This is a genomic window from Mesocryomonas lacus (genome assembly GCF_055730135.2).
In genome coordinates this window covers 110,674-222,174 of sequence record NZ_JBUZWE020000009.1, presented here as the reverse complement: position 1 = coordinate 222,174, position 111,501 = coordinate 110,674, and the positions used below count along the sequence as shown (strand labels likewise).

Genomic DNA, 111,501 nt, shown 5'->3' with positions numbered 1-111,501 from the left:
ACCATGGCCGGGTTCGGCTGGGAGGAATTGCCGTCCCGGTCGAGGCAGAAGCCGAGGCCGAGGACGAATTCGGTGTCGGTGCCGCGGGCGATCTCGCCCATCACAGCGACATTGCCGTTCTCGGCGCAGTGATAGTCCCAGACCGGCAGGCGGCGGTTGCCGATGATGTCGGTCCAGCCGTCGTTCACCCCGACATAGCCGCAGCTGGTATGGCCGAGGCCGCAGCTGGCATTCAGCGCCAGCCAGAAGTCGCCGTGCCGGGCGACGAGCTTCTTGCCGTCGGTGGTCACCGCGACATAGGCCGAATTGGCGGAGCCTTGCCCCCCCAGATGCGGCGCGAGAAGCGCGTACACCTTCAGCCCCGCGAGGAAAGCCGCGTCGTCGCTGATGAGGCGGGTGCGGATGAGGAGGCAGGAGGAGTCCGACGAGGCGATGATCTCCTGGACCACCGAATAGGGCTGGCCGATCGCCGTGCTGGTCAGCCGGAAGGCCGGGGCGCGCGGGTCGATCGCCTCCCACTCATGCGTGAAGTCGCGCTGCGCGTCGTGGAAGAAAGTGACGCCGTCGGTGAACATCAGTTGGAGGTCGCGGATCTGCGGCGTGTCGACGTCGGGAAAGTAGATCTCGGTGACGATGCCGCCGGCGGCGGTGAACCAGATCCGGCTCGCCGACGAGAAGGCGGTCCCGATCGCGTCCTTGTCGGCGCGGGTCCACATGGCGGTGGCGCCAGGGCCGCCGGGGGCTGGGTGGTCGGTCAGCAGCGTTGCCATGGTTTTCCCTTGTTCGGGTTATGGCCACCGGATGGTGGGCCATGCTGCGGGACGGAAAGAAGCGGCAGAGGATGCAGGGGATGCGGCAGGCAAAGCGGCGGCGGGACGGTGCTAGTCCTTCTTCCAGGTCGCGTTGTTCGGGATCGAGTGATCGGCGACGACGACCTGGATGATCGACGGACTGCCGGAATGCGCCTTGGCGGAAAGGATCGCCTCCTCCAGCGCGCCATAGGTCGACACCTTCCAGCCGCGGCAGCCGAAGACGGCGGCCAGCTCGCTGTAGTTCCAGGGATGCAGGATGCAGGCGGTGTAGAAGGGCTTGCCCGACGTGAACACCGAGGCGTCCGCCAGCCATTGCTCGACGCCGTAGACGCCGTTGTCGATGACGAAGATGATCGGGTCGAGCTTCAGGCGGGTCTGCGTCGACAGGCACTGCGCGGTCATCTGGAACCCGCCGTCGCCGGAGAACACCATCATCCGCTGGTGGTCTTCCTTGGCAAGGCAGACGCCGGTCGCGGCCGGGCCGCTATAGCCGATCGCCGAGTAGGAGGACTGGACGATGAAGCCGCGCGGCTGGCTGACCTTCAGGAGCAGACTGCCGAAATAGTTGAGGCTGGCATCGCTGCCGACGATGGTATCGGCGTCGATGTGGCGGGGAATGACGTCGTAGAAGCCTTGGTAGGTGATGGTGTCGCCGGGGTCCTTGTCGGCCGGGACCGGTTCACAGGCGGCGGGACGCTCGATATTGCGCCGCAAACCCCGCTGGAGCAGACCGTTGATCAGATGCTGAAGGGTCACCTGCGCGCTGAAATAGGTGCCGTACTTCACCGTCTCCATCGAGACGAAAGCGGTCTTGTCGTAGTCGACGGTCCAGCCGAGAACGTTGATGTCGGTCAGCCAGACCCCGAGCGCCAGGACGAAATCGGCATCCTTGACGAGCTTCTGCGTGGCGCTGGCGGAAGACATGCCGTCGAAGACGCCGGCAAACTGCGGGTCGTCCTCGGACAGGACGGCCTTGCTGAGGAGCTCGGTCACGTAGGGAATGTTCAGCTGGCGCACGAGGCGCTCGGTCTCGGCGTGCAGGCCGAAACGATCGACCTCGACGCCGATCCAGACCAGCGGATTTTTCGCCTGCTGCAGCCGGTCGCCGAGCCGCTGGACCGCGTCTGCAAGGTTTGTGGCATCGGACAGCGCGCGTGCCGGACGCAAAGGCCTTTCCGGGCGGGCGCATTCGAGGTCGATCATGTCCTCCAGAAGCTCGATGTAGACCGGGCGTCTTTCGGTGATGCACTGGGTCAGAGCATAGTCGATCTGCATCGGCCCGATCTCCGGGCTGTCGACGCGCACCGCGGCGGCGGTGATGTACTCGAAGACCTGCAGGTCGGTCTCGCGCCCGCTGATGAAATGATGCGAGCTGAAGCCGGTCTGCTCGAAGGTCAGCGTGCGCTTGATGCTGGGCGCGCCGTTGATGAGGACGATGGGCACCCGCTCGACATAGGCGCCGGCGAGCGCGTTCACCGCGCAGAGCGCGCCGGCCGAATAGGTGGTGCAGAGCGCGCCGATCCCCTTCAGCCTTGCATAGCCGTCGGCGGCATAGCCGGCATTCAGCTCGTTGACCTCGGCGACGACCTCGATGCCGCTGGTGGCGGCGTAGCGGGTGATCCACTGGATCGAATAGTCGCCGGCGATCGAGAACAGATGCCGGAGGCCCAGTTCGTGCAGCCTGTCGGCGAGATATTGTCCGACCGTGTATCGCTGTTCCATCGGGGTGACGCCTTCTTGGCTGAGGGCATTTTTACCGGGCAGCAGACCGCCATGCGTCCGGCCGGGCGCACAAGGAGTGCCCATCTGGTTGATTCCGAATGCTGCTGTACCGACGGGGCAAACACTCCGCCGCCGTATGCGCTAGTAGTCGCTCGCGCTGCCGAACAGGCGCGGCAGGTAGATGTCAAAGATTCCGGGGCAGAGGCGGCCGGGATAGCGCTGCAGCAGGAAGTGCTTGAAGGCGTCGCCGGTCAGGCCCTCGCCGACTGCCGCAAGGGCGGCGGACAGGTATTCGATGTTGCCGGCGATTTCCGCCTTGCCGGCGGGAACGCCGTGGCCGGGCAGGAACAGATCGTAGTCCGACAGGAGCAGCCGCTGCAGGACGCCGATCCAGTGGGCCATGTGCTGCGTGAGGTAGAGATGCGTGCCGCTGTAAAGGAGGTCCTGGGCGATGAAGACGCCGAGGTCCGGCAGCCCGATCGTCAGCAGGAAATCGATCTCCGTGTCGACGACGCGGTCGAAGACATACTTGATGCCACCGATGACCTCTTCGCCCGGACTGATGCTGTAGGTCGGAATGACGACCGTCTCCGGCGCCAGCCGTCCGAGCTTCCAGTGATCCTGGCGCGAGTCCTCGCCATGCTCTTCGAGGAAGCTGATGGTTTCCGGCAGCGCATGGATGGCGACGTCGGCGAAGGCATCGCCGAGGCCAAACCAGTGGTCGGGGTGGCGGTGCGAGAGGTAGAGCCGGTCGATCGGCTTGTTCAGGCTGTCCGCATAGGCCCGGAACTGCCGGGCATAGGGCGCGAGAAACTGGCCGTCGATCAGCACCAGCACGTTCTCGCTCTCGACGATGTGGGTCGCATTGGCGATGTTGTCGCCGGTATAGGCCGAGATGAAGGTGTGGATGCGGACGTCGCCCGCCTGGTGGGCGATGATGATGGGATCCGGCAAGGGCGCGACCATGGAAGTCTCCGGGCTTCGTCCGAAAGGGAACAGCGGTTTCTGCAGGTGCATCCACGCCGGTGTAACCAGACCGTCGGCAGCCTGTCCGGCGGGCAGACTCAAACGTGGGCGGCTGGATTGGTCGCGGCTCGTCTTGCGGCGTTGATGGCCATCTGCTCCCGCAGCACGGCAAGCCCGGCGCGGGCGACGTCGTAGGCGCTGTCGCGCCCCTTTTCCGGCACGTCCTCGCCAGGCCGCCAGAACCGCCGGCGCGCCATCCGCATCGAGCTGTCGAAGGGCGGGATCGCGTTGAACACCTCGACGAGGTAGGGCCCGGAATAGACCGGCTCGATCTCGCCGAGCATGACGTCCCAGGGGATCCAGCTGTCCTTCACCGCCCCGCGGTCCGGGGCCGAGATGTGGACGTAGAACAGCCGCTTCTCGCGGGCGGCGCGGACGACGTTCTGGCGGAAGATCGCCGGGCCCTGGCTTTCCATCACCACCTGGGCCGTATCGATCGTCACCCCGCAGCGCGGACTATCGGCATGGGCGAGGAAATCCAGCGCCTCCGACACCATGTTCGGCGGCGGCGTCTCCCAGCTCTTCACCGGCTCGATCGCCAGTTTCACCCCCTTCTCGGAAGCATACTCGGTCAGCGCATGGAACAGCCGCCGTGCCGCCTGGTAGCGCGGTTTCATCCAGTCCTGAAGCGCGTCGCTGACGATCGGATCGCCGCTGTCGGTCAGCGGAAACACGCCGTAGGGATAGAGGAAGGGGCCGGACATGATCGAGTCGCCATCGCCGATGATGGCCGTGATGTCGACCCGCGACTTCAGATAGGACAGGGCCTCGCGGCGCTGTTCCTCATAGGGCGATGTCGGATCGAAGGTGCGCGTGGTGCCGACATTCGTGGTGAACTTCAGGCCCTTCAGACCGGCATCGTCGAGGGTCTTCTTGAGGAGGACATAGCGCTCGACCTCGGCGCGATGGTCGCGCTCCGCGGCGCCGACGGCGATGTGGAGATCGAAGCCGGTATAGCCCATTTCGGCCAGCGCCTTCATGTGCCGGACCAGCAGCTTGGCGTAGTCAGCGTCGCCGGGGCGCAGGTCGGCGGTGAACATGAAGAAGCTGAAGTAGATCTCACGCTGGACGGCTTTGGTCATCTCACCACCGGTCATCTCACCACCCCAGATGTTGGCGCAGAAACGCGCGGGCTGTGCGGGCGCTCTGCAGCGGATTGGCCTTGGCGGGATCCTGCTCGGCTTCGATGACCATCCACCGGTGATAGCCGACCTGCTGCAGGATCTGCAGGACGGGGCGAAGGTCGAGGCTCCCCTCGGGATCGCCGGGCACCGTGAAGATGCCTTGCAGGATCGCCTGGTAGAAACTGAAATCCTGATCCACCGCCGGCGCCAGAACCGCGCCGCGCACATTCTTCAGGTGCACGTGGGTGATGCGCTCGGCATAGCGGCGGGTGAACTCGACCAGCGCCCGCTGCCCATCGGCCGCGTCGTGCCCGGCCTCCCGCTGCGCAAGAGCGCTACCGTAGTGAAGGTGCGCGGTGTCGAGGCAGAGGCCGACATAGGCGGGGTTGGTCGCGTCCATCAGCCGGCCGGCCTCCGCATAGGTCATGACGCCGGTGCCGACATGCGGGTGATAGCTGAGCTGCATGCCTTGCTCGTGCGCGTACCGTCCGGCCTCGTTCAGCGAGCGCGTCAGGAGATACCATTGCGGCTCGTTGAAGACCGGCCGGCCCGTCAGCACCGGCACCGTCCGGATCTGATTCACCGCGCCGGCGAGCTCGGCGACGACGACATCCTGCGCCCCTACCGTCTTCAGGAAAGCCACCTGCGCCTGGAACGCCGCCATGGCGGCCGCTGCGTCGATCCCGGTGGTGAAGCTCGTGCCGGCCCAGGTGCTGGCGATCTTCAGATGGCGCCTGCGCAGGGCCTGAAGGAGCGAGGGAAGATGCACGGGATAGTTGTGCCCGGTGCTGCCGCCCTCGAACCCCGCTTCGACGGTCTCGTCGAGGATTTTCTGATAGGGCACGTCATTGCCGATCTCCGGAAAGTCGTCATTGGTCCATCCGGTCGGCTGAATGCCGAAGCTCATCCGCTGCGGGGATGTCGTCATGGATCTGCCTTTTCTCTCGGAAGGAGGAAATGCCGGATACCCGTGAAAATTGCTGAGTTTCTGATGACTTTGCGGAAAGAATTCTTCCGGTTATTTATCCGCCAGGGACTGTATGCTTACAGAACAGGCTACAGGGTTGTTGAGACTCTTGCCGCGAACCGTTCCGCCTTCGGTTGTTTCCGGCGGCAGATCATGGGCCGGCAATGTCAGATGATGTAGCAGGGACCCTCTGTGGTTGCAATTTCAGATTGCATCGCCAGCAAACCGCTCAACCTGAACACGGGGCCAGTGAGGCGAAGGCTCCACGGCCGAAGGACCACGGATCTTCCCGGCCGCCGGCCGACGAAGTGCGCTCTCCCCATCGGCAGTCCGGCGCGCGGTCGCGCAGAACCTTCCCGGACTATCGAGGACGGCGACCGATTCATCTCTCCGGCACCACGGCGACGGAAAAGCCGGGCGGCAAATTGCGTCGGGGGGGCGATCTCGGCTAATCGTCGCGCAGCGTCGCGGCAGGCGGCGCGCGATGCGAGGAACGGCGATGACGATCTACCCGGTGATCCTGTCCGGCGGCTCCGGCACGCGGCTCTGGCCGCTGTCGCGCGCCATGCATCCCAAGCAGTTCATCCGCTTCTTCGAGGACCGGCCGAGCTTTCTCGGCGCCACGCTCGAGCGGCTCGGCACGACCGCCGGCGTCGCGGCACCGACGATCCTCTGCAACAACGACCACCGCTTCCTTGTCCGCGCCGAATGCGACGCGGCCGGCATCACGCCGAAGATGATGGTGCTGGAGCCGGAGGCGCGCAACACCGCCCCGGCGATTGCGGCCGCCGCCATGCTGCTCGTCGACGAGGATCCCGAGGCGATCCTCTGCGTCATGCCCTCCGATCACCTGATCGCAGACGTGCCGGGCTTTGCCGCCGGCGTCGCCAAGGCGGCCGAGGTAGCGCGCACCGGCCGGCTGGTGCTGTTCGGCATCACGCCGACCGAGCCGAACACCGGCTATGGCTACATCCAGTCGGGCGACGCGCTGGCCGGGGGCACGGCATCGAACGTCCGCCGCTTCGCCGAGAAGCCGGATGCCGAAACCGCGCGCGGCTACCTCGCCAGCGGCGACTATGCCTGGAACAGCGGCATCTTCCTGCTGCACGGGCGCACCTTCCTCTCGGAAATGGCGCGGCTGGAGCCGGAGATCTCGGCGGCCGTCAGGGCCTCGGTCGACGGCGCGGTGCGCGATCTCGACTTCATCCGGCTGGAGACGGCGAGCTTTGCGCGCGCGCGCTCGGTCTCGGTCGACTATGCCGTGATGGAGCGCACCGACCGGGCCGCCGTGGTGCCGCTCAGCGTCGGCTGGAGCGATGTCGGCTCCTGGGCCTCGCTCTGGGATGCCTCCGTGCACGATGCCGACGGCAATGCGGTGCACAGCGATGCCGTGCTGATCGACACCGCGAACACCTACATCCATTCGGAGCGCTCGCTCGTCGCCACGCTCGGCGTCAGCGACCTCGTCATCGTCGACACGCCGGACGCGCTGCTGGTCGCCGACCGCTCCCGCTCGCAGGAGGTCGGCGCGATCGTCCAGCGCCTGAAGCTCGGCGGGCGGCGCGAGCACGAACAACACCTCAAGAACCACCGCCCCTGGGGCTATTTCGAGACGCTGTCGCTGCAGCAGCGCTTCCAGGTCAAGGTGCTGCATGTGACGCCGGGCAGCCAGCTCTCGCTGCAGATGCACCACCACCGCTCCGAGCACTGGATCGTCGTCAAGGGCACGGCGAAGGTGACCGTCGGCGACGAGGTGCGCTTCGCCCGCGAGAACGAGAGCCTCTACATCCAGGCGACGCAGTGGCACCGGCTGGAGAACCCCGGCAAGGTGCCGCTCGAACTGATCGAGGTGCAGATCGGCAGCTATCTCGGCGAGGACGACATCGTGCGGAGCGACGACGTCTATAACCGCTCGCCCGGCGAGACCAAGTAGGCCGCCCGCCTCTCGGCGAGATCAGCGCGCGGCCGGAATATGGCGGACGCCAGGAACGGCCCGACGGCAGCCGCCGACAGCCTGCCGGACGACAGCTTCAATCGTCCGGCCCCACCAGCCGCCCTTGCTCGGCCTTGTGGAAATACTGGCTGGCGACGAGCCATCCCTTCAGCGGCCGCAGCGGCAGGAGGCAGCTGAGGAGGATGACGGGGACGCTGACGAAGACATGCACCCAGATCGACACGTCGAAGGCGACCTCCAGCCAGACGGCGAAGAGCACCGAGGGAATGCAGGCAAAGCAGATGACGAAAAAGGCCGGTCCGTCGGCGGGATCGGCGAAGCTGTAGTCGAGCCCGCAGACCTCGCAGCGCGGGGCGATGGTCAGGAAGCCGTCGAACAGCGCGCCTTGGCCGCAGCGGGGGCAGCGGCAGCGCAGGCCGACCTTCCTCGGATCGAGCGGCGGCCATTCGGAAGAGATCGGCGGGACGGTCATGGGCACTTTCGCGTCAAGAGAAAAGGCGGCGGGCAAGGCGTCATCGCCGCGCGGGATTGGCATTGTCTTCGCCTTTGCTGACGGCCGGGAGAAGAGGACCGATCGTCCACCTCCTTTGGGCCCTTGCGCCAACACCTTCTCGAGCCAACGCACCGAACGCCGGGCCGTTGCAGCCATTGCAGGGGCTCCCGCCCCGGGCCGGCGTAAAACATGCCTCCAAACGCCGTCGTGAACGGAAAAACCTTGCTCGGCATCGCCGGGGGGCTTGGCTATCGTCGGCGCTGGACCAATTCCGCTCTGGGAATGCCAGACGGCGTCCTGACCTCATTGCGGATTGCCCGATACCGCCGGACCCGGCAGGGCCAGCCCCCATCAAGGATTGCAGCATGCGTTTCGGCAAGACCCTCCTCGGCGCCGCCATCGCCACCGGCCTCTTCGTCGCCTCGGCGAGCGCGCAGGTGGTGGTATCCTCGAAGATCGATACCGAGGGCGGCGTGCTCGGCAACATCATTCTCGGCGTGCTCGAGGCGAACAAGATCGCGACGACCGATCGGCTTCAGCTCGGCGGCACGCCGATCCTGCGCCAGGCGCTGATCGCCGGCGAAGTCGACATCTACCCCGAATATACCGGCAACGCGGCGTTCTTCTTCGAGAAGGCCGAAGATCCCGCTTGGAAGGATGCAGCTAAAGCCTATGCCGAGGCCAAGAAGCTCGACTACGACGCCAACAAGATAGTCTGGCTGACACCCTCGCCGGCGAACAACACCTGGGCGATCGCGGTCCGCAAGGACATGGCGGACGCCGACAAGCTCGAAAGCCTCAGCGACTTCGGCAAGTTCGTCGCCGGCGGCGGCACCGCCAAGCTCGCGGCCTCCGCCGAGTTCGTCAATTCGGCCGCGGCCCTGCCGGCCTTCCAGACCGCCTACGGCTTCACGCTGAAGTCCGACCAGCTGATCACGCTGTCCGGCGGCGACACCGCCGCGACCATCGCGGCCGCCGCCAACCAGACCAATGGCGCGAACGCGGCGATGGTCTACGGCACCGATGGTGGCATCGCCCCGTCCGGCCTCGTGGTGCTGACCGACGACAAGGGCGTGCAGCCGGTCTACCAGCCCGCGCCGATCATCCGCGAGGCCGTGCTGAAAGAGCATCCGGAAATCGAGACCCTGCTGAAGCCGGTGTTTGAGAAGCTCGACCTCGTCACCCTGCAGGAACTGAACGGCCGCGTGCAGGTGGGCGGCGAGCCGGCCAAGGCCGTGGCGCAGGAGTTCCTGACCAAGAACGGCTTCGTCAAATAGGCCTCCCGTCGATCCCGTCGGCCGCTGAAGCGCGGCCCGCGCCGCCGCCCCTCCCCCGACGGGCGGCGGCAAGCGTATTGCGGCCCGACAAACTCGGCGTCGCGATCGCCGTCATCATCGCGGCGGGCGCACTTCTGCCCTTCGCCACCTTCCGCGCCAACCGCATCGTCCCCGGCACGGCCGAAACCGTCGCCGGCGCCTTGCCCGCGGCGGGCGCCTTCTTCTTCGCCGCCGCGATCGTGGCGACGCTCGCGATTGCCGCGCTGCGCACGCCCGGGCTCCTGCGCCTTGCCGCCAGCCTTTTCGGCCTTGCCAGCATCGCCATCCTGATCGGCGTTTCGGCCGGGCATCTCGCGCCGCCCGCCAACCCCTATGCCCGCGTCTCGCCGGCATCCGGCTTCTGGGTCATGACCTTCGGCTTCGCGCTACTGGCGACCGACGCCTTCACCCGCCTGCGACCGACACCGCTGCAGCGCATCGCGATGCTGGCGGGCGTTTTCCTCGCGGCCTGGGGACTGCTCGCCTCCGGCCAGTGGGACGGGCTGTCGATCATGAAGGAGTATACCAGCCGCGCCGACAGCATCTGGACCGAAATCGGCCGACACGCGGTGCTGGCGCTCGGCTCGCTCGCCGCCGCCGCGCTCGTCGGCCTGCCGCTCGGCGTCCTCTGCCACCGCGTGCCGCGGCTGCGGGCGGGGGTGCTCGGCGCCCTCAACATGGTGCAGACCATTCCCTCCATTGCGCTGTTCGGCATCCTGATCGCGCCGCTCGCCTGGGTCGCGGCCAACGTGCCTGGCGCCTCCGCCGTCGGCATTCGCGGCATCGGCGGCGCCCCGGCCTTCGTTGCGCTCTTCCTCTATTCGCTGCTGCCGGTGGTGGCGAACACCGTGGTTGGCCTCGCCAGCGTCTCGCCCGCCGCCAACGATGCGGCGCGCGGCGTCGGCATGACCGACAGGCAGCGGCTTTTCGGCGTCGAACTGCCGCTGGCGCTGCCGCTGATCCTCACCGGCATCCGCATCGTCCTGATCCAGAACATCGGCATGGCGACCATCGCCGCCCTCGTCGGCGGCGGCGGGCTCGGGGTCTTCGTCTTCCAGGGCATCGGCCAGACCGCGCTCGACCTCGTCCTCCTCGGCGCACTGCCGACGGTGGCGATGGCCTTTGCCGCCGCCGTCGTCCTCGACGCCGGCATCGAGCTCAGCCGGCCCCGCGGGGCACAGGGACAGAGGAAGGCGTCATGATCGAGATCGACGGTCTCACCAAGCGCTATGGCGAGACGACCGTGGTCGACAGCGTGTCGATGGTGATCGAGCCGCGCAGCATCGCCGTCATCGTCGGCACCTCCGGCTCCGGCAAGACGACGCTGATGCGGATGATCAACCGGCTGGTCGAGCCGACGTCGGGGACGGTGCGCCTCGACGGGGAGGACAACCGCAGCCTGCCCGGCTTCGAGCTGCGACGGCGCATCGGTTACGCCATCCAGGGCGACGGCCTGTTCCCGCACCGGACCGTGGCCGAGAACATCGCGACCGTCCCGACCCTCCTCGGCTGGGACCGCGCCCGCACCGAGAAGCGCGTCGCCGAACTCCTCGAGCTCTTCTCGCTCGACCCCGCCCTCTTTGCGGCCCGCTACCCGCACGAGCTCTCCGGCGGCCAGCGCCAGCGCGTCGGCGTTGCCCGGGCGCTGGCGGCCGAGCCGAACGTCCTGTTGATGGACGAGCCTTTCGGCGCGCTCGACCCGGTGATCCGGGCGAAAGCCCAGATCGATCTCCTCGACATCCAGAAACGGTTCGGCACGACGATCATCCTCGTCACCCACGACATGGAGGAGGCGATCCTCCTCGGCGACAAGATCGCGGTGATGGATGCCGGCCGGCTGATCCAGTTCGCCAGCCCCGCGGAAATCCTCGCCCGACCGGCGACGCCTTTCGTCGAGACGCTGATCGGCACGGCCGAGCGGCCGTTCCGCCTGCTGTCGCTCGGCACGGTCGGCGCGCTGGTCGAGCCCGGGACGGCGGAAGGCACGGCGATCGCAGCGGCGGCCTCGCAGCGAGACGCGCTGGCCGAGCTGCTCTGGTCCGGACGCCCGGCGCTGCCGGTGACGGACGCTGAAGGGGCGACGATCGGCCGGGTGACGATCGAGGCGCTGGTGCGCCACGCCGCGAGACCCGCGCCGTGAGCCGCTGGTGGCCGGTGCTGCTGCGGCTGGCGGCGCTGGCCGTGCTCATCGCGTTCCTCGTCGATCCCCAGCCCTTCGCGCCGCTGCTGCGCCCGTTCACCGACAACAACGCGCCGGCGATCTACAACCAGGGCAGCCTCCTGGCGCTCACGCTGTCGCATCTCCGGACCGTGTTCCTCGCGACCGCGGCGGCGACGCTCGTCGCGGTGTCGCTCGGCATCCTGGTGACGCGGCCGATCGGGGCGGAGTTCCTGCCGCTGTCGCGCAGCATCGTCAACATCGGCCAGACCTTTCCGCCGGTGGCGGTGCTGGCGCTGGCCGTGCCGGCGGTGGGCTTCGGCGAGAAGCCGACGCTGATTGCGCTCTTCCTCTACGGCCTCCTACCGATCTTCGAGAATACGGTGTCGGGCCTCACCGGCCTGCCGCCGACGATCCGGGAAGCCGCGCGCGGCGCCGGCATGACCGGCTGGCAGCAGCTTCTGCGCGTCGAGCTGCCGCTCGCCTTGCCTGCGATCCTTGCCGGCATCCGCCTCTCGGCGGTGATCGGCCTCGCCACCGCCACCATCGGCTCGACGGTGGCTGCCAAGACCCTCGGCGAAGTCATCATTGCCGGCCTCGTCTCCAGCAACCTTGCCTTCGTTCTGCAGGGCGGCCTGATCGTCGCGGTGCTGGCGGTACTGATCTATGACGGCCTGTCGGGCCTCGAGCGCTGGGTGGCGCAGCGGGGCAGCAGCCGGTAAGGCGCGCCGCCCAACGCGTGAAAGGCCCCCCGGCAGTTGCCGGAGGGCCCTGGTTAAGCCGCGATGTGCTGGTCGCGACGGGGAGACGCGAGGTCGCCCGCGCGGCTTAAGGGGAAGCTCGGTCTCTTACTGGAAGAGACGGAGGACGTTCTGGGCCGACGAGTTGCCGATCGAGAGGGCCTGGTAGGCCAGCTGCTGCCGCACCTGGAGGGAAGTAACCTTCGCCGATTCCTCTTCGAGATTGGCGTCCACCAGCGAAGAGACAGCGCTTTCCTTGATCGACTTCAGCGAGGACAGGAAATCGGACTGCGAGGAAAGGCTCTCGGAGTAGGCGGAAAGCGTCGCCGTGTAGTCCGAGATCTTCGTAAGAGCCGTATCAACCTTGTCGCTAAGGGTCAGGATGTCCGTCGTCGTGGTGGCCGTGATGGCTGCAGCGATGTAGTCGGTGTCAGCTGTCAGCGCGACGGTCGTCACATCAAGAGCGGTAGAAGCACCCTGGTCGACTGAAATCTTGGTCGAAACGGTCGCCGACGCAGCGGTGAGAAAGTTGGTACCCTGGAAGCCCGCGCTGGAGGCGAGTGCGGCGATCTGCTTCTGGAACGCGGTCACTTTCTTTACGTCGGCAGCGGTTGCCCCGGCGTTGGTGGCGCTATCGGCCACTTCCTTGATCTTGCCGAGGATGTCGCTGATTTTGTCCATTGCGGCGACGGCGACATCCGCGGTCGACTTATTCGTGGTGATACCGGTCGCCAGCGCGTCCTGGCTCTTTACGTCTGAGCGAATGCCCTGCGCAAGCGTGAAGACAGTCGCGTTGTCGGAGGCCGAGTTGACCTTCAGGCCAGTTCCGATGCGGGTCTGCGTTGTCGCAAGATCCTTGTTCGTCTGGCGGAGCGAAGCGAGAACGAAAGAGTTCGAAGCGGTGTTGTTGATGCTGACCATTGTATTTTTCCCCGTTAGAGCCGCAAGAGCGTTGTGCTCGTTGCTTGCAGGGATACTTATGCAGCTATTCTTTGAACGCTTTCGTTGCTAGCTATCGACAATTTGAGTGAATCGCCTTTTCTGTATTCGGCTACTTATATTTGGTTTATCGTTGGTTTGGTAGTGACTGAGAATTTGCGTTTTCAGTTTTAGCGAAACTTAACCTTGCCTGCCGCCCGGGCGCAGGACGACCAAGGCCGCGACACGAAAAAGGGACCGGAATCGCATTGAATCCAGTCCCTTGCATCGAGAGCGCGGGGTCCGGCCCCGCGCCATGCGCGGCTCAGCCCTTCGGCTTGTAGATCTGATCGAACGTGCCGCCATCGCCGAAATGCTCGGGCTGCGCCTTGGCCCAGCCGCCGAACAGCGGATCGTCGACGGTGACGAGCTTCACCTGCGGGAAGCGCGCATTGTCCTCCTTGGCCGCAAGTTCCGGCTTGAACGGCCGGTAGAAGTGCTTCGCGGCGATCGCCTGGCCTTCGGGCGAATAGAGGTAGTTCAAATAGGCTTCGGCGACTTCGCGCGTCCCCTTGGTGTCGACGTTCTTATCGACGACAGCCACCGGCGGCTCGGCGACGATCGAGATCGACGGCACGACGATTTCGAACTGGTCGGCGCCGAGCTCCTCGAGCGTCAGGAAGGCCTCGTTCTCCCAGGCCAGCAGCACGTCGCCGATGCCGCGCTGGGCAAACGTCGTGGTCGAGCCGCGGGCGCCGCTGTCGAGCACCGGCACGTGGCCGTAGAGCTGGCCGACGAACTCCTTGGTCTTGGCCGCATCGCCGCCATACTGCTGGTTGGCCCAGGCCCAGGCGGCGAGATAGTTCCAGCGGGCGCCGCCGGAGGTTTTTGGGTTCGGCGTGATCACCTCCACGCCGTCCTTGACGAGATCGCCCCAGTCCTTGATCGCCTTCGGATTGTCCTTGCGCACCAGGAAGACGATGGTCGAGGTATAGGGCGCGCTGTTGTTCGGCAGCCGGCCGCGCCAGTCCGCATTGATCTTGCCGGACTTCTCGGCGATGGCGTTGATGTCGGCCTCGAGCGCCAGCGTCACCACGTCGGCATCCAAGCCGTCGATCACGGTGCGCGCCTGAGCGCCGGAACCGCCATGCGACTGGCGGACAGCGACGGCGTCATGCCCCTCGGCCGCCCAATGCTTGGCGAAGGCGGCGTTGAAATCCTTGTAGAGCTCGCGCGTCGGGTCGTAGGACACGTTGAGCAGCGTCTGCTGCGCGGCGGCCGGCAGCACCGGCAGCGCGAAGGCCAGCGACAGGCCGAGGGCGGCGAGAAGGGTCGTCGATCGGGACATGGATCTCCTTTCGGCGGCCGGATTTCGGCCGGGGGAAACGGACGGGAAGTGTCCTGCGAGGGTGCCGCGCCAAACGCGATCTCTAGCGCCGAGACTAGTCAATCTACTGAAACAGTCGATATTAAACTTTCTGTTTTGCAGGTCCCGGCAGGAATTTCATTCCGCCGGGGACCTTCCTCCATTCCGGAAGCCGGACCTCCGGCGCTGGCCGTCCTGTCCGCTCGGCCGACGCCTAGAGAACCTTGCCCGCCGTCAGGCTCGAGAGGCTCCGGCTGACATAGGCGCCATCGGCCTTCGTCCCCTCCAGCACGCCGTCGCGCAGCATCACCTTGCCGCCGAGCACCACCGTCACCGGCCAGCCGGTGATCTCGATCCCCTCATAGGGACTGTAGTCGGCGCCGTCGTGGAGGTCGGCATGGCGGATGGTGCGGGTGAGTGTGGGGTCCCAGATCGCGATGTCGGCGTCGCAGCCGATGGCGATGCGGCCCTTGTTCTCCAGCCCGTAGAGCTTGGCATGATTGGTCGAGGTCAGCGCGACGAAGCGCGGCAGGTCGATGCGCCCGGCCATCACGCCTTGCGAGAACAGGATCGGCAGCCGCGTCTCGACGCCGGGAATGCCGTTCGGGATGTGGCGGAAGTTTTTCGCGCCCTTCGGGTTCAGCTTGCCCGCGGGGTCGTCGTAGCGGAACGGGCAATGGTCGGAGGAGAAGAGGTCGAAGACGCCGTCTTCCAGCCCGTTCCAGCAGGCCGCCTGCTCCGCCGTATCACGCGGCGGCGGCGAGCAGACGAACTTCGCGCCCTCCCAGTCCATGCCCTCGAGGTCGGCGGCGGTGAGCGTCAGGTATTGCGGGCAGGTTTCCGACACCACCTTGCGGCCCCGCGCCCGGGCCCGCCGGATCTCGTCGATCGCCGCGCCGTTGGAGACGTGGACGATGACCACCGGCACGTCGACGATCTCGGCGAGCGACATCGCCCGGTGCGTCGCCTCGCGCTCGGCCGCGACGGGCCGGGTCGTGGCATGCGCGCGCGGACGCACCTCGCCCTCCGCCTCGTGCCGGCCGATGAGGTAGCGGATCGCGTCCTCGTTCTCGCAGTGGACCATGACCAGCGCGCCGGTGCGGCGGGCGACGTCCATGGTGGCGAGGATCTCGGCATCGTTCAGACGGAGGCCCTCATAGGTCATGAACACCTTGAAAGAGGTGTAGCCGTCGGCGACCAGCGCCGGCAGTTCCTGCCCCAGCACCGCCTCGGTCGGATCGGAGACGATGAGGTGGAAGGAGACGTCGGTGTAGCAGTTGCCTTCCGCCAGCGCGTGGTAGCGCTTCAGCCCCTCGCGCAGGCTCTCGCCCTTCTCCTGCAGGCAGAACGGCAGCACCGTGGTGTTGCCGCCGTAGAGCGCCGAGCGGGTGCCGCTCTCGAAGCCGTCGGCCATGACGATGCCCTCGCCCGAGGGCTGGGCGAGATGCACATGGCTGTCGATACCGCCCGGCAGCACGAACTTGCCGGTGGCGTCGATGGTCTCGCGCGCCGGCCCGAGGTCGTGACCGAGGGTGACGATGACGCCACCCCTGATGCCGACGTCGGCCATGAACGTGTCCGAGGCGGTGGCGACGGTGCCGCCGGAGATGACGAGGTCGAGCATCAGAGGCTGGGCTCCAGCGCCGCGATCAGCCGGTCGACCTCCTCGACGGTGTTGTAGTGCACCATCGAGACGCGCACGACGCCGTCGGTGGCGCCGAGCCCGTGCTCCTCGACGATCCGCTTGGCGTAGAAGTCGCCGTAGCGGATGCCGACCTTTGCGTCGTCGACGGCCTCGACGATGCGCTTGGAGCTCTCGTTGCCGACGGTGAAGCTCACCGTCGAGACGCGGTCCTCGATATCAGAGGAGGCGCGACCGATGATCCGCACCGAATTGCGGCTCTGCAGGAAGTCCATCAGCTTCGCCGTAAGCACCCGCTCCTGCTCGGCGATCTGATGGAAGCCCGCCTCGATCGCCACCCGGCCGGGCGACGCGCCAGCGCGAACGCCGAGTTCCTCGACATACTCCACCGCGCCGATCGAGCCCCAGGCGAGCTCGTAGTTGATGTTGCCGGGCTCGATCTTGTGCGGCACCCGGCTCTTGTCGAAGAAGTAGTGGTAGATGTTGTCGAGCTCCAAGAGCTTGTCGCGCTTGCCGAACATGACAGCGAAATGCGGACCGAACACCTTGTAGACGCTGAAGATATAGTAGTCGCAGCCGAGCGCCTGGACGTCGACCGCCCGGTGCGGCGCGTAGGCGACGGCATCGACGCAGACTTCGGCGCCCGCGGCATGGGCGATGTCGGCGATCTCGCGGATCGGGTTGATGGTACCGAGGATGTTCGAGGCGTGCGTCACGCAGACGAGCTTGGTCTTCTCGGTGATCATCGCCTCGAGATCGGCGAGATCGAGCTCGAAGGTCTCGGGGTCGCACTTCCAAAACTTGATGACGACGCCGCGCGGGGCGTGCTTCAGCCAGGGGCCGATGTTCGCCTCGTGGTCGGTGTTGGTCAGGATGATCTCGTCGCCCGGCTGCAGCTTGCCGGTCATCGCCTCGGAGAGGAAGCGGATCAGGATCGTCGTCGACGGGCCCATGACGATCTCGCCGGGATCGGCGTTCATGAAGGTGGCGAACGCCTTGCGCACTTCGCCGACGCGCCGCGTCGCTTCCTGGCTCGGGCCGTAGCTCGCGCCGGTCTGGACGTGGGTGGTCAGGAGATAGTCGGAAATGCGGGCGGCGACGCGGGACAGAACAGCGCTGCCGCCGGCATTGTCCATATAGGCCCATTCGCTGGAGAGGGCCGGAAACTGGCGGCGGACGAAGTCGAGGTCGAGGGTCATGGCAGTGCCTTTGTCGGGCGCATCGGCGCCGAAATCAGGAGCGTATAGAAGAGGTCAGCCGCGGCGGTCGCCCTTGTGCTCGAAGCGCGAGACGAGGCGCACGAGCGGCAGCAGCAGCAGGAGATAGAGGATAGCGGCGCCGATCAGCGGCGTCGGGTTGGCGGCGAGCGCCTGCGCCTGCGTCGCCTGCTTCAGAAGATCCGGCAGGGCGACGACCGAGGCGAGCGCGGTGTCCTTCATGACGTTGATCGAATTGTTGGTGAGCGGCGGGATGACGATGCGGATCGCCTGCGGCAGCACGACCTTTGCCATCACCAGCCAGGGCGACAGGCCGATCGCCCGCGCCGCCTCGAACTGTCCGCGCGGCACCGCCTCGATGCCCGACCGGAAGATCTCGGCGGCATAGGCGGCCGACACCGTGGTCAGCGCGAAGCAGGCGGCGACGAAGGGCGAGAAGCGGATGCCGATAAAGGGAAAGGCGTAATAGACGATCACCAGCCAGACCAGCACCGGCAGCGCCCGGAAGACGTCGATGTAGACGATCGCAAGAAACCGCAGCGGCTTTGCCGCATAGAGCCGCACCAGCACCAGCGCGAGCCCGCCAGCCAGCCCCAGCACGATCGACAGCGCGCCGAGGAAAATCGTGCGCAGCAGACCGTCGAGCAGCAGCGGATAGGTGCGCCAGAGCACATCGACGTTGAAGAAGGTGGTGATGATGTTCATGCCGACTTTCGGATTGGTTCAGGTGTACTTTTCTTCGCCCCCCGCTTCCTCATCCCGGCTGCGAGCGGGATGCTGGCACCGGAGCGGCGAGGACGAGACGCGGCATGGGTCCCCGGCCTGCGGCCGAGGATGACGAGCCTGAGGGGGTAACGCTCCCCTTTTGACCGCAAAGGTTGGCGCTATCGTCTGCTGAGATGAAGGGCGCCATCCTTCGAAGTCGTCATCCTCGGGGCCTTGGCCCCGGGGACCCATGCCGAAACGGTAACATCAAACTAACGGGGCCGGATGAACTCACCCGGCCCCGTCCCATCAGTCCGTGGTCTTCGGCGTATCGGCCACCGCCACCGTGCTGGTCGTGTCCTCGGCCTTCACGCCGAACCACTTCTCGTGCAGCTTGGCGATGAAGCCGTCCTTCTTCATGGCGGTGATGGTGGTCGAGGCCTTGGCGGTCAGCGGCGAATCCTTGGCGAACATGATGGAGTATTGCTCGCCCGACTTGATGCGCTCGACGACCGCGAACTGCGGCTTGTCCTTGATGTAGTAGGCGACCGCCGGAATGTCGGAGATGTAGCCGTCGATGCCGCCATTGCCGAGGTCAAGCATGGCGGGCGCGAGGCCCTCGAAGCGGCGGATCTCGGCGATGCCGAACTCGGCCTGGTGGGCGGTGGCGTAGATGTCGCCGGTCGAGCCGGTGTCGACGCCGACGGTCTTGCCCTTGAGCGTGGTGGTGCCCTTCACGTCGGACGTCTTCAGCGTCGAGAGCGACTGGTCGCTGTCGTAATAGGGCTGGGCGAAGGAGACCGACTTCAAGCGTTCCTTGGTGATGGTGATCGACGACACGGCGGCGTCGACGCGGCCCGACTGCACGGCCGAGAACAGGCCGGAGAACGGGATGTTGGAAAACTCGACGCCGTCATAGCCGAGGCGCGAGGCGACTTCCTTGACGAGGTCGATCTCGAAACCGACGGTCTCGGACTTCTCGTCCTGGAACTCCCAGGGGACGTTGCCGATGTTGGCGCCGACGGTGAGGGTTTCGGCCAGGGCCGGGCCGGCGAAGGCGGCGGCGAGCGTGGCGGCAAGGAGGATGGAGCGGCGCATGGAAGTCTCCTGTTGGGGTTGGCGGCGGGGGTGGAAGGGGTCGGCGGAGCTCAGGTCTCCGCGGCAAAGAGGTGCGGCATCGCTTCTTCGAGCGCTGGCACCGGATCGCCCGGCCTCAACAGCCGCGCGAGCGGGCGGACGAAGGTCTGGCGGCCGCGCTTGAAGCCCATCAAGGGCGCGGCGATCTCGGCCAGCGCCAGCACCGCATCGGGCGCATCGAGCACCACGAGGTCGGCGGGATGACCGGTGGCGATGCCGTAATGCTGGATCCGCATCAGCTTGGCGGCATCGGTGGTGACGAGGTCGAGGCAAGCGTCGAAACCGGCGGGCCCGATCTGCGCCGTGTTGGCGTACAGATTGGCCATCCGCAGCAGCGAGCCGTCGCCGAAAGGCGTGAACGGGTTGAGGACGTTGTTGGTGGCGAGCGAGGCGGTGACGCCCCTTTCGGCGAGGAGATGCACCGGGGCGATGCCGCGCGGCCTGTTGGCGAGGCGGTCGCGGCCGCCGAGATAGAGGTCGGTCGACGGCAGCGCGGTGACGGCAACGCCTGCCTCCACCAGCGTCAAGGCCGCCGCCTGGAAAGCCGCGGGCCCCATGGCCGACAACTTCGTCGCATGGCCGATGGCGACCCGGCCGCCCCAGCCATGCGCCACTGTCTGGCGGCAGACCTCGCCGATATGGCTACCGTTTGGGTCGAGGTCAAAATCGAGGTGGAAGTCGAGGTCGACGTCGAACCGGACGGCGATGGCGAAGAGACGCGCGATCTGCGCCGCCGGATCGCTGTCGGTATAGGGGCAACCGCCCAGGAGGTCGGCGCCTCGCTGCAAGGCTTCGACCAGAAGTTCCTCGGTGCCGGGATCGTTGGTCATCCCCTCCTGCGGGAAGACGCAGATCTCGAGGTCGATCGCAAAGGCATAGTCGCGCTTCAGGCCGAGGATCGCCTCGAGGCTGCGCAGGCCGATGCGCGGGTCGATCTCGACATGCGTGCGCATGTGCATCGTGCCTTGTAGGATCGCCTTCTCCAGCGTCCGCTGCGCCCGCTGGCGGACGTCCTCGACGGTGAAGCCCTTTTTCAGCGCCGAGACGGTGCGGATGGCCTCCTTGAGGTCGCCGGTGCCGCAGCAGGAGAGCAGGCACGACTTGTCGAGATGGATGTGGCTGTCGACGAAGCCGGGGATGACCAGCCGGCCGCCGAGATCCTCCGAGCGGGTGCCGGCCGGCAAAGTCGGCGCGATCGCGGCGATCCGGCCATCGGCGACGCCGACATCGCGCAGGCCCTCGACGCCGCGGAGCGCGGCGTTGTGGAGGACAAGATCGAAGGGCTTCGCTAGCATGAGAGGATCCCGGGTGGCCTGCACACATCCCGACCAGACTGCGCATTTATTCTGCATGCATTTTCTGGGCCAAACTGTATGACTGATTTTGCCCGCTGTGAAGAGGAAATCCCATGTCCGCCCTCCCTGCCCCGGAAACGACCCTCTCGGCCGATGCCACGATCGTCCGCGACTACCTCGAGGCCTCGATGATTCCCGACCCGGATGCAGCGGCCGCCTACATGGCGCCCGGCTGCACCATCACCTTCACCGGCGGACGCGAGTTCGACCATCCGCGCGGTCCGACCTCGGTCAATGCCGGCCGCTATGCCTGGGTGAAGAAGCGCATGCTGCGCTTCGACGTCGCGCCGGGGGACGGCGAGACGGTGGTCTACTCCACCGGCTATCTCTACGGCGAATGGCCGGACGGCACGCCCTTCGACCACAACCGCTACGTCGACCGCTTCGTCGTGCGGGACGGGATGATCATCAAGATGGACGTCTGGAACGACAGCGCCGAATGGATTCTCGAGCCGTCGCTGCGGCGCTGAAGCCTGGCTTCTTCGCCCCATCGGGGAGAAGTGGCCGGCAGGCCGATGAGGGGCGATGCGCAGCATCGCGCATCCTGTCTGGATAAGGCGAGAACCCCTCGTCCCGCTGCCGCAACCTTCTCCCCGCGGGGGAGAAGAACGAAGCTTTGCCGCCCTACTTCACCGCGCGCCGCTTCGGCGGGGCCGCCTCCGCCACCGCGTAGGGCGCCAGGATGTCCATCAGGTCGCGACCACGCGGCTCGGGCGCGGTGAGAAGCGCCCGTCCCGCCACCAGCTCGAGATGCTCGCCCATCGCCGCCATCGCCCGATCGGCGTCGCCGGAGGCCAGCGCCTCGATGATCGTCCGATGCTCGTTGACGGCACATTCCGAGGAATGCGGGCGCCCGAAGGTCGAGAGGGCGAGGCAGGAACGGTAGGCGATCTCGCGGACATAGCGGATCAGCACCGTCTTCCCCGACATCTCGGCGAGCAGCACGTGAAACTCGGTCGCCAGCCGGATCGAGTTCGCCTCCTGCCCGCCGCGCGCCGCCTCCTCGGCCGAGACGTGCGCTTCCAGCTCGGCGATCTGCCGGGCGGTAAGCCGTCCGGCCAAAGCCTTCACCACCAGCCGTTCCAGCTCGATGCGGATGTCGAAATCGTCGCGCGCCTCCTCGAAGGAGGGCGTCGCGACCACCGCCATGCGGTTGCGCCGGAGTTCCACCAGTCCCTCTGAGGCCAGTTGGCCGAGGGCGTGGCGGGCGATGGTGCGGCTGACGCCGAAGCGTTCGCCGAGCGCGTCCTCCGGCAGCTTGTCGGCCGGGGCGAGCGCCCGCTCGAGGATGGCGCGCCGGATCGCCCGGCAGATCGTGCCGACCTTGTCGGCCGAGGCCCTGGTGATGTCGCCGCCTTGCTGCATGACACTTCGCTTTCCCGTCCGGTCCGCGCCAGATAGCGCCGGCCGCAGCGTGCTGGCAACGATGCCACGACGCCGCTGCGCCGATAGCACAAAGGCTGGCCGATAGTGCATGCACTTTTACGGCTTACCCGTATGCACATAATTGCACCAGACTGCTTCCATCTTGCACAGCCAACGCAGCAGACAGGGCGGCGCCAGACGGTCAGCCTCTCAGCCGGCGCGGCGGGGCACGGCGATGGCGTCGGCGATGCTGGAGCGGCGCGCCGGGCGCGGCGAAAGGTCGAGGCCGGCCAGAAGGTCGAACAGATGCTGGCGCATCAGCGACGCCGCCTTGTCGCCGTTTCCCTCCGTAAGGGCAGCGAGCAACGCATGATGGGCGCCGCTCGCGCACATCGCCTCCGGCCGCCGCCAGTAGAGCGCGACCACCAGCGAGGAGCGCGACAGGAGATCGCCGACGATCGAGGCGAGGACGCCATGGCCGGCAATGCCCGCGAGCAGGCGGTGGAAATCGGCGGAGATGTAGACGGCATCGCCGGGATCGTCGGCGGCGATCGCCGCGTGCTCGGCCTCGATGCAGGCCTCCAGCCGGGCGGCGTCGGCGGGCGTCATCTTCTGCGCCGCCAGGCCGGCGATGCTGGGCTCGACCAGCGCGCGGACTTCAAAAATCTCGCGCGCCTCCTCGGGCTGCGGACGGGCGACGCTGGCGCCCTTGTTGCGCTCGATCACGACGATGCCGTCGCCCGCCAGCGCCTGCAGCGCGGTGCGCACGATGGTGCGGCTGACGCCGAAAGCCTCGGCGATCTCGTCCTCGACGAGCTTGGCGCCGGGGTCGAGGCGGTGGCGGATGATCGCCTCGTGCAGCCCGTCGCGCACCGGCTGCCATGAGGCCTCGCCGCCCGCCTGCCGGATGTCCGGCTCACCCCTTGCCATGCCCGCACGCCCCTCGCTTCCGCAAGGCTGAAGGATGCCAGAGCGCCCCGCGGAGGGCAAAGCCTATTCGTGCACAATAATTGTACACAATGATGGGAATCCACGCGCTCGGCTGCCCTGGAAGCGACCAGCGGAAGCCCTTCAGTCCGCCAATGGGAGCCGAGAACGCCGGACGGGCTGCCACCGCCCGATCTGGCACGTCCGATGCATAGAGGTAAGGGAAGGCTGAGGGAACGAGCATGGACGACGGCAAACTCGAACTGGTGCAGGTGACCAAGCGCTACGGCGAGACCGTGGCCGTGGACGGGATCGACCTGCGCATTCCCGCCGGCACCTATTGCTGCTTCCTCGGCCCCTCCGGCTGCGGCAAGTCCTCGACGCTGCGGATGATCGCCGGCCACGAGATCGCCAGCGCCGGTGACATCCTGCTCGGCAACGCCAACATCACCGAGCTGCCGCCGTCGAAGCGCGGCACGGCGATGATGTTCCAGAACTACGCGCTGTTCCCGCACCTCACCGTCGAGGACAACATCGCCTTCTCGCTGAAGATGCGCGGACAGGACAAGGCGGCGCGCTACGCCAAGGCGGGCGCGGTGATGGAGCTGGTCGATCTCGGCAAGTTCGCCAAGCGCATGCCGGCCCAGCTCTCCGGCGGCCAACAGCAGCGCGTCGCGCTGGCCCGGGCGCTGGTCACCGATCCCGGCATCCTCCTCCTCGACGAGCCGCTCTCGGCGCTGGACCCCTTCCTTCGGCTCCGGGTGCGCACCGAGCTGAAGCGGCTGCAGCGCGAGCTCGGCATCTCCTTCCTGCACGTGACGCACGGCCAGGACGAGGCGATGGCGCTCGCCGACCTCGTGGTGATCATGAAGGACGGCAAGATCGAGCAGTCCGGCTCGCCGCAGGACGTCTTCCACCGGCCGCGCACCGCCTTCGTCGCCCGCTTCATGGGCGGCCACAACGTCGTCACCCTGGAGGGCCAGCCGCTGACCATCCGCGCTGACAAGGTGCGCCTCGGCATCGGCGGCGAGGCGACGCGCACCCTCCTCGGCGAGGTCCGCGGCGTCGAGTACCAGGGCGCGACCGTTACCGTGGTCCTTGCGACGACCGACGGCGGCGAGATCACCGCCGTCATCCCCGAGGAACAGTTCTACCCGGCGCCGGCAGCGCTCGGCGACAGCCGCAACATCCATTGGGCACGCGGGGACGAAGTCGCCCTCGCCGCCGCCTGACCCGCAAGACTTCCACCCCACAAGAGAGGAACGCCATGACCGAGATGTTCAAGAATTTCGTCAGCCGCCGCAGCCTGCTGAAGACCGGCGGCGCAGCCGTCGCCGCCTCCGCGATCGGCGGCATCACCGGCTTCCCCTATGTCTCCGGCGCCCGCGCGCAGGAAGCCAAGACCTTGCGCTATCTCGGCACGGCGGTGAACCAGTCCAAGGAGATCGCCGACAAGGTCAAGGAAGACCTCGGCATCACCATCGAGTACGTGCCGGTCACCACGGACGAGGTGACCAAGCGCATCATCACTCAGCCCAACACCTTCGACATCGTCGACACCGAATACTTCTCGCTGAAGAAGTTCGTGCCGTCGGGCAATCTGATGGGCATGGACGCCAAGCGCATCAAGGAATTCGACAACATCACGCCCGTCTTCACCAAGGGCGAGATCAACGGCAAGAAGATCGGCGACCAGGGCACCGCGCCGTGGAAGGTGCTCTACCTCCAGGGCAACAAGTCGAAGGAATTCTCGGCCGAGCCGACGCAGTGGATCTCGCTGATCCCGACCACCTACAATGCTGACACGCTCGGCATCCGCCCCGACCTCATCAAGCGCCCGATCGAGAGCTGGGCCGAGCTTCTGAACCCCGAGTTCAAGGGCAAGGCGTCGATCCTCAACATCCCCTCGATCGGCATCATGGACGCCGCGATGGTCATCGAGGCCACCGGCAAGTACAAATATCCCGACAAGGGCAACATGACCCGCGACGAGATCGACATGACGATCGAGACGCTGATCGAGGCCAAGCAAGCCGGCCAGTTCCGCGCCCTCTGGTCCGACTTCAACGAGAGCGTCAACCTGATGGCCTCCGGCGAGGTGGTGATCCAGTCGATGTGGTCGCCGGCCGTCACCGCCGTGCGCGGCAAGGGCATCGACTGCGTGTTCCAGCCACTGAAGGAAGGCTATCGCGCCTGGGCTTCCGGCTTCGCGCTGCCCGCTACCCTCGAAGGCCCGAAGCTCGACGCCGCCTACGAGTTCGTCAACTGGTTCCTGTCCGGCTGGGCCGGCGCCTTCCTGAACCGCCAGGGTTACTACGCCGGCGTACTTCCCACCGCCAAGGCCGCCATGCAGCCCTATGAATGGGCCTACTGGATGGAGGGCAAGGAAGCTGCCGAGGACATCAAGTCCCCGTCCGGCGAGACCATCGCGCTAAAGGGCACCAAGCGCGACGGCGGCTCCTACGAGGACCGCATGGGCGCCGTCGCCTGCTGGAACGCCGTCATGGACGAGGACGCCTACATGATCCGCAAGTGGAACGAGTTCGTCGCGGCGTAAGGCGACGCTTCAAACCTGCTGATCTCCCCCCTGGAGGGGGAGATGGCCGGCAGGCCAGAGGGGGGCGCCGTCGAGCGCGGCGTTTCCGGACATCCCAGCAAATGCCCCGGAGCACCGAGCCCTGGGACCGAAAAGACAGAGCAGCGATGACGTTCATTGCCGCGGCGGCTCGCCCTCCTCTGTCCTGCCGGACATCTCCCCCTCAAGGGGGGAGATTGGCGGCGTTACCCTCTCACCCGGATCTTCCATGGCATCACGCTCCAGCATCGCACCCTATCTCCAGGCCATGCCGCTCGGCTTGGTGTTCTTGGTCTTCCTGGTGATTCCGCTGGCCTTCATCGTGGTAGTGAGCTTCTGGACCTATGAGAACTATTCGATCCAGCCGGCTTTCGTCCTGCAGAACTACATGGACGTCTTCGACCGCTGTATCGTCAAGCTGCCGACCGTCTGCACAACCTTCAAGACCTACCTGTCGACGCTCTACTTCTGCGCCACCGTCTGGGTGCTGACTCTGCTGATAGGCTTCACCGTCGCCTACTTCCTCGCCTTCGAGGTGCGCAGCAAGGCGATCCAGTCGATGCTCTTCCTCGTCTGCACCATCCCGTTCTGGACCTCCAACGTCATCCGCATGATCTCCTGGATCCCGCTGCTCGGGCGCGAGGGGCTGGTGAACAAGGCGCTCCTCGGCATCGGCGCGATCGATGCGCCGCTGGACTGGCTGCTCTATTCGAAATTCTCGGTGACCATCACCTTCGTCCACCTGTTCACCTTCTTCATGGTGGTGCCGATCTACAATTCCATGCTGCGGATCGACCGCTCGCTAATCGAGGCAGCGAAGGACGCCGGCGCCAGCGGCTGGCAGACGCTGACCAACGTCATCATCCCGCTCTCCAAGACCGGCATCGCCATCGGCTCGATCTTCGTCATCACCATCGTGATGGGCGACTTCATCACCATCGGCCTGATGGGCGGCCAGCAGATCGCCTCGGTCGGCAAGACGATCTCGGTCGAGATCAGCTACCTGCAGTTCCCGGTTGCCGCCGCCAATGCGGTGGTGCTGCTCGCCACCGTCCTCCTGATGATCTTCGCGCTGACGCGGCTCGTCGACATCCGCAAGGAGCTTTGAGATGAGCGAAAAGCGCAGCCCGGTCTTCTACCTCCTCGCCGCCTTCTTCACGCTCTTCGTCGCTTTCCTCTACGGGCCGACGCTGACCATCGTCATCCTGTCCTTCCAGGGCCCGCAGGGCGGGCTGACCTTCCCGATGAACGGCGTCTCGACGCACTGGTTCGGCGTGCTCTGGCAAGGGCTCGGCGTCGTCGACGTCTGGGCGGCCTTCGGACGCTCCTTCCGCCTCGGCCTCGTCGTCACGGTGCTGACCGTGGTGATCTCGGTTCTGGCGGGCCTCGCCTTCCGACGCCGGTTCTTCGGCTCGACGCTCCTGTTCTACACCGCCATCGCCAGCCTGATCCTGCCCTCAATCGTCGTCTCGCTCGGCATCGCGCTGGAGTTCCGGATCCTCGACGACTTCATCAAGGAGCATTCCCTCCTTGGGCCCGCCTTCCAGTCGGCGATGGGCCTCTTCACCTCGGCGCTCGGCGCGCACCTCACCTGGACGCTGCCTTTCGGCATGCTGATCATGTTCGTCGTCTTCAACCGCTTCAACCCGGCCTATGAGGAGGCCGCGCGCGATCTCGGCGCGTCGCCCTGGCAGACGTTCCGCCATGTCGTGCTGCCGATCATCGCGCCCTACCTCATCGGTGTCGCGCTGTTCGGCTTCACCCTGTCCTGGGACGAGATCGCCCGGTCCAGCCAGGCGATCGGCGGCCCGAACACGCTGCCGCTGGAACTGCAGGGCCTGACGACGACGGTGACCACCCCGGCGATCTACGCGCTCGGCACGATGACGACGGCGATCTCCTTCCTGGTCATCGGCGCGACGCTTGGCACCGGCCTGCTGCTCCGCCGCCGCCGCACCCGCGGCGCCTCCGATGCCGGCAAGGGCACGCTGTAGCCTCCGCCCTGCCCCCTCACCCTCGACGTCGAAGAAATCCGCATGCGCCTCTGCTTCATCAACCCGAACTCCACCGCCTCGATGACCGACAAGGTCGCGATCGCAGCCCGGGCCGCGGCTTCCGACGGCACCGAGATCGTCGCGCTGACCTCGGCGAGTGGCCCGGCCTCGATCCAGGGGCCGGAGGATGGCGATGCCGCCGTGCCCGGCCTTCTCGCGCTGATCGCCGAGCATGCCGACGCCATGGACGGCTTTGCCATCGCCTGCTTCGACGATACCGGCCTCGCGGAAGCGCGGCGGCTGACGGACAAGCCCGTCGTCGGCATCGGCGAGGCCGCCTTCATCGCCGCCATGGCCGGTGGTCGGCGGTTTTCCGTCGTCACCACGCTGTCGGTGTCGATCCCGGTGATCTCAGGAAATATCGAGACCTATGGCTTCTCGGCCGCCTGCGCGCGGGTACGGGCGTCGGAAGTGCCGGTGCTGGCGCTGGAGGAGGAAGGCAGTGCCGCCCGCGAGACGGTGGCCGCCGAGATCGCCCGCGCCCTCGCCGAGGACCAGCCCGCGGCCATCGTGCTCGGCTGCGCGGGGATGGCCGACCTTGCGGCCGACTATACCGGGCGCTTCGGCTTGCCGGTGATCGACGGCGTCGTCGCGGCCGTCAGGCTGCTCGAAAGCCAGGTTCTCGCCAACTCGGCGGGCGACCGCGACTAAAAAGCCGCGCGCCCGAGGGGACGCGCGGCTGATGGCCTATCATCCATAACCACATGCCGGAGGGGGTGCTTTCACCCCATCCGGACGGGCTCAGAACTCGCGCTTCAGCTCGAGATAGCCGGCCGTCTGGTCGAAATTGTCGACGCCCGCCGGCAGGTCGATGTCGCGGTAGGAGACTTCGCCGAGCAGCGAGAGGTTGGTCGTGATCTCGTAGCCGACATTCAGGCCGAGACCGTAATAGTCCGCCGATCCGACCTTCTGCGTGGCGCCGACGAACTCGTTGCCGTTGAAGAAACCGCCATTCGCCACTTCGAGGTCGAAGGTCTCGCCGTAGACGCCGTCGACCGCGAGGGTGAGCTTGCCGAAAGTCTGGCTGTAGCCGGCGCCGACCTGATATTCGCTCGGCACGTTCTGCCCGACGAAATTGCCGTCGAGGAGCCCCTCGCCATAGGCGGTCTCGACCACGGCGTATTCCGTCGGCTCGAAGGCGTAATGACCCTCGATCTTGAACGAGGAGTCGTCGGCGACGAGGTTTTCGAGAAGGACGCCGGCCTTCAGCGCGAAGGCGCTGTCGTTGGCGGCATAGCCTTCCGGCAGGACCAGCGTACCAAAGATGTCGCTGTCGACGCCAAGCGATGCAAAGTCGACATCGTTGGCGAAGGTCCGGCTGTAGGCTTCCTCGTCGAAGACGCCGATGAGGTAGGCGCCGCCGAAGGCGCCGGTATAGGCGAGCTTGCCGAGGACGTCGGGGACGAAGTCGCCGGTGCCGTCGTCTTCGGCCGAGATCGTCGCCGAGAAACCGTTGTCGGTGTACATGTAGGAGAGACGGTTCTGCGTGAAATCGCCGGCGGCGAAGTCGGCTTCCTCGAGCAGCAGGCCGTCCTCGATGCCGCCGTCATTGTGCGTCCACAGCGAGTCGACATAGCCGGCCGTCAGGCCGCCGAGCTGCAGATAGCCCTCGTCCATGCCGTAGCCCTGGTCGCCGGTGGAAAAGCCGTCGCCGGTGTTCTCGGCCTGCACGCGGGCCTTGGCGCGCAGCGTGCCGAACTCGGTCTCCTCGCGGGCGTCGAACTCGAGCCGGGCGCGGACCCGTGTGCCCATGCGCGCGGCATCATTGTCGAAGACGACGTCGCCATTGGCATCGCGCCCGGCATCGTCGAGGTCGCTGTTGCCGATCTTGTCCTCGACGATCACGCGGGCGCGGACATAGCCGCCGACCTTGAGGCAGGTCTCGGTGCCCGGAATGTAGAAGAAGCCGGCGCCGTAGACGTCGCAGACGCGGACATATTCGGCCGGCTCGGGCTCGACCATGACCACGGCATCGGCGGCCTGCGCCGACATCGCGCCGGAGAGGACGGCAGCGGAGGTGAGGAGAAGGGTCTTGATGCGCATTCGAAACGCTCCTGGTAACCGCGGCCTGACACACCAGCAGCAATTGCGGCGGCGATGGGGCTGGACTAAGGTTTCAACGCGAAGCCTATATGACGACAAGATGGTCGCTGCACGCAAAGATAGGTCATGCTTACTTGTCTGGGGCTGGCTGTTGCAGCGGGGCAACGATGCTGCGGGCGCGGTGCGGCTCTCACCCCAGAGCGCGGCTGATCTTACTCAGCGCTCTCCAACAAGTGCCGATGAAGCCCCGGCAACGCCACCAAACAGCTGAGTGAACTAAATAGAAAATTTTTTATTGACCCGCTCCCGTTGCCGTGATGATCTCTCGCCAAATCGGGGGGAGCGGTGATGGCGACCGGGCGACCGACGCTGGCGCGACAGGCCTATGCGGAAATCCAGAACAAGATCCTGTCGGGCGAGCTCAGCGCCGGGCAGCGGCTGTTTCCGGACGAGCTCGCGCAGGAACTGGCCATCAGCCAGACGCCGATCAAGGAGGCGTTGGCGCTGCTCGAACGCGACGGCCTCGTCACCGGCAACGACCGCCGGGCCTCGCTGGTGCGGCGTTTCCTCGTCGAGGACATCGTCGAGATCTACGAGGCACGGATCCTGATCGAGACCAATGCGGTGACCGCCGGCTGGAGCGCCGGACGCGTCGACGCAGCCTTCATCGACGGGCTGGCGACGCTGGCGGCCCAGCAGTTCCAGATCCTGCCGGCCAGGAACAAGGCGGCGCTCGGCAAGGCGATCGCGCTCGACCGGGAGTTCCACGACCGGCTGGTGAAACTCGGCGGCAATTCGGTGCTCGCCGGATGGCACCAGTCGATCCAGATGCGCCTTCAGACCGCCCGGACCTACTCGATCGACACCTATGTCGCCGAGCGGGTCCGGATCGAGCATACCGCCATCATGGACGCCTTCCGGTCGGGCGACGCGGAGGCCGTGGTCGCGGCGCTCCGGCACCATCTGGAATCCAGCCGCGACGACCTGGTGGCCCGCCACCCGGACGAGTTGCCGGTCAAATAAAAGGGTCTGCGTCCTTCGGGGACGCTGGCACGACAACAGAATTCCTGGCGGAGCAGCGGAACAACCGCGCCCGCCAGCCCCGAACGGGGCAAGGATCACGGCATGCTCCGCGCCGGCATGACGATGACACCGCAGAGCGCCTTTGGGAGGAATAGAATGTCATCGTATCGCATGAGCCGCCGCGGCATCCTCGGCACCGTTGCCGTCGCCCTTCTCGCCGTCTCCAGCCTGGTGCCCGCGGGCCCGGCGGTGGCGCAAGGGGTGACGATCCCGATCATCGTCAAGGACACCACATCCTTCTACTGGCAGATCGTGCTGGCCGGCGCCCGCGCCGCCGGCAAGGACCTCGGCGTCACCGTGCCAGAGCTCGGCGCGCAGGCCGAGACCGACGTCAACGGCCAGATCTCCATCCTTGAAAACGCCGTCTCCGGCGCCCCGGCGGCGATCGTCATCTCGCCGACCGAACGCGCCGCGCTCGGCGCCCCGATCACCGAGGCGGCCGCTTCCGTGCCGATCATCGGCATCGATTCCGGCGCCGACTCCGACGCCTTCTCCTCGTTCCTGACCACCGACAACGTCCAGGGCGGGCGCATCGCCGCCGACGGCCTGGCCGCTGCGATCACCGCCAAGCACGGCAAGGCCGAAGGCGACGTCGCCCTCATCACCAACACGCCGGGCGCCGGCTCGCTCGAGCAGCGCCGCGAGGGCTTCACCGCCCAGCTGAAGGAGAAGTATCCCGGCCTCAAGCTCGTCGCCGACAAGTATGCCGACGGCCAGGCGGCGACCGGCCTCAACATGACGACCGACCTTCTGACCGCCAATCCGAACCTCGTCGGCATCTTCGCGTCGAATCTCATCATGGCGCAAGGCGCCGGCCAGGCGATCGCCGAGAACAAGGCGCAGGACAAGGTCGCGCTCGTCGGCTTCGACAGCGACGACAAGCTGGTCGGCTTCCTGAAGGAAGGCGTGATCTCGGCGCTGGTGGTCCAGGACCCCTACCGGATGGGCTATGACGGCATCAAGACCGCGCTCGCCGTCTCCAAGAAGGAGAAGGTCGAGAAGAACGTCGACACCGGCGCCAACCTCATCACCACCGCCAACATGAACGATGCTCGCTCGCAGGAACTGCTCAACCCCAAGGTCAACTGAGCCCAAGGTCAATTGAGCCGCGACAGCCGAGCCCGCCGTGAACAGAGCCCGGAAGCAACCGGGCCGGCGCGGCGGCGCGCGACCATCCTCCGGGGGCATCCGCTCCCGGAGACATCCTGGGAGGGAGTGACAGCGTGACGCAAGCATTGGCCGCCCGAGGGGTGGCAGCGGCCGAGACGCCGGGGCCGATCTTCGAGCTCAAGGGCCTCGAGAAATCCTACGGCCCGGTCCGGGCGCTGAAACCCCTGACGCTCGCCTTCGACGCCGGCGAGATCCACGCCATCGTCGGCGAGAACGGCGCCGGCAAGTCGACGCTGATCAAGCTCCTGACCGGCGTCATCCGGCGGACGGCGGGCGAGGCCTTCTGGCGCGGCCAGCCGGTGACGCTTGCCCAGCCGCAGGACGCGATCGACCTCGGCATCAATGCCGTGCACCAGGAGGTCGTGCTCTGCCCGCACCTTTCGGTCGCCGCCAACATCTTCCTCGGCGACGAGAAGGCGCGTTTCGGCATCCTGCAAAAGCGCGAGATGACCAAGGCCGCGCAGGCGATCCTCGACGACATGGGCTTCCGGTTGCCGGCGGGCGCCCCGCTGGAATCGCTGACCATCGGCCAGCAGCAGCTCGTCGCCACCGCACGTGCCTCGCTGCGCGGCACACGGTTCCTGATCTTCGACGAACCGACCGCCTACCTCACCCGCCAGGAGGCCGACCAGCTGTTCGCCCTCATCCGCCGCCTGAAGGCGGAAGGGGTGACGATCGTCTACATCAGCCACCGGATGGAGGAAGTGTTCGAGCTCGCCGACCGCGTCTCGGTGCTGCGCGACGGCGTCCTCGTCGGCACGCGGCTGATCGGCGAGACGAATGACGCCGAACTCGTCGCCATGATGATCAACCGCTCGCTGGAGCAGATCTACCACAAGGAGACGATCGCGCTCGGCGCCCCCCTCGTCGAGGTCCGCAACCTCTCGGGCCCCGGCTTCAGCGACGTCTCGCTGACGGTGCGCGCCGGCGAGATCGTTGGCCTCTACGGCCTCATCGGCGCCGGCCGCAGCGAGTTCGTCATGGGCCTCTACGGCCGGACGAAGAAGACGGCGGGCGAGACGCTGTGGAAGGGCCGGCCGGTCGAGATCTCCGACGAGCGCGTCGCCATCGGCCTCGGCATGGCGCTGGCGCCGGAGAGCCGGCGCGACCAGGGGCTTTGCCTGAACCTGCCGATCGGCCTCAACCTCAACCTCCCGATCTACGACCGGCTCACCCGCGGCCTCACCGTCTCGCGCACGCTCGAGCACGAGCACGCCGACCGGCAGATCAAGAGCCTCGGCATCAAGACGCCGAGCCGGCGGAGCCTTGCCTCCTCCATGTCGGGCGGCAACCAGCAGAAGATCGTCATCGGCAAGTGGCTGAACCACGGCGCCGAGCTCTTCATCTTCGACGAGCCGACGGTCGGCGTCGACGTCGGCACCAAGGCCGAGATCTACCGCCTGTTCGGGGCGCTCCTGAAGCGCGGCGCCGGCATCCTCCTGATCTCGTCCTACCTGCCGGAGGTCTACGAGCTCGCCGACACGCTGCACGTCTTCCGCAGCGGCCACCTCGTCGCCACCCGCGCCTACCAGCAATCAAGCCACGAGGACGTCTTGGCGCAAGCCATCGGCGTCTGACGGCACCGCCCCATCAGGCCTGCCGGAAACCGGCCTTCGCCTCCCAACAAACCCTGCCCGCAGGAGCTGCCCATGACGACCGAACCCGTGCCAGCCAAGCCGCGCCGCAATTTCAGCTTCCTGTTCGCGCTGACCCTCCTCGGCTTCCTCCTGCTGCTCTGCACGATCCTTGCGGTCGCCACGCCGAACTTCGCCACCGCCAGCAACATCGCCAACCTCCTGCGGCAGGGATCGATGATCGCGATCCTGGCGATCGGCCAGACCTTCGTCATCATCACCGCCGGCATCGACCTCTCCGTCGGCGCCATCGTCGGCTTCTCGACGGTGATCGTCGCGCTCCTGCTGCAGGCGGAGTTTCCGATCTGGGCGGCGGTCCTCCTGACACTGGCGATGGGCCTTGGCATCGGCCTGTTCCATGGGTTCGCGATCGTGCGCATGGGCTTGCCGCCCTTCATCATCACACTGGCGACGCTGACCTCGCTGCGCGGCATCGGCCTGCTCATCACCAACGGCTCGACCATCAGCATCAAGAACGAGGCCTTCAACGAATTCTCGCGCGGCAGCCTGGTCGGCGTCCCCAACCTCTTCTGGATGGTGATCCTCGTCGCGGTGCCCGCCTTCATCTTCCTGCACCAGAGCCGCTGGGGCCGCTATCTCTTTGCCGTCGGCTCGAACGCCGAGGCCGCCCGCCTGTCGGGCGTCCGGGTCTCGACCATGATCTACCTCGCCTATTCACTCTCGGCGCTGTGCGCCGCCTTCGTCGGCATCCTCCTCGCCGCGCGCATTGGCATCGGCAACGCCACCCAGGCGGAAGGCTGGGAGCTGCAGGCGATCGCATCCTCGGTGATCGGCGGCACCAGCCTGTTCGGCGCGATCGGCTCGGTGCACGGCCCGCTGATCGGCGCCTTCATCCTCGCCACCATCAACAACGGCGCCAACCTTCTCAACCTCAACTCGTTCTGGCAGAGGATCATCACCGGCGTCCTCATCATCGTCATCGTCTTCTTCGACCAGCTGAGGCGCCGTGGCCGCTGAGCCGCCGCCCTGGAGAGAACCACCGCATGAAAGCCCTGTTCATCGACGCCGTCGGCACCACCGCCCTCGGCCAAACCCCGGAGGCCACGCCGGGCCCCGGCGAGGTCGTCGTCGCCATCCGCCATGTCGGGCTCTGTGGCAGCGACCTCAACACCTTCCGCGGCCTCAATCCGCTGGTCAGCCTGCCGCGCATTCCCGGCCACGAGATCGGCGGCGAGATCGCCGAGGTCGGCAGCGGGGTGCCCGCCCATCTTTCCGTCGGCACCCGCGTCACCGTCCTGCCCTACACCGCCTGCGGCACCTGCGCGTCCTGCCGCAAGGGCCGCACCAATGCCTGCCGCTACAACCGCACCCTCGGCGTGCAGCAGGATGGCGGGCTGAAGGAGCGGCTGACGGTGCCGTTCGAGAAGATCATCGTCAACGAGGTGCTGGCGCCCCGCCATCTCGCGCTGATCGAGCCGCTCTCGGTCGGCTTCCACGCCGTCGAGCGCGGCCGGGTGGAACAGGGCGACCGCGTGCTGGTGATCGGCTGCGGCATGATCGGCATGGGCGCGCTGCTCGGCGCCGTGCGCAAGGGGGCGGAGGTCACCGTCCTCGACATCGCCGGCGACAAGCTGGCGCTCGTCCGTTCACTGGGGGCAGCCGCCAGCATCAACCCCGCCGAGGAGGACGCCGCGGCCGCGGTCTCCCGCCTCACCGGCGACGATGGCTTCGACGTCGTCATCGAGGCGGTCGGCCTGCCCGAGACCTTCACCCAGGCGGTGGATTTTGCCAGCTTTGCCGGGCGCGTCGTCTACATCGGCTACTGCAAGGCGCCGGTCAGCTACCAGACGCAGCTCTTCAACCTGAAGGAGCTCGACATCTTCGGCTCGCGCAACGCGACCGCCGCCGACTTCGCCGCAGCCGCCGCGTGCCTCGAGGCGATGGGGGAGGATGCGGACCGGCTGATCTCGAACATCTTCGCCTTCGACGATGCCGCGGACGCCCTTCCCTACTGGGACGCGCACCGCGGCGAAGTGCTGAAGATCGTGGTGGAGCTGCCGGCATGAAGCGCTATGCGATGACCATCGGCCTGCGGGCCGACAAGGTGGCGGAATACAAGGCGCTGCACGCCGACGTCTGGCCGGCAGTGCTGGCAACGCTCCACCGCCAGAACATCCGCGCCTTTTCGATCTTCCTCCAGGAGCCCGAGAACGTCCTCTTCGGCACCTATGAATACCACGGCACCGACCACGCCGCCGACCAGAAGGCCATCGCCGCCTGCCCCGACACCCAGCGCTGGTGGAAGCTCACCGACCCGTGCCAGGTCCCCCGCGAAAACCGCGCCGAGGGCGAATGGTGGGCGCCGATGGAGGAAGTGTTCCGGATGGAGTGAGGCGGTCAGTCCTGACCATCTTGCCCTTCCTCGCCGATGCGGGGAATGTTCCGCTCGGGGGGAAGCCGGATCACCCTACGCTTCGATGCGCCTCAACGCGGCGGATGATGGCTTCGGCTTTCAAGAGGACCTGATCGAGGCCGACGCCCTGCCCTTCCGCGAGCTGCGCCATCCCGTGAGCATCCGCCAGGATGTCGGCGCCCTCACCGCGCAGATACTGGGACAACGCTTTCTGGATGACCCAGTCCCGTTCGCGCTTCGCGGCAATACGATCGACACTATCCGCCTGCGACGCGGGCAGAGAAACCGTCAGCTGCGTTTTCGCCTCATTCATCACCGGCACTTTGTTCTCTTCATGCGCGAGGGTCCCTCCTTCAGCACATCCTGTCAACGCGACAAACCGGGCGCGACGAACGACCTCGGCGGGTCAGGTGACGGATCGGTTTTCCACCCGCCGGCCCTCCCCCGCACGTTCCTTCCTTGCGTGCGGCGGTTGGAGGCGGCATGTCTCTCCCCTTCCAGGAATCGGCCGTGATGGCCGGACGACCCCATTCGAAGTTGTGCCGTGCCCGTCGCCGAGAAGTCCGCCGAACCGATCATCCGGTTCTCCGCCGTCCGCAAGGAGTTTGCCGCCGCAAAGGGGCAAGCCGGCTTCGTCGCGCTCCGCGATGTCAGCCTCACCGTGCCGCGCGGCAGCATCACCGGCATCATCGGCCGGTCGGGCGCCGGCAAGTCGACGCTGGTGCGGCTGGTCAACGGGCTGGAGCGGCCGAGTTCGGGCGCGGTGCTGGTCGACGGCGTCGACGTCGCCGGCATGGACGAGGCGGGCCTGCGGGGCGTGCGCCGCTCGGTCGGCATGATCTTCCAGCACTTCAACCTCCTGTCCTCGCGCACCGCCTTCGACAACGTCGCGCTGCCGCTGGAGATCGCGGGCGTCAGCCGCCGCGACATCCGTGCCCGCGTCGGCCCGCTGCTCGATCTCGTCGGGCTCGGCGACAAGGCGGGCCGCTATCCGGCCGAGCTCTCGGGCGGGCAGAAGCAGCGCGTCGGCATCGCGCGGGCGCTGGCGACCGAGCCGAAGGTGCTGCTGTCGGACGAGGCGACCTCGGCGCTCGATCCGGAGACGACGCGCCAGGTGCTGGCGCTGCTCCGGCAGATCAACGCCGAGCTCGGCCTCACCGTCCTCCTCATCACGCACGAGATGCAAGTGGTGCGGGAGGTCGCGAGCCGCGTCGCGGTGCTGGATGCCGGGCGCGTGGTGGAGGAAGGCGAGCTCTATTCGGTCTTCGCCCGGCCGCAGCATGAAGTGACCCGCTCCTTCCTCGAAGGCGTCACCGGCGTCCGGCTGCCGGCTTTCGTCACCGAGCGCCTGACGCCGGCCGCGGGGCCGGACACGCAGGCGGTGGTGAAGATCCTGTTCACCGGGCCGACCGCCACCGACCCGATCCTCGCAGCCCTCGGGCGGGAGCTTGCCATCGACGTCAACATCCTCGCCGGCGCGGTGGACGAGATCGGCGGCCAGCCTTTCGGCACGCTCGTCGTGTCGCTGCCGGAGCCGAGCCTTGCCCCGGCGCTCGCCTTCATCGCCGCGCGCGGCCTTTCGGCGGAGGTTCTCGGCCATGTCCGCTAACATGATCAACCTGATCCTCGCCTCCACGCTCGACACGCTGTTCATGGTGGCGGTGGCAGCCGCCATCGGCATCGTCTTCGGCGCGCCGCTCGGCGTCTTCCTCGCCACCAGCCGGAAGGGCGAGCTCTACGCTGCGCCGATGGTCAACCGGCTGCTCGGCGTCGTCGTCAACGCGCTGCGCTCGACGCCCTTCATCATCCTCGTCGTTGCCATCATCCCGCTGACGCGGTTCCTCACCGGCACCTCGATCGGCACCACGGCGGCGATCGTGCCGCTGACCATCGCCACCATCCCCTTCGTCGCCCGCCTCGTCGAATCGGCGATCCGCGAGGTCGATCCGGGCCTCACGGAAGCCGCCCGCGCGATGGGCGCGACGCCGCTGCAGATCGTCCTGAAGGTGCTGGTGCCGGAAGCGCGGCCGTCGATCACCCTCGGCGTCACGATGACCGTGGTCAGCCTCATCGGCTATTCCGCCATGGTCGGCGCCGTCGGCGGCGGCGGCCTCGGCGATCTCGGCATCCGCTACGGCTACCAGCGCTTCATGCCGGAGATGATGCTGGCCGTCGTCCTCGTGCTCATCGTCCTCGTTCAGGCCGTGCAGTCGACCGGCGACTTTGTCGCCCGGCGTTTCGACAAGCGCAGCCGCAAGGCCTGATCTTCCACCGACACACCTATCTTACCCCTCCCTACCCCGTCTTCCCTCCCCAGGAGAGTCCCATGCGCCTGAAATCCCTCGTCCTTGCCGCCCTTCTTGCCGGCGGCGTCGCTCTGCCGGCGCTCGCCGAGGGCATCAAGATCGGCGTCACCCCCGGCCCGCATGCGGAGATCATGGAGAAGGTGAAGGCGCTCGCCGCGCCGAAGGGCCTCGACATCGAGATCCTTGAATTCTCCGACTACGTCGTGCCGAACCAGGCACTGGCGGACGGCGACCTCGACGCCAACTCCTTCCAGCACCAGCCCTACCTCGACAACCAGGTGAAGGACCGCGGCTACGACCTCGTCAGCGTCGCCACCTCGGTCAACTTCCCGATGGGCATCTATTCGCAGAAGGTGAAGGCGATCACCGAGCTCGCCGACGGCGCCCAGGTGGCGGTGCCGAACGATCCGACGAATGGCGGCCGCGCGCTGCTGCTGCTCGCCGATCTCGGCCTGTTCAAGCTCGACCCGTCCGCCGGCCTGAAGCCAACCCCGCTCGACATCACCGAGAACCCGAAGAACATCAAGATCGCCGAGCTCGACGCCGCCCAGCTGCCGCGTTCTCTCGCCGACGTCGATGCCGCCGTCATCAACACCAATTACGCGCTGGAAGGCGGCCTGGACCCGCAGAAGGACGCGATCGCCAAGGAAGCGGCGAAGTCGCCTTACGTCAACGTCATCGCCGTGCGCGGCGCCGACAAGGACAAGCCCTTCGTCAAGACGCTGGTCGAGACCTATCACAGCCCCGAGGTGAAGGCCTTCGTCACCGAGCGCTTCAAGGGTGCGGTTATCCCCAGCTGGTAAGGCGGGTTTGGGGGCAGTTCACCGGGAGGCGGTCGCCGCACCGGCTCTCGCAAAGGCCGACGCCGCGGTATCTCTCGTAGCCGCCATCGCGGCGGCAGCGTGCCCCCCACTGCCCTGCCGGGCATCTCCCCCTCAAGGGGGGAGATCGGCCGATCTCGGGCGGTCCCGTGCTTGATCTCCCCCCTTGAGGGGGAGATGCCGGCAGGCAGAGAGGGGGGCCGTGGCGCAAGCCCGTCCTCTCCGCTCACGCCCCGCGCGGCGCCCAGAGAATGATACACGCCCCGACCAGGCAGATCGCCGCGCCCGCAAGGTCGAAGCGGTCGGGACGGACACCCTCGGCGGCGAAGAGCCAGGCGATCGAGGCAGCAATGTAGACGCCGCCATAGGCGGCATAGGCGCGACCGGCCTGATCGGTGGGGACGAGGGCGAGGAGCCAGGCGAAGGCGGCAAGGCTGAGCAGGCCCGGCATCAGCCAGAGCACCGATTTTCCCAGCCGCAGCCAGGCCCAGAAGGCGAAGCAGCCGCCGATCTCGGCGAGCGCGGCCAGGGCATAGATCGCGATCGTCGGCATTCGGCCCTCTTTCGGTTGCGTTCGATATTCGTCCGCTGGCTTGCCGCGCGCCCGCCCGCCGACAACGCAGCCCGCTTCTCACCGCCGCGTCGGCCTTCCGCATAGCCTTTGCCGGCCCGGCGATATAGAGACGCGGAAAAGCCGATTGGAATTTTCGTGTCCCAGATCATCCCCACAGGCGTCTATGGCGCCCCGCCCGCCGACCTCGTCGATCTCCCCGACGGCGCCGTCCAGTTTTCGCCGCTGGTGCCCGGCGCGTCCGCGCTCGAGGCGGCCACCCCGGCGAGCTTCGGCGCCATGGTGCTGCTCGCGCCGCCCGGCACGCTCGAACGCCGGGCGATCATCGCCCTGGCGCTGAAGGCGCTGAAGCCCGGCGCGCCGCTCACCGTGCTGGCGCTGAAGGACAAGGGCGGCCTGCGCATCGCCAAGGAGCTGAAGGCTTTCGGATGCGACGTCGGCGAGGACTCGCGCAAGCATTTCCGCATCTGCGAGACGCTGCGCCCCGAGAGCTTCGACCGGGACGCCCGCGAGAACATGAGTGCCGCCATCGCCGAGGGCGGTCCGCGCCAGAACGAGGCGGGCCTGTGGACCCAGCCCGGCATCTTCTCCTGGGACAGGCTCGATCCCGGCAGCGCGCTGCTCATCGAGAAGCTGCCAAAACTCTCCGGCCGTGTCGCCGATCTCGGCTGCGGCTTGGGCACGCTCGCCTTGGCGGTGCTGGCCTCGCCGAAGGTCGAGAGCATCGCGCTGGTCGACATCGATCGCCGCGCCGTCGAGGCCGCCCGCAAGAACGTCGGGGATGCCCGCGCCACGGTGCAGTGGGCGGATGTCCGCGGCGGCGCCCGGCTGCCGGACAAGTTCGACTTCGTGGTGATGAACCCGCCTTTCCACGATGGCGGCACCGAGGACAGGACGCTCGGCCAGAGCTTTATCCGCCAGGCCGCGGACATGCTGAAGCCCGGCGGCTTTCTCTGGCTCACCGCCAACCGGCACCTGCCCTACGAGGAGGTGCTGAAGCCGATCTTCAAGCTGGTCAACCTCAAGGCCGAGAGCGGCGGCTACAAGATCTTCGAGGCGCGCAAGTGAAGGGGCCGGCCAGCGTCCGGCTCGACCGGCTGCTTGCCAATCTCGGCTACGGCTCGCGCCGCGAGATGCAGCAGCTGGCCCGCAACGGCCGCATCGTTCTCGACGGCGCGCCGATTCGCGATGCCGAGGGCCGGGTCAAGCTCACGCCGGAGCTGGCTTCCGGGCTCATTGTCGACGGCGAGGCGCTCGATCCCTTGCCCGGCGTCTGCCTGCTCCTCCACAAGCCGCTCGGCGTCACCTGCTCGCACAAGGAGGCGGGACCGCTGGTCTACGGCCTGCTGCCGCCGCGCTGGCGCCAGCGCGACCCCGCGCTCTCGACCGTCGGCCGGCTCGACAAGGAGACGTCCGGCCTGCTTCTTCTGACTGACGACGGCGCGCTGCTGCACCGGATCATCTCGCCAAAGCACCATGTGCCGAAGCGCTATGTGGTGACACTTGAGCGGCCGCTGAAGGGCGACGAGGCGGCGGTCTTCGCCGCGGGCACGCTGATGCTCGACGGCGACGACAAGCCGCTGCTGCCGGCCGAGCTCGAGGTCACCTCGGAGACGACGGCCCGCATCGTCCTGCACGAGGGGCGCTACCACCAGGTCCGCCGCATGTTCGCCGCCGTCGGCAACCATGTCGCCGCGCTCCACCGCGACCGGATCGGCCGTTTGGCGCTGCCGGACGACCTCGCCCCCGGCGCGTACCGCATCATGACGACGGCCGATATCGCCGAGGTCTTTCCGGTGAAGGCCGCGGACGCTTCCGTTTGAGGCGCTTGCCTCTTGCGGCGCAAAGGCCAAAGGGTCTCGCATGGACATAGAATTTGAAACCTCGTTCGATCCGCGGCATGGCGAGGCCGTGCCGGTGGCGCACCGCGTGCTCCGGGTCACCGGCCGCAACCTCGGCCCGTTCACCTTCCAGGGTACCAACAGCTACATCGCCGGTGACGGCTCCGTGGTCGTGGTCGATCCCGGCCCCGACGAGGACGGGCATTTCGAGGCGCTAATGGCGGCGATCGCGGGACGGCCGGTCGACGCCATCCTCGTCACCCACACCCACCGCGACCATACCGCGCTGGTGGACAGGCTGCGGTCCGCCACCGGCGCCCCGGTGGTGGCCGAGGGCCCGCACCGCGCCACCCGCGCGCTGCAGGAAGGCGAGGTCAACGCGATGGAGGCCGCCGGCGACATGGCGTTCCGCCCCGACCGCCTCGCCCGCGACGGCGAGATCCTCGACTTTCCCGCCGGCCGCTTCGAGGCGGTGGCGACGCCCGGCCACACCGCCAACCACATGGCCTTCGCCTTCGGCGACACGCTGTTCTCGGGCGACCACGTGATGGTCTGGTCGACCACCATCGTCGCTCCACCGGACGGCGCGATGGCCGACTACATGGCCTCGCTTGACCGCCTCCTCGCCCGCGACGAGACGCTCTTCCTGCCCGGCCATGGCGGGCCGGTCCGCAAGCCGAAGGCGTTCATGCGCGGGCTGAAGACGCACCGGCGGATGCGCGAGACGGCGATCCTCGAACGGCTGCACGGCGGCGACAGGACGATCCCCGAAATCGTCGCGGCCATCTACCGCCAGACCGATCCGCGCCTTCACGGCGCCGCCGGCCTCTCGGTGCTAGCGCATCTGGAGGATCTCGTCGCCAAGGGCGCGGTGACGACGGAGGGGGCGGTGCTCGTCGACAGCATTTACGTGCCGGCAGAATAGCGGCGCTCTCGGATTTCAGTGCCGGTCGCGGCTCGTGGCGCTGCCCGCTGTCTTCGAAGAACGAACGGATGACGGCTGAAGCCAAGAGTTTCAGCAACCCCGGCGGATCGGACGGGTGATCCTAGATCACGCCTTGAAGCGCGTAGTGCACGCCGTGCAAATGATAGGCGAGAGACGCCTTGCCGCTGAAATAGGTGGGCACGACGCGTTCCGTCAGCTTGGAGCCGAAACCCTTCCCGGTCGGTGGCGCGACCGCGGGCCCACCGCTCTCCTGCCAGTCGAGACGCAGCTGCCCGTCATCGACGGTCCACGACAGATGGATCCGCCCCATCTCGTTGGACAGGGCGCCGTACTTGGCCGCGTTCGTCGCAAGTTCATGGATCGCCAGGGCCAGCCCCATGGCCTGCTGCGCCGTCAAATCCGCCCGCGGCCCGTCGACGACGAACCGTTCGCCGCCGTCGAGGTGCGGCGCGATGGAGGCGGTGACCACGTCGCGAATATCCGCGGTCTCCCAGTTCGTCTCGGTCAGCATATCCTGCGCGCGCCCAGGCGCCTGGATCCGCTCCGTCGCAAGATGTGCGGCGTCTTTCAACGACGTCGCGCTTCTGAGGCTCTGCGTGACGACGGCCTGCACCATGGCCAGCGTGTTCTTCATCCGGTGCGACAGTTCGCGCTGCAAAATCCGCTGCCGACGGTCGGCGTCACGGCGTTCGTCGAGAAGCCGCTGGGTGTCGGCGAGCTTGCGGGCGGAATCGAGATGGAAGGCGATGAGCTCGGCGAAGAGCTTGAAGGTCCCGATGATCTCAGGCGTCTTCAGCTTTCGCGGATGCGGGTCGATCGCGCAGAGGGTGCCGAAGAACGAGCCGTCCGGCAGAACGATCGGGAAAGACGCGTAGCTCTGAAAGCCGTAAATCTTCGGCGTCGGGTGGTTACAGTAGATCTGATCCTCTGCGACGTTCTCGATCACGACGGCCTCGGAACTCTCCCGAACCTCGTGGCAGATCGTCGTCTCGACCTTCAGCTCGCCGCCGGGAGCAAGGCCGAAACGGATATCGTCCTTGACCGCGCAGATGACCCACCGGCCTTCGGTCACCCGCGCAATGGTCGCAAAGCCCATGCCCGTCAGCCGGCAGACAACGTCGAGGATCGAGGGGATGGCCGGGATGCTGGCGATGAGATCGATGTCGGCGGTGAACGCGTCTGGCAATGTCCGGGTCCGGTTGGCTCAGCCGTTAGGCGAAAGGCCCGGTCAGCGATGCTGGGATCATACACGCTCGCAGGATCTGGCTCAACTCACGGGAGCCGGAGCGGATCAGGCATGACCGATGGCCGATCGGCATGCCGAGATGGCGCGGCGGCGCGTCGTTGCTCGCCCGACCTTGGTCTGCTGGCGATCGGCGAGCGTCGCGCCGGGAGCCGGTGTTTGCTGGCGGGCGCAGATGCCAGCGGCGCTTCTTGCGTCAGAACGCCGCAGTCCCGCCGCCTCAGCCCTCGACCACCGGGCCGATGGCGACGAGGCCGGCCATGGCGGTGTCGAGGTCGGCGAGGAAAGTCTCGAGGAAGCGGCGGTTCTGGCCGAGATCCCAGTCGACGAGGCGCGAGGTCGCGCGCAGGTCGACATAGGTCTGGTCCTCATCCTCCGAGATCCGGATGACGACGTCGCTCGGCAGCGCGAGGATCGGCCCGGTGGCGACGGCCTTCACCGTGTATTCGCGCGATTCCGGCCGGTCGAAGGGGTCTGGCGGCGCCGTCACCGAGCCGCGGGCGGTCGGCAGCGGAATGTCGACGGTGCCGGAAATGCCGAGGTCGCCGGAATCATCCAGCGGCCCGGCCGGCGCGTCCGGTTCGGCGGTCGCGACCTCCTCCAGCGTCCAGCCTTCGTCGGCCAGCACCGTGCGCACGAGGATGTAGACCTGCGCGGCGCGGGCCTGGTAGTGCCGCCCACCGAGCACCGGCGCCTTCGCCTCGTTCGGCAGCGCCTCGGCGAGCGTCGCGCCCTCGGCGATGTCGGAGGCGAGCATGCCGTCGGTCTCGGCGCGGTCGACCATCGGGCTGCGGCTGGCGATCACCGCGGCGGCGGCGAAAGGCGCGGCGACCAGCAGCGCGATGAACAGCGCCCCGGCCGCCTTGCCGCCGCCTTCGTGGCCATGCCGCCAGACGCGGCCAAGCCCCGCCAGCGCGAGGACGAGCGTCAGGCAGACCAGCGCGAAGACCACCCGCAGCACCGCCTTCAGCGCCGGAAAGTCGATCCCGCCAAAGCGGTAGACGAGAATGCCGGTGACCAGCAGCAGGCCGGCAAAGGCCGCGATGCGCCGCGCCCAGCCCGCCGTCCGCAGTTGCTTCCTGATATAGTGCCCCGACAATACCGCCACGCTCATAGAATGCCCCTTGGCGTGCATCCTACCGCAAGCGGAGTTACCGCTCCAGTAACGCGCCGCCTTCCGGCCGCAACACGCGCGGTGCCAGTGTCGCCCTCTGCCGGCCTACTCCAGCGGAAACCGATAGTCCGCGAACTGCTCGCGCAGCGTCGTCTTCTGGATCTTGCCGGTCGCGGTGTGCGGGATCTCGTCGACCACGACGACGTCGTCGGGAAGCCACCACCGCGCGACCTTGCCGTCGAGAAAGGCGATGAGATCCGCCTTGCCGGGGCTTCGACCCTCCTTGGCGACGATGACGAGAAGCGGCCGCTCGTCCCATTTCGGATGGCGGATGCCGATCACCGCCGCCTCGGCGACGTCGGGATGGCCGACGGCGAGGTTCTCGAGGTCGATCGAGGAGATCCACTCGCCGCCGGACTTGATGACGTCCTTGGAGCGGTCGGTGATCTTCATGTAGCCGTGCGGGTCGACGTGGGCGACGTCGCCGGTGTCGAACCAGCCGTCGGCATCGAACGCCTCGGCGCCGACGCCCTTGAAATAGGCCGACGCCACCGCCGGCCCGCGCACCTTCAGCCGGCCGAAAGTCTCGCCGTCCCAGGGCCGCGGCACGTCGTCGTCATCCACCACCTTCATCTCGACGCCGAAAGGCGGGTGGCCTTGCGTCTGCGCGATGTCGAGCAGCGCCTCGCCGCTGCGGTCGGCATAGTCGGCGGTGATCGAGCAGAGGGTGCCGAGCGGGCTCATCTCGGTCATCCCCCAGGCGTGGATGACGCGGACGCCGTAATCGTCCTGGAAGGTGCGGATCGTCGCGCGCGGGCAGGACGATCCGCCGATCACCACACGGTCGAGATCGGGCAGCGCGCCGCCGTTCTTTTCGAGGTGCTGTAGGAGCATCATCCAGACCGTCGGCACCGCCGCCGACATCGTGACCTTCTCCTCGGTCAGGAGCGCGAAGATCGAGGCCCCGTCCATGCGCGGACCCGGCATCACCATCGCCGCGCCGGCCATCGGGCAGGAAAAGGCGAGACCCCATCCATTGGCATGGAACAGCGGCACCACTGGCATCACCCGGTCGCGCGACGACAGGCCCATGGCGTCGCCGCCGAGCGCGATCATCGAGTGCAGGATATTGGAGCGGTGGGAATAGACGACGCCTTTCGGCGCGCCCGTGGTGCCGGACGTGTAGCACATGCCCGCGGCATCGTTCTCGCCGACCGCCGCCCAGGCGAAATCCTCGTCCGCCTCGGCAAGCCATTCCTCGTAGGGCACGACGCCGGGGAGGCTGGTCTCCGGCAGGTGCGCCGCATCGGTGAGGACGACGATGCGGCGAAGGCTCGGAATGCTTGGGGCGATGGCTTCGAGGATCGGCAGGAAGGTGAGGTCGACGAAGATCAGCCGATCTTCCGCGTCGTTCATGATCCAGGCGATCTGCTGGGGAAACAGCCGCGGGTTGAGCGTATGGTAGACCGCGCCGATGCCGGTGATGCCGTACCAGCATTCGAGATGTCGCCAGGTGTTCCAGGCCATGGTCGCCACCCGGTCGCCCGGCCGCAGCCCCTCGGCCGCCAGCCGCTTGGCGAGCCGCAGCGAGCGCTGGCGCACTTCGGCATAGGTGGTGCGGTGGATCGGCCCTTCGACCGAGCGGGACACGACGGCGCGCCCGCCGTGATACGTGGCGGCGTGGTCGATCACCTTCGAGCACGCCAGCGGCCAGTCCTGCATCAGTCCCTGCACGGGCAGCTTCCTCCCTTTCGTCGCATTTCTCATCTTGACTGGCTTCTCTGGGGAAGCCTCAGCCGGACCGCATCAGCCGGACGGGCTGGGGACGCTCCCGCACCTGCAGTGTGTTCACCCGCCGGATCTTTGTCCAGCGAAGCCAAGCCGCCACCGCCACCGGCGGAAACGGCGCCATTCGAGGGGAAAAACAGATGCTCGAGAATCACACCGCCATCCCGGCCGCGGACAGCGCCATCGAGCCTTTCGAGGCCGTGGAGTTCGAACTCGCGCTCGACCTGCAGGACGTGACCGCCGCGCCGTTTGCCGACTGCGTCAGCAACGCCGCCCATGTGATCGGCGGCGAAATCCTGTTCGAAATGCCGGCGGACGGCTCGATCGAGGATGCCCAGCGGATCGCCGCGGTCCGGATGGCCGGCGACAATTCCGGCCGCATCCTCTTCGCCATCCTCGACCAGGACGGGCTGACGGTGCGCATGGCCTCGAGGGCCGAGGTCGGCGAGCGTTTCCACGGCTTCGCCCGCGCCTTCATCGGCGTGCTCGAGCGGATCCGCGGCGACTTGCCGATCGCCGGCATGCGCCCGGCCGGAACCGCCTAAAGCGCCGTGCGTCAAGAAGGGCGTACAAAGGACGCTCTATCTTACTAATTCTAAGGGCGGGGGTTCAGCCTCAGCGATCGCCGGATCATCTCGAGGCTTGCCTTGTCCATCTGCGCGACGTTGAAGCGCATCATATCGCTCGCCGATTGGCTGGTGCTGAAGATGTCGCCCGGCGCCAGCACCAGGCCCTCAGTCATCGCCGCTTTCGCCACCGCCGCGGCGGAGCGTCCGTCCGGCAGCCGGCCCCAAAGGGTGAAGCCGCCCCGCGGCATCGTCCATGCCACGATGCCAAGGCCCGCCAGCGCAGCCGCGACGTCGCGGCGGCAATGATCGAGGCGGGCGCGCAGCGTCTTCAGATGCCGGCGATAGGCCTCGTCCCTGAGAACCCCGAGTACGAGTTCGACTGCCACCGGGCTCGGGCCGCCGAAGTTCGTTGCGATCTGAAGGTCCACCAGTGCCTCGATCCAGTCGGCCCGCGCGAGGATGTAGCCGCAGCGGACCGAGGCCGACAGCGTCTTCGAGAAGCTGCCGATCCGCACGACCCGGTCGAGCCCACCCATCACGGCGAGCCTCGGCGAAGGGTCCGGCTCGAAATCGGCGAAGATCTCGTCCTCGACGATGACCATGTCGTGCGCCGCGGCGGTCTCCAGGACGGCCCGCGCCGTTTCCGCCGAAAGGGACGCGCCGGTCGGATTGTGGATCGCGGAATTGGTGAGGTAGAGCCGCGGTCGATGGGCGGCGGCGGCAGCCGCGAACAGGGCGGCGTCCGGGCCGGTCGGGGTGTGGGGGACGCCGACGATGCGGACGCGGTGCGCACGCAACAGGGCCTGGAAGTTGAAGTAGCAGGGATCGTCGACCAGCACGCAGTCGCCGGGCTGCAGCAGCAGGCGGCAGAGAAGGTCCAGCGCCTGCGACCCCGAGGCGGCGAGCATGATCTCGTCTGCGCCGGCGTCGATCCCCTCGCCGGCAAAGCGCCGGGCGAGATGGCTGCGCAGCTCGATGGAGCCGCGCGTCGGCCCGTAGTCGGCGAGGACGGCGGCATCGGCGCGGGCGAGGAGGCGGAGGCCGCGGCGGATCGCGGCTTCCGGCATCCAGTCCGCCGGCAGCCAGCCGCAGCCCGGGCGCAACGCGGTGCCCGGTGCGTCGAGCGACTGGCGCGATACCCAGAAGGGATCGATCTCCCGATCCGCCCTCGGCTCGACCTCGGCAAGCGCCAGCGGCGGCAGGACACCGGCGACGTAGAAACCGGAGCCCGGCCGCGACCGGATGAGGCCCTCTGCCGCCAGCCGGTCATAGGCCTCGGCGACCGTCGACGGCGATACGGCGAGCGTGTCGGCAAAACCCCGGATCGACGGCAGCCGATCGCCGGCGGTGAGGATGCGGGCCGCCATTCGCCGGCGGATCTGCTGCATCACCGCGCCGGTGCGGCTTCCCGGCGTCACACTCTCCAGCATCGCTGTCGCCCTCGCCAGCCCTTCGACCCATACGGTTTCCATCAACCGTACTGAACTGTCACTGTCCGCGCCAGCTACCGCCGCGCTATCCCGACGTCGAACGAAGGGGGAGACGGCATGGACAGGACCACGGCGGGATGGGGCAGCGGGCTGCTCGGCGTCATCATCTTCAGCGGCTCGCTGCCGGCGACGCGGGTCGCGGTGCACGGCTTCACGCCGCTGTTCCTGACGTCGGCCCGCGCCGTCATCGCCGCGCTGATCGCCGCAGCCCTCCTCGCCGGCCTGCGGCAGAAGCGGCCGGCGGCGGGCGACCTCCTCTCGCTGGCGATCGTTGCCCTCGGCGTCGTCATCGGCTTCCCGCTGCTGACGGCGCTGGCGCTGCAGCAGATGACCTCGGCGCATTCGATCGTCTTCATCGGCCTGTTGCCGCTCGCCACCGCCGCCTTCGGGGTTCTGCGCGGCGGCGAGCGGCCAAAGCCCGCCTTCTGGCTGTTCTCGCTTCTCGGCAGCGGCGCCGTCGCAGGCTTCGCGCTGGCCGGCAGCAGCAGCGCCTCGCTCGCCGGCGACCTGATGATGGTCGCGGCGATCGTCATCTGCGGCCTCGGCTATGCCGAAGGGGCTGCGCTGTCGCGGCGGCTCGGCGGCTGGCAGGTCATCTGCTGGGCGCTGGTCCTCACGCTGCCGCTGTCGCTGGCGCTGGCGCTGGTCGTCCGTCCCGCGGGGCTCGCGGATGTCGGGGCGTCCGCCTGGCTCGGCCTTGGCTACGTCTCGGTCTTCAGCATGCTGATCGGCTTCGTCTTCTGGTACCGCGGCCTCGCGCTCGGCGGCATCGCCGGCGTCGGGCAGCTGCAGCTGCTCCAGCCGTTCTTCGGCCTGGCGCTCGCCGCGCTCCTGCTCGGCGAGCCCGTCGCCTGGAGCATGGTGGCCGTGACGGGACTGGTCGTCCTCTGCGTCACCGGCGCCAAGCGCTTCGCCTGAAAGGCACGCGCCCGGCCGCAGTGCGGCCCGGCCGAAGGGCCGGAGCGCTTCAAAGGTCTGGACGAGGACGACGCCTCGCCTATCCCCGCCCGCGCCCCTTGGCAGGGCCGCGCAAGGCGCGCGTCGCGCGGATCGCCGCCTGCGCTGCCGCAAGCCGGGCGATCGGCACGCGGAAGGGCGAGCAGGAGACGTAGTCGAGCCCGACCTGTTCGAAGAAGGTGATCGAGGCGGGGTCGCCGCCCTGTTCGCCGCAGACCCCGAGCGAGATGTCCGGCCGGGTGCGCCGCGCCTTCTCCACCGCCATGGCGATGAGCTCGCCGACGCCCTCGACGTCGATCGACTGGAACGGGTCGCGCTCGATGATCCCCTTGCGCTCGTAGGTCGACAGGAAGTTGGCGCTGTCGTCGCGCGAAATGCCGAACACGGTCTGCGTCAGGTCGTTGGTGCCGAAGGAGAAGAAGTCGGCGACCTCGGCGATGGTATCGGCCCGCACAATGGCGCGCGGCAGCTCGATCATCGTGCCGACGAGATAGTTCACGCGCTTGCCGCGCTCGATCGCGACCTCCTCGGCGACCTCGTCGATCAACTGCTTGACGAAATCGAGCTCTTTGCGAAGGCCGACCAGCGGCACCATGATCTCCGGCACCACCGCCTCGCCGGCCCGCTCGCCGGCCTCGATCGCCGCCTCGAAGATCGCGCGCGCCTGCACCTCGACGATCTCGGGATAGGAGATGGCGAGGCGGCAGCCGCGGTGGCCGAGCATCGGGTTGATCTCCTGCAGCTTTTCGATGCGCTCGCGCAGCACCCGCTCCTCGATCCCCATCTGCAACGCGGTCTCCGCAATCTCCGCCTCGCTCTTCGGCAGGAACTCGTGCAGCGGCGGGTCGAGCAGGCGGATCGTCACCGGCTGGCCGGCCATGATCTCGAACAGCTCGACGAAGTCCGAGCGCTGGATCGGCAGCAGATGCTCGAGCGCGGCGCGGCGCCCCTCCTCGTCGGGGGCGAGGATCATCTCGCGCATGAACCTTATTCGATCGCCGTCGAAGAACATGTGCTCGGTGCGGCAGAGGCCGATGCCCTCGGCACCGAAGGAACGGGCGGCGCGCGCCTCGATCGGCGTCTCGGCATTGGTGCGCACGCCCATGCGGCGGGCTCGGTCGGCATATTGCATGAGGGTCGCGAAATCGCCGGAGAGCACCGGCCGCTTCAGCCGCGCCGAGCCCTCGATCACCTCGCCGGAGGTGCCATCGATGGTGATCTGGTCACCGGCCCTCAGCGTCAGGCCGCCGGCCTTCAGCGCACCGGCCTCGGCGTCGATCCGCAGCGAGCCGGCGCCGGTGACGCAAGGCTTGCCGATGCCGCGGGCAACGACCGCGGCATGGCTCGTCGTGCCGCCGCGCACCGTGAGCACGCCCTCGGCGACGTGCATGCCGTGGATGTCCTCCGGATGCGTCTCGTTGCGCACCAGGATCACCGGCCGCCCCTCGCCGGCGAGCTGCTGGGCGCGCTCGGAGGTGAAGACGATCTCGCCCGTCGCCGCGCCAGGGGAAGCCGGCATGCCGCGGGCGATGATGACGTGGTCGGGATTGTGCACAATCGTTGCATGCAACAATTGGTCGAGCGAAGCCGGGTCGATCCTGAGGATCGCCTCCTCCTCCTCGATCAGCCCCTCGCGCACCAGCTCGACGGCGATGCGGACCGCCTCGGCGGCGGTTCGCTTGGCGACCCGCGACTGTAGGAGGAAGAGCTCGCTGTCGCCGACCATGAAGTCGACCTCGACGGCGTCGCCGACATGCGCCTCCAGCCGGCGGACATGGTCGGCAAGCGCGCCGAGATCGCCCGGAAAGCCGTGCGGCAGCGCAGCAGCATGGCTGTCGAGCAGCGCCTCAAGTCGCCAGCGCTCGACCCGGTGGCCGATGTCGTTGCGCTCGCGCCCGCCGAGCCCGAACTCGCCGGTGAGGCGCGACTGGCCGGTCTGCGGATCGCGCGACAGCGCCTTGCCGGTGCCGGAATTCTCGTCGCGCTCGTTGAAGATCATCGCGTGCACGGTGACGGCAAGGCCGGCATTCTCGGCAATGCCGTGCAGCACGCGGAAGGCGCGGGCGAGCGGGTTGCGCCAGCTGGCGAAGCTCGCCTCAACCACCTTGAACAGCTGCTCGACCGGGGTCTGCGGCAAGGTCTCGCCGATCTCGTCCTCGATGAAGGCGAGGTAGCGGGCGATCAGCGCGCGCCACTGCTCAGCGCTGCCGGGCTCGTGCCCGGGCCAGACGGCATCCACCCGCTCGGCATCAGCGAGATCCTCGAAATCGCCGGGCTCGACGCTGTAGACGAGGACCGCAAAGCTTTCGATGAAACGCCGGTAGCTGCGGAAGGCGAAGTCGAGATCCTCGAGCTCGGCGCTCAGCACCTCGACCGTGCGGTCGTTCATCCCGACGTCGAGCACCGTGTCGGCAAGGCCGGGAATGGCGGTGCGTGAACTGGTGCGCACGGCGAGCAGCAGCGGCCGCTCGGCATCGTCGAAGCGGCGGTCGCTCGACGCTTCCAGCCATTCGACGGCCGCGGTGATTTCCGAGCGCAGCGCCTGCGGCAGGCTGCCTTGCCCGGCCGAGGCCTCGCGCCAGGCGGTCGAGGTGATCGTGAAGCCGGGCGGGACCGGCAGGTCGAGCGAGGCGAGGAGCGCGAGGTTCGCGCCCTTGGCGCCGAGCGCCTCGAAAGCGTCGGCCGTGCGCTCGGCCGCGCCGCGCTTGAAGGTGTGGACTCTTTTCGCCATCGGACGGTGCCGCGTGCTTCCCAGATTCGCTGTGCCCCGCCTTCAAATGGGCAGGTCATCAAACACTTACGGGAAATCGGCGGGCCCGCCAATTGTTGCGACGCAAAAAGACGCGGAGGGCTTGTTCTGAAGAGCCGCACCGCGCCGACCTGACGCGATGCGGTTTCTCGGATCCGCCGACTGTATGGCGGTCGGCTGTGCCGCTTACTTCGCCGCCGCGATGATGGCGCCGAACTCTGCCGCGCTCATGGCGCCCGGATATTTCGCGCCGTTGATGAAGAAGGTGGGCGTGGCGTTGACGCCGAACTCGGTCTCGCCGCGCTTCTGCATCTCGACGACCTTCTCCTGCAGCGCCTTGTCGTTGAGGCAAGCGGCGAAGGTCTCCTGGGTGAAGCCGGCGAGCTTGGCGATGCCGAGGAGGGCTTCCGATGCGTTCTGGGCGCGGGCCCACTGCTCCTGCTGGTGGAAGAGCACGTCGACCATGGCGGTGCGGCGGTCGTCGGGGGCGCAGCGGGCGAGCATGAAGGCGGCGACGGCGCGCGGATCGAACGGGAACTCGCGCAGGATCAGCTTGGCCTTGCCGGTGTCGATGTAGTCCTTCTTCACCGTCGGCCAGATGTTGACGGCGAAGTCGGCGCAATGGCTGCAGGTCATCGAGGCGTATTCGACGATGGTCACCGGCGCGTTGGCGTCGCCGATGACGACGTCGGGCAGGCTGCCCGGCGCCATCAGCTTGGCGACATCGACGGTGCCTTGCGGCGCGGGTGCATTGACGGCGGCGGCCTGCGGGGCTGCCGGCGCGGCAGCAGGAGCGTCCGGGGTTGCGGCGGGCGTGGTCGCCGCGCCCGGCACCGGCGTGGCGGCCGGCGCTGCAGGAGTAGTTTCCTGCGCCTGCGCGGTGGAGACGACGTTGGTCGAAGCGGTCTCCTCGCCGGAGCAGCCGGCGATCGCCAGCATGGCGGCGCCCGCCGCGAGCAGCACCGAGGTGCGCGCGATGGACCTGGCGTCGTTGCGAATGAGTGTGCGCATCGTTGTTTTCCCGTCTCTCGTGCCGGCCGGCCCTGCCTGCCCCTGGTGTACATGCTGCATAGAAAGAGATTGTGGCAAAGCCAATAGACGTTGGCGTGAGCCGGGCTTACCGTTTGGTCACGGGCAGTCGGCGCAGCACGCTGTCGCCGAAGGCCGCGAGCGCTGCCTTGAGCTTTGGATCCTCGATCCGGCTGGTCATCTCCGCAATGCCTTCGGCCTCGCCGGGCTGCAGCGGACGCAGCTTCGGCTTGCGGTTGGGCCGCCCGCCGGCCACCGCCTTCTGGACGATCTTCATCCGGGCAACGGCGGGATAGCCGAAGAAGGCGTTGACCCGGCCAACGAGCTCGGAGGTCTGGTGCTGCAGCCGCAGCACCGACGCGCCCTCGCAGGCGACGACGAGCGTCGCAGGCTCGAACGGATCGTCCTCGTTGCGGCGCGGCGGCCAGACCAGCTTCTCCGGCCGGCAGACGCCGACGAGGCGGGTGCCGACGAGATCCGGCCAGGCGGCGATCAGCCCGGTGGTCATGCCGGCCTTGCGCGCCAGCACCGGGTCGAGCAGCGCCGAGGCGAGGTCGCCGACCGGCTTGGCGCCATAGCTGACCCAGGGCTTCTTCATCGCCGGTCCAGCGCCGCTGCGCGGGGTGAACCGCCGCCCGTCTGCGCCGGCACAGAGGCGGCGATCAGCGCCAGCGAAAACACCCAGACGGCATCGAGAATGTCGTGGAACAGCATGATGTTGGTCATGCCCGCGCCGACGAAGGCGACGAACAGGATCAGCGCCGCCGCCAGCCGGCGACCGCCGCCGAGGGTGCGGCGGGCGCGCCAGGCGACGTAGAGCGGCGACAGGATCATCAGGATCAGCGCGGCGATGCCGATCAGGCCGGCATCGACCCCGACGGTCAGGAAGATGTTGTGGAAATGCGAGAAGGTCAGCCCCTCGAAGGTGGTGCGGTTGAGGTAGGGCGTCACCGCCGCCCAATGGTTCTCCGAACCATAGCCGAACCAGGGCTGCGCCTCGATCGCCCGGACCGCCGCGCCATACATTTCCTTGCGCAGGTTCAGCGAGGTCGGGGTCTCGGCATTGGCCGCGATCAGCCCGAGATCGGCCCACATCTGCCCGATCCGGCTGTGGATCACCGGCAAGGCGACGACCACGACGGCCGCCGCGATGGCGCCGAACAGCAGAAGCACGGCCGCGCGCAGGCGTCCGGACGCCGCACGCCAGAGCGCTGCGAACTCCCGCCGCTGCGCGAAGATGGCGATGCCGACGCAGACCGGCAGCAGCGGCCAGGCGCCGCGCATGCCGGATAGGATCACCGCGACGCAGGCTCCCAGCACGCCGCAGAGCGTCAGCAGCAGGCGCCAGCCGCCTTGCGTGCGCGACACCGAGAGGATGGCCCAGCCGGCACAGAGCAACGAGGTCACCGACAGCGGCCCCGGATTGCCCGCAAGGGCCTGCACCCGCGGCGAGCCGAGGGCGTATTCGACGAGCACGATGGGCAGAAGCACCGCGCCGCCGACGACCGCCCCGAAGAAGGCGGGCGGCAGCGTGTCGGCGAACTGCGAGTGCCGCATGCGCGGCACGAGGAAGAGCGGGATGACGAAGGGCAGCAGTGCCGCGACATCGAGCAGCGCGCTCGGCCGGCGGTCGTGGAACAGTTCCGAAGCGGAGATCACCACGAAGAACAGCAGCGAGGCATAGACGATCGGACGGTCGGACGGCTGGAGCTTCAGCGCAAACCGCCGCAGCAGGATCGACAGCAAGGCCCAGACGCCGAGGAGGCCGCCGATCACCGAGGCGCCGGAGCCGCCGGCTGCGGCCAGGAAGTACAGGGTAAAGTTCGACAGCCGGTTGCGCCGTCCGAGCCTGACGGGATCGCGGTTCAGGACGAAAGCCCGTGCCCGCTCGAAAGGCGACAGGCCGACGACTGGCGCCACCGGGGCTCCGGCGATGAGGCTGGGCACAGCGCTCCGCGACAGGTCCGGTGCAGACAGCGGCTCGACAGCCCTCACGCCTGCGCCCCGACAGCGACATGGACGGCTTGCTCGATCGACATCGGGTAGCTCACATCATTCATTCCAGGAAAATTCCACCGCAGCACGAGAATTGAAACCCTTGTCCATCCCGGCGGACTTGGAGGACCAGCTTGACGCCTTCTTTATGGCAAGGACCGCGGCGTCGAGCCTTGCGATGGCCGCGCGGCGCCCTTCCGGTGGTACTGTGCGGGAGGAGTGGCCCCGCCAGGTCGCGGCATCACCCATCTTCTTGCCGGTTCGATGCTGCCCGCTTCGTCGGTTTCGCCGTGACGTTAGCGTGCAAGGCTTGATGGATCGTTTCAGGAGCCGTTTCGAGGAAGACAAGGCGGTGCCCCTCGCTTAAAGCCTTCGTCCAACCCCCTCTGCCGCGCCGCCGGCATTCCTTTTGCGTGCGATGGTTACGCCATGAAAGTCAAGGCCTCCCTCCCCGCGGGCCCTTCCGCCAGCGCTCCCGACGGCGCTGAGCCCGCCGCCTCGACACATCTGCTCGCCTGGTACGACCGGCATGCGCGGGTTCTGCCCTGGCGCGTCAGTCCGGCGGACGGCCAGCGCGGGGAGCGGGCCGATGCCTACCGGGTCTGGCTGTCGGAGATCATGCTGCAGCAGACGACGGTGGCGACCGTCATCGCCTATTTCGAGCGGTTCGTGCAGCAATGGCCCGATGTCGACGCGCTCGCGGCAGCGCCGAGTGAGGCGGTGATGGGCGCCTGGGCAGGGCTTGGCTACTACGCCCGCGCCCGCAACCTCCACGCTTGCGCCAAGGCAGTGGTGGCCTTGCACGGCTCGCGTTTTCCCGAGACGGCGGAGGGCTTGCGAACCCTGCCGGGGATCGGCGACTACACCTCGGCGGCGGTCGCGGCGATCGCCTTTGGCGAAAAGATCGCCGTGGTCGACGGCAATATCGAGCGCGTCGTCAGCCGGCTGTTCGAGATCGCGACGCCCCTCCCCGCCGGCCGCGACGAGATCCGCCGCCGGATGCAGGCGCTGACGCCGGCGGGCCGGCCGGGCGATTTTGCGCAGGCCATGATGGATCTCGGCGCGACGATCTGCACGCCGAAGCGCCCGGCCTGCGTCCTCTGCCCGATTTCAGCCGACTGTCAGGCGCGGCAGGACGGGACGATGGAGAGTTTTCCGGTGAAGGCGGCAAAGCGCGCCAAGCCGGAGCGCCGCGGCGCCGCTTTCGTCGCGGTGCGCGAAAGAGACGGCGCCGTCTGGCTGCGGCGCCGGCCGGAGAGCGGCATGCTCGGCGGCATGGCCGAGCCGCCGACGACGGACTGGCGCGTCGGCCAGGACGGGGCGGTCGGCGCTGAAGCGGCGCCGTTCAAGGCGGCGTGGACGCCCGCCGGCGCCGTCGTCCACGTCTTCACCCACTTCACCCTGACGCTGGAAGTCTGGCGCGCCACGCTCCAGAGCGACCCGGGAACCGAAGGCTGGTGGGCGGGACCGAACCGGCTGACCGGCGAGGCCTTGCCGACATTGATGAAGAAGGCGATCGCGCTCGCCGCGCCGGACGCCCTCGCGCCGGAACCCGAAAAGCCGAAACGGAAGAAAACGACATGATCGACCACATCGTCTTCGACATCGGCCGCGTGCTGATCCACTGGGACCCGGAAAAGCCTTTCCTCGACCTCATCCCGGACAAGGTGGAGCGCGCGCATTTCCTCTCCGAGGTCTGCAACTCGGCCTGGAACCTTGAACAGGACCGCGGCCGGCCGTGGCTTGAAGCGGAAGACCAGCTGATCGCCCTTCATCCCGAGAAGGCGGAGCTCATCCGCAGCTACCGCCGGCACTGGACCGCCATGGTGCCGCATGCCTACGAAGACACGGTGGCGATCCTGCGCGCCCTCCTCACTGAGGGCCGCGACGTGACGCTGCTGACGAATTTCGCCGCGGACACGTTTCGCGAGGCGCAAGGGATGTACGGCTTCCTCAAGGAGGCCCGCGGCGTCACCGTGTCGGGCGAGATCGGCCTCGTAAAGCCCGACCCGGCGATCTACGCTCACCACGCGGAGCGCTTCGCGCTCGATCCCGCGCGCAGCCTGTTCATCGACGACAGCCTAGCCAACATCCAAGGCGCACGCGCCGCCGGCTGGCAGGCCATCCATTTTCAGAATGCCGAGCAGCTGCGGCGCGATCTCGCCGACTTCGGGATCAACGTCCCCGCGAACGGCTGAGCCTCAGGATCAGCCGCAGCCGCGCGAGCGGCGAAGGCCGCCGTTCGCGCGGCCGACCTTCGGCGATCAGGCGCTGACGGCCGCCATACGGTCGCGGATTTCCTGGCGCAGCTCGTCGATGACCCGCAGCGTCTTGCCGTGGCGCACATGCCAGAACGTCCAGCCATTGCAGGCGTCGAGCCCTTGCACCTGGGCGCCGAGGCGGTGAATCGAGGCGGCGTGGTCGCCGATGGCGATGGTGCCGTCGGCGCGGACATTGGCGACCCAGCGGCCCTTGGAATCCGTCAGCTCGGCACCAGGCGCGACGAGGCCGGCCTCGATCAGGCTGTTGAACGGCACCCGCGGCTCGGCGCGCTTGGAGGTGACCGCCTGCAGCGCGCGCAGGTCGAGCGGCTCGACGGCGTCGATGCGCGCTTGGGCCGCCTCGATATAGGCGTCCTCGCGCTCGATCCCGACGAAGTGCCGGCCGAGGCGCTTGGCGACGGCGCCGGTGGTGCCGGTGCCGAAGAACGGGTCGAGCACGACGTCGCCCGGCTTGGTCGAGGAAAGGAGCACACGGGCGAGCAGCGCTTCCGGCTTCTGGGTCGGGTGCGCCTTGCGACCGGCCTCATCCTTCAGCCGCTCGCCGCCCGAGCAGATCGGGAACAGCCAGTCCGAGCGCATCTGCAGGTCGTCGTTCGCTGCCTTCATGGCATCGTAGTTGAAGGTGTAGGCCTTGGCGTGTCTGTCGCGCGAGGCCCAAATCATCGTCTCATGCGCGTTCTGGAACCGTCGGCCGCGGAAATTCGGCATCGGGTTGGCCTTGCGCCAGACGACGTCGTTCAGCATCCAGAAGCCGAGGTCCTGGACGATCGAGCCGACGCGGAAGATGTTGTGGTAGGAGCCGATCACCCAGATCGTGCCGTTCGGCTTCAACAGGCGGCGTGCCGCGAGCAGCCAGGCGCGGGTGAAGTTGTCGTAGGCCGCAAAACTCTCGAACTGGTCCCACTCGTCGTCGACGGCGTCGACCTTCGACTGGTCCGGCCGGTGCAGGTCGCCGCCGAGCTGCAGGTTGTAGGGCGGATCGGCGAAGATCACGTCGACCGAGCCGGCCGGGAGCGACTCCATGCGGGAGATGCAGTCCCCCTTGATGATCGTGTCGAGCCAGGTGGCCTTGGCGGCAACGGGATCGAAGCCCAGCTCGGAAGTCGTCAGAGGACGCGCTTTTGCCATTTTTCTCACCGGTTACGCAGAACAATTACCAACGGCATGGTTACCGAACAGCGTAAACAATCGATGAAGCAGCGCACGAATTCGGCCGCCGCGCCGCCAGCGCATGGCAGCCGCGCCCTCGACAGGACAGGCGCGACGCGATAGTGCCGCGGCCTGCAGATCCGAAAATTCCAGACCCAGACGCCCCAGACACAGACGCCGGAGTGACCATGCCCGCCCTCGCCCTCGCCATTTTCGACTGTGACGGCGTTCTCGTCGATTCCGAGATCATCGCCGCCCGCATCGAGGCCGAGATGTTCGCCGAGGTCGGCTATGAGATCTCCGCCGAGGAGCTGGCCGAACGCTTCGCCGGCCTCACGCTGCCGCGCATCCTCGAACTGGTGAGCGAGGAGACCGGCATCCGCTTTGCCGAGGAGTTCGCCGACCGGGTCGAGAAGGAGACCGACGTCCGGCTCGGCCGCGACCTCGAGGCGATCGCCGGTGTCCAGCAGATGCTCGACGCGATCGATCTGCCGCGCTGCATCTGCTCGAACTCGTCCTCGGCGCGGCTGGAACTGTCGCTGACGCCGCTGAAGCTCTGGGACCGGTTCAAGCCCTATGTCTACGCCGCACGCGAGGTCGGCAGCAAGAAGGGCAAGCCGGCGCCCGACGTCTACCTCTACGCCTGCGCGGAGTTCGGCGTTGCCCCCGCCAGCGCCATCGTGCTCGAGGATTCCGTGCACGGCGTGGCGGCCGGCGTCGCCGCCGGCTGCCGCGTCGTCGGCTTCACCGGCGGCAGCCACAGCTATCCCGGCCACGCCGAGGCGCTGAGCGAAGCCGGCGCCGAGACGGTCATCGCCCGCCTGCAGGACTATCCGGCGGTGGTCGAGGCCATGGCAGCGTGGGACGCCGTCTGACGCCCTGACCAGACCGCTGAGATGTCAGCGAAGGGCAGGCAGCCATCCGGCTCACCTGCCTCTCCTTTTAGAAGCGCGTTGTCACTTCTTCGGGCCTTCGTCGAAGCCGGCATAGACGGTGATGTCCTTCTCCGTCGGCTCGGGCACGGCGACCGACTGGTCGACGTAGACGAACGGCTCGGCGACGCCGCCGGGCTTGACCGTGACGGCGCGCGATCCGATTTGCGAGTAGAGCACCTCGGTGCCGCGGACGACGACGACGCGGATCGGCAAGCCGACCTCGCCGGCCTTGGCGGCGGGGCCCGGCACGACGCGGCCGGCGACGCCGATCTTCATGCGCAGCTGGCCGTCAACGATCCGGCAGTCGCGGGTGGTGGAGGTGATCGACGCGACATATTGCAGCGCCGCGCCGTCGCCCTTGCGCAGGATCGCGGTGCCTTCGCGCAGCGAGACCCGTGGACAGTAGTCGGGAATGGTGCCGTCGGAAGCGGCGGCATTCATGCTGGCCGGCGGCGGCGCCAGCGGCGCGTCGTCCTTGGTCGAGGCACAGGCGGACACCAGCGCGGCTGCGCCAAGAAGTGCGGTGATCCGGGCGGCGTTGAACATATCCATCCGTCGGTTCTTCCCTTATTATGGCGCGCCGTTCTATATCAGCCCTTTGCGCTTTAGGCGACGGGCGCGACAAAATCGAGATGGCCCCGCGACGATCCAAAGGATTGGCGCGGCGGCGGGGAGTGAAGACCACGTGAAATATGTCAGCTCGCGGGGCGAGGCGCCCACCCTCGGCTTCGCCGACGTGCTCCTGGCGGGACTGGCCACCGATGGCGGCCTCTATGTTCCCGAGACCTGGCCGCAGTTTTCGGCGGACGAGATCCGATCGTTCCGCGGACGGCCCTATGCCGAGGTGGCGCTGCGCATTCTCAGCCCCTTCGTCGGCAGCGACATCCCGCAGCCCGCGCTGAAGGCGATGGTGGACGACGCCTATGCGACCTTCCGCCACCCCGCCGTTGCGCCGCTGGTGCAGATCGGCGACCGGCATTTCGTCCTTGAGCTCTTCCATGGGCCGACGCTCGCCTTCAAGGATGTCGCCATGCAGCTGCTCGCGCGGCTGATGGACCATGTGCTGAAGGAGCGCGGCAACCGGGCGACCATCGTCGGCGCGACGTCGGGCGACACCGGTGGCGCGGCGATCGCGGCGTTTTCGGCAAGCGAGCGCACCGACATCTTCATCCTCTTCCCGAAAGGCCGCGTCTCCCCGGTCCAGCAGCGGCAGATGACGACGTCGGGCGCCGGCAACGTTCATGCGGTCGCGATCGACGGCACGTTCGACGACTGCCAGGCGCTGGTGAAGGGCATGTTCAACGACGCGAAGTTCCGCGCGTCGACGCAGCTCTCCGGCGTCAACTCGATCAACTGGGCGCGCATCATGGCCCAGATCGTCTACTACTTCACCGCCGCCGCCAGCCTCGGCAGCCCGGACCAGAAGGTGTCCTTCACGGTGCCGACCGGCAATTTCGGCGACATCTTCGCCGGCTATGCCGCCAAGCGCATGGGCCTGCCGATCGACCAGCTGGTGATTGCGACGAACGAGAACGATATCCTCGCCCGGACGCTCGCGACCGGCCGCTACGAGATGACCGGGGTGCATGCGACGACGTCGCCCTCGATGGACATCCAGATCTCCTCCAACTTCGAGCGCTTGCTGTTCGAGGCCGGCGGTCGCGACTCGGACAGCCTGCGCCGTCTGATGCAGCAGCTCAGCCAGTCCGGCGCCTTCGATCTGCCGGAGGCGACGCTTTGCGCCATCCGCGCCGAGTTCGAAGCCGACCGGACCGATGATGCCGAGACGGCCGAGACCATCCGCGGCTATTTCGGCACCTCCGCCTATCTGCTCGACCCGCACACCGCCGTCGGCGTCAAGGTCGCGGACGGCCGCATCGGTGACAGCCCGATGATCACCCTCGGCACCGCCCATCCCGCCAAGTTCCCGGCCGCCGTGGAAGCCGCCTGCGGCTTCACCCCGCCTTTGCCGCCGAGCCACGGCGACCTGATGCGGCGCGTCGAGAAGTTCGACGCCGTGCCGAACGACCTCACCGCCATCGAGACGTACATCGCCGAGCGCAGCCGCGCTGTCCGGACCGGAGCTGCAGCATGAGCATGAATGTCGAGATCACCAAGCTTTCGAACGGCATCACGGTGGCGACGGAGACGATGCCGCACCTCGAAAGCGCGGCGCTCGGCATCTGGGTGAAGGCAGGCGCCCGCGACGAGACGGAGAACGAGCACGGGCTCGCCCATCTCCTCGAGCACATGGCCTTCAAGGGCACCTCGACCCGCACCGCCCGGCAGATCGCCGAGCAGATCGAGGATGTCGGCGGCGAGCTGAACGCCGCGACCTCGGTCGAGACCACCTCCTATTACGCCCGCGTCCTGAAGGACGACGTGCCGCTGGCGATGGACATCCTCACCGACATCCTGATCGATTCCAACTTTGACGAGGCCGAGCTCGAGCGCGAGCAGCAGGTGATCCTGCAGGAGATCGGCGCCGCCGAGGACACGCCGGACGACATCGTCTTCGACCATTTCCAGGAGACGGCCTTCCGCAATCAGATCATCGGGCGGCCGATCCTCGGCACAAGGCAGACGGTCAAGAGCTTTACGCCCGCCAGCCTCCGGACCTACCTCGCCAAGCACTACTCGCCGGACAAGATGGTGGTGTCGGCGGCGGGCGCCGTCTCGCACGAGGACATCGTCCGCCGCGTTTCGGAGGCCTTCGGCACCTCCGGCCCGGTGGTCGAGCCCTCGGGCATGCCGGACCGGCCGCTCGCCGCCTATACCGGCGGCGATTTTCGCCAGCCGCGCGACCTGATGGATGCACAGATGGTGCTGGGCTTCGAGGGCCGGCCCTATTACGCCCGTGACTTCTACGCCAGCCAGGTGCTGTCGCTGATCCTCGGCGGCGGCATGTCCTCGCGCCTGTTCCAGGAGATCCGCGAGACCCGCGGCCTCTGCTACGCGATCTACGCCTTCCACTGGAGCTTCTCGGACTCCGGCATCTTCGGCGTCCATGCGGCGACCGGCGAGGAGGAGCTGAAGGAACTGGCGCCGGTGATCATCAACGAGCTGATGAAGGCGGCGGAGGGCATTCACGAGGACGAGGTGACCCGCGCCCGTGCGCAGATGCGCGCCAGCCTGATGATGAGCCAGGAGAGCCCCGCGTCGCGCGCCGGCCAGATCGCCCGCCAGCTGCTGTTCAACGGTGCGACGATCTCCAACACCGAGCTGATGGACCGGCTCTCCGCGATCACCGCGCCGCGCCTGGCGGAACTTGCCGAGCGCACCTTCGTCGGCAAGGTGCCGACGCTCGCGGCGATCGGCCCGGTCGGTCAACTCGCCAGCATCGAGGAGATCGGCGCGCAGCTGGCCGGCGGCACGGCGGCGCCAGGGTTGCGGGCCGCCGCGCACCACTAGCCGCGGCCATGCGGCTCCTCGACGCGTTCTTCCAGGCAGGTCTCCCGGTCCTCCGCGGCGAGGGCCTGCTGCTGCGTTTGCCGAAATCTGGGGATTACGAGGCCTGGCGGGACCTGCGCGCGGCGAGCCGACGGTTCCTGACGCCCTGGGAGCCGTCCTGGTCCGCCGACGAGCTGACCCGGCGGGCCTATCGCATCCGCCTTCTGCGCTATCGCCAGGATGCCCGGGAGCGATCGGGCTACACCTTCTTCGTCTTCGACCCCGATGGCCGCAGGCTTTACGGTGGCGTCACCATCGGCCTGATCCGGCGGGGCGTCGCCCAATGCTGCACGCTCGGCTACTGGATGGGGGAGGCGCATGCGGGGGCCGGCATCATGTCGCGGGCGGTCGAAGTGCTGAAGCCTTTCGTGTTCGACGTCGAGTCCCTGCACCGGATCGAGGCCGCTTGCCTGCCGAGCAATGCCCGGTCGATAGGGTTGCTCGAAAAATCCGGTTTCCGCCGGGAGGGCTATCTGCGAAACTACCTGAAAATCGCCGGGTCCTGGGAGGACCACTACCTCTACTCGCTGCTCGCCGAAGATTGGACGCGATCTGGGGCCACGAGCAGCACCGATTCTGCCGCAGCAGGAAAAGACGCCGCTTCGGCACGATGAAACGTTTCAGCGCAGCCACCCCGGACGCGCCGACCATGGTCCCCATTGCACAATGCTTCAGCCTGCTCGCCTCCTCGTCCGTCTCGCCTGCGCGCTCGTCGCCCTCGTCGTGCTGGCCATGCCAGCGCTGGCGCTGGAGCCGGTCGGGATCTCGCGTGACGACGTCGCCATCGACCTCGCGCCGGCGGTCGACATCTACCGCGACCGCGGCGCCAGCTTCCAGGTCTCGACCGTGCCGGGTGCCGACGGCATTGTCAGGCGCATCGAGGTGGAAGCGAACGCGCCCAACTCGTCCGGCGACTGGGCGGTGTTCGCGCTGGCCAACAACACCGACGTGCAGATCGACCGGCTGGTCGTCGCTCCGAACTTCAAGCTCGCCGGTTCCGGCATCGTCTGGCCGGACCTTGGCTCGCAGCGGATCGCCTCGATCACGCCCTCGGAGGGCTTTGGCCTCGAGCGCCAGCCGAGCTCGGAGGCCGACGTCTTCCTGGTGACGCTCGATCCCGGCTCGGTCATCACCTTCGTCGCCGAGATGGCTTCGAAGGACCTGCCGGAGATCCGCCTCTGGGAGCCGAACGCCTACAAGGACACGATCAACGCCTACACGCTCTACCGCGGCATCGTGCTCGGCATCGCTGGCCTCCTCGCGGTGTTCCTGACCATCCTCTTCGTGGTGAAGGGCTCGGCGATGTTCCCGGCCACCGCCGCGCTCGCCTGGGCGGTGCTCGCCTATATCTGCATCGACTTCGACTTCTGGCAGAAGCTGGTGCCGATCCTGCCCGGCCAGGAGCGGGTCTGGCGCGCCGGCACCGAGGTGGCGCTGGCCTTTACGCTGGTGGTCTTCCTCTACGCCTATCTCAACCTCAACCGCTGGCACGGCATCCTCTCGGCCTTCACGCTGTTCTGGCTGGTGGGCCTCCTCGGCCTCGGCGGCGCAGCAGCCTTCGACCCGCAGATCGCCGCGGGTCTCGCCCGCCTCTCGCTGGTCGCCACTGCCGGCATCGGCCTCTGCCTCATCCTCTACCTCTCCTGGCTCGGCTTCGACCGCGCGATCATGCTGATCCCGACCTGGTGCCTCGTCATCGTCTGGCTGTTCGGCGGCTGGCTGACGGTCACCGGCCAGTTGGTGAACGACGTCATCCAGCCGGCGCTCGGCGGCGGCCTGGTGCTGATCGTGCTGCTGATCGGCTTCACGGTGATGCAGCACGCCTTTGCCGGCGGCGGTTTTGTCGGCGGCGCGATCTCCGACATGGAGCGCCGCGCGCTGGCGTTGGCCGGCACCGGCGACGCGATCTGGGACTGGGACGTCACGCGCGACCGGATTTTTGCCGGCGCCGACGGCGACAGCCTGATCGGCCTTCCCTTCGCCACCATGAACGGCCCGGCCCGCGACTGGCTGCCGATCCTTCACGCCGACGACCGCGACCGCTTCAAGCTGACGCTCGACACCATCCTGGAACACCGGCGCGGCCGCATCTCGCAGGATTTCCGGGTCCGCGGGCGCGAGGGGCACTATCACTGGGTGTCGCTCCGGGCCCGCCCGGTGCTTGGCACCGATGGCGAGGTGGTGCGCTGCGTCGGCACGCTGAAGGACGTCACCGAGCGCAAGAAGGCCGAGGAGCGCCTGCTGCACGACGCCCTGCACGACCAGCTGACGGGACTGCCGAACCGCGAACTGTTCATCGACCGGCTGGACTCCATCGGCATCCTCGCCGCCAGCCATGCCGACGTGCGCCCGAGCGTCTTCGTCATCGACATCGACCGGTTCAAGCAGGTCAACGACGACCTCGGCATCGCCACCGGCGACACCATCCTTCTTACCGTCGGGCGCCGGCTGAAGCGTGTCCTGAAGCCGCAGGATTCGCTGGCCCGTCTATCAGGCGACCAGTTCGGCCTGATCCTGATCTCTGAGACAGATGTCGCCGCCATCGTCGCCTTCGCCGAGAGCCTGCGCGAGGCGATCAAGGCGCCGATCGCCTTTGCCGGTCGCGAGATCATCCTCACCGGCTCGATCGGCCTCACCGGCTGGACCGAGAACGCCAATTCCGAGGAGATCCTGAAGGAAGCCGAGCTGGCGATGTACCAGGCCAAGCGCTTCGGCGGCGATCGCATCGAGCCGTTCCGGCCGGCCTACAAGACCGTCGGTTCCGGCCGGCTGGAGCTGGAGTCGGATCTCCGCCGTGCCTTCTCGCGCAACGAGCTGTCGCTGGCCTTCCAGCCGATCGTGCGGCTGGAGGATGGCGAGATCGCCGGCTTCGAAGCGCTGATGCGCTGGGAGCACCCGAAACGCGGCACGATCTCCCCGGCCGAGTTCATCCCGGTAGCAGAGAGCTCGGGCCTGATCGTCCAGATCGGCCAGTTCGCGCTGGAGGAGGCCGGGCGGCGCCTGTCTGACTGGCACAAGCTGACGGGCGACGACGCGCTGACCATGTCGGTGAACATTTCCAGCCGCCAGCTGATCCGCCAGGATCTTTTGACCGACGTGCGCAACGTTCTCGACCGCTACCAGCTGCCGCCGCGGTCACTGAAGCTCGAGATCACCGAATCCCTGGTAATGGACAATCCCGAGCGCTCGGCCAAGCTCTTGGAGAAACTGCGGGAAATGGGCGTCGGGCTGTCGCTCGACGATTTCGGCACCGGCCACTCCTCGCTGTCCTATCTCCTGCGCTTCCCCTTCGACACGCTGAAGATCGACCAGTCCTTCCTGAAGGACGACGGCCAGCCGCAGCGGCCGATCATCCTGCAGTCGATCGTTACCATGGCGCACGATCTTGGGCTGGCGGTGGTAGCAGAAGGCGTCGAGACCGACGAGGACGCGCTGCGGCTGCGCCAACTCCACTGCGAGTTCGCCCAGAGCTACATGTTCTCGCCGCCGCTCACGGCCGAAGCGGCGCGGCGCCGACTGCAGGACAAGCAGATGGGTCTGAAGCGGGCGGGGTGAACGCTCTCCCCGCCCGCCCGGCCGATGGCCGGAACGCGCTGCGCAGAGACACCCAGCCGTTCAGGCGTGGCCGGCCTCGCTGTTGAGGAAGGCCGGATCGACGCCGAGAAGGCCGAGCGCGCGGTTGTACTTGCCGTCGAGCACCGGGTCGAACATCACCGACGGATCGGCCGCGCAAGTGAGCCATCCATTGGCGGCGATCTCCTCCTCCAGCTGCCCGGCGCCCCAGCCGGCATAGCCGAGCGCCATGATCGCGGTGGCCGGGCCGATGCCCGCGGAGATCGCCTTCAGGATATCGAGCGTCGGCGTCAACGCGATGTGCTCGGCAACGGCGACGGTCGATTCGGAATCATAGTCGTCGGAGTGCAGCACGAAGCCGCGGCCCTTCTCGACCGGCCCGCCCATGCAGACCGAGACCTCGCGCCCCTTGCCGGGCAGCCGGATCTCGTCCTCGTTGCCGACGATGCCGAGCTGCGTCAGCAGTGCGCCGAAACTGATGTCCTGCGGCTTGTTGATGATGAAGCCCATCGCGCCTTTCGGCGAATGCGCGCAGACGTAGATCACGCTGCGCGCGAACCGTTCGTCCGGCATGCCCGGCATGGCGATGAGGAAGTGCCCTTCGAGGGAAGGCTGGTCGTTTTCGGCTTCGTTCATGGCGTCCATCGGCAGGAGATAGGGATCCTTGCAACCGGTGTCAGCGGGCAGCCCCATTGGGGAGAAAGGAATGCGGCAGATCAAGGGCCTTTGACCGCGGACGCGCGGGATTTCGGCTAGGTGTTGCGGCGCATAGGGGATAGGTTGCGGCCGAAGGCGGCGCCCCGGCTGTGCAGCGCATGCCCGTCTCGCTCCACGCCGCCCCCGCGCAACGCTGTCGCGGGACGAAGCTGATCCGACGCCGTGCCGGAGACCTCTGCATGATCCTTTCCCACCGCGCCGTCGTTGGCGCCTTCCTGGCGATCGCCTTGGCCTCCGTCGACGCCCGCGCCGATGCGGCGCGCTTCGAGAGCGACCAGGTCAACCTGCAGCTGGTGGCCGAGACGCCGCGGTCGGACGGCACGATCCGGGCGGCCTTGCGCATCGATCTGGCCCCGGGGTGGAAAACCTACTGGCGCGATCCCGGCGAGGCGGGGATCCCGCCGAGCTTCGATTTCTCCGGGAGCCGCAACACCGGGCCGGCGCGGATCGGCTTCCCGGCGCCACACCGCTTCAGCGACGGCTATGGACTATCGAACGGCTATTCCGGCGACATGGCCGTCACCTTCGTCGTGCCGCAGACGGCCCCCGGCGAGGCGACGGACATCCGCCTGAAGATCATGCTGGGAGTCTGCGAGAAGATCTGCATCCCCGTCCAGGCGGAACTGGCGCTCGGCGTCCCCGCCAGTGTCATGTCACAGGCAGTTGGGGCGTCGGCGGCAGGCCGTGCGGTGGCCGAAGCCTTCGCCGCACTCCCGCCGGCGAGCGAGCCGGGAACCGGCATTGTCGGCGCCCGGCTGACGGCGGATGGCACGCACCTTCTCGTCGTCACCGCTGCTCCGCTCGACCCGGCGACCTCGGATCTCTTCGTCGCCGGCCCGCGCGGCTGGTCCTTCGGGCCACCGGAGGTGCGCGCCGCGGAGGGCGCCGGCACACGCCTTAGCCTGCCCGTCCTGTCGCGGCCGCGGCAGCTCCCGCCAGAGGGCCTCACCGTCGATGCCGTCCTGACCGAGGGCCGCGCCTCGACCGAGGTGCGGGAGCTCAAGGTCTCCACATCGCCGGACGGCTCGACTCCCTTGCCGTGACTGCTATCTACGGCGGCGCATCGTTCTTTTCGCGGCATCGGCCGCCACAGCGGGGACTGACATGACCATCACCATCGGCGAGAAACTGCCCAATGCCACGCTGAAGACCCGGACCGAGGACGGCCCGACCAACATCACGACGTCCGAGATCTTCGACGGCAAGAAGGTAGTGCTGTTCGCGGTGCCCGGCGCCTTTACGCCGACCTGCAGCATGAACCACCTGCCCGGCTATCTCGAGCTCAACGACGAGCTGCGCGCCAAGGGCGTCGACACCATCGCCGTCGTCGCGGTGAACGACGTGTTCGTGATGAACGCCTGGTCCAAGGCGAACGAGGCCGACGGCAAGATCCTCTTCCTCGCCGACGGCAATGCCGAGTTCACCAAGGCCGTCGGCCTCGACGCCGACCTCGCCGTCGCCGGCCTCGGCGTACGCTCGAAGCGCTATTCCATGCTGGTCGAGGACGGCGTCGTGAAGTCGCTGAACGTCGAGGATTCACCGGGCCAGGCCGACAAGTCGACCGCCGGTGCGATGCTCGAGCAGCTTTGAATCAAGGGCCTGTCGCTGTTTATCGAGGAGCCGGCGGAAACGCCGGCTTTTTCTTGAACGGTGCGAGCGCCAGCCGCGCGAGTTCGTCGCAGCGTTCGTTCTCGGGGTGGCCGGCATGGCCCTTCACCCAGTGGAAGGTGACGTCGTGCACGGTCCGGGCAGCATCGAGCGCCTGCCAGAGCTCGGCGTTCTTCACCGGCTTCTTGTCGGCGGTCTTCCAGCCATTGCGCTTCCAGCCGTGGATCCACTTGGTGATGCCATCGCGCAGATACTGCGAGTCCGAGTGGAGGTCGACCGGCACCGGGCGCTTCAGCGCGTTCAGCGCCTCGATGGCGGCGAGCAGCTCCATGCGGTTGTTGGTGGTCATCGCCTCGCCGCCGGACAGCTCCTTGTCGGTGCCGCCGAAGCGCAGGATCGCCCCCCAGCCGCCGGGCCCCGGATTGCCCGAGCAGGCGCCGTCGGTGAAGATGGTGACGCGCTCTTCGCTCATGCCGGGACCTTATCGAGTGTGAGGCCGTAATCGGCGGCGCTGGAGACGCCGCGGTGGAAGCGCAGCTTGCGCAGGTATTCGCGCGGATCCTTCTTGGTAACGAAGGAATCGTCCGGCACGTTTAGCCAGTCGTAGAGCCGGGTCAGCAGGAAGCGCATCGCCGCGCCTTGCGCCAGCAGCGGCAGCGCCGCGATCTCGTCGGCTGAGAGCGGACGCACCGACTGGTAGCCCTCGATCATCGCCTTGCCCTTGGTGACGTTGAAGGCCCCGTCCTGCTCGAAGCACCAGGCGCAGAGGCAGATGGCGAGGTCGTAGGCGAGGATGTCGTTGCAGGCGAAGTAGAAGTCGATGAGCCCCGACAGCTTGCCGCCGAGGAAGAAGACGTTGTCCTGGAAGAGATCGGCGTGGATGACGCCGGTCGGCAGGTGCGTCGGCCATGCCGCCTCGAGCCGGGCGAGATCGCCAGCGATCTCGGCGGCCAAGCCGAGCTCGACGGTATCGGCATCCGGTCCGCAGGCCTCCGCCAGCGGCCGCCAGGCGCCGACCGACAGGGCGTTGGGGCGCTTCAGGCCGAAGTCCGCGGCATTCCGGTGCATCCCCGCCAGCGCGGCGCCGACCTCGCGGCACTGGCCGGCGTTCGGCCGCCGGGTCCACATGCCCTCGAGAAAGGTGAAGACCGCGGCCGGACGGCCCGCCAGCTCGCCGAGACGCTCGCCGGTCTTCGTCTCCACCGGCAGCGGACAGGAAAGGCCCCGCGCCGCCAGATGCTCCATCAGCCCAATGAAGAAGGGCAAGTCGCCCTTGTCCACGCGCTTCTCGTAGAGCGTCAGGATGAAGGTGCCGGTCTCGGTGCGGACCAGGAAGTTCGAGTTCTCGACGCCCTCGGCGATGCCCTTGTAGCTGAGCAGCGCGCCGAGCCCGTACGGCGCGAGGAAAGCGGCGAGTTCGGGCTCGCTGACATCGGTGTAGACGGCCATGGCTCAGGCTTCCTCGCTCAGCGCCCCGGCGGGGGCGAGCGGGCGGTTGGCGCCGTTGACGAAGGCCATGTCGGCCGCGGTCAGCGGCGTGTCGCGCAAGCTCCGCATCACCGGGAAATTCTCGTTCTCTTCGGCGGTGCGCACCAGCTCGATCCGTACCTCGAAGCGCTCGCGAAACGCGTCGATGATCTCGTCAACGACGATCTCCGGCGCCGAGGCACCGGCGGACATCGCAATGGTCGCGCCCTCGCCGATGATCTCCCAAGGGATGTCCGTAGCGCGCTGGACCAGGCGCCCCGCCATCGCGCCGGCCCGCGTCGCGACTTCCACCAGCCGCATCGAGTTCGACGAGTTCGGCGCGCCGACGATCAGGAACACGTCCGCTCCGGGGGCTGCGGCCTTCACCGCTTCCTGCCGGTTGGTGGTGGCGTAGCAGATGGATTCCGACGACGGCGCCGTCATCTCCGGGAAGCGCTCGTTCAGCGCCGCGATGATGCCGGCGGTATCGTCGACCGACAGCGTCGTCTGCGTCACGAAGCCGAGCGCCGCGGGATCAGCGGGCGACAGGCGCGCCACATCCTCCACCGTCTCGACCAGCGTCACCTCGCCGGGCGCGAGCTGCCCCATGGTGCCGATCACTTCCGGGTGCCCCTTGTGGCCGATCAAGAGCACGTGGCGGCCGCGGCGGACATGCAGCATCGCCTGCTTGTGCACCTTCGAGACCAGCGGACAGGTCGCGTCGAGGTAGAGGAGTTCGCGCGAGGCCGCCTCGGCCGGCACCGACTTCGGCACGCCATGCGCCGAGAACACCACCGGCTGGCCGTCGTCGGGAACGTTGGCGAGTTCCTTGACGAACACCGCGCCGAGCGTCTCCAGCCCCTCGACGACGTAGCGGTTGTGCACGATCTCGTGGCGCACATAGACCGGGGCGCCGTATTTCTTCAGCGCGAGCACGACGATCTGGATCGCCCGGTCGACGCCGGCGCAGAAGCCCCGCGGCTCGCAGAGGCGGATGGTCAGATCGGGCTTGGCAAGGGTCTGGAGCAAGGCGCTCTCCGTTCGCGGCCGGCACGAGATGCCCGGCATCGCTCTGTCGCGAATGAAGGGATGGCGCCCCCCTCTGTCAACCCTTGACGCGGGATCCGGCGCGCTGTGGTGCGACCGCGCCCCGGCCGCGCCGGGCCAATTTCCAGAGGAAGGCCCCAAGCATACCCGCCAGCACCAGCGCCAGGCCGAACCAGGTGAAGGCGTATTGCAGGTGGTTGTTGGGGATTTCGACGATCGTCGTGCCGCCGACAGGATAGCCCGCCTCTTTCGGTGTCGGACCATGGTCGACGAAGAACGGCAGCAGTGCGCCGCCGGGCGGCAGCCCCGCCGCCATCTCCGGCATGTTGCGCCAGAAGAAGGCGTTCTGCTGCGGGTTGTTGTCGGGCAGCCAGCTGTCCGGCTTCTCCGACAGGGGATTGCGGGCGAGGCCGGTGAACTCGACGTCGCCTTGCGGCAGCGGCGGTCGGGTGGCCGGGTCCTTCAGGTCATAGGGCACGAATCCGCGGTTGACGAACAGCCGGCGGCCGTCCGACAGCTCCAGCGGCACATAGACGTTCCAGCCGCTGTCGCCGTTGAAGGTGGTGAAGAAGAAGCGCTCGCCGCCGGGCTGGAAGCGGCCGGAGACGTCGACGGGACGGTATTCGACATCCGCAGTGCTGTCGTAGATCTGCTCGATCTCCTCCAGCGGCGCCGGCGCGGAGTGGACGCGCTCGTCGATCTGCTGGATCAGCGTCTCCTTCCAGGCGAGGCGCTGCAGCTGCCAGGCCCCGAGGCCGCAGAGCAGCACGATGGCGGCGAGAGAGATGACGAGGCCGATCCAAAAGCGCGGCCCGGAGGTCGGCCGCGGTGCGTCGGAAATGCTCATGTCAGGCTCCGTCCCCGTCCCCGAGCCGGCCCTCGGCGGCGCGGTTGCGGTATTGCAGGCCAATCATCAGACCCTTGAGAAGGCGCAGCAGAGGCAGGCAGAGCGCCAGCGTCAGCGGCAGCCAGACGAGTAGATGCACCCAGAGCGGCGGGCTGTAGGAGACCTCGACGAACAGCGCGAGGCCGACGACCACAAATCCGATCAGGAGAATGACGAAAACCGCCGGCCCGTCGCCGGCGTCGATGAAGGCATAGTCGAGGCCGCAGGCCGAGCAGGCGGGCGCGAGCTTGAGATAGCCGTCGAACAGCTTTCCTTGCCCGCACTGCGGACAGCGTCCGCGCATCGCCGACTTCGCCGCGTCGACCGGCGCATGCATCGCGAAATCGTCTAGCATGGCGCCAATCCTTGTTCCGGCGGCGCCAACCCTCTGGTCGCGCGGCCTCCAACGAAAAAAGGCGGCCACCCCGTGCGCCGCCTTTTCCCAACTCTACCCTTGCCGGGCCAAATGGCCAGGCGCGGAGTTATTCGGCGTGGAGCACGGCGCCCCAGCTTCCCCAGACGTAGATGGAGAAGAAGAGGAAGAGCCAGACGACGTCGACGAAATGCCAGTACCATGCGGCCGCCTCGAAGCCGAAGTGCTTCTCCGGGGTGAACTGGTGCTTGGCGGCGCGGATCAGGCAGACCAGCAGGAAGATCGTGCCGACGACGACATGGAAGCCATGGAAACCGGTCGCCATGAAGAAGGTCGAGCCGTAGATCGAGCCGGAGAAAGCGAAGGGCGCGTGGGCGTATTCGTAATACTGGACGTAGGAGAAGATCAGGCCGAGCACGACGGTGAGCGTCAGGCCGGTGAGCAGGCCCTTGCGGTCGTTGTGCAGCAGCGCGTGGTGAGCCCAGGTCACGGTCGTGCCCGAGAGCAGCAGCGTCACGGTGTTGAACAGCGGCAGGTGCAGCGGATCGAGAACCTCGATGCCGACCGGCGGCCATTGCCCGCCCAGCGCCTCGACACGCGCGGCCTGGATCGCCTCGTTCGGGAAGAGGCTGGCATCGAAGAAGGCCCAGAACCAGGCGACGAAGAACATCACCTCGGAGGCGATGAACATGATCATGCCGTAGCGAAGGTGCAGCGACACGACCTTGGTGTGCGCGCCTTCCTGGCCTTCCTTGATGGTGTCAGACCACCAAGCGTACATGACGTAGAGGATAACCGCGAGGCCGAGGAAGAAGATCCAGGGCGTGGCGAAGTCGATTCCGAACATCACCATCTGCTGCTCGGCGAGATGGCGCATCCATGCCACCGCACCGAAGAACATCACCAGGGAGCCCATCGACGCCATGAACGGCCACGGGCTGGGGTCGATGATGTGGTAGTCATGCTGTTTGCCGTGAGTGTCGGCCATATCTGTATCCCCGATTCCCTGCCCTCGGTCCCGATGTCCTGTGTAACCCAGAACGACGGCCTGCTCTAGTTTGTCGACGTGCTGCCCTGCGGCAGCCCACCGTCTATAGTTTGTTCGCGGCGGGCTGCCCCGCCTCGGCGCCCGCTGCCGCCACCGGCTTCTCGTCCGCCGCCTTGAAGAAGGTGTAGGACAAGGTGATCGGCGGAAGATCGCGCATCTCCTCGGAGTCGATCATCGCGGGATCGACGAAGAAGATGATCGGCATGTCTTTCGTCTCGCCCGGCTCCAACGTCTGGTCCGAGAAGCAGAAGCACTGCAACTTGTTGAAATAGCTGCCGGCGGTATCGGGCGTCACGCCATAGGTCGCCTGCGCGGTGACGCGCTGGTTCGACAGGTTCTTGACGCGGTAGCTGGTCTGCCGGACCTCGCCGAGGCGGACCTTCATCTCGCGTTCGGTCGGCTGGAAGGCCCAGGGAACGTCCGGCGACGCGTTCGAATCAAAGCGCACCGTCACGACGCTGTCGAGCACGCGGCTTGGCGCGGTCTCGGCCCGCTGCGTGGTGCCGCCATAGCCGGTGATCTGGCAGAACATGCGGTAGAGCGGCACCGAGGCATAGGCCGCGCCGACCATGCCGAAGGCGAAGGCGAGACAGGCGATGGCGACCGTCCTGTCACGGCTGCGGTTGCGCGGGGTGGGGCTCTCGGTGGCCATGGCGTCAGCCCATCTTCGCGATGGTGACGACGTAGAACACGCCGACGAGCACCACGAGAAACACGCCGATCGCGATCGAGCGCTGGCGCCGCGCGCGCTGTTCCCGCTCGGTGAGGGTGACCCGCTCTTCGCTCATCTCAGGCTCCGATCAGGCCGAGGCGTGCCACGGAGGCTTCGCCGATCAGCACAAGAAAGAGGGCAAAGAGGTAGAAGATCGAGAAGGCGAACAGCCGCTTGGCCGGCAGCATTTTCGGATCGGCATCCGCCATGCGGAAAGTCTTGACGGCGAGCCACAGGAAGTTGGCGCCGAGAAGCACCGAGACCGCGCCGTAGACCGGACCGGCAAAGCCGAGCGCGAACGGCAACACGCCGACCGGCACCAGGATCAGCGAGTAGACGAGGATATGCATGCGCGTCGTCGCCTCGCCGGAGACGTTGGGCAGCATCGGCACGCCGGCGGCGCCGTAGTCCTTCATCTTGAACATGGCGAGCGCCCAGAAGTGCGGCGGCGTCCAGAGGAAGATGATGAGGAACAGGACGACGCTTTCCAGCGAGATGCCGCCGGTGACGCAGGCCCAGCCGATCATCGGTGGGAAGGCGCCGGCGGCGCCGCCGATGACGATGTTCTGCGGCGTCGAGCGCTTCAGGCCCATCGTGTAGACGACGGCGTAGAAGAATATGGTGAAGGCGAGGAAGGCCGCCGAGAACCAGTTGGTGGCAAGGCCGAGCGTCATGACCGACAGCAGCGACAGCGCCATGCCGAAAGCCGCCGCCGTGCCCGGCAAGATGCGGCCGGCCGGAACCGGGCGCTTCGCGGTCCGCGCCATGATCGCGTCGATGTCGGCGTCGTACCACATGTTGAGGGCACCGGAGGCGCCTGCGCCGAGCGCGATCGACAGGATGGCGATCACTGCCAACGCCGGATCGATATCGCCCGGGGCCATCAGGAGACCGGTGATCGCCGTCAGCACCACCAGCGACATGACACGCGGCTTCAGGAGGGCGAAGAAGTCGCGCGGTTCCGCCAGGCTGATGCCGTCACGGGCAACGAAGGCGGGGGCGATGTCTGTGTTGAGCAGCGTCAAGATGATCCTCGGGCCTGTGCATCTGCGGCTTGATCAGCCGGCCGCGCCAGTGGCGGAAGATGCCGGGCCGGCAAGCGGCCCACGTCTGTTCATGCAACGATCCCGGCGACTAGGCCGGGATCGTCTTGGATCGAAGCCGAGCGCTTACCGAATGCGCGGCAGCTGTTCCCACTGGTGGAACGGCGGCGGCGAGGTGAGCTGCCATTCGAGCGTGGTGGCGCCCTCACCCCAGGGATTGTTGCCGGCGACGCGCTTCTTCGAGAAGGCCTCGTAGATCCCGTAGAGGAAGATCAGGACGGCGAAGCCCGAGAGGTAGGAGCCCATCGAGGAAACGTAGTTCCAGCCGGCGAACGCGTCGGGATAGTCTACGTAGCGGCGGGGCATGCCCTGGGCGCCCAGGAAGTGCTGCGGGAAGAAGACGAGGTTCACGCCGACGAAGGTGACGTAGAAGTGCAGCTTGCCGATGGTCTCGTTGTACATGTAGCCGGTCATCTTCGGGAACCAGTAGTACCAGCCCGCGAAGATGGCGAAGACCGCGCCGAGCGACAGCACGTAGTGGAAGTGGGCGACAACGTAATAGGTGTCGTGCAGCACCCGGTCCATGCCGGCATTGGCGAGCTTCACGCCGGTCACGCCACCCAGCGTGAACAGGAAGATGAAGCCGATCGCCCAGAGCATCGGCGTCTTGAACGAGATCGACCCGCCCCACATCGTCGCGATCCAGGAGAAGATCTTGATGCCGGTCGGCACCGCGATCACCATCGTGGCGAAGACGAAGTAGCGCTGCGTGTTGAGCGACAGGCCCGTGGTGTACATGTGGTGGGCCCACACGACGAAGCCGACGACGCCGATCGCGACCATGGCATAGGCCATGCCCAGGTAGCCGAAGATCGGCTTCTTCGAGAAGGTCGAGATGACATGGCTGACGATGCCGAAGCCGGGCAGGATCAGGATGTACACCTCGGGATGACCGAAGAACCAGAACAGGTGCTGGTAGAGGATCGGATCGCCGCCGCCGGCCGCGGTGAAAAAGGTCGTGCCGAAGTTACGGTCGGTCAGCATCATGGTGATGGCGCCGGCGAGCACGGGCAGCGACAGGAGCAGCAGGAAGGCGGTGACGAGCACGGCCCAGGCGAACAGCGGCATCTTGTGCAGCGTCATGCCGGGGGCGCGCATGTTGAGGATGGTGGTGATGAAGTTGATCGCGCCGAGGATCGAGGACGCGCCAGCGATGTGCAGCGCGAAGATCGCGAGATCGACCGCGGGACCTGGGTGACCGGTGGTCGAGAGCGGCGGATACATCGTCCAACCGGTGCCGGCGCCGTTCGAGCCAGGCGCACCCTCGACGAACATCGACAGCACGAGCAGCAGCAGCGCCGGGACGAGCAGCCAGAACGAGATATTGTTGAGGCGCGGGAACGCCATGTCCGGCGCGCCGATCATGATCGGCACCATCCAGTTGGCGAAACCACCGATCAGCGCCGGCATGACCGTGAAGAAGATCATGATCAGGCCGTGGCCGGTGACGAAGACGTTGTAGACCGCCGGATCGCCGAAAATCTGGACGCCAGGCTCCTGCAGCTCCATGCGCATCGCAATCGACAGGGCACCCCCGATGATGCCGGAGACGATGGCGAAGATCAGGTAGAGGGTCCCGATGTCCTTGTGGTTGGTCGAGTAGACCCAGCGCGTCCAGCCGGTCGGCCGGTGATCGTGATGGGCATCGTGGGCAGCGTCGTGCGCCATGGAGTTCTCCTAGAAGCCTATCTTAGCGACCGGCGACCGAAACGGTGCCTGCGGACTGGATGGAAGCGGTCAGCGCCTTGTTGGCCTCGCCGACATCGCTCGCGGCAGCTGCCAACCAAGTGGCGAACTGTTCCTTCGAGACGACACGCAGCGAGATCGGCATGTAGGCGTGATCGCGGCCGCAGAGCTCGGAGCACTGGCCGTAGAAAATGCCTTCCTTCAGCGCTTCGAACCAATATTCGTTGTTGCGGCCCGGCACGGCGTCAACCTTGACGCCCATCGACGGCAGCGCGAACGAGTGGATCACGTCGCCCGAGGTGGCGAGGACGCGGATCACAGTATCGACCGGCACGACGAGCTCGTTGTCGACGGTCAGCAACCGCGGGTATTGGTTCATGTCTTCCTTGCCGGAGCCCGGACGATCGGCCTCCTGCATCATGTAGGACTCGAAGGCGACCGGCTCGGCGACCGGCGCAGCCTCACCGGCAGCGGCAGGCGCGGCAGCAGCGGCAACGACCGGCTGGTACTCATAACCCCAGTACCATTGGTAACCGGTAGCCTTGATCGTCAGCTCGGGGTCGCGCGGCGGGTTGTACTGTTCGGTCAAGAGCTGGAAGGACGGGATCGCGAGGCAGAGCAGGATCAGCACCGGCGCCACCGTCCAGACCACCTCGATCAGGGTGTTGTGGCTGGTGCGCGAGGCCACCGGGTTGCGGCGCTCGCTGTAGCGATAGGCGACCCAGGCGAGCAGCACGGCGACCAGGATGGTGATCGGGATGATGAAGAAGAGCGTGTAGGTGCTGAACCAGTGGATGCTGCGCTCGACCGGCGACAGCGCCTCCTGCAGGTTGATGCCCCAGTTGTGGGGCTGGCCGGGATGCTGCGCATCCTGCGCGGCGGCGCCCAGACTGGTCGCCAACAACGCCGCTGCCGAGATGATCGTTCTTTTCACTAATGCTCTCCCTTGCGCGGACACGTCGGCCTTGGCGATCCCGTCATCGTCAAATCTGCAGCGGAGCCGCGCCAATCCAGCCTAGATTGCCTCGCCGCTTCTAGCCGGATGCCCGTCAGGTTCAAACCACGAAAACGCCTTTTCTGCAACATTTCCAAACTAGCCGGGCCTTGCGACATTTTCGCAAGGCAGCGGCGCGGCCTGCGGCAATTCCGCCGCAATCGGGCCGGCAGGGCAGTCCACCGGGAATTTGCCCCGCGGTAAAAATTCGGTGGTCCGGGGTCGGTGACATCACGCCCCGGCCTATGCGACGATCTGCAGGGCGGTAACCTTCTGTTGTCCATATTTGTCGCAAGATCGCGGTGATGCTGATTCGGATGAGATCATGACCATGAGACTGAAGACCGTTCTCGGCGCCTGCGTCCTTGTGTCGGCGCTGGCCGGATCGGTGCCCGGCGCGCTGGCGCAGGCTGGCGCAAGCGGCGCGGTGAAATCGCAGCATGGCGCCTGGGCGGTGGTCTGCGACAAGCCGGCCGGCGCGCCGAGCGACCAGTGCGCGCTGCTGCAGAACGTCGTCGCCGAGGATCGGCCCGAGGTCGGCCTCTCCGTGGTCGCCCTGAAGACCGCCGACCAGAAGGCGCGGATCCTGCGCATTCTGGCGCCGCTCGGCATCCTGCTGCCGAACGGGCTCGGCCTCTATGTCGACGGGAAGGACATCGGCCGCGCCCAATTCGTGCGCTGCTTCTCCGACGGCTGCTATGCCGAGGTGATCCTCGTCGACACGCTGCTGGACACGCTGAGCAAGGGGATGAGCGCGACCTTCATCGTCTTCCAGACCCCGGAAGAGGGCATCGGCATTCCCGTCGACCTCAACGGTTTCGGCGAGGGCTTCAAGGCGCTTCCGTAAAGCCGGCCGCCCCCGAGCCATCGCTGCGGGAAACGCGCGGCGCGCATTGGAACCATGGCCCGCGACGCTTATGTCGGGGGCGATGACAACCGAAAACGGACGGCTTCCATGACCGCATCGCTGATCGAGCGCTTCGACATCTCCCGCGCCGGGATCGACCGCATCCTCGGCGACGTGCTGGCGGGGGCGGACGACGGCGAGCTGTTCCTCGAATACCGCGAGTCCGAGTCGCTGTCCTTCGACAATGGCCGGCTGAAGCAAGGAAATTTCAACACCGAGCAAGGTTTTGGCCTGCGCGTCGTCTCGGGCGAGGCTGTCGGCTACGCTCATGCCGGCGATCTGTCGGAGGCCGCCCTTGGGCGTGCGGCCGCCGCGGTGTCGGCGGTGAAGACCGGCCATGTCGGTGTCTACGCCGACGCCCCGCCGCGCACCAACCAGAAGCTCTACGGCGACGAGAACCCGATCCCCTCCCCCGGCTTCGAGGCGAAGGTCCGTCTGCTGCAGGAGATCGACGCCTATCTCCGAAGCAAGGGCGAAGCGGTCCGCCAGGTCTCGGTGACGCTCGGCTCGCAATGGCAGAACGTCGAGATCCTGCGCGCGGACGGCCAGCTGGTGCGCGACATCCGGCCGCTGGTGCGCATCAACGTCTCCGTCGTCGCCGGCCGCGACGACCGCCAGGAGACCGGTTCCTTCGGTGCCGGCGGGCGCACCGGCTTCGGCGAATTCCTCGTGACCGCGCGCTGGCAGCACATCGCCGACGAGGCGCTGCGCCAGGCGATGGTCAATCTCGACGCGGTGCCGGCCCCGGCCGGCGCCTTCGACATCGTGCTCGGCGCCGGCTGGCCCGGTGTCATGCTGCACGAGGCGGTCGGGCATGGCCTCGAAGGCGACTTCAACCGCAAGAAGACCTCGGCCTTCTCCGGCCTCCTCGGCCAGCAGGTCGCCGCCAGGGGCGTCACCGTCGTCGACGACGGCACCATTGCCGAGAAGCGCGGATCCCTCACCATCGACGACGAGGGCACGCCGACCAACCGCACCGTGCTGATCGAGGACGGCAAGCTCGTCGCCTACATGCAGGACCGCCAGAACGCCCGGCTGATGGGCATGGCCGCCACCGGCAACGGCCGCCGGCAGTCCTACGCGCATGTGCCGATGCCCCGCATGACCAATACGATGATGCTCGCCGGCGACAAGACGCCGGAGGAGATCATCGCCTCGGTCAAGGACGGCATCTACGCCGTCTCCTTCGGCGGCGGGCAGGTCGACATCACCTCCGGCAAGTTCGTCTTCGGCTGCACCGAGGCCTACCGCATCCACAACGGCAAGGTCGGTGAGGCGCTGAAGGGCGCCATGCTGATCGGCAACGGCCCGGAGGCGATGCACCGCGTCTCGATGATCGGCAACGACCTCGCCCTCGACACCGGCATCGGCATGTGCGGCAAGGCCGGCCAGGGCGTGCCCGTGGGCGTCGGCCAGCCGCACCTCCGGATGGACCAGATCACCGTCGGCGGCACCGAGGCCTGACCTTGGCTACGCCGGGCAAAACGCCACAAGGGCGGGACGGCCGAGGCCCTCCCGCCGGCTGTCGTGCCCTTACGGATAGAGCCGCGTGCGAGACCAGCCTGCATCCGGCGTCACGCGGCTGAACTGGATACGGTCGTGCAGGCGGAATTCGCCGTCCTTCCAGAACTCGATCTCGCTCGGGACCACGCGAATGCCCGACCAGTTGGGCGGACGCGGGACGTCGCCGGGGAACTCGGCGTCCAGTTCGGCGACGCGGTCGATCAGCACCTGCCGGCTTTCCAGCGGGCGCGACTGCGCGGAAGCGATTGCGCCGAGCCGGCTCTGGCGGGCGCGTGAGGCGAAATAGGCGTCGGCGTCGGCATCGGTAACCACCTCGATCGCCCCGCGGACGCGGACCTGCCGGCGCAGCGACTTCCAGTGGAACCCCATCGCCGCCTTGCCGCTGGCGAGGATTTCGCGGCCTTTCGCGCTCTCGAAATTCGTGTAGAAGACGAAGCCACGGGCGTCGAAACCCTTGAGCAGGACCATCCGCACATCCGGAAGGCCGGCGCTATCGACGCTCGCGAGCGCCAAGGCGTTCGGGTCGTTCGGCTCGGTGGCCTCGGCCTCCTTCAGCCAGCTGGCGAACAGATCGAAAGGATCGTCGCCGACGACAGTTTCACCAAGGGTTAAACTTTCATTGGTCATAGTGGTGTCGGGCTCCCTTGCGTCTTCCGCCCACCGCCGATCAAGACCCGGGCCTGCGAGACATACGACCGCAATGCAGCTGATCAAAGTCCCCTTCCTGATCTGCCTCGCGATTTCGCCGCTCTCCGGCTGCGTCGTGTCCGGCGGCGGCATGGAGGAGATGGTCGACCGCAGCATCGTCACCAACTCCATCGCCCCCGCCAAGCCGGCGACCCCGGCCGAGGCGCCCGACCAGACCTCCGACCGCAACATGGTACGCAATGCCGTCTCGGCGGCGGACCTGCACGCGGCCGCCGAGCAGCCGACCGCCTGGGCCAACACCGACACCGGCGCCACCGGCGTCATTACCGCGATCAAGGAAGTGCGGGCGGGCGACGTGATCTGCCGCCAGTTCCAGACCTCGCGCCAGCGCTTCGACGGCGTCGCGCTCTACAATGGCGAGGCTTGCACCAAGGGCCAGGGCGAGTGGACGTTGACAAGGTTCAACGAAGGCTCCTGATGACCCGCTGGCGGCGTGCGGCCCTTAAATCGGGACGCGCAGTGGCCATATAGGGGCGCAAGGGCCATATTAATGGCCGTTCTTCTTTCACCGCCATCTCGGCTGGCAGCTTCTCGCGAGGCGCCGCCGCCCTCGTAACGTGGAGCTTTCGGCTCCCCGGACTCCGCCAGGATCGAAACCATGCGTGACCCCTACGCCATCCTTGGCGTCGCCAAAACGGCCAGCGAGAAGGAAATCAAGAGCGCCTTCCGCAAGCTTGCCAAGAAGTATCATCCCGACTCGAACACTTCGGATCCGACCGCTGGCGTGCGCTTCAACGAGGCGAACCAAGCCTACGAGATCCTCGGCGACAAGGAGAAGCGCGCCCAGTTCGACCGCGGGGAGATCGACAATGACGGCAAGCCGAAGTTCCAGGGCTTTCCCGGCGGCGGTGGCGGCAGCCCGTTCGGCAATGCCGGCGGCGGCCAGTCGTTCGATTTCCGTTCGGGCGGCGGCGAGGCCGACAGCATTTTCGGCGACTTCTTCGAGCAGGCCTTCGGCGGCCGTGGCGCTCAGGCCCGCGGCGGCGCGCGGCCGGGCTTCACAGGGGCGCGGCAGGCGGCCGCCAAGGGCGAGGACATCCGCGCCAACCTGAAGGTCCGGCTGGAGGACATCGTCGCAGAGGAGAAGGTCGAGGCGATCTTCCCGTCCGGCAAGCATCTCGCCATCAAGCTCCCGCATGGCGTCGAGAACGGCCAGACCATCCGCCTGCGCGGCCAGGGCCAGCCCGGCTTCGGCAATGGCGCCCCGGCCGGCGACGCGCTGATCACCATTGATTTCGTGCCGCACCGGCGCTTCGAGGTCGATGGCCGCGATTTGAAGCTCGACCTCCCCGTGCCTATCCGCACCGCCGTGCTCGGCGGCAAGGTGCCGGTGGAGACGCTGGACGGGCGGATCTCGCTGTCGCTTCCGGCCTGGACGAATTCCGGCAAGACGCTTCGCCTCAAGGGCAAGGGCCTGACCAAGGTCAGCGGCGAGCGGGGCGACATTCTGGTGACCGTGCGGATCGTCCTGCCGGCAGAAAAAGACGAACAGCTCGCCGCCTTCTTCGCGGCAAAACCCGCGGACGAGTAGGACGCCAGACGGCCGCTGCGTGCTGCCATTGGGGCGGGACAAGGGACAGGCCGGCGGCGGTCAACTTGAAGGCGGGCCGATGCTATGCCATACCCGCCGCCGCGCCGGCACTGCCGGGGCACCGGGTTAGGGATGGACGACATGGCAGTATCGAACGGCGCCGCCGCAGGCGGATTGATGGCAGGCAAGCGTGGCCTCATCATGGGCGTCGCCAACAACCGATCGATCGCCTGGGGCATTGCCAAGGCGCTGGCCGACCAGGGCGCCGAGATCGCCCTCACCTACCAGGGCGACGCCCTGAAGAAGCGGGTCGAGCCGCTGGCCGCCGAACTCAGCGCCTTTGTCGCGGGCCATTGCGACGTCGCCGACGGGGCGACGATCGACGCGGTGTTCGCTGGGATCGAGGAAAAGTGGGGAAAGATCGACTTTCTCGTCCACGCCATCGGCTTCTCCGACAAGGACGAACTGACCGGCCGCTACGTCGACACGTCCGAGGGCAACTTCACCAAGACGATGCTGATCTCGGTCTACTCCTTCACGGCCGTCGCGCAGCGCGCCGAGAAGCTGATGAGCGATGGCGGCTCGATGCTGACGCTGACCTATTACGGCGCAGAGAAGGTGATGCCGCACTATAACGTGATGGGCGTCGCCAAGGCGGCCCTCGAGGCATCGGTACGCTACCTCGCGGTCGACCTCGGCAAGCAGAAGATCCGCGTCAACGCGATTTCCGCCGGTCCGATCAAGACGCTCGCCGCCTCCGGCATCGGCGACTTCCGCTATATCCTGAAGTGGAATGAGTACAACTCGCCGCTGAAGCGCACCGTGACGATCGACGAGGTCGGCCAGTCCGCACTCTATCTCCTGTCCGACATGTCGACCGCCGTCACCGGCGAGATCCACCATGTCGACTCCGGCTACCACACCGTTGGCATGAAGGCCGTCGATGCGCCGGACATCTCGGTCGTCAAGGACTGATCCGGCCCCTCCTCCCGCATGACCGTGATCGCCGCATGAGCCTGCCGCATCTCTTCCTCTGCCGTCATGGCCAGACCGACTGGAACGCCGAAGGTCGGCTGCAGGGGCAGGAGGAGATCCCGCTGAACGCGCTCGGCCGCAGCCAAGCCGCCCGCAACGGCCAGCGGCTGGCCAGCCTCCTCGGCAGCGACATCGCCGGCTACCGCTTCATCGCCAGTCCGATGCAGCGCACGCGCCAGACGATGCAGATCATCCGCGGTGAGTTGGGGCTCGACCCCGAGGTCTATGAGACCGACGCGCGGCTGATCGAACTCCACTTCGGCGATTGGCAGGGATCGACGCTGGACGAGGTCGCCGTTCGCGACCCGGCGGCCGTCTCGGAGCGCGAGACGAAGAAGTGGACCTTCGTCCCGCCGGGGACGCCAGCCGAGAGCTACGACATGCTGGCGGAACGCGCGAAGCCGGTGTTCGACGGGCTGTCCGGTCCGACCATCCTCGTCGCGCATGGCGGGATCTTGCGCTCGTTCCTGAAGCTCTATGGTGCGATGCAGCCGGCGGATGCGGCGCATCTCATCATCCCGCAGGACCTCATCCTGGAATACCGCGACGGCGAGATCGACTGGTTCTGACGCCCGAAAGGGCTCAGCCACTTGTTGCGATGCGCGGAACGAGCGGTAGCCTCAGGCGCAGGCGGCCTCGTCGATGATGACGTGAGCGACCATGCCGGGCTCGACGGCGGCGTAGTTGAACGCGCCGGGGAGGACATAGGTGGTGCCGTCGGCAAAGGTCAGCAGCGACGCGTCGGGATCGATGGCGGCGACGATGCCGGTCTTCTCTTCTGCCTTGGCCGGAATCGTCAGCGCGACGCTGAGGACGGAGCTGGCAAAGAACGCAATAATTTTCCTGGTCATGTCCATCCCTCGAAACCCTGATACCCCTGGCACGACGACAGCCCCCGCCCGCGCGCACCTCCTGAAGCCTCGAGCGACGTGCCCGCATCTTCTGGAAGCTTACTGTTCGGGCCGATTGTGTCTTTTGCGTGCGATAAAGCCTGTGTGTCGCTGCCGACACGATATTTGACCGGACGCCACGGCCTGACTTAAACCGCAGTCGCCGATCCCTTCCCGACATCCGCGGAAATCTCCATGTCGCATAATAGTTACGGACATCTTTACCGCGTCACGACCTGGGGCGAGAGCCATGGGCCGGCGATCGGCTGCGTCGTCGACGGGACCCCGCCGGGCCTGCGTTTCTCGACCGCCGACATCCAGGCCTTTCTCGACAAGCGCCGGCCGGGGCAGTCGCGCTTCACCACGCAGCGGCAGGAGCCGGATGCGGTCCGCATCCTCTCCGGCGTCGTGCCGGGGACGAGCGAAGGGGAGTGGATCTCGACCGGCACGCCGATTGCGATGCAGATCGACAATGTCGACCAGCGCTCGAAGGACTATTCCGACATCGCCAAGCGCTACCGCCCGGGCCATGCCGACATCAGCTACGACATGAAGTACGGCGTGCGCGATTTCCGCGGCGGCGGACGGTCCTCGGCACGCGAGACCGCGACGCGCGTTGCCGCCGGTGCGCTCGCTCGCCTGGTGGTGCCCGGCGTCACCGTGCGTGGCGCCCTGGTGCGGATCGGCGAGATCGAGATCGACCGCTCGCGCTGGGACGATGCGGAGATCGACAACAACCCGTTCTTTTGCCCGGACCCCGAGACGGCGAAGGAATGGGAGACCTATCTCGACGCCATCCGCAAGCGCGGCTCCTCGGTCGGCGCGGTGGTCGAGATCACCGCGACAGGCGTGCCGGCGGGTCTCGGCGCGCCGCTCTACGCCAAGCTCGATCAGGACATCGCCTCCAACCTGATGTCGATCAATGCCGTGAAGGGCGTCGAGATCGGCAACGGGTTTGCCGCCGCCGAGCTCTCCGGCGAGGAGAATGCCGACGAGATCCGCATCGGCGCCGACGGCCAGCCGGAATTCCTGTCGAACCATGCCGGCGGCATCCTCGGCGGCATCGCCACCGGCCAGCCGATCGTCGCGCGATTCGCGGTAAAGCCGACATCCTCGATCCTCACCCCCCGCCGCTCGATCGACGCCGACGGGCAGGAGGTCGACGTGATGACCAAGGGCCGTCACGATCCTTGCGTCGGCATCCGCGCGGTGCCGATCGGCGAGGCGATGGTCGCCTGCGCGCTGGCCGACCATTATCTCCGCCACCGGGGCCAGACCGGCCGTGGCTGATCTCTTTGGCGCAAGGCCTTGGAAACCGGCTGCGCCAGCCCTAGCTCGCAGCACATGAGCACGCGCCTCTACCACCATCCGATCTTCGCCGAGCACCTGACCGGGCTCGGCCATCCCGAGCGGCCGGAACGGATGCAGGCGGTCGCGGCGGCGTTGGAGGCGGAAGCCTTCCAGCACCTCGACCGACAAGAGGCCCCGGAGGGTTCGCTCGAGGCGATCTACCGCTGCCACCCGCAGGCCTTCGTGCGGCGCGTCGCCAAGACCATTCCGGAAGAGGGCATGGCGAGGATCGACGGCGACACCGTGGTCAGCCCGAAGAGCTTTTCGGCCGCCCTCCATGCTGTCGGCGCTGCCTGCGCCGGCGTGGACGACGTCATCGGCGGCGAGGCCGCGAACGTCTTCGTCGCCGCCCGCCCGCCCGGCCACCATGCCGAGCGCGAAACGGCGATGGGCTTCTGCCTGTTCAACACCGCCGCCGTCGCCGCCCGCCACGCCCAAGCCGTCCATGGCCTCGAAAGGGTGGCGATCGTCGACTGGGACGTGCACCACGGCAACGGCACGCAGGAGATCTTCTTCGACGACCCCTCCGTCTTCTACGCCTCGACCCACCAGATGCCGCTGTTTCCCGGCACCGGCGCACGCGACGAGGTGGGCGCCGGCAACATCGTCAACGCACCGCTCCGGTCCGGCGACGGCGGCGATGAGTTTCGCGAGGCCTTCCTCACCCGCGTCCTGCCGGGGCTCATCGCCTTCCAGCCGGAACTCGTCATCATCTCGGCCGGCTTCGACGCGCACCACCGCGACCCGCTGGCCTCGCTGCAACTCGTCGAAGACGATTTCGACTGGGCGACTGGCAAGTTGATGGAGATTGCCGACCGCCATGCCGGTGGCCGCCTCGTCAGCCTGCTCGAGGGCGGCTACGATCTCGTCGGTCTCGGCAAATCGGTGTCGGCGCACGTGAAACGCCTGATGCTCGGCTGACCGAGTTCGCGTAAAAGGAACAGCATGGCTGCAGACACCACCGTCCCCGCCGACGATTCGGACATCAAGCGCATGAGCTTCGAGGAAGCTCTGTCGGCGCTGGAGCGAATCGTCGCCGATCTCGAGCACGGCGACGTGCCGCTCGACATCTCGATCCGCATCTACGAGCGCGGCGAGAAGCTGAAGAACCATTGCGAGCGCCTGCTCTCGGTCGCCGAGGATAAGGTCGAGAAGATTAAGCTCTCGCGCGCCGGCAAGCCGGTGGGCACGGAGCCGCTTGATCCCGCCTAAATCCTGATCATGCCTTGCGCCGGCGGAAGCGCTTTCGCTTCTCCTGGCAGGCAGCTCGGGCGCGCCTGAGCAAATTTTCCGCAGCGAGAGGTGCGTAAAAGCGCCTTGTCGGGCATAACGCCTTGTCGAGGTCACTTTCGACACGATCTAAGAACAGCGACAAGGGCCGTGCAGACATGGCCTTCGATGCCACCGGTCCGGTTTCAGGACCGCGAGGACAGTGAAAGGTGCCGAGTTCCGTGTCAGATCAGCCTGAGACCCCCCTCCTCGATCGGATCGAGTCCCCTGCTGATCTCCGGGCGATGAAGGAAAGCGACCTGCGCCAGGTCGCCGACGAGCTGCGCACCGATCTCATCGACGCGGTGTCGCGCACCGGCGGGCATCTCGGTGCCGGGCTTGGCGTGGTCGAGCTGACGGTCGCGCTGCACTACGTCTTCAACACGCCGGACGACCGCATCATCTGGGACGTCGGCCACCAGGCCTATCCGCACAAGATCCTCACCGGTCGCCGCGAGGGCATGCGCACCATCCGCCAGGAAGGCAGCCTTTCCGGCTTCGCCAAGCGCACCGAGAGCGCCTACGATCCGTTCGGCGCAGGCCATTCCTCGACCTCGATCTCGGCCGGCCTCGGCATGGCCGTGGCGCGCGATCTCGCTGGCGGTGCCAACAACGTCGTCGCTGTGATCGGCGATGGCGCGATGTCGGCGGGCATGGCCTACGAGGCGATGAACAATGCCGGCGCGCTCGACGCCCGGCTGATCGTCATCCTCAACGACAACGACATGTCGATCGCCCCGCCGACCGGTGCGATGAGCGCCTATCTCGCCCGCCTCGTCTCCGGCAAGACCTATCGGGGCCTGCGCGACAAGGCGAAGAACCTGACGAAAATCCTGCCGGACTTCATGCGCGAGGGTGCCCGGAAGACCGAGGAATATACGCGCGCCTTCTTCACCGGCGGCACGATGTTCGAGGAGCTCGGCTTCTACTATGTAGGCCCAATCGACGGCCACGACCTCGACCATTTGCTGCCGGTTCTGAAGAACGTCCGCGACGCCAAGAACGGCCCGATCCTCGTCCATGTCGTGACCAAGAAGGGCAAGGGCTACGGCCCCGCCGAGAGCTCGGCCGACAAGTATCACGGCGTCTCGAAGTTCGACGTCATCACCGGCGCGCAAGCGAAAGCCAAGGCGAACGCGCCGAGCTACACCGCCGTCTTCGCCGAGAGCCTCGTGCAGGAAGCGCGCGACGACGACAAGATCGTCGCGATCAACGCCGCCATGCCAAACGGCACCGGCCTCGATCTCTTCGGCGAGGCCTTCCCGACGCGCACCTTCGACGTCGGCATCGCCGAGCAGCACGCCGTCACCTTCGCCGCGGGCCTCGCATCCGAAGGCTACAAGCCGTTCGTCGCGATCTACTCGACCTTCCTGCAGCGCGCCTACGATCAGATCGTCCACGACGTCGCGATCCAGCACCTGCCGGTGCGCTTCGCCATCGACCGCGCCGGCTTCGTCGGTGCCGACGGCCCGACGCATGCCGGCTCCTTCGACACCGGCTTCCTGGTGCCGCTGCCGGGCATGGTGGTGATGGCCGCCGCCGACGAGGCCGAGCTCCGCCACATGGTCCGCACCGCTGCCGTGCACGAGGAAGGACCGATCTCCTTCCGCTATCCCCGTGGCAACGGCACCGGCGTCGAGATGCCCGAGCGTGGGCAGGCCCTCGCCATCGGCAAGGGCCGGGTTCTCGTCGAGGGCACGAAGGTCGCCATTCTGTCCTTCGGCTCGCGTCTCGCCGACAGCCTTGGCGCGGCCGAGGAACTCGAGACTTTCGGCCTGTCCACGACCGTCGCCGATGCCCGCTTCGCCAAGCCCCTCGACGCCGACCTCATCTCCCGCCTCGCCCGCGAGCACGAGGTGCTGATCCTCGTCGAGGAAGGCGCCACCGGCGGCTTCGCGACGCAGGTCCTGCAGTTCCTCGCGGTGCGCGGCCTGCTGGAGCACGGTCTGAAGGTCAGGCCGCTGGTGATGCCCGACACGTTCATCGACCATGCCGCCCCGGATGCGATGATCCGCCAGGCGGGCCTCGACAAGACAGGTATCGTCGACGCGGTGTTCAAGGCGCTCGGAACCAGCGCCAGCCGCGTGATGAAGGCCTGAGCCGGCAGACTGGAATCATTCGCAGCTTGCCATTTCGCGGCGCGGGCCGCATGAGCTAGCGATGGCCTCCACCGAAGAACAACACCTGTCGCGCATCCGGCTCGACATTCTCGTCAGCGATCGCGGACTTGCCGCGAGCCGCGCCCGGGCGCGCGACGCGATCCTGCGCGGCCACGTCAAGGTCGACGGGCACACCGTCACCAAGCCGAGCCTCAACGTCCCGCCGGAAAGCGTGATCACCCTCGACGACCCCGCCGCCGACTACGTCTCGCGCGCCGGGCTGAAGCTCGAGGCGGCGCTGGACACGTTCGGCATCGCGGTCGAGGGCCGCACCGCGCTCGACGTCGGCGCTTCCACCGGCGGCTTCACCGAGGTCCTCCTGCGCCGCGGCGCCGAGCACGTGATCGCCATCGACGTCGGCCACGGCCAGATCCATCCGCGCATCTCCGGCAATCCGCGCGTCACCTCGATCGAGGGCCTTAACGCCCGCGACCTCGACGAGGACCATCTCGGCGACCACCAGTTCGACCTCCTCGTCTGCGACGTCAGCTTCATCTCGATGAAGCTCGCGCTGCCGCCGGCGCTGGAACTTGCCGAGCCCGGCACCGACGCGATCCTCCTGATCAAGCCGCAATTCGAGGCGGGACGCCTCGCCATCGCCAAGAACGGCCTGCTCCGCGATCCGGAATCCGCGCCCGCCGTCGCCGCCGAGCTCAGCGCCTGGCTGAACGAGCAGGACGGCTGGACAGCGTCCGACCCGATCCCGTCGGCGATAGAAGGCGGCGACGGAAACCACGAGTTCCTGATGCATGGGCGCAAGGCATGAGCCTCGAGGTCACCATCGAAAGCCTCGGCGCCAAGGGCGACGGCCTCGCGCACGGCACCGCGGGCGAGCCGCTGTTCGTGCCCTTCGCACTGCCGGGCGAGCGCATCGCCGTCGAGCGCATCGGCGCGCGGCTGTCGATCGGCACGCTCATCGACGCCTCGCCGGAGCGGCAAGAGCCGCCGTGCCCGCATTTTGGCGTCTGCGGCGGCTGCGACCTGCAGCATGCGAGCGAGCCGCTCTACCGCGCCTTCAAGCGTGACCTCGTCGTCGACGCCTTCGCCAGAAGCAACATCGAGATCACCGTCGAGGAACTCGTCCCGTGCCTGCCGAACACCCGCCGCCGTGCGGTGTTCTCCGGCATGCGAGAGGGCAACAACATCGTCTTCGGCTTCTTCGAGCAGCAGACCAACCGCGTCACGGAGATCAACGTCTGCCTCGTGGTGGTGCCCGAGATCGCTTCCCGGCTCTCCGACCTTAAGGGCCTCGCGCTGATCGTCGCCGACCGCAAGCGGCCGATGCGGATGAGCGTCACGGCGACGTCCGCCGGCCTCGACATCGCGCTGTCCGACACGGCCAAGCTCACCGAGAGCATGCGCCAGTCGATCCTCGCCTTCTCGCTCCGCCGCGATTTCCCGCGGGTGACGCTCGATGGCGAGATCATCGTCGAGACCCGCAAGCCGACGATCCCGATCGGCGGCATCGCCGTCTCGCCGCCCCCCGGCGCCTTCATCCAGGCCGTCGCCTCCGCGGAAGAAGCCATGGCCGCCCTGGTCACTGGCCACCTCGCCTCCTGCAAGGCGACCGCCGACCTCTTCTGCGGCATCGGCACGTTCGCGCTTCGCCTGGCGGCGAAAAGCTCGGTGCTGGCCGTCGAGACCGACGCGGCCGCCCTCGCCGCACTGGACCAGGGCCGCCGCGGCGTCTCGGGCCTCAAACAGATCACCGCCGAGCGCCGCGACCTGTTCCGCCGGCCGGTGACCGCGCGCGAACTGAACAAATGCGACGGCCTCGTCTTCGACCCGCCGCGCGCCGGTGCCGAGACGCAGGTCCGCGAGATCGTCCTCTCCAAGGTCAAGCGCGTCGCCGCCGTCTCTTGCAACCCCGCAACGCTTGCCCGCGACGCCCGCATCCTCCTCGACGGCGGCTTCAAGCTCATCTCGGTGACGCCGATCGACCAGTTCCTCTGGTCCCACCACGTCGAGGCCGTGGCGCTGTTCGAGCGGTAAGACTGCAACTTTCGAGTTCGTCATCCTCGCGGAAAGCGCGGGGACCCATGCCAATGCTTGGAAATCGACTGCGCGGTGGACCATCCGGAAATCGTGCTCCGCTGAGACCGCAGTGGCGACCCACCGCCTCGCATTGCAGCCCGACGGCCGCATTGCTAGAAGACCCCGCCCCGTCCCCCGAAAGCCAAGATGCTCGACCAGATCATGAACTTCCTCGCCGAATACGGCGTCGTGGTCGTCTTTCTCGGCATCTTCATCGAATCCTCCGGGCTCCCGGTGCCCGGCGAGAGCCTGCTGATCGCGGCGGGCGTCCTGGCGAGCCAGGGGCGGCTGGGGATCGTCGAGGTGTTTCTGGCTGCCTTCATCGGCGGCACGCTCGGCGACAATGTCGGCTATATCCTTGGCTATCGCTATGGCCGGCCCTTCGTCTACCGCTACGGCGCCAAGGTCGGCCTGCCGCGGGCGCGGATCGAGGTGATCGAGGCGCGGTTCCTGAAGCGCGGGCCGCCGATCGTCCTGATCGCGCGCTTCATCCTGATCCTGCGCCAGCTCTGCGGCTTCCTCGCCGGGACCGCCCACATGCCGTGGTGGCGCTTCTCGTTCTACAACGCGCTCGGCGCCGCGCTCTGGTCCGGCGTCTACTGCGGCGGCGCCTATCTCCTCGGCACCGCGGTCGAGCGCTATCTCTCGGCCGGCCGCTGGGTGTTCGCCGGCATCGCCGTCGTTTTCATCATCGCCAGCGGGACGACGGTCTACGGCTTCTTCCGCGAGGCCCGCAACGCTAAGGCGGACGGTGACGGTGCGCCGGAAGTCCCGCCGGTCGCCAAACCCGGAGAATAGGGCGCCTCGCCTGGCGACCGGCCATGCCCGGGGCGTAGACCTCAGCGTGTCATGAAGGCTTGAAACGCGGCGCGGGCCTCGTCGGAGGCCAGCCGCGCCTCGAAGTGCCGAATCTCCTCTTCGATGCGCTCGAGCAGTGCCTCCTTCGGGCCGCGGATCAACGTGCGGGCGATGCGCAGCGCCTCTTTCGGTTTGGCCGCCAGCGCTGCTGCCGCCGCCATCGCCTCGCCTTCGACCGTCGCACTGTCCGTCACGCGGTAGACGAGGTTGGCGGCACGCGCCTCCTCGGCGTCGAAGGTCGCCCCCATCGCCAGCAGCGCAAACGCCCGCTGGTGGCCCATCAGCATCGGCGCGATCAGGCTCGACCCGGCCTCCGGCACCAGGCCGAGGTCGAGGAAGGGCGTGCGGAAGCGCGAGCGGTCGGAGGCGAAGACGAGGTCGCAGTGCATCAGGAGCGTCGTGCCGATGCCAATGGCGAGGCCGTCGACGGCGGCGACCAGCGGCTTCTGCGACGCGACCAGCGCCCGCAAAAAACTTTCCACCTCGCCGGTCTTGCCGCCGCCCATCGCGAAGGCGACGAAGTCGGCAATGTCGTTGCCGGCCGAGAAGGCGCCGGGCACCCCGCAGATAAGGGTCGCGGCAACGGCGGGATCGGCGTCGGCCTGCGCCAGCGCTGCGGCCATGGCGGTATACATCGGCCGGTCGATGGCGTTCTTCTTGGCCGGCCGGTTCATCCTGATGATGAGGACGCCGTCGGCGACACTGGTCTCGATGAACTCGCTCATCTCGGCTCCTGTGGTGCTCGGCCCGCGGGCCAAGCGCTGGGTCTGAAGAAATCCGTGCCGGCCTACTGCAAGGCGATGCGCGCCGCCGCAAGGCTCTCGGCGCCGGAGACGACCTGCACGCGCAGGCTTGCTGTCTCCGGCAGGAGGTTCTCAGCCATGAAGCGGGCGAGCGCCACGCGGTCGGCGCGGCTGCCGTCGGCGAGCGCACTCTTGGCGAGATAGGCCGCACTGGCTGCAAGGCCGGCCAGCCGCAGGAAGGGCGTTGCCCCCGCCAGCGCCGTCTCCGTCTCCTTACCCGCGATCGCCCGGAGCAGGAAGGCGGTCGCCGCGCTGAGGTCGACGAGGGCGGCCTCCAATGCGTCGGCCGTCCGTCCGAAGCCCGGCGCGTTGCTGGCGCGCACCCCAGCCACCACCTCGGACAGCTCGGCGATATAGGCCTCGATCGCACCGCCCTCGGACAGCGGCAGCTTGCGCAGCACGAGGTCGATCGCCTGGATGCCGTTGGTGCCTTCGTAGATCGGCGCGATCCGCGCATCCCGCAGCAACCGCGCCGCACCGGTCTCCTCGACATAGCCCATGCCGCCATGCACCTGGATGCCGAGCGAGGCGACCTCGACGCCGACATCGGTTGCGAACGCCTTGGCGATCGGCGTCAAAAGGTTGGCGCGCTCCTTCCAGGCACGGACGTCCTCGGCCTCCGCACCGTGCCCGCGGTCGATCGCATGGCCGCAGGCGAAGGTGATGGCGCGCGCGCCTTGCGTCAGCGCCTTCATCGTCAACAGGGTGCGGGCGACGTCCGGGTGCTCGACGATCGGGCTCATGCGGCCGGCGGGCTCGGCGTTGGGCGCCAAAAGGGTGGAGCGGCCTTGCCGGCGGTCCCTGGCATAGGCCAGCGCCAGCTGCGTCGCGGCCTCGGCAATCCCGACGCCCTGCGTGCCGACGTGCAGGCGCGCATTGTTCATCATCGTGAACATGCAGGCGAGGCCCTTGTTCTCCTCGCCGACGACCCAACCGACGGCACCGGTCTCGCCGGTCTCGCCCTTGCCGTCGCCGTAGATCATCGTGCAGGTCGGCGAGCCGTGAATACCGAGCTTTTGCTCGATGGAATGGCAGGTGACGTCATTGCGAGCCCCGAGCGCACCGTCGTCCCCGACCAGAAATTTCGGCACCAGGAACAGTGTGATGCCCTTCACCCCCGCGGGCGCGTCCGGCAGCCGCGCGAGGACGAGGTGGACGATGTTGTCGGTGAAGTCGTGCTCGCCGAAGGTGATGTAGATCTTCTGACCAAAGATCCGATAGCTGCCGTCGTCGCGCCGCTCGGCGCGGGTGCTGAGGGCCGAGAGGTCGGAGCCCGCCTGCGGCTCGGTGAGGTTCATCGTCCCCGTCCATTCGCCGGAGACGAGCTTTTCGAGATAGAGGCGCTTCAATTCCTCGGAGCCGTGCGCGGCGATCGCCTCGACCGCGCCGACCGTCAGCATCGGCGCCAGCGCAAAACCCATCGAGGCGCCGTTCCACATCTCGAAGACCGCGGCAGAGAGCGCGACCGGCAGGCCTTGCCCGCCGTGGGACATCGGCCCCGTCAGCGCGTTCCAGCCGCCCGCGGCCCAATCGACATAGAGCGCCTTCCAGCCCGCTGGCGTCGTGACCTTGCCCGCCTCCAGCCGCGCGCCCTCGCGGTCGCCGACCGCGCCGAGCGGCGCGATCGCCTCGGAGGCGAAGCGCCCGGCCTCTTCCAGGATGGCGTCGAGAAGGTCGGGCGTCAGGTCGCCGACGCGCCCGTCGCGCATGGAGTCGCCGAGGCCGGCGACCGAGGTCAGCGCGAAGGCGATATCTGCAACGGGGGCCTTGTACATGCATCTCTCCCGAAAGGACTGGCATTTTGCAGAGGTCACGGCTACGGCCAATTGACGTAATCGTCAATCGCGGCGGATTGGCGATCCCGCGTACGGCCGAACCGCCGATTGCGCCGGCGCCGCATCGCCCCGGTCGCCCGCCGCGCGCCGGCGCGATCAAGCCCGCTTTGGCCGCCGGCCCTTTCGTTTCCGGCAGAAATCGTTAGAACGCCAGCCAAAGCTTCCATGCGGCAGCCTTGCCCGGCAAGGCCTCCCGCATCGCCAAGGTGATGCCCGGAATGAGTGACGAGAGTTTCTTTCGCGAGGTCAACGAAGAGATCCGCCAGGACCGCACGCGCGTTCTCTGGGCCCGCTATGGCCGCTGGCTGATCGCGCTCGCGATCCTCGCCGTTGTCGCGACCGCCGGCTACGTCGCCTGGCGGCAGTATTCGATCAGCCGCGCCAATGCCTCCGGCGACGAGTATCTGGCGGCGCTCGATCTCGCCTCCGCCGGGCAGAACGACGCGGCGCTGGCCGCGCTGAATACCCTGTCCGACAAGGGCTACGGCGCCTATCGCGATCTCGCGCGGATGCGCGCGGCGAGCGTCCTCGAGGCCAAGGGCGACAAACCCGGCGCGATCGCCGCCTTCGATGCCGTCTCGGACGATGCGGGCGCACCAAAGCCGCTGCGCAACATGGCGGCGGTGCGCGCGGCCTATATCCTCGTCGATACCGGCAGCGTCGAGGACGTGGCCGAGCGCGTCCAGCAATTGTCGGGCGACAACGAGCCGCTGCGCTTTGCGGCGCGCGAGACCATGGGCCTTGCCGCCTGGAAGGCCGGCGACCTCGCAGAGTCCAAGCGCCTGTTCCAGCAGCTGAGCGACGACCAGGCGACGCCCAACGGCATCGCGCTGCGCACGCGCCTCCTGCTCGAGCTGATCGCTGCCGGCAACAAGCCCGTCCCGGCCGACGCTCTGCCCGCCGCCGGCAGCGCGCCGGCAACGCCGAATGCCGCAACGCCTGCCGCAGGCCTCGACCCGAGCCTCGTCGTGCCGGAAATGCCGACGACGCCGGCGGAGCCGACCGGGGCGACGCCCCCGCCCCCGCCGGCGGACGCGCCAGCCGCCGCTCCCGCGGCGCCGGCAGCGCCTACCCCTGAGACGCCGGCACCGGCAGCGCCCGCCCCCGCGGCAGCGCCCGCCCCTGCGGCACCGGCCGACGCGCCGGCGACTCCGGCCCCGGCCACCAGCGGAACCCCCGCCCCGGCCAACTGAGCCCGGCGGCCTCCACCGCCCCCGACGTCCGGCGGAAAGCTTCGCCGGACCGTGCTGCCCTATCGGCCCGCCGATGCGCCCCAACTAGGTTTCACCCTTGGGGGGCCTCCGGCAGGCGACGAAATGCCGTATACTCACGGCAGAGCCCCCGGCGCCGGTCCGGGGGCATTGCCTTTTTTCCAGTTCCGGACCGGATAGTACCACCATGGTCACCATCGCCATCATCGGGCGCCCCAATGTCGGCAAGTCGACGCTGTTCAACCGCCTCGTCGGCAAGAAGCTTGCCCTCGTCGACGATCGGCCGGGCGTCACCCGCGACCGCCGCAACGGCGACGCGACGCTGCTCGACCTCGAATTCGAGATCGTCGATACCGCCGGCCTGGAGGAGGCCGGCTCGGAAACGCTGGAGGCGCGCATGCGCGCCCAGACCGAGACGGCGATCGACCTGGCCGACCTCTGCCTGTTCATGGTCGACGCCAAGACCGGGCTGACGCCGCAGGATTCGTTCTTCGGCGAACTGCTCCGCCGCAAGAACAAGCCGGTGCTGCTCGTCGCCAACAAGGCCGAGGCTAGGGGCTCCGACGCCGGCTTCTACGACGCCTACTCGCTCGGCCTCGGCGAGCCCGTCCCGATCTCCGCCGAGCACGGCGAGGGCATGGGCGATCTCAGGGACGCCATCGTCGGCGCGCTGGGCGAAGCGGCCTTCGCCGAGGAGGAGGAGCCGATCGGCGCCGACGTCACCATCCTCGACGACGACGCCGAGTTCGACGAGGAGGAGCCGGTAGAGCCCTATGATGCGACCAAGCCGCTGCGCATCGCCATCATCGGCCGCCCGAATGCCGGCAAGTCGACGATGATCAACCGCTTCCTCGGCGAGGACCGCCTGCTGACCGGTCCCGAGGCCGGCATCACCCGCGATTCGATCTCGGTCGAGTGGGAGTGGCGCGGCCGCCGGGTGAAGATGTTCGACACCGCCGGCATGCGCCGCAAGGCGAAGATCCAGGAAAAGCTGGAGATTCTCTCGGTCGCCGACTCGCTGCGCGCCATCCGCTTCGCCGAGGTTGTCGTCATCGTCTTTGATGCGACCATCCCCTTCGAGCGCCAGGACCTGTCGCTCGCCGACCTCATCATGCGCGAAGGCCGCGCCCCGGTGATCGCCTTCAACAAGTGGGATCTCATCGAGGACCGCCAGGCGGTGCTGGCGGAGTTGCGCGAAAAGACCGAGAGGCTGCTGCCGCAGGCGCGCGGCATCCAGGCGGTGACCGTGTCGGGCGAGACGGGCGATGGCCTCGAACGGCTGATGCAGGCGATCACCAAGACGCACGAGATCTGGAACACCCGCATCTCGACGTCCAAGCTGAACCAGTGGCTGGAAAAGGTCGTCAGCCACCACCCGCCGCCAGCAGCCTCCGGCCGCCGCGTCAGCATCAAGTACATGACGCAGATCAAAAGCCGGCCGCCGACCTTCGTCCTGTCGACGACGCGCCCGGACGCGCTCGGCTCGTCCTACACGCGCTACCTCGTCAACGGGCTTCGGGAGACCTTCAAGCTCTCGGGCGTGCCGATCCGGCTGATCCTGCGCAAGCCCGACAACCCGTTCGCCGGCAAGGCGAAGAAGTACACCTGAGCGCGCTTCCGGAGCGGCGGGCAACCGCCGCTGTCGCCGCCCTTTCCGGCGGATCGGGATTGGCGAATGATTTCAACGGGTCGTTAACCAAGAAACAAGGTTAATGAGGGATGATCGGCTTCGTTCAGTGATGAAGCAGGTTTCCCATGACGAAAACGGCGCGCCGCCAGGGCGGATCGATCCAGCGGCCGCAGCCGGTTCTTCGGCGGGCTGCGCTGGTCGTCGGCTGCAGTCTCGCCATGGTGCCGGCCCTCACCTCGGCCGTCGCCTTTCAGGACATGACGAGCCTCCTCGAGGGTGACCGCGCTCAAACGCGCTGGCAGGCTTATTTCATCCCCTCCCCCGCCGGCGCCGTCGAAAAGGCGGAGATCAGTTTCGGCGCCGCCGCCCGCAGCCGGATGCCCGCGGGCGCCGGCATCCGCGCCGGCAATGGCGATCTCTACACCGTCAATTCCCGCAGCCCCGACGTCAAGACGCCGGACGAGACCCGCGTCACCCGCTACCAGAAGGAAGGCCGCGTCCTCGCGATCACCCAGCAGGCGCCGCCGAAGGCCTTCACCGCCGGCTCCATCCTCGAGCGGCAGAGCCTGTTGCGACCCGGCGCTGCGGTGGGCGCCGAGCTGCGCACGGCTTTCATCCGGCAGGAGACACGCGGCGACACCATCGCGCTGGCAATGAATTTCGAAGCTGCGGGCTCGCCGGTGGTAAGGCCGGAAGAGAAGGTGATGGTCGCCTCGCTCGACCCTGCCACCACCCGGCTCGACGCCCGCCCGGCGCATGTCCCCGACAAAATCGTCATCGCGAGCGTCCCGGAAACCAATGTCCTCGCCTATGGCGCGGCGCCCGAGGCGGAGAACCCCGTCGCATCCCTGTTCAACAGGATCCTGCGCCCCGGCTCCAACGGTTTCATCCCGCCGCTCGGCAAGGACGACCATGCCTGGGCGGCGACGCCACTGCCGTCCGAGGCCTTCTCGGCCAAGGAGCAGACCTGCCTTGCCAACGGCATCTATTTCGAGGCACGCGGCGAGCCGGAGACCGGACAGGCCGCGGTCGCGCAGGTCATCCTCAACCGGGTCCGCAACCCCACCTATCCGAAATCGATCTGCGGCGTCGTCTACCAGAACAAGAACTGGCGCAACCGCTGCCAGTTCTCCTTCGCCTGCGACGGCATCAAGGACCGCATCACCAACAAGCGCGCTTTCTCCACCGCCAAGCGCATCGCCGGTGAGGTCAGCCGGGGCGAGATCTGGCTGGCCGACGTCGGCTCGGCGACGCACTATCACGCCACCTACGTCGCCCCCCGCTGGGCGAAGGCGATGCAGAAGGTCGACACCATCGGCCGCCACATCTTCTACCGCACCTTCGGCGGCGGCTGGGGCTGACCCACCTCCCTCACGGGACATTCAACTCTGCCTATCCCACGAAAAAGGCCGCTCCATCCGGGGCGGCCTTTCTTGTTTCAGGAGCACTCGTACGGTGTAGCGCCAGCCTGCAGATCAGGCGGGCTGGCCGTTGCCGCCCGTCGCGCCAAAAATCTGTCCGGTTGAGAAGCTCAGTGAGGGATCGGCGGCGGCAACGTAGAGACCGGCGATCTCGGCCGGCTGGCCCGCCCGACCCATCGGCGAATCGCTGCCGAAGCTCTTCAGCTTCTCCGGCGTCGCGCCGCCGCTGACCTGCAGCGGCGTCCAGAACGGGCCGGGCGCCACCGCATTGACGCGGATTCCCTTTGGCGCCAGCTGTTTCGCCATACCCTTGGTGAAGTTCAACACCGCCGCACGCGTCATCGCATAGTCGATGATGTCCTCGGAAGGGTTGCCGGCCTGCTCTGACGAGGTGTTCACTATGACGGCACCCGCCTGCATCCGTGCGACCGCTGCCTTGGTCAGCCAGAACGGCGCGTAAACATTGGTCTTCATCGTATCGTCGAAATCCTGCGAGGAGATCGCCGCGATCTCCGGCCGGGTCTGCTGGCGCGCCGCATTGTTGACGAGGATGTCGAGCCCGCCAAGCTTCTCGGCGGCTTCCGCGACGAGCCGCTGGCAAAAAGCCTCATCCCGGAGGTCGCCGGGGATCGCCACGGCCTTGCGTCCCTCAGCCTCGATCAGGGCGATGACTTCCTTGGCGTCCGGCTCCTCGAACGGCAAATAGTTGATCGCGACGTCGGCGCCCTCGCGGGCATAGGCGATCGCAGCGGCCCGGCCAATGCCGCTGTCGCCGCCGGTGATCAGCGCCTTCTTGCCGGCAAGACGCCCGGATCCCTTGTAGCTGGTCTCGCCGTGGTCTGGACGCGGGTTCATCTTCGAGGCAAGGCCCGGCCAAGGCTGCATTTCCACCGGATAAGGCGGCTTCGGGTAGGCGGCAGCCGCGGGCGTGGCGGCGGTTGCGGCACCGCCACCCTGCTGCGCGGACGCGCTGCCGGTGGCGCCGAGGGTGACGACGGCGCCAGCGGTGAGCGCTGCGCCGGTGAGGAAGGTGCGACGGGTGGTATCGGTCATGACAGGTCTCCTTGTTGCGAGACTAAGGCGGCCTCTTCGGGGATGGTTCCGGGCGATGACCCTCTGTACGGCCTCGACGGCGCGTGACTCCAGCGGAGCGGACAGGCGGATCGCGAAGGCGTCACCGCTTGAATCCCCGCCCGACCTGCCGTCTTGATGGCCGAACGAATCGAGGACAGGCATGAACGACAGAGAAACCGATCCGGTGTCCCCCGCCGAGTGGCAGGCACGGCGCGAGGCGCTGGCCGAAAAGCTGGAAAAGCAGAAGGTGAAGGCCGGCCTGATCAAGCCGACGCCCGCCACCGGCCTGCGCGGCGCGGCCGACGGCATGAAGCTTGCCAGCGAGTTCGTCGCCGGCATCCTCGCTGGCGCCGGCATCGGCTATCTCCTCGACCGCATCGCCGGCACCGGGCCTTTCGGCCTCATCGTCTTCCTGATTCTCGGCTTCGTCGCCGGCGTCCTCAACGTCCTTCGATCGGTCGGAAAAACCGCCCCGGCCCCGACGAGCGTTCCGAAAGACGCCACAAATCGCGAGAATCGCCCTTTGGAATGACCGAAGGGGGTGTTGCCCTCCGCAGCCTCAGACGCTATGGCAATGCGGCCCGGCGACGGGACGCTGGGATGCAAGAGGGCTACATAGTTTGGCGAACGATCCGCTCCACCAATTCGTGATACAGCCCATCGTGCCGATCGAAATCGGCGGGCTGCATTTCGATTTCACGAATTCGGCGCTGTACATGGTCGCGACCGTCGCGGTGGCCTCGGCCTTCCTCTACTGGTCGACGTCCGGCAAGGCTTTGGTGCCCGGCCGCGCGCAGTCGATGGCGGAGATGTCCTACGAGTTCATCGCCAACATGCTGCGCGACAGCGCGGGAACGTCTGGAATGCGGTTCTTCCCGCTGGTGTTCTCGCTGTTCATGTTCGTGCTGGTGGCCAACCTCCTCGGCATGTTCCCCTACTTCTTCACCGTAACCAGCCACATCATCGTCACCTTCGCCCTGGCGATCGTGGTGATCGGCACGGTCGTGGTCTACGGCATCGCCAAGCACGGCCTGTCCTGGTTCAAGCTCTTCGTGCCAACCGGCGTGCCGATGCTGATCCTGCCCTTCGTCGTGCTGATCGAGGTCATCTCGTTCCTGTCGCGGCCGATTTCGCTCTCGGTTCGTCTCTTCGCCAACATGCTGGCGGGCCACATCACGCTGAAGGTCTTCGCCGGCTTCGTGGTGTCGCTCGGCGCCCTCGGCGCGGTCGGCATCGGCGGCGCGATCCTTCCCCTGATCATGACGGTCGCCCTTACAGGCCTTGAATTCCTGGTCGCATTCCTGCAGGCCTACGTCTTCGCGGTCTTGACCTGCATGTACCTCAACGATGCGGTCCATCCTCATCATTGAACCCCCAAGACGCCGCGTCCCCCCGGGGTCGTGACTTCCCACCGCACGTTCCACCAAAGGAGATTACCATGGACGCGGAAGCTGCAAAGTACATCGGTGCCGGCCTCGCATGCTTCGGCATGGCCGGAACGGCCCTCGGCCTCGGCAACATGTTCGCTGCCTACCTCTCGGGCGCCCTGCGCAACCCGTCGGCTGCTGACGGCCAGTTCGGCCGCCTGATCTTCGGCTTCGCGGTGACGGAAGCGCTCGGCATCTTCTCGCTGCTGGTCGCGCTGCTCCTCCTCTTCGCGGTCTAATCAGACCCGTCGAGACCGTTTTCCCAGCCGCCCCGACCATGGGGCGGCTGGTTCCTTCCGTCGGAGAGACAGATGTTCGTCACTGAAGCGCAGGCACAAACCGCAGAGCCGACGGTGGGCACCGCTCCCATCGCAGCACAGCCTCCGGTCGGGCACGGCGCACACACGGAAGTCGCCGGTGACGGCGAGCATGGCGTCGGCGTCTTCCCGCCGATGGACACCACCTATTTCCCTTCCCAGCTGCTCTGGCTGGCGATCACTTTTGGCCTGTTCTACTGGGTCCTGCAGAAGGCCATCCTGCCGCGCATCGGCGCCATCATCGAGAATCGCCGCGACCGGATCGCGCTCGACCTCGACGCCGCCGGCAAGATGAAGACCGACGCGGACGAGGCCATGGCCGCCTACCAGCAGGAACTGACCGCCGCCCGCGAGCGCTCGCACCTTATTGCCACCGCCGCGCGTGACACCGCCAAGGTGGATGCCGAGGCTGAACGCGCCCGCATCGAGGCCTCGCTCGACGAGAAGCTCAACGCCGCACAGACCCGGATCGACGAGATCAAGCGCAGCGCGCTCGCCGATGTCGGCGCCATCGCCGAAGAGGCAACCGCGGAAATCCTCGCTGCCGTCGCCCGTCTCGACGTATCGCGCGAAGAAGTCGCTGGCGCCGTGCGCGCTGTGCGCAGCTAAGGAGACCGGCGTTGGACAACACATTCTGGGCCCTCGTCGCCCTCATCATCTTCCTGCTCGTCGTCGCCTACTTCAAGGTGCCGGGGATGATCGCCAAGGCGCTCGACGCGCGTTCGGCGAAGATCCGTTCGGACATCGAGGAAGCCCGCGCCCTTAAGGAAGAAGCCAAGCAGCAGCTCGCCGAATACCAGCGTCGTCGCCACGACGCCGAGATCGAAGCCCGCGAGATCGTTGCCGGTGCGCAGCGCGAGGCTGACGGCCTGCTCGAAGAGGCCCGCGTCAAGAGCGAGGAATACATCACCCGCCGCTCCGCCATGGCCGAGACCAAGATCGCCCAAGCCGAGGTTGACGCGATCACCGAGGTCCGCCGCTCCGCCGTCGACATCGCCGTCGCCGCCGCCACGCGGATCCTCGCCGAGCGCAGCCAGAACGGCACCGAAAGCGCCCGCTTCGTCGACGAGGCAATCGGTGACGTCCGCCAGCGTTTGAACTAGACTCATCTGCCAGCAGTGATTGAACGCCGCTCCGAAAGGGGCGGCGTTTTTGTTTGGGGGTCAATTTTCAGCTCTCTGTCGATGTGCCCGACCAACTGCGGCAAAGTTTGAAAATCTTCGGAAATGCAAGGGAGCGGCAACTCACCCCCCTCTGCCCTGCCGGGCATCTCCCCCTCAAGGGGGGAGATCGGCAGTCGCGGCGCTGGCGATGATCGATCTCCCCACCTGAGGGGGAGATGGCCGGCAGGCCAGAGGGGGGTGCGTGCGCCGCCAACCTGCTGAAACTACCCGCAGCACCTACTCCAGCAGCAGCTCGCCCTGGCGGATCGGGCTGAAGGTCATGCGGTGGAACACGCAAGGGCCATGCGCCAGCAGGGCAGCGAGGTGCTGCGGCGTGCCGTAGCCCATGTGCTGGCTGAAGCCGTAGACGGGGTAGCGCGCGCAAACCCGCGCCATCATCCGGTCCCGCGTCACCTTGGCGACGATCGATGCAGCGGCGATGGACAGGCAGCGCGCATCGCCCTTCACCACGGCCGTCGCGCGCAGTCTGAGCGACGGCGGAACGTCATTGCCGTCGATCAGCGCGTGGCATGGCGGCTGCGCGAGACCGGCTTCCGCTCGCCGCATGGCCAGAAGCGTCGCCTGGCGGATGTTGATGCGGTCGATCTCGGCCGAACTCGCCGACCCGATGGACACGGTGGCAACCCGAAGGATGTCGGTGAACAGCCGCTCGCGATCGTCCGCGCCAAGCTTCTTGGAATCGTTCAGCCCATCGGGGATCCGCCGGGGATCGAGGATCACCGCCGCGGCGACGACGGGCCCTGCCAGGGGCCCCCTTCCCGCCTCGTCGATCCCCGCCACGAAGCGCGCGCCACGCTCGAACCTCTCGGTCTCGATGCGGAAATCCGGCACCACGACGAGCGTGGGCAAAGAAGCGGGAGAATCGGAGGGTCGGCGAGCCATGGTGCGGCCAGACTCGCGCATTCTCCGATTCTCCACAAGGCTCGGTGTCGCTCCGGGGTGAGAACGCACCAAGCGTCGCCGGCCCTAGGGGACGACCGGCGATGTCGCAGCCCTGCCTTAGCCCCCTGGGGACATGGCTGGGCTTATTTGATCACGCCAAAGCCCGTAGGCCTGTGGCGTCTAAACTGTCAGAGCAGCGACAGCTGCACGCCCGCCTGCCGCGGCGGGGTGAAGAGGTCGGTGCGTAGCTGGGGACGGGTCTCGTTCAGCCCGAGCCGCTTCACCGCGATCTCGAACCGCCGCTTGATCTGGAAGGCGTAGGGCCCGGTGCCCTTCAGCCGCTTGCCCCACTCGGCATCGTAGTCCTTGCCGTCGCGCATCGAGCGCAGCAGGGACATGACGTGCCGGTAACGATCGGGGTAGTGCGTCAGCAGCCAGTCCTTGAAGATCGGGCTGACCTCCAGCGGCAGGCGCAGGAGGACGTAGCCGACATGCTTGGCCCCGGCGGTGACGGCGGCATCGAGCAGGCGCTCGATCTCGTGGTCGGTGAGGCCCGGAATGATCGGCGCCGTCATCACCATGGTCGGGATCCCCGCTTCGCTCAGCGCCTTCACCGCCTCCAGTCGCTTCGCGGGCGTTGCCGCCCGCGGCTCCATCGCCCGCGCCAGCGTACGATCGAGCGTCGTGATCGACAGGGCGACCCGTGCGAGGCCCTTGGCGGCCATGCGGGAGAGAATGTCGATGTCGCGGGTGACGAGCGATGACTTGGTGACGATGCCGACCGGATGGTTCGCCGCCTCTAGCACCTCCAGCACCTCGCGCATGATCTTCCAGCTCTTCTCGATCGGCTGGTAGGGATCGGTGTTCGTGCCGATGGCGATCGAGCGCGGCTCGTAGCCCGGCTTGGCCAGCTCACGCTCGAGCAGCTCAGCCGCGTTCGGCTTGGCGAAAAGCTTCGATTCGAAATCGAGCCCCGGCGACATGCCCATATAGGCATGTGTTGGCCGGGCGAAGCAGTAGACGCAGCCGTGCTCGCAGCCGCGATAAGGGTTGATCGAGCGGTCGAACGAGATGTCGGGCGAGGAATTGCGGGTGATGATGGTCTTTGGCTTCTCGACCTGCACGTCGGTCTTGAACGCCGGCAGCTCCTCCAGCGAGTTCCAGCCGTCGTCGTAGGCGCTGCGCGCGAAGGGCTCGAAGCGACCGCTTGGGTTTACCCCGGCGCCGCGGCCCCGCCGCCGCTCGAAGCCGACCCTGAGGCCGGATTCGGCGATGATGTGGTTGGCTATGTCGACGCCGTTCGGCGAAGCGAAGGCAGCGCGGTCTGCGGTGATGACGTCCTGCATGGGAAACCTTCCGAACGTTCGTTCAGCTGTGACCTAAAACCTAGGACTCCGATGAGAACAATACAAGAACAAAATACACCGTGGCTGGCGAGGGCGCGACAGATCGGCTAGAGCGGTGACATGCTCACCGTGCTCATCGACGCCGCAGAAGACCCGAACGGGCTCGCCCTCACGCTCTCCACCCTCGTCGCGGGGGCGGTCGAAGGGCTGGTGCGCGAGGTGGTGGTGATCGACCGCGGGCTCGACGACGCGACGCGCAAGGTCGCCGACCACGCGGGCTGCCGCATCGTCTCGGGCGAGACGCTGCCGGCGATCGTCGGGGCGGCGAAGGGTGACTGGCTGCTGCTGCTGGAAACCGGCTCGCGGCTGTCGCTCGACTGGATCGACTCGGTCAACGCGCATATCGGCGAGGTCGAGTTGCAGGCGAAGACGCCCCGCGCCGCCCGCTTCTCGCGCGCCCCGCGCGATCGCCAGAGCTTTCTCGCCCGCTTCACCGGCCGCCGCACGGCGCTGGTCGAGGGCCTCCTTCTGACGAAGACGCAGGCCCGCGGGCCCGCCAGCCGCAGCGCGACGCTGGAGGATATCGGCAAGGGCCTCGCCACATCAGCGCTGGAGGCGACGATCCGGCCGCGGCAGCGGACGCGCCGGTCCTGAGAGGCCTGTCCGGCCACCGAGCGAGCCCCAGCGATGAATAATACTCTCGGATCATCTTTCTCGATGGGATGAGCCCATCCCATCGCAGGCTGCTCCACTGGTCTACGAAGCGGCCGCTCCGCTCGCCCCACGGCGCAGGTGCTCGTCGAGCCGCGGCATGATCTCGACGAAGTTGCAGGGCTTGTGCCGGTAGTCGAGCTGGGCGGCGAGGATCAGGTCCCAGCCATCGCGGCAGGCGCCGGGCGAACCCGGCAGCACGAAGACGAAGGTGGCATTCACCACGCCGCCGGTCGCCCGCGACTGGATCGTCGAGACGCCGATCTTCTCGAAAGAGACGCGGTGGAAGATCGCCGAGAACCCGTCCATCCGCTTCTCGAAGATCGGCTCCAGCGCCTCGGGTGTCACGTCGCGGCCGGTGAAGCCGGTGCCGCCGGTGGTGATGACGACGTCGATGGCGGGATCCCGCGACCAGGCGAGAACCGTCTCGCGAATGGCGTCGACTTCGTCCGGCACGATCCTCCGGTCCGCCAGTAGATGGCCGGCCGCCGTCAGCCGGTCGGCGAGCGTCCCGCCGGACTTGTCGTCGTCAAGGCTCCTTGTATCGGAGACCGTCAGCACGGCGATCGACAGCGGCAGAAAACTTCTCTCGGTCATCTCGGTCTCTCCTGAAGGCTTGCCGGCTTCAACCGCGTGGCGACGACCCACCAGTCCGGCTGGACGGCGGCAATGGCATCGGCAGCCACTTGCGCCGATGCCACTGTATCGAACAGGCCGAACACCGTCGCGCCGGAGCCGGACATCCGCTGCAGAACCGCCCCGGCCTGCCGCAGCGCCGCCGCGGCCTCGGCGATCACCGGCACCAGCGCCATCGCCGGCGGCTCGAGGTCGTTGCGGGTTTCACGGAGATAGGCGGCGAGCCCCGCGAGGTCTGCGAACCCTCCCGGCGGCAGCGGCGGCAGCGGCGGGTTGGCGCGAACGTCGAGGGCGCGAAAAACATCGGGCGTCGAGACGGCGATGCCGGGATTGACGAGGACGCAATCGATTTCGGGGAAACCGGCGAGCGGCTTCCCGACCTCGCCGACACCTTCGACGAGCGCCGGGACACCGTCGAGGCACATCGGCACGTCGGCGCCGAGCGACAGCGCCGCCCGCCGCAGCGGCTCGCGCAGAGCGGGAGCGGCCGAAACCACCCGCGCCAGCACCGCGGCGGCATCCGCCGAGCCGCCGCCGATACCGGAGGCCACCGGCAGCCGCTTGTCGAGGTGAACCGCGACGGGAGCGAGCGTCATGCCCGCCTCCGCAGCGACGGCGCGGGCGGTGGCAAGCGCCTTCAGGATGATGTTGTCGTGCGGCGCGCAGGCGCCCAGCACGGCGGCATAGCGGCCGGTGATTTCGAGGCTATCGGCATCCGCCGGGGCAAAGCTCAGGCGGTCGCCGACCTCGGCGAAGGCGACGAGGCTCGACAGGGTGTGGTAGCCGTCCGCGCGCTGCCCGGTGACGTGCAGCGCGAGGTTGATCTTGGCGGAAGCCGGCAGGTCGCGGCCGGACAGGCGGACGCGAGGCTGCGTCATGCCTGTCAGTTCGGCGTGGCGCCAGCGGGCGCCGGCACGGCACCGGGCGCCGGCGCGGCGTCAGGAGCCGGCGCAGTGTCGGGCGCCGGTGCGGCCTTCGGTGCCGGCGTGGCGTTCGGTGCCGGCATGGCCTTGGGGTCGGCCTTGGCCGGCTGCGCCTTCGTCGGCCCGCCAGCGCTCATGTCCGCCTTGCGGTCATCCGCCGGCAAACCGTCCTTGATCTTGGCCTCGATCTTGGCGACCTCCTCCGGCTCGGGCTTCGGATCGCCGACCAGGGCGCGGGCCCACTGGAAGCGCGCCTCCCGCTCGCGGCCGACGCGCCAGTAGGCATCGCCGAGATGGTCGTTGATGGTCGGGTCTACCGGCGTGATCAGCACCGCCCGCTCCAGCTGCTCGACGGCGTCGTCATAGCGCGCGAGCCGGAAATAGGCCCAGCCGAGCGAATCGATGATGTAGCCGTCGTTTGGTCTCAGATCGACGGCGGTCTTGATCATGCCGAGACCCTTGTCGAGGTTGCGGTTCATGTCTACCCAGGAATAGCCGAGATAGTTCAGCACCTGCGGCTGGTTGGGCGAGAGCTCCAGCGCCTTGTTGAAGTCCGGCTCGGCCTTGTCCCATTGCTTCAGCCGCTCGTTGGCGATGCCGCGCTTGTAGTAGAGGTTCCAGGTCTCTTCCTTGCGCTCGACGGCGAGCGTCACCGCCTTGTCCAGCACCTTGGCTGCCTCGCCGTACTCCTTGTCGGCGGCGACGACATCGGCAAGCGCCAGATAGGCCTGCAGGTCGTCGGGATAGGTCTCGACGGCACGGCGCAGATGCGCCTTCGCCTCGTCCTTGCGCTCGGCGGTGTACATGTCGAGGCCGATCTGCAGCTCGGCCGTGCGGCGGAACGCCGAATCCTGCGGGATCTGCTGGTAGAAAGCGATGGCGTCGTCGAGCCGCTTGGAGCGCTCGGCAATGCCGGCGAGCGCGGTCAGGAGGCCAGGATTGTTCGGCGCCAGCGTCCGTGCGAGCTGGAAATAGAGGATCGCCACCTGCTGGCCTTCGCCGCGGTTGATCGCCTGGCCGAGAATGTAGAGCGTCTCCGCCGCGCCTTGCTGAACACTGGCGATCGACGGCGCGATCTTCTCGTCCTTCTCGATGCGGCCCTTCAGGTCGAGCAGCGGATCGTAGTTCTCGGCAAGGTCGAGCCCGCGGGCGAGCGCGGCGAGCGCCGCGTCCTTCTTGCCCGCGCCGATCTCCAACCTCGCCAAGGCCTCGGCCGAGGCGAGATAGGCGTCGGGCGAGGTCTGCGCATTGGCCTTGTCGTCGAGCACCTTGGCAAAGAACGTCCGGGCCGCATCCGTCTTGCCGCCAAAGCTGGCGATCAGGCCGGACTGGTAGTTGTTGAAGATCGGGTACCACTCGGCCCCGTCCAACTCCTTCAAGCGCGCCAGCGCATCGTCGAACTTCTGATTGCCGGCATCGGCCCAGGCCGACAGCTGGCCGAGCAGCAGCGCATCGAGATCGCTCGGGTTGACGATGTCGAACTCGGCCATCGCCGGCTCGAACTTGCTCTGTTTCAGGAAGTCGACGCCGAGCGCGATGCGGGCCACCTTGCCGGCATCCGGCGCATCGCGCAGCTTGGCTGCGAGATCAATTCCCTCGCGGAACTGGCCGGCGGCCAGAAAGGCGAACATTGCCTCCTGCTGCAGCATCTCCGAGGTCGGGTCGAGGTCCAGTGCCTGGCCAAAATAGCCGGTGGAGGCGTTGAGATCGCCGTCGATCTGCGCCGACTTCGCCGCCAGATACGCCCCGGAGAGCGACTGGATCAGCGGTGGCTGCATGATCGCCGCGGGCTTCTCCGTCTCGGTGCCGGCGGCATGGGCGGCGGGCACGGCGGCGGCGCTGAGCGCGAGGACGAGGGCAAGCCGGGAAATACGCTGCACGAGGAAATCCTTTGATGGGCGGATATCGTCTGGCCGGCTGCCGGGTTCTGCCCGGCCTCGCCTGCTGCGATTCGATCGAATGGCCCGCCACGCCGAAGACGCGGCCATTGCTCTCATTGTTTTGTTAGAATGACCATATTGCGACCGTTTCGCCAGACCCGGCCGATCAGGCCGTGCGCACGTCTGCGTTGATCGCCGGCCTCTGCAGCGCATCCCCGCCGGAAAATCCCGTCAGTTAACCCGGTCGATGCAGAATTCGACGACGTCGATCAGCGCATCCCGGCTCGGCGAGCGCGGTAGCGCGGCAGCCGCCGCATAGGCGATCTCGCCGAAGCCGCGGGCGCGCTGGATGGTCGCCTCGATCGCGCCGTGGCGGTCGAGCAGCCGCTTTGCCTCGGCGAGCGCGGTATCGTCGTTGACACCCTGCTCCATCGAGTCCCGCCAGAAGGCCTGCTCCGCCGTATCGCCCTGACCGTAAGCGAGGATCACCGGCAGCGTGATCTTGCCCTCGCGAAAATCGTCGCCGGTGTTCTTGCCGAGCGCGCTCGCCGTACCGCGATAGTCGAGCACATCGTCGAACAGCTGGAAGGCAAGGCCGAGGTTGAGGCCGTAAGCGCGCATGGACGCCCGCGCCTCCGGCCCGGCCTCGGCGATCACCGGACCGACTTCGGTCGCGGCCGAGAACAGCGCGGCGGTCTTGGCGCCGATCACCTGAAGGTAATCGGCCTCCGTCGTCGTCATCTTCTTGGCGGCCGACAACTGCCAGACCTCGCCTTCAGCGATCACCGCCGAGGCACGCGACAGAATGTCGAGCGCGTCCAGCGAGCCGACTTCGACCATCATCTTGAAAGCCTGGCCGAGCAGGAAGTCGCCGACGAGGACACTCGCTTGGTTGCCCCAGATCATCCGCGCCGTCTGCTTGCCGCGGCGCAAATCACTCTCGTCGACGACGTCGTCGTGCAGCAGCGTCGCCGTGTGCATGAACTCGACACTGGCCGCGAGCTTCACATGGTCGGCGCCGCGATAGCCGTAGGCGAGCGCGGAGGCGATGGTCAGCATCGGCCGAAGCCGCTTGCCGCCGGACGAGATGAGATGCTCGGCGATCTCGGGAATCAGGGCGACATTCGACCCGGCCATCGACAGGATCAGCGCATTGACCTTGCCCATGTCGGGCGCGGTCAGCTGGACGATCGGGTCGATTGATGCTCTGGCGGACGCCCTAGCGGACGCCATGTCGGATGTCTCCCGGACGGGGCTGGCAACACTCACGAGGGTTCACTCCGTTGGTTGCGGCAGGACTAAACACGGTCGGGCGTGCCCGGCAAGCCGGTAGATGGGGTTTGCGCCGCCAAGGGAAAGGCTGCGTCGCTGCGACGCCGCATCGCAAAGCGCGAGGTCCGGCCGAAAAGCGGCGCTCGGGATTGCTGCAGGCGCGTGCCGGATGCCATATCGTCGGCTTCGGCGGCGCGGCACCCGCCTGAAAGGCCCGACATCGACGGATGCGGGCGATGAGGCAAGGAAAAGCAGCGGATGATCGAACTGATGCGGTCCAACGACCCCGTGCTGATCTCCTTCGTCGGGTCGCTGTTGCGGGATGCCGAGATCGAGCATTTCGTCGCAGACGAGCACA

General features: G+C 67.5%; 108 protein-coding genes (2 of these 108 cut by a window edge). 57 read left to right on the top strand and 51 right to left on the bottom strand.

What is annotated here, in order from left to right:
- From ACZLZY_RS15760 to ACZLZY_RS15740, 5 genes are all read right to left on the bottom strand, one after another.
- Positions 1-770, bottom strand: partial view of a glycoside hydrolase family 15 protein gene (locus tag ACZLZY_RS15760; RefSeq protein ID WP_472934679.1) — the 5' end (the start) only. 1,696 nt of this gene lie to the left of the window's left edge; only the first 770 of its 2,466 coding nucleotides appear in the window; its start codon is at positions 768-770; the stop codon falls past the left edge of the window.
- Between the two features lie 111 nt (positions 771-881).
- Positions 882-2,534, bottom strand: a complete 1,653-nt coding sequence (locus tag ACZLZY_RS15755) for an alpha-keto acid decarboxylase family protein (RefSeq protein ID WP_472934678.1) — start codon at positions 2,532-2,534, stop codon at positions 882-884.
- Between the two features lie 141 nt (positions 2,535-2,675).
- Positions 2,676-3,500 (bottom strand): MBL fold metallo-hydrolase, encoded by an 825-nt coding sequence (locus ACZLZY_RS15750; protein WP_472934677.1) that lies wholly within the window; start codon positions 3,498-3,500, stop codon positions 2,676-2,678.
- Positions 3,501-3,598: 98 nt separating this feature from the next.
- Entirely contained in the window at positions 3,599-4,642 is a 1,044-nt protein-coding gene (locus ACZLZY_RS15745) for a sugar phosphate isomerase/epimerase family protein (protein ID WP_472934676.1), read from the bottom strand.
- A gap of 16 nt (positions 4,643-4,658) precedes the next feature.
- Complete coding sequence (locus tag ACZLZY_RS15740; protein WP_472934675.1) at positions 4,659-5,612, bottom strand: TIM barrel protein; 954 nt, start codon at positions 5,610-5,612, stop codon at positions 4,659-4,661.
- 538 nt (positions 5,613-6,150) lie between these two features.
- On the opposite strand from ACZLZY_RS15740, the gene ACZLZY_RS15735 reads away from it, so the two are divergent.
- A complete protein-coding gene (locus ACZLZY_RS15735) occupies positions 6,151-7,584 on the top strand; it encodes a mannose-1-phosphate guanylyltransferase/mannose-6-phosphate isomerase (RefSeq protein WP_472934674.1) in 1,434 nt (477 codons plus the stop codon).
- Between the two features lie 97 nt (positions 7,585-7,681).
- Here the strand turns inward: ACZLZY_RS15735 and ACZLZY_RS15730 are convergent, their stop codons facing one another.
- Entirely contained in the window at positions 7,682-8,077 is a 396-nt protein-coding gene (locus ACZLZY_RS15730) for a DUF983 domain-containing protein (RefSeq protein ID WP_472934673.1), read from the bottom strand.
- A gap of 386 nt (positions 8,078-8,463) precedes the next feature.
- Between ACZLZY_RS15730 and osmF the strand changes: the two genes are divergently transcribed.
- From osmF to ACZLZY_RS15710, 4 genes are read left to right on the top strand one after another with little or no spacing between them, the layout of a single operon-like run.
- Positions 8,464-9,375, top strand: a complete 912-nt coding sequence (osmF, locus tag ACZLZY_RS15725; protein WP_472934672.1) for a glycine betaine ABC transporter substrate-binding protein OsmF — start codon at positions 8,464-8,466, stop codon at positions 9,373-9,375.
- Between the two features lie 11 nt (positions 9,376-9,386).
- On the top strand, positions 9,387-10,616 hold the full coding sequence (locus tag ACZLZY_RS15720) for an ABC transporter permease (RefSeq protein WP_472934737.1): 1,230 nt from the start codon (positions 9,387-9,389) through the stop codon (positions 10,614-10,616).
- The gene (locus ACZLZY_RS15715) at positions 10,613-11,554 is read left to right on the top strand and encodes an ABC transporter ATP-binding protein (RefSeq protein ID WP_472934671.1); all 942 of its coding nucleotides are present in this window, start codon (positions 10,613-10,615) and stop codon (positions 11,552-11,554) included. Before ACZLZY_RS15720 ends, ACZLZY_RS15715 begins: the two co-directional genes overlap by 4 nt.
- Positions 11,551-12,294 (top strand): ABC transporter permease, encoded by a 744-nt coding sequence (locus ACZLZY_RS15710; protein WP_472934670.1) that lies wholly within the window; start codon positions 11,551-11,553, stop codon positions 12,292-12,294. Before ACZLZY_RS15715 ends, ACZLZY_RS15710 begins: the two co-directional genes overlap by 4 nt.
- 126 nt (positions 12,295-12,420) lie before the next feature.
- On the opposite strand, the gene ACZLZY_RS15705 is transcribed toward ACZLZY_RS15710, so the two are convergent.
- From ACZLZY_RS15705 to ACZLZY_RS15675, 7 genes are all read right to left on the bottom strand, one after another.
- Positions 12,421-13,233, bottom strand: coding sequence for a flagellin (locus tag ACZLZY_RS15705; RefSeq protein ID WP_472934669.1), 813 nt, complete (start codon positions 13,231-13,233; stop codon positions 12,421-12,423).
- A gap of 322 nt (positions 13,234-13,555) precedes the next feature.
- Positions 13,556-14,578, bottom strand: a complete 1,023-nt coding sequence (locus tag ACZLZY_RS15700) for a sulfate ABC transporter substrate-binding protein (protein WP_472934668.1) — start codon at positions 14,576-14,578, stop codon at positions 13,556-13,558.
- A gap of 232 nt (positions 14,579-14,810) precedes the next feature.
- Positions 14,811-16,220: a dihydropyrimidinase gene (hydA, locus tag ACZLZY_RS15695; protein ID WP_472934667.1), complete on the bottom strand. Its 1,410-nt coding sequence runs from the start codon at positions 16,218-16,220 to the stop codon at positions 14,811-14,813.
- Positions 16,220-17,437, bottom strand: a complete 1,218-nt coding sequence (locus ACZLZY_RS15690) for a cysteine desulfurase-like protein (RefSeq protein ID WP_472934666.1) — start codon at positions 17,435-17,437, stop codon at positions 16,220-16,222. The genes hydA and ACZLZY_RS15690 overlap by 1 nt, the downstream gene beginning before the upstream one ends.
- A 54-nt stretch (positions 17,438-17,491) precedes the next feature.
- On the bottom strand, positions 17,492-18,160 hold the full coding sequence (locus ACZLZY_RS15685; protein ID WP_472934665.1) for an amino acid ABC transporter permease: 669 nt from the start codon (positions 18,158-18,160) through the stop codon (positions 17,492-17,494).
- A gap of 309 nt (positions 18,161-18,469) precedes the next feature.
- Positions 18,470-19,258, bottom strand: coding sequence for a transporter substrate-binding domain-containing protein (locus ACZLZY_RS15680; RefSeq protein ID WP_472934664.1), 789 nt, complete (start codon positions 19,256-19,258; stop codon positions 18,470-18,472).
- A 50-nt stretch (positions 19,259-19,308) separates the two neighbouring features.
- Entirely contained in the window at positions 19,309-20,592 is a 1,284-nt protein-coding gene (locus tag ACZLZY_RS15675) for an amidohydrolase family protein (protein ID WP_472934663.1), read from the bottom strand.
- Between the two features lie 113 nt (positions 20,593-20,705).
- On the opposite strand from ACZLZY_RS15675, the gene ACZLZY_RS15670 reads away from it, so the two are divergent.
- The gene (locus ACZLZY_RS15670; protein WP_472934662.1) at positions 20,706-21,122 is read left to right on the top strand and encodes a nuclear transport factor 2 family protein; all 417 of its coding nucleotides are present in this window, start codon (positions 20,706-20,708) and stop codon (positions 21,120-21,122) included.
- A gap of 154 nt (positions 21,123-21,276) precedes the next feature.
- Here ACZLZY_RS15670 and ACZLZY_RS15665 read toward each other — a convergent pair whose 3' ends face one another.
- The gene (locus tag ACZLZY_RS15665; protein WP_472934661.1) at positions 21,277-22,017 is read right to left on the bottom strand and encodes a GntR family transcriptional regulator; all 741 of its coding nucleotides are present in this window, start codon (positions 22,015-22,017) and stop codon (positions 21,277-21,279) included.
- Positions 22,018-22,227: 210 nt separating this feature from the next.
- Positions 22,228-22,947: a GntR family transcriptional regulator gene (locus tag ACZLZY_RS15660; RefSeq protein WP_472934660.1), complete on the bottom strand. Its 720-nt coding sequence runs from the start codon at positions 22,945-22,947 to the stop codon at positions 22,228-22,230.
- Between the two features lie 239 nt (positions 22,948-23,186).
- Here ACZLZY_RS15660 and ACZLZY_RS15655 point away from each other — a divergent pair, with 239 nt between their 5' ends.
- The 5 genes from ACZLZY_RS15655 (at position 23,187) to ACZLZY_RS15635 (ending at position 28,224) form a co-directional block, all read left to right on the top strand.
- Positions 23,187-24,176: an ABC transporter ATP-binding protein gene (locus tag ACZLZY_RS15655; RefSeq protein WP_472934659.1), complete on the top strand. Its 990-nt coding sequence runs from the start codon at positions 23,187-23,189 to the stop codon at positions 24,174-24,176.
- A 35-nt stretch (positions 24,177-24,211) separates the two neighbouring features.
- Positions 24,212-25,501: an ABC transporter substrate-binding protein gene (locus tag ACZLZY_RS15650; RefSeq protein WP_472934658.1), complete on the top strand. Its 1,290-nt coding sequence runs from the start codon at positions 24,212-24,214 to the stop codon at positions 25,499-25,501.
- A gap of 247 nt (positions 25,502-25,748) precedes the next feature.
- Positions 25,749-26,627: an ABC transporter permease gene (locus tag ACZLZY_RS15645; RefSeq protein WP_472934657.1), complete on the top strand. Its 879-nt coding sequence runs from the start codon at positions 25,749-25,751 to the stop codon at positions 26,625-26,627.
- Between the two features lies 1 nt (position 26,628).
- A complete protein-coding gene (locus ACZLZY_RS15640) occupies positions 26,629-27,513 on the top strand; it encodes an ABC transporter permease (protein WP_472934656.1) in 885 nt (294 codons plus the stop codon).
- A gap of 42 nt (positions 27,514-27,555) precedes the next feature.
- Entirely contained in the window at positions 27,556-28,224 is a 669-nt protein-coding gene (locus ACZLZY_RS15635; RefSeq protein WP_472934655.1) for an aspartate/glutamate racemase family protein, read from the top strand.
- 90 nt (positions 28,225-28,314) lie between these two features.
- Here the strand turns inward: ACZLZY_RS15635 and ACZLZY_RS15630 are convergent, their stop codons facing one another.
- Positions 28,315-29,616: a porin gene (locus ACZLZY_RS15630; protein WP_472934654.1), complete on the bottom strand. Its 1,302-nt coding sequence runs from the start codon at positions 29,614-29,616 to the stop codon at positions 28,315-28,317.
- Positions 29,617-29,964: 348 nt separating this feature from the next.
- On the opposite strand from ACZLZY_RS15630, the gene ACZLZY_RS15625 reads away from it, so the two are divergent.
- From ACZLZY_RS15625 to ACZLZY_RS15600, 6 genes are all read left to right on the top strand, one after another.
- A complete protein-coding gene (locus tag ACZLZY_RS15625) occupies positions 29,965-30,639 on the top strand; it encodes a GntR family transcriptional regulator (protein ID WP_472934653.1) in 675 nt (224 codons plus the stop codon).
- 171 nt (positions 30,640-30,810) lie between these two features.
- Positions 30,811-31,788, top strand: coding sequence for an ABC transporter substrate-binding protein (locus ACZLZY_RS15620; RefSeq protein ID WP_472934736.1), 978 nt, complete (start codon positions 30,811-30,813; stop codon positions 31,786-31,788).
- Positions 31,789-31,922: 134 nt separating this feature from the next.
- On the top strand, positions 31,923-33,446 hold the full coding sequence (locus ACZLZY_RS15615) for a sugar ABC transporter ATP-binding protein (RefSeq protein ID WP_472934652.1): 1,524 nt from the start codon (positions 31,923-31,925) through the stop codon (positions 33,444-33,446).
- A gap of 72 nt (positions 33,447-33,518) precedes the next feature.
- On the top strand, positions 33,519-34,481 hold the full coding sequence (locus ACZLZY_RS15610) for an ABC transporter permease (protein WP_472934651.1): 963 nt from the start codon (positions 33,519-33,521) through the stop codon (positions 34,479-34,481).
- A 26-nt stretch (positions 34,482-34,507) separates the two neighbouring features.
- Entirely contained in the window at positions 34,508-35,530 is a 1,023-nt protein-coding gene (locus ACZLZY_RS15605; RefSeq protein WP_472934650.1) for a zinc-binding alcohol dehydrogenase family protein, read from the top strand.
- Positions 35,527-35,856, top strand: a complete 330-nt coding sequence (locus tag ACZLZY_RS15600) for an L-rhamnose mutarotase (RefSeq protein WP_472934649.1) — start codon at positions 35,527-35,529, stop codon at positions 35,854-35,856. Before ACZLZY_RS15605 ends, ACZLZY_RS15600 begins: the two co-directional genes overlap by 4 nt.
- A gap of 70 nt (positions 35,857-35,926) precedes the next feature.
- Here the strand turns inward: ACZLZY_RS15600 and ACZLZY_RS15595 are convergent, their stop codons facing one another.
- The gene (locus tag ACZLZY_RS15595) at positions 35,927-36,199 is read right to left on the bottom strand and encodes a transcriptional regulator (protein WP_472934648.1); all 273 of its coding nucleotides are present in this window, start codon (positions 36,197-36,199) and stop codon (positions 35,927-35,929) included.
- A gap of 252 nt (positions 36,200-36,451) precedes the next feature.
- Here ACZLZY_RS15595 and ACZLZY_RS15590 point away from each other — a divergent pair, with 252 nt between their 5' ends.
- The 3 genes from ACZLZY_RS15590 to ACZLZY_RS15580 all read left to right on the top strand — a co-directional run bounded on the left by ACZLZY_RS15590 (position 36,452) and on the right by ACZLZY_RS15580 (position 38,986).
- Positions 36,452-37,486 (top strand): methionine ABC transporter ATP-binding protein, encoded by a 1,035-nt coding sequence (locus tag ACZLZY_RS15590; protein ID WP_472934735.1) that lies wholly within the window; start codon positions 36,452-36,454, stop codon positions 37,484-37,486.
- Positions 37,476-38,141 carry a methionine ABC transporter permease gene (locus ACZLZY_RS15585; protein ID WP_472934647.1) on the top strand — a complete coding sequence of 222 codons (666 nt, stop codon included), beginning with the start codon at positions 37,476-37,478 and terminating at the stop codon, positions 38,139-38,141. The genes ACZLZY_RS15590 and ACZLZY_RS15585 overlap by 11 nt, the downstream gene beginning before the upstream one ends.
- A gap of 68 nt (positions 38,142-38,209) precedes the next feature.
- Positions 38,210-38,986 carry a MetQ/NlpA family ABC transporter substrate-binding protein gene (locus tag ACZLZY_RS15580; protein WP_472934734.1) on the top strand — a complete coding sequence of 259 codons (777 nt, stop codon included), beginning with the start codon at positions 38,210-38,212 and terminating at the stop codon, positions 38,984-38,986.
- Positions 38,987-39,230: 244 nt separating this feature from the next.
- Here ACZLZY_RS15580 and ACZLZY_RS15575 read toward each other — a convergent pair whose 3' ends face one another.
- Positions 39,231-39,557, bottom strand: coding sequence for a YnfA family protein (locus ACZLZY_RS15575; RefSeq protein ID WP_472934646.1), 327 nt, complete (start codon positions 39,555-39,557; stop codon positions 39,231-39,233).
- 156 nt (positions 39,558-39,713) lie between these two features.
- On the opposite strand from ACZLZY_RS15575, the gene ACZLZY_RS15570 reads away from it, so the two are divergent.
- From ACZLZY_RS15570 to ACZLZY_RS15560, 3 genes are read left to right on the top strand one after another with little or no spacing between them, the layout of a single operon-like run.
- Positions 39,714-40,643 carry a class I SAM-dependent methyltransferase gene (locus tag ACZLZY_RS15570; RefSeq protein ID WP_472934645.1) on the top strand — a complete coding sequence of 310 codons (930 nt, stop codon included), beginning with the start codon at positions 39,714-39,716 and terminating at the stop codon, positions 40,641-40,643.
- Positions 40,640-41,398 carry a pseudouridine synthase gene (locus ACZLZY_RS15565; RefSeq protein ID WP_472934644.1) on the top strand — a complete coding sequence of 253 codons (759 nt, stop codon included), beginning with the start codon at positions 40,640-40,642 and terminating at the stop codon, positions 41,396-41,398. The genes ACZLZY_RS15570 and ACZLZY_RS15565 overlap by 4 nt, the downstream gene beginning before the upstream one ends.
- A gap of 40 nt (positions 41,399-41,438) precedes the next feature.
- Positions 41,439-42,341 (top strand): MBL fold metallo-hydrolase, encoded by a 903-nt coding sequence (locus ACZLZY_RS15560; protein WP_472934643.1) that lies wholly within the window; start codon positions 41,439-41,441, stop codon positions 42,339-42,341.
- A 121-nt stretch (positions 42,342-42,462) separates the two neighbouring features.
- Here ACZLZY_RS15560 and ACZLZY_RS15555 read toward each other — a convergent pair whose 3' ends face one another.
- The 3 genes from ACZLZY_RS15555 to ACZLZY_RS15545 form a co-directional block, all read right to left on the bottom strand.
- Positions 42,463-43,548 carry an HWE histidine kinase domain-containing protein gene (locus ACZLZY_RS15555; protein ID WP_472934642.1) on the bottom strand — a complete coding sequence of 362 codons (1,086 nt, stop codon included), beginning with the start codon at positions 43,546-43,548 and terminating at the stop codon, positions 42,463-42,465.
- A gap of 277 nt (positions 43,549-43,825) precedes the next feature.
- Entirely contained in the window at positions 43,826-44,719 is an 894-nt protein-coding gene (locus ACZLZY_RS15550; protein WP_472934641.1) for a DUF1499 domain-containing protein, read from the bottom strand.
- A 105-nt stretch (positions 44,720-44,824) separates the two neighbouring features.
- Positions 44,825-46,453: a long-chain-fatty-acid--CoA ligase gene (locus ACZLZY_RS15545; RefSeq protein WP_472934640.1), complete on the bottom strand. Its 1,629-nt coding sequence runs from the start codon at positions 46,451-46,453 to the stop codon at positions 44,825-44,827.
- 194 nt (positions 46,454-46,647) lie between these two features.
- On the opposite strand from ACZLZY_RS15545, the gene ACZLZY_RS15540 reads away from it, so the two are divergent.
- Positions 46,648-47,052 (top strand): hypothetical protein, encoded by a 405-nt coding sequence (locus ACZLZY_RS15540; RefSeq protein WP_472934639.1) that lies wholly within the window; start codon positions 46,648-46,650, stop codon positions 47,050-47,052.
- A gap of 50 nt (positions 47,053-47,102) precedes the next feature.
- On the opposite strand, the gene ACZLZY_RS15535 is transcribed toward ACZLZY_RS15540, so the two are convergent.
- Positions 47,103-48,506 (bottom strand): aminotransferase-like domain-containing protein, encoded by a 1,404-nt coding sequence (locus tag ACZLZY_RS15535; RefSeq protein ID WP_472934638.1) that lies wholly within the window; start codon positions 48,504-48,506, stop codon positions 47,103-47,105.
- Between the two features lie 117 nt (positions 48,507-48,623).
- On the opposite strand from ACZLZY_RS15535, the gene ACZLZY_RS15530 reads away from it, so the two are divergent.
- Entirely contained in the window at positions 48,624-49,484 is an 861-nt protein-coding gene (locus ACZLZY_RS15530; RefSeq protein ID WP_472934637.1) for a DMT family transporter, read from the top strand.
- Positions 49,485-49,563: 79 nt separating this feature from the next.
- Here ACZLZY_RS15530 and ppdK read toward each other — a convergent pair whose 3' ends face one another.
- The 4 genes from ppdK to ACZLZY_RS15510 all read right to left on the bottom strand — a co-directional run bounded on the left by ppdK (position 49,564) and on the right by ACZLZY_RS15510 (position 55,221).
- The gene (gene ppdK, locus ACZLZY_RS15525) at positions 49,564-52,254 is read right to left on the bottom strand and encodes a pyruvate, phosphate dikinase (RefSeq protein ID WP_472934636.1); all 2,691 of its coding nucleotides are present in this window, start codon (positions 52,252-52,254) and stop codon (positions 49,564-49,566) included.
- A gap of 204 nt (positions 52,255-52,458) precedes the next feature.
- Positions 52,459-53,283 (bottom strand): DsbA family protein, encoded by an 825-nt coding sequence (locus ACZLZY_RS15520; RefSeq protein ID WP_472934635.1) that lies wholly within the window; start codon positions 53,281-53,283, stop codon positions 52,459-52,461.
- A 106-nt stretch (positions 53,284-53,389) separates the two neighbouring features.
- Complete coding sequence (locus tag ACZLZY_RS15515) at positions 53,390-53,899, bottom strand: DUF721 domain-containing protein (protein WP_472934633.1); 510 nt, start codon at positions 53,897-53,899, stop codon at positions 53,390-53,392.
- The gene (locus tag ACZLZY_RS15510) at positions 53,896-55,221 is read right to left on the bottom strand and encodes an O-antigen ligase family protein (protein ID WP_496253586.1); all 1,326 of its coding nucleotides are present in this window, start codon (positions 55,219-55,221) and stop codon (positions 53,896-53,898) included. The genes ACZLZY_RS15515 and ACZLZY_RS15510 overlap by 4 nt, the downstream gene beginning before the upstream one ends.
- 504 nt (positions 55,222-55,725) lie before the next feature.
- On the opposite strand from ACZLZY_RS15510, the gene mutY reads away from it, so the two are divergent.
- Together mutY and ACZLZY_RS15500 are read left to right on the top strand one after the other, a co-directional pair.
- Entirely contained in the window at positions 55,726-56,880 is a 1,155-nt protein-coding gene (gene mutY, locus ACZLZY_RS15505; RefSeq protein WP_472934631.1) for an A/G-specific adenine glycosylase, read from the top strand.
- Positions 56,877-57,494 (top strand): HAD family hydrolase, encoded by a 618-nt coding sequence (locus ACZLZY_RS15500; RefSeq protein WP_472934630.1) that lies wholly within the window; start codon positions 56,877-56,879, stop codon positions 57,492-57,494. Before mutY ends, ACZLZY_RS15500 begins: the two co-directional genes overlap by 4 nt.
- A gap of 66 nt (positions 57,495-57,560) precedes the next feature.
- Here the strand turns inward: ACZLZY_RS15500 and ACZLZY_RS15495 are convergent, their stop codons facing one another.
- Complete coding sequence (locus tag ACZLZY_RS15495; RefSeq protein ID WP_472934629.1) at positions 57,561-58,706, bottom strand: site-specific DNA-methyltransferase; 1,146 nt, start codon at positions 58,704-58,706, stop codon at positions 57,561-57,563.
- A 209-nt stretch (positions 58,707-58,915) separates the two neighbouring features.
- Here ACZLZY_RS15495 and ACZLZY_RS15490 point away from each other — a divergent pair, with 209 nt between their 5' ends.
- Complete coding sequence (locus ACZLZY_RS15490) at positions 58,916-59,602, top strand: HAD family hydrolase (protein WP_472934628.1); 687 nt, start codon at positions 58,916-58,918, stop codon at positions 59,600-59,602.
- Positions 59,603-59,683: 81 nt separating this feature from the next.
- On the opposite strand, the gene ACZLZY_RS15485 is transcribed toward ACZLZY_RS15490, so the two are convergent.
- Positions 59,684-60,214 carry a hypothetical protein gene (locus ACZLZY_RS15485; protein WP_472934627.1) on the bottom strand — a complete coding sequence of 177 codons (531 nt, stop codon included), beginning with the start codon at positions 60,212-60,214 and terminating at the stop codon, positions 59,684-59,686.
- 133 nt (positions 60,215-60,347) lie between these two features.
- Here ACZLZY_RS15485 and thrC point away from each other — a divergent pair, with 133 nt between their 5' ends.
- From thrC to ACZLZY_RS15465, 4 genes are read left to right on the top strand one after another with little or no spacing between them, the layout of a single operon-like run.
- Positions 60,348-61,757: a threonine synthase gene (gene thrC, locus ACZLZY_RS15480; protein WP_472934626.1), complete on the top strand. Its 1,410-nt coding sequence runs from the start codon at positions 60,348-60,350 to the stop codon at positions 61,755-61,757.
- A 2-nt stretch (positions 61,758-61,759) separates the two neighbouring features.
- Positions 61,760-63,073, top strand: coding sequence for a M16 family metallopeptidase (locus ACZLZY_RS15475; protein ID WP_472934733.1), 1,314 nt, complete (start codon positions 61,760-61,762; stop codon positions 63,071-63,073).
- A gap of 8 nt (positions 63,074-63,081) precedes the next feature.
- A complete protein-coding gene (locus ACZLZY_RS15470) occupies positions 63,082-63,726 on the top strand; it encodes a GNAT family N-acetyltransferase (protein WP_472934625.1) in 645 nt (214 codons plus the stop codon).
- A gap of 52 nt (positions 63,727-63,778) precedes the next feature.
- Positions 63,779-66,667 carry an EAL domain-containing protein gene (locus ACZLZY_RS15465; RefSeq protein WP_472934624.1) on the top strand — a complete coding sequence of 963 codons (2,889 nt, stop codon included), beginning with the start codon at positions 63,779-63,781 and terminating at the stop codon, positions 66,665-66,667.
- A 60-nt stretch (positions 66,668-66,727) separates the two neighbouring features.
- On the opposite strand, the gene ACZLZY_RS15460 is transcribed toward ACZLZY_RS15465, so the two are convergent.
- Positions 66,728-67,330, bottom strand: a complete 603-nt coding sequence (locus ACZLZY_RS15460; RefSeq protein WP_472934732.1) for a YqgE/AlgH family protein — start codon at positions 67,328-67,330, stop codon at positions 66,728-66,730.
- A 251-nt stretch (positions 67,331-67,581) separates the two neighbouring features.
- Between ACZLZY_RS15460 and ACZLZY_RS15455 the strand changes: the two genes are divergently transcribed.
- Positions 67,582-68,445 carry a protein-disulfide reductase DsbD domain-containing protein gene (locus ACZLZY_RS15455; RefSeq protein ID WP_472934623.1) on the top strand — a complete coding sequence of 288 codons (864 nt, stop codon included), beginning with the start codon at positions 67,582-67,584 and terminating at the stop codon, positions 68,443-68,445.
- Positions 68,446-68,506: 61 nt separating this feature from the next.
- Entirely contained in the window at positions 68,507-68,992 is a 486-nt protein-coding gene (locus ACZLZY_RS15450) for a peroxiredoxin (RefSeq protein WP_472934622.1), read from the top strand.
- Between the two features lie 19 nt (positions 68,993-69,011).
- Here the strand turns inward: ACZLZY_RS15450 and rnhA are convergent, their stop codons facing one another.
- The 11 genes from rnhA to coxB all read right to left on the bottom strand — a co-directional run bounded on the left by rnhA (position 69,012) and on the right by coxB (position 78,266).
- On the bottom strand, positions 69,012-69,482 hold the full coding sequence (gene rnhA / locus ACZLZY_RS15445; RefSeq protein ID WP_472934621.1) for a ribonuclease HI: 471 nt from the start codon (positions 69,480-69,482) through the stop codon (positions 69,012-69,014).
- Positions 69,479-70,459 (bottom strand): homoserine kinase, encoded by a 981-nt coding sequence (locus tag ACZLZY_RS15440; protein WP_472934620.1) that lies wholly within the window; start codon positions 70,457-70,459, stop codon positions 69,479-69,481. The genes rnhA and ACZLZY_RS15440 overlap by 4 nt, the downstream gene beginning before the upstream one ends.
- Positions 70,460-70,462: 3 nt before the next feature.
- Complete coding sequence (ispH, locus tag ACZLZY_RS15435; protein WP_472934619.1) at positions 70,463-71,506, bottom strand: 4-hydroxy-3-methylbut-2-enyl diphosphate reductase; 1,044 nt, start codon at positions 71,504-71,506, stop codon at positions 70,463-70,465.
- 76 nt (positions 71,507-71,582) lie between these two features.
- A complete protein-coding gene (locus ACZLZY_RS15430; protein WP_472934618.1) occupies positions 71,583-72,371 on the bottom strand; it encodes an SURF1 family protein in 789 nt (262 codons plus the stop codon).
- A 1-nt stretch (position 72,372) separates the two neighbouring features.
- Entirely contained in the window at positions 72,373-72,765 is a 393-nt protein-coding gene (locus ACZLZY_RS15425; RefSeq protein ID WP_472934617.1) for a DUF983 domain-containing protein, read from the bottom strand.
- A gap of 127 nt (positions 72,766-72,892) precedes the next feature.
- Entirely contained in the window at positions 72,893-73,771 is an 879-nt protein-coding gene (locus tag ACZLZY_RS15420; RefSeq protein ID WP_472934616.1) for a cytochrome c oxidase subunit 3, read from the bottom strand.
- Between the two features lie 103 nt (positions 73,772-73,874).
- Complete coding sequence (locus ACZLZY_RS15415; RefSeq protein ID WP_472934615.1) at positions 73,875-74,483, bottom strand: cytochrome c oxidase assembly protein; 609 nt, start codon at positions 74,481-74,483, stop codon at positions 73,875-73,877.
- A gap of 4 nt (positions 74,484-74,487) precedes the next feature.
- On the bottom strand, positions 74,488-74,619 hold the full coding sequence (locus ACZLZY_RS15410) for a cytochrome c oxidase system small membrane protein (RefSeq protein WP_472934614.1): 132 nt from the start codon (positions 74,617-74,619) through the stop codon (positions 74,488-74,490).
- A 1-nt stretch (position 74,620) separates the two neighbouring features.
- Positions 74,621-75,568: a heme o synthase gene (gene cyoE / locus ACZLZY_RS15405; protein WP_472934613.1), complete on the bottom strand. Its 948-nt coding sequence runs from the start codon at positions 75,566-75,568 to the stop codon at positions 74,621-74,623.
- A gap of 144 nt (positions 75,569-75,712) precedes the next feature.
- On the bottom strand, positions 75,713-77,314 hold the full coding sequence (gene ctaD, locus ACZLZY_RS15400) for a cytochrome c oxidase subunit I (RefSeq protein ID WP_472934612.1): 1,602 nt from the start codon (positions 77,312-77,314) through the stop codon (positions 75,713-75,715).
- 22 nt (positions 77,315-77,336) lie between these two features.
- Entirely contained in the window at positions 77,337-78,266 is a 930-nt protein-coding gene (gene coxB, locus ACZLZY_RS15395) for a cytochrome c oxidase subunit II (protein WP_472934611.1), read from the bottom strand.
- Between the two features lie 391 nt (positions 78,267-78,657).
- On the opposite strand from coxB, the gene ACZLZY_RS15390 reads away from it, so the two are divergent.
- Positions 78,658-79,173, top strand: a complete 516-nt coding sequence (locus tag ACZLZY_RS15390; protein ID WP_472934731.1) for an invasion associated locus B family protein — start codon at positions 78,658-78,660, stop codon at positions 79,171-79,173.
- Between the two features lie 108 nt (positions 79,174-79,281).
- On the top strand, positions 79,282-80,697 hold the full coding sequence (gene tldD / locus ACZLZY_RS15385; protein ID WP_472934610.1) for a metalloprotease TldD: 1,416 nt from the start codon (positions 79,282-79,284) through the stop codon (positions 80,695-80,697).
- A gap of 69 nt (positions 80,698-80,766) precedes the next feature.
- Here the strand turns inward: tldD and pdxH are convergent, their stop codons facing one another.
- A complete protein-coding gene (gene pdxH / locus ACZLZY_RS15380; protein WP_472934609.1) occupies positions 80,767-81,384 on the bottom strand; it encodes a pyridoxamine 5'-phosphate oxidase in 618 nt (205 codons plus the stop codon).
- A 73-nt stretch (positions 81,385-81,457) separates the two neighbouring features.
- On the opposite strand from pdxH, the gene ACZLZY_RS15375 reads away from it, so the two are divergent.
- The 4 genes from ACZLZY_RS15375 to ACZLZY_RS15360 all read left to right on the top strand — a co-directional run bounded on the left by ACZLZY_RS15375 (position 81,458) and on the right by ACZLZY_RS15360 (position 84,600).
- Entirely contained in the window at positions 81,458-81,883 is a 426-nt protein-coding gene (locus tag ACZLZY_RS15375) for an RT0821/Lpp0805 family surface protein (protein ID WP_472934608.1), read from the top strand.
- 180 nt (positions 81,884-82,063) lie between these two features.
- Positions 82,064-82,996, top strand: a complete 933-nt coding sequence (locus tag ACZLZY_RS15370; protein WP_472934607.1) for a DnaJ C-terminal domain-containing protein — start codon at positions 82,064-82,066, stop codon at positions 82,994-82,996.
- Positions 82,997-83,137: 141 nt separating this feature from the next.
- Entirely contained in the window at positions 83,138-83,971 is an 834-nt protein-coding gene (fabI, locus tag ACZLZY_RS15365) for an enoyl-ACP reductase FabI (protein ID WP_472934606.1), read from the top strand.
- 35 nt (positions 83,972-84,006) lie between these two features.
- On the top strand, positions 84,007-84,600 hold the full coding sequence (locus ACZLZY_RS15360; protein ID WP_472934605.1) for a histidine phosphatase family protein: 594 nt from the start codon (positions 84,007-84,009) through the stop codon (positions 84,598-84,600).
- A 51-nt stretch (positions 84,601-84,651) separates the two neighbouring features.
- Here the strand turns inward: ACZLZY_RS15360 and ACZLZY_RS15355 are convergent, their stop codons facing one another.
- Positions 84,652-84,882 (bottom strand): DUF1344 domain-containing protein, encoded by a 231-nt coding sequence (locus ACZLZY_RS15355; RefSeq protein WP_472934604.1) that lies wholly within the window; start codon positions 84,880-84,882, stop codon positions 84,652-84,654.
- A gap of 234 nt (positions 84,883-85,116) precedes the next feature.
- Between ACZLZY_RS15355 and aroC the strand changes: the two genes are divergently transcribed.
- The 7 genes from aroC to ACZLZY_RS15320 all read left to right on the top strand — a co-directional run bounded on the left by aroC (position 85,117) and on the right by ACZLZY_RS15320 (position 92,531).
- Complete coding sequence (aroC, locus tag ACZLZY_RS15350) at positions 85,117-86,211, top strand: chorismate synthase (protein ID WP_472934603.1); 1,095 nt, start codon at positions 85,117-85,119, stop codon at positions 86,209-86,211.
- A 54-nt stretch (positions 86,212-86,265) separates the two neighbouring features.
- Positions 86,266-87,192 (top strand): histone deacetylase family protein, encoded by a 927-nt coding sequence (locus ACZLZY_RS15345; RefSeq protein WP_472934602.1) that lies wholly within the window; start codon positions 86,266-86,268, stop codon positions 87,190-87,192.
- A gap of 24 nt (positions 87,193-87,216) precedes the next feature.
- Positions 87,217-87,483, top strand: a complete 267-nt coding sequence (locus tag ACZLZY_RS15340) for an exodeoxyribonuclease VII small subunit (RefSeq protein ID WP_472934601.1) — start codon at positions 87,217-87,219, stop codon at positions 87,481-87,483.
- A gap of 239 nt (positions 87,484-87,722) precedes the next feature.
- Positions 87,723-89,639, top strand: a complete 1,917-nt coding sequence (gene dxs / locus ACZLZY_RS15335; RefSeq protein WP_472934600.1) for a 1-deoxy-D-xylulose-5-phosphate synthase — start codon at positions 87,723-87,725, stop codon at positions 89,637-89,639.
- A gap of 61 nt (positions 89,640-89,700) precedes the next feature.
- Positions 89,701-90,465 (top strand): TlyA family RNA methyltransferase, encoded by a 765-nt coding sequence (locus tag ACZLZY_RS15330; RefSeq protein ID WP_472934599.1) that lies wholly within the window; start codon positions 89,701-89,703, stop codon positions 90,463-90,465.
- Complete coding sequence (locus ACZLZY_RS15325; protein ID WP_472934598.1) at positions 90,462-91,691, top strand: class I SAM-dependent RNA methyltransferase; 1,230 nt, start codon at positions 90,462-90,464, stop codon at positions 91,689-91,691. Before ACZLZY_RS15330 ends, ACZLZY_RS15325 begins: the two co-directional genes overlap by 4 nt.
- Before the next feature lie 189 nt (positions 91,692-91,880).
- Positions 91,881-92,531, top strand: coding sequence for a DedA family protein (locus ACZLZY_RS15320; RefSeq protein WP_472934597.1), 651 nt, complete (start codon positions 91,881-91,883; stop codon positions 92,529-92,531).
- A gap of 41 nt (positions 92,532-92,572) precedes the next feature.
- Here the strand turns inward: ACZLZY_RS15320 and ACZLZY_RS15315 are convergent, their stop codons facing one another.
- Positions 92,573-93,316: a crotonase/enoyl-CoA hydratase family protein gene (locus ACZLZY_RS15315; protein ID WP_472934596.1), complete on the bottom strand. Its 744-nt coding sequence runs from the start codon at positions 93,314-93,316 to the stop codon at positions 92,573-92,575.
- Positions 93,317-93,378: 62 nt separating this feature from the next.
- Complete coding sequence (locus ACZLZY_RS15310; RefSeq protein WP_472934595.1) at positions 93,379-95,169, bottom strand: acyl-CoA dehydrogenase family protein; 1,791 nt, start codon at positions 95,167-95,169, stop codon at positions 93,379-93,381.
- 278 nt (positions 95,170-95,447) lie between these two features.
- Here ACZLZY_RS15310 and ACZLZY_RS15305 point away from each other — a divergent pair, with 278 nt between their 5' ends.
- From ACZLZY_RS15305 to ACZLZY_RS15295, 3 genes are all read left to right on the top strand, one after another.
- Positions 95,448-96,422, top strand: coding sequence for a tetratricopeptide repeat protein (locus tag ACZLZY_RS15305; RefSeq protein WP_472934594.1), 975 nt, complete (start codon positions 95,448-95,450; stop codon positions 96,420-96,422).
- Between the two features lie 205 nt (positions 96,423-96,627).
- A complete protein-coding gene (der, locus tag ACZLZY_RS15300; protein WP_472934593.1) occupies positions 96,628-98,049 on the top strand; it encodes a ribosome biogenesis GTPase Der in 1,422 nt (473 codons plus the stop codon).
- Between the two features lie 146 nt (positions 98,050-98,195).
- The gene (locus ACZLZY_RS15295; RefSeq protein ID WP_472934592.1) at positions 98,196-99,431 is read left to right on the top strand and encodes a cell wall hydrolase; all 1,236 of its coding nucleotides are present in this window, start codon (positions 98,196-98,198) and stop codon (positions 99,429-99,431) included.
- A gap of 114 nt (positions 99,432-99,545) precedes the next feature.
- Here the strand turns inward: ACZLZY_RS15295 and ACZLZY_RS15290 are convergent, their stop codons facing one another.
- The gene (locus ACZLZY_RS15290) at positions 99,546-100,544 is read right to left on the bottom strand and encodes an SDR family oxidoreductase (protein ID WP_472934591.1); all 999 of its coding nucleotides are present in this window, start codon (positions 100,542-100,544) and stop codon (positions 99,546-99,548) included.
- A gap of 181 nt (positions 100,545-100,725) precedes the next feature.
- Between ACZLZY_RS15290 and ACZLZY_RS15285 the strand changes: the two genes are divergently transcribed.
- From ACZLZY_RS15285 to ACZLZY_RS15265, 5 genes are all read left to right on the top strand, one after another.
- A complete protein-coding gene (locus ACZLZY_RS15285) occupies positions 100,726-101,097 on the top strand; it encodes an AtpZ/AtpI family protein (protein WP_472934590.1) in 372 nt (123 codons plus the stop codon).
- A gap of 88 nt (positions 101,098-101,185) precedes the next feature.
- Positions 101,186-101,935, top strand: a complete 750-nt coding sequence (locus ACZLZY_RS15280) for a F0F1 ATP synthase subunit A (protein ID WP_472934589.1) — start codon at positions 101,186-101,188, stop codon at positions 101,933-101,935.
- Positions 101,936-102,003: 68 nt separating this feature from the next.
- Positions 102,004-102,231 carry a F0F1 ATP synthase subunit C gene (locus tag ACZLZY_RS15275; protein WP_188849331.1) on the top strand — a complete coding sequence of 76 codons (228 nt, stop codon included), beginning with the start codon at positions 102,004-102,006 and terminating at the stop codon, positions 102,229-102,231.
- 72 nt (positions 102,232-102,303) lie between these two features.
- Positions 102,304-102,918: a F0F1 ATP synthase subunit B gene (locus tag ACZLZY_RS15270; RefSeq protein WP_472934588.1), complete on the top strand. Its 615-nt coding sequence runs from the start codon at positions 102,304-102,306 to the stop codon at positions 102,916-102,918.
- Positions 102,919-102,929: 11 nt separating this feature from the next.
- Positions 102,930-103,412, top strand: coding sequence for a F0F1 ATP synthase subunit B (locus ACZLZY_RS15265; RefSeq protein ID WP_472934587.1), 483 nt, complete (start codon positions 102,930-102,932; stop codon positions 103,410-103,412).
- A gap of 297 nt (positions 103,413-103,709) precedes the next feature.
- Here ACZLZY_RS15265 and rnhB read toward each other — a convergent pair whose 3' ends face one another.
- Together rnhB and ACZLZY_RS15255 are read right to left on the bottom strand one after the other, a co-directional pair.
- On the bottom strand, positions 103,710-104,375 hold the full coding sequence (rnhB, locus tag ACZLZY_RS15260) for a ribonuclease HII (RefSeq protein WP_472934730.1): 666 nt from the start codon (positions 104,373-104,375) through the stop codon (positions 103,710-103,712).
- A gap of 188 nt (positions 104,376-104,563) precedes the next feature.
- Positions 104,564-105,721, bottom strand: a complete 1,158-nt coding sequence (locus ACZLZY_RS15255) for a PA0069 family radical SAM protein (RefSeq protein WP_472934586.1) — start codon at positions 105,719-105,721, stop codon at positions 104,564-104,566.
- A 120-nt stretch (positions 105,722-105,841) separates the two neighbouring features.
- Here ACZLZY_RS15255 and ACZLZY_RS15250 point away from each other — a divergent pair, with 120 nt between their 5' ends.
- Positions 105,842-106,375: a glycosyltransferase family protein gene (locus tag ACZLZY_RS15250; RefSeq protein WP_472934585.1), complete on the top strand. Its 534-nt coding sequence runs from the start codon at positions 105,842-105,844 to the stop codon at positions 106,373-106,375.
- A 102-nt stretch (positions 106,376-106,477) separates the two neighbouring features.
- On the opposite strand, the gene moaB is transcribed toward ACZLZY_RS15250, so the two are convergent.
- The 4 genes from moaB to ACZLZY_RS15230 all read right to left on the bottom strand — a co-directional run bounded on the left by moaB (position 106,478) and on the right by ACZLZY_RS15230 (position 111,104).
- The gene (moaB, locus tag ACZLZY_RS15245) at positions 106,478-107,029 is read right to left on the bottom strand and encodes a molybdenum cofactor biosynthesis protein B (RefSeq protein ID WP_472934584.1); all 552 of its coding nucleotides are present in this window, start codon (positions 107,027-107,029) and stop codon (positions 106,478-106,480) included.
- Positions 107,026-107,946 carry a 4-(cytidine 5'-diphospho)-2-C-methyl-D-erythritol kinase gene (locus tag ACZLZY_RS15240; RefSeq protein WP_472934583.1) on the bottom strand — a complete coding sequence of 307 codons (921 nt, stop codon included), beginning with the start codon at positions 107,944-107,946 and terminating at the stop codon, positions 107,026-107,028. The genes moaB and ACZLZY_RS15240 overlap by 4 nt, the downstream gene beginning before the upstream one ends.
- Positions 107,947-107,951: 5 nt before the next feature.
- Positions 107,952-109,871, bottom strand: coding sequence for a tetratricopeptide repeat protein (locus tag ACZLZY_RS15235; protein ID WP_472934582.1), 1,920 nt, complete (start codon positions 109,869-109,871; stop codon positions 107,952-107,954).
- 231 nt (positions 109,872-110,102) lie between these two features.
- Positions 110,103-111,104, bottom strand: a complete 1,002-nt coding sequence (locus ACZLZY_RS15230; RefSeq protein ID WP_472934581.1) for a polyprenyl synthetase family protein — start codon at positions 111,102-111,104, stop codon at positions 110,103-110,105.
- Positions 111,105-111,401: 297 nt separating this feature from the next.
- Between ACZLZY_RS15230 and ACZLZY_RS15225 the strand changes: the two genes are divergently transcribed.
- Positions 111,402-111,501, top strand: the beginning of a protein-coding gene (locus ACZLZY_RS15225) for a putative signal transducing protein (RefSeq protein ID WP_472934580.1). Its footprint extends 122 nt past the window's final position; 100 of the gene's 222 nt are visible here — the first part of the coding sequence; the start codon lies at positions 111,402-111,404; its stop codon lies off the right edge, out of view.

What these genes read in the sequence shown, in the direction of transcription:
- ACZLZY_RS15305 (WP_472934594.1), top strand. Translation starts at nt 95,448, where the DNA reads ATGAGTGACGAGAGTTTCTTTCGCGAGGTCAACGAAGAGATCCGCCAG.
- ACZLZY_RS15420 (WP_472934616.1), bottom strand. Translation starts at nt 73,771, where the DNA reads ATGGCCGACACTCACGGCAAACAGCATGACTACCACATCATCGACCCC.
- ACZLZY_RS15750 (WP_472934677.1), bottom strand. Translation starts at nt 3,500, where the DNA reads ATGGTCGCGCCCTTGCCGGATCCCATCATCATCGCCCACCAGGCGGGC.
- ACZLZY_RS15425 (WP_472934617.1), bottom strand. Translation starts at nt 72,765, where the DNA reads ATGCTAGACGATTTCGCGATGCATGCGCCGGTCGACGCGGCGAAGTCG.
- ACZLZY_RS15655 (WP_472934659.1), top strand. Translation starts at nt 23,187, where the DNA reads ATGGACGACGGCAAACTCGAACTGGTGCAGGTGACCAAGCGCTACGGC.
- ACZLZY_RS15660 (WP_472934660.1), bottom strand. Translation starts at nt 22,947, where the DNA reads ATGGCAAGGGGTGAGCCGGACATCCGGCAGGCGGGCGGCGAGGCCTCA.
- ACZLZY_RS15515 (WP_472934633.1), bottom strand. Translation starts at nt 53,899, where the DNA reads ATGAAGAAGCCCTGGGTCAGCTATGGCGCCAAGCCGGTCGGCGACCTC.
- ACZLZY_RS15675 (WP_472934663.1), bottom strand. Translation starts at nt 20,592, where the DNA reads ATGCTAGCGAAGCCCTTCGATCTTGTCCTCCACAACGCCGCGCTCCGC.
- ACZLZY_RS15680 (WP_472934664.1), bottom strand. Translation starts at nt 19,258, where the DNA reads ATGCGCCGCTCCATCCTCCTTGCCGCCACGCTCGCCGCCGCCTTCGCC.
- ACZLZY_RS15230 (WP_472934581.1), bottom strand. Translation starts at nt 111,104, where the DNA reads ATGGCGTCCGCTAGGGCGTCCGCCAGAGCATCAATCGACCCGATCGTC.
- ACZLZY_RS15495 (WP_472934629.1), bottom strand. Translation starts at nt 58,706, where the DNA reads ATGGCAAAAGCGCGTCCTCTGACGACTTCCGAGCTGGGCTTCGATCCC.
- ACZLZY_RS15455 (WP_472934623.1), top strand. Translation starts at nt 67,582, where the DNA reads ATGATCCTTTCCCACCGCGCCGTCGTTGGCGCCTTCCTGGCGATCGCC.
- ACZLZY_RS15690 (WP_472934666.1), bottom strand. Translation starts at nt 17,437, where the DNA reads ATGACCCTCGACCTCGACTTCGTCCGCCGCCAGTTTCCGGCCCTCTCC.
- ACZLZY_RS15500 (WP_472934630.1), top strand. Translation starts at nt 56,877, where the DNA reads ATGATCGACCACATCGTCTTCGACATCGGCCGCGTGCTGATCCACTGG.
- ACZLZY_RS15645 (WP_472934657.1), top strand. Translation starts at nt 25,749, where the DNA reads ATGGCATCACGCTCCAGCATCGCACCCTATCTCCAGGCCATGCCGCTC.
- ACZLZY_RS15240 (WP_472934583.1), bottom strand. Translation starts at nt 107,946, where the DNA reads ATGACGCAGCCTCGCGTCCGCCTGTCCGGCCGCGACCTGCCGGCTTCC.
- ACZLZY_RS15375 (WP_472934608.1), top strand. Translation starts at nt 81,458, where the DNA reads ATGCAGCTGATCAAAGTCCCCTTCCTGATCTGCCTCGCGATTTCGCCG.
- ACZLZY_RS15685 (WP_472934665.1), bottom strand. Translation starts at nt 18,160, where the DNA reads ATGAACATCATCACCACCTTCTTCAACGTCGATGTGCTCTGGCGCACC.
- ACZLZY_RS15740 (WP_472934675.1), bottom strand. Translation starts at nt 5,612, where the DNA reads ATGACGACATCCCCGCAGCGGATGAGCTTCGGCATTCAGCCGACCGGA.
- ctaD (WP_472934612.1), bottom strand. Translation starts at nt 77,314, where the DNA reads ATGGCGCACGACGCTGCCCACGATGCCCATCACGATCACCGGCCGACC.
- ACZLZY_RS15635 (WP_472934655.1), top strand. Translation starts at nt 27,556, where the DNA reads ATGCGCCTCTGCTTCATCAACCCGAACTCCACCGCCTCGATGACCGAC.
- ACZLZY_RS15670 (WP_472934662.1), top strand. Translation starts at nt 20,706, where the DNA reads ATGTCCGCCCTCCCTGCCCCGGAAACGACCCTCTCGGCCGATGCCACG.
- ACZLZY_RS15430 (WP_472934618.1), bottom strand. Translation starts at nt 72,371, where the DNA reads ATGAGCATTTCCGACGCACCGCGGCCGACCTCCGGGCCGCGCTTTTGG.
- ACZLZY_RS15535 (WP_472934638.1), bottom strand. Translation starts at nt 48,506, where the DNA reads ATGCTGGAGAGTGTGACGCCGGGAAGCCGCACCGGCGCGGTGATGCAG.
- ACZLZY_RS15620 (WP_472934736.1), top strand. Translation starts at nt 30,811, where the DNA reads ATGAGCCGCCGCGGCATCCTCGGCACCGTTGCCGTCGCCCTTCTCGCC.
- ACZLZY_RS15290 (WP_472934591.1), bottom strand. Translation starts at nt 100,544, where the DNA reads ATGACCGATACCACCCGTCGCACCTTCCTCACCGGCGCAGCGCTCACC.
- ACZLZY_RS15475 (WP_472934733.1), top strand. Translation starts at nt 61,760, where the DNA reads ATGAATGTCGAGATCACCAAGCTTTCGAACGGCATCACGGTGGCGACG.
- ACZLZY_RS15485 (WP_472934627.1), bottom strand. Translation starts at nt 60,214, where the DNA reads ATGGATATGTTCAACGCCGCCCGGATCACCGCACTTCTTGGCGCAGCC.
- aroC (WP_472934603.1), top strand. Translation starts at nt 85,117, where the DNA reads ATGTCGCATAATAGTTACGGACATCTTTACCGCGTCACGACCTGGGGC.
- ACZLZY_RS15320 (WP_472934597.1), top strand. Translation starts at nt 91,881, where the DNA reads ATGCTCGACCAGATCATGAACTTCCTCGCCGAATACGGCGTCGTGGTC.
- ACZLZY_RS15325 (WP_472934598.1), top strand. Translation starts at nt 90,462, where the DNA reads ATGAGCCTCGAGGTCACCATCGAAAGCCTCGGCGCCAAGGGCGACGGC.
- ACZLZY_RS15540 (WP_472934639.1), top strand. Translation starts at nt 46,648, where the DNA reads ATGCTCGAGAATCACACCGCCATCCCGGCCGCGGACAGCGCCATCGAG.
- osmF (WP_472934672.1), top strand. Translation starts at nt 8,464, where the DNA reads ATGCGTTTCGGCAAGACCCTCCTCGGCGCCGCCATCGCCACCGGCCTC.
- ACZLZY_RS15310 (WP_472934595.1), bottom strand. Translation starts at nt 95,169, where the DNA reads ATGTACAAGGCCCCCGTTGCAGATATCGCCTTCGCGCTGACCTCGGTC.
- ACZLZY_RS15285 (WP_472934590.1), top strand. Translation starts at nt 100,726, where the DNA reads ATGAACGACAGAGAAACCGATCCGGTGTCCCCCGCCGAGTGGCAGGCA.
- ACZLZY_RS15255 (WP_472934586.1), bottom strand. Translation starts at nt 105,721, where the DNA reads ATGCAGGACGTCATCACCGCAGACCGCGCTGCCTTCGCTTCGCCGAAC.
- ACZLZY_RS15630 (WP_472934654.1), bottom strand. Translation starts at nt 29,616, where the DNA reads ATGCGCATCAAGACCCTTCTCCTCACCTCCGCTGCCGTCCTCTCCGGC.
- ACZLZY_RS15345 (WP_472934602.1), top strand. Translation starts at nt 86,266, where the DNA reads ATGAGCACGCGCCTCTACCACCATCCGATCTTCGCCGAGCACCTGACC.
- ACZLZY_RS15360 (WP_472934605.1), top strand. Translation starts at nt 84,007, where the DNA reads ATGAGCCTGCCGCATCTCTTCCTCTGCCGTCATGGCCAGACCGACTGG.
- ACZLZY_RS15605 (WP_472934650.1), top strand. Translation starts at nt 34,508, where the DNA reads ATGAAAGCCCTGTTCATCGACGCCGTCGGCACCACCGCCCTCGGCCAA.
- ACZLZY_RS15730 (WP_472934673.1), bottom strand. Translation starts at nt 8,077, where the DNA reads ATGACCGTCCCGCCGATCTCTTCCGAATGGCCGCCGCTCGATCCGAGG.
- ACZLZY_RS15610 (WP_472934651.1), top strand. Translation starts at nt 33,519, where the DNA reads ATGACGACCGAACCCGTGCCAGCCAAGCCGCGCCGCAATTTCAGCTTC.
- rnhB (WP_472934730.1), bottom strand. Translation starts at nt 104,375, where the DNA reads ATGGCTCGCCGACCCTCCGATTCTCCCGCTTCTTTGCCCACGCTCGTC.
- ACZLZY_RS15600 (WP_472934649.1), top strand. Translation starts at nt 35,527, where the DNA reads ATGAAGCGCTATGCGATGACCATCGGCCTGCGGGCCGACAAGGTGGCG.
- ACZLZY_RS15355 (WP_472934604.1), bottom strand. Translation starts at nt 84,882, where the DNA reads ATGACCAGGAAAATTATTGCGTTCTTTGCCAGCTCCGTCCTCAGCGTC.
- ACZLZY_RS15470 (WP_472934625.1), top strand. Translation starts at nt 63,082, where the DNA reads ATGCGGCTCCTCGACGCGTTCTTCCAGGCAGGTCTCCCGGTCCTCCGC.
- moaB (WP_472934584.1), bottom strand. Translation starts at nt 107,029, where the DNA reads ATGACCGAGAGAAGTTTTCTGCCGCTGTCGATCGCCGTGCTGACGGTC.
- rnhA (WP_472934621.1), bottom strand. Translation starts at nt 69,482, where the DNA reads ATGAGCGAAGAGCGCGTCACCATCTTCACCGACGGCGCCTGCTCGGGC.
- fabI (WP_472934606.1), top strand. Translation starts at nt 83,138, where the DNA reads ATGGCAGTATCGAACGGCGCCGCCGCAGGCGGATTGATGGCAGGCAAG.
- ACZLZY_RS15410 (WP_472934614.1), bottom strand. Translation starts at nt 74,619, where the DNA reads ATGAGCGAAGAGCGGGTCACCCTCACCGAGCGGGAACAGCGCGCGCGG.
- ACZLZY_RS15450 (WP_472934622.1), top strand. Translation starts at nt 68,507, where the DNA reads ATGACCATCACCATCGGCGAGAAACTGCCCAATGCCACGCTGAAGACC.
- ACZLZY_RS15370 (WP_472934607.1), top strand. Translation starts at nt 82,064, where the DNA reads ATGCGTGACCCCTACGCCATCCTTGGCGTCGCCAAAACGGCCAGCGAG.
- pdxH (WP_472934609.1), bottom strand. Translation starts at nt 81,384, where the DNA reads ATGACCAATGAAAGTTTAACCCTTGGTGAAACTGTCGTCGGCGACGAT.
- ACZLZY_RS15735 (WP_472934674.1), top strand. Translation starts at nt 6,151, where the DNA reads ATGACGATCTACCCGGTGATCCTGTCCGGCGGCTCCGGCACGCGGCTC.
- ACZLZY_RS15250 (WP_472934585.1), top strand. Translation starts at nt 105,842, where the DNA reads ATGCTCACCGTGCTCATCGACGCCGCAGAAGACCCGAACGGGCTCGCC.
- ACZLZY_RS15460 (WP_472934732.1), bottom strand. Translation starts at nt 67,330, where the DNA reads ATGGACGCCATGAACGAAGCCGAAAACGACCAGCCTTCCCTCGAAGGG.
- ACZLZY_RS15465 (WP_472934624.1), top strand. Translation starts at nt 63,779, where the DNA reads ATGCTTCAGCCTGCTCGCCTCCTCGTCCGTCTCGCCTGCGCGCTCGTC.
- ACZLZY_RS15745 (WP_472934676.1), bottom strand. Translation starts at nt 4,642, where the DNA reads ATGACCAAAGCCGTCCAGCGTGAGATCTACTTCAGCTTCTTCATGTTC.
- ACZLZY_RS15585 (WP_472934647.1), top strand. Translation starts at nt 37,476, where the DNA reads ATGTCCGCTAACATGATCAACCTGATCCTCGCCTCCACGCTCGACACG.
- ppdK (WP_472934636.1), bottom strand. Translation starts at nt 52,254, where the DNA reads ATGGCGAAAAGAGTCCACACCTTCAAGCGCGGCGCGGCCGAGCGCACG.
- ACZLZY_RS15665 (WP_472934661.1), bottom strand. Translation starts at nt 22,017, where the DNA reads ATGCAGCAAGGCGGCGACATCACCAGGGCCTCGGCCGACAAGGTCGGC.
- ACZLZY_RS15575 (WP_472934646.1), bottom strand. Translation starts at nt 39,557, where the DNA reads ATGCCGACGATCGCGATCTATGCCCTGGCCGCGCTCGCCGAGATCGGC.
- ACZLZY_RS15650 (WP_472934658.1), top strand. Translation starts at nt 24,212, where the DNA reads ATGACCGAGATGTTCAAGAATTTCGTCAGCCGCCGCAGCCTGCTGAAG.
- ACZLZY_RS15700 (WP_472934668.1), bottom strand. Translation starts at nt 14,578, where the DNA reads ATGTCCCGATCGACGACCCTTCTCGCCGCCCTCGGCCTGTCGCTGGCC.
- ACZLZY_RS15640 (WP_472934656.1), top strand. Translation starts at nt 26,629, where the DNA reads ATGAGCGAAAAGCGCAGCCCGGTCTTCTACCTCCTCGCCGCCTTCTTC.
- ACZLZY_RS15755 (WP_472934678.1), bottom strand. Translation starts at nt 2,534, where the DNA reads ATGGAACAGCGATACACGGTCGGACAATATCTCGCCGACAGGCTGCAC.
- mutY (WP_472934631.1), top strand. Translation starts at nt 55,726, where the DNA reads ATGAAAGTCAAGGCCTCCCTCCCCGCGGGCCCTTCCGCCAGCGCTCCC.
- ACZLZY_RS15415 (WP_472934615.1), bottom strand. Translation starts at nt 74,483, where the DNA reads ATGGCCACCGAGAGCCCCACCCCGCGCAACCGCAGCCGTGACAGGACG.
- ACZLZY_RS15330 (WP_472934599.1), top strand. Translation starts at nt 89,701, where the DNA reads ATGGCCTCCACCGAAGAACAACACCTGTCGCGCATCCGGCTCGACATT.
- ACZLZY_RS15315 (WP_472934596.1), bottom strand. Translation starts at nt 93,316, where the DNA reads ATGAGCGAGTTCATCGAGACCAGTGTCGCCGACGGCGTCCTCATCATC.
- ACZLZY_RS15550 (WP_472934641.1), bottom strand. Translation starts at nt 44,719, where the DNA reads ATGAGCGTGGCGGTATTGTCGGGGCACTATATCAGGAAGCAACTGCGG.
- ACZLZY_RS15625 (WP_472934653.1), top strand. Translation starts at nt 29,965, where the DNA reads ATGGCGACCGGGCGACCGACGCTGGCGCGACAGGCCTATGCGGAAATC.
- ACZLZY_RS15340 (WP_472934601.1), top strand. Translation starts at nt 87,217, where the DNA reads ATGGCTGCAGACACCACCGTCCCCGCCGACGATTCGGACATCAAGCGC.
- ACZLZY_RS15490 (WP_472934628.1), top strand. Translation starts at nt 58,916, where the DNA reads ATGCCCGCCCTCGCCCTCGCCATTTTCGACTGTGACGGCGTTCTCGTC.
- ACZLZY_RS15440 (WP_472934620.1), bottom strand. Translation starts at nt 70,459, where the DNA reads ATGGCCGTCTACACCGATGTCAGCGAGCCCGAACTCGCCGCTTTCCTC.
- ACZLZY_RS15270 (WP_472934588.1), top strand. Translation starts at nt 102,304, where the DNA reads ATGTTCGTCACTGAAGCGCAGGCACAAACCGCAGAGCCGACGGTGGGC.
- ACZLZY_RS15520 (WP_472934635.1), bottom strand. Translation starts at nt 53,283, where the DNA reads ATGCGCACACTCATTCGCAACGACGCCAGGTCCATCGCGCGCACCTCG.
- ACZLZY_RS15275 (WP_188849331.1), top strand. Translation starts at nt 102,004, where the DNA reads ATGGACGCGGAAGCTGCAAAGTACATCGGTGCCGGCCTCGCATGCTTC.
- hydA (WP_472934667.1), bottom strand. Translation starts at nt 16,220, where the DNA reads ATGCTCGACCTCGTCATCTCCGGCGGCACCGTCGCCACCGCCTCGGAC.
- ACZLZY_RS15530 (WP_472934637.1), top strand. Translation starts at nt 48,624, where the DNA reads ATGGACAGGACCACGGCGGGATGGGGCAGCGGGCTGCTCGGCGTCATC.
- ACZLZY_RS15390 (WP_472934731.1), top strand. Translation starts at nt 78,658, where the DNA reads ATGAGACTGAAGACCGTTCTCGGCGCCTGCGTCCTTGTGTCGGCGCTG.
- tldD (WP_472934610.1), top strand. Translation starts at nt 79,282, where the DNA reads ATGACCGCATCGCTGATCGAGCGCTTCGACATCTCCCGCGCCGGGATC.
- ACZLZY_RS15705 (WP_472934669.1), bottom strand. Translation starts at nt 13,233, where the DNA reads ATGGTCAGCATCAACAACACCGCTTCGAACTCTTTCGTTCTCGCTTCG.
- ACZLZY_RS15715 (WP_472934671.1), top strand. Translation starts at nt 10,613, where the DNA reads ATGATCGAGATCGACGGTCTCACCAAGCGCTATGGCGAGACGACCGTG.
- der (WP_472934593.1), top strand. Translation starts at nt 96,628, where the DNA reads ATGGTCACCATCGCCATCATCGGGCGCCCCAATGTCGGCAAGTCGACG.
- ACZLZY_RS15560 (WP_472934643.1), top strand. Translation starts at nt 41,439, where the DNA reads ATGGACATAGAATTTGAAACCTCGTTCGATCCGCGGCATGGCGAGGCC.
- ACZLZY_RS15295 (WP_472934592.1), top strand. Translation starts at nt 98,196, where the DNA reads ATGACGAAAACGGCGCGCCGCCAGGGCGGATCGATCCAGCGGCCGCAG.